This is a genomic window from Pseudooceanicola sp. DL12, assembly GCF_056270665.1.
This window is the reverse complement of record NZ_CM149884.1, coordinates 1,156,380-1,269,876: the sequence shown is the minus strand read 5'-3', so window position 1 is coordinate 1,269,876 and position 113,497 is coordinate 1,156,380. Positions and strand designations below refer to the sequence as shown.

General features: G+C 65.6%; 99 protein-coding genes, 1 tRNA gene, 2 pseudogenes and 1 riboswitch (2 of these 103 only partly in view). Of the genes and pseudogenes, 41 read left to right on the top strand and 61 right to left on the bottom strand.

The window, feature by feature from the left end; translation table 11 throughout:
* A protein-coding gene (locus tag AC0WR5_RS05900; protein ID WP_475867624.1) for a serine protease crosses the window boundary here: on the top strand, positions 1–1,575 show its 3' portion. Its footprint begins 210 nt before the window's first position; only the last 1,575 of its 1,785 coding nucleotides appear in the window; its start codon lies beyond the left edge, outside the window; its stop codon occupies positions 1,573–1,575.
* A 208-nt stretch (positions 1,576–1,783) separates the two neighbouring features.
* On the opposite strand, the gene cysG is transcribed toward AC0WR5_RS05900, so the two are convergent.
* From cysG to metZ, 13 genes are all read right to left on the bottom strand, one after another.
* A complete protein-coding gene (gene cysG / locus AC0WR5_RS05895; protein WP_475867623.1) occupies positions 1,784–3,181 on the bottom strand; it encodes a siroheme synthase CysG in 1,398 nt (465 codons plus the stop codon).
* 213 nt (positions 3,182–3,394) lie between these two features.
* Entirely contained in the window at positions 3,395–4,843 is a 1,449-nt protein-coding gene (locus AC0WR5_RS05890) for a TrkH family potassium uptake protein (RefSeq protein WP_475867622.1), read from the bottom strand.
* A gap of 78 nt (positions 4,844–4,921) precedes the next feature.
* Complete coding sequence (gene ureG, locus AC0WR5_RS05885; RefSeq protein ID WP_475867621.1) at positions 4,922–5,554, bottom strand: urease accessory protein UreG; 633 nt, start codon at positions 5,552–5,554, stop codon at positions 4,922–4,924.
* Positions 5,555–5,584: 30 nt separating this feature from the next.
* Complete coding sequence (locus tag AC0WR5_RS05880; RefSeq protein WP_475868908.1) at positions 5,585–6,223, bottom strand: urease accessory protein UreF; 639 nt, start codon at positions 6,221–6,223, stop codon at positions 5,585–5,587.
* The gene (locus AC0WR5_RS05875) at positions 6,216–6,833 is read right to left on the bottom strand and encodes an urease accessory protein UreE (RefSeq protein ID WP_475867620.1); all 618 of its coding nucleotides are present in this window, start codon (positions 6,831–6,833) and stop codon (positions 6,216–6,218) included. The genes AC0WR5_RS05880 and AC0WR5_RS05875 overlap by 8 nt, the downstream gene beginning before the upstream one ends.
* Before the next feature lie 40 nt (positions 6,834–6,873).
* Positions 6,874–7,095, bottom strand: a complete 222-nt coding sequence (locus AC0WR5_RS05870) for a hypothetical protein (RefSeq protein WP_475867619.1) — start codon at positions 7,093–7,095, stop codon at positions 6,874–6,876.
* A 203-nt stretch (positions 7,096–7,298) separates the two neighbouring features.
* Entirely contained in the window at positions 7,299–7,934 is a 636-nt protein-coding gene (locus tag AC0WR5_RS05865; RefSeq protein WP_475867618.1) for a hypothetical protein, read from the bottom strand.
* 11 nt (positions 7,935–7,945) lie between these two features.
* On the bottom strand, positions 7,946–9,694 hold the full coding sequence (gene ureC, locus AC0WR5_RS05860; RefSeq protein ID WP_475867617.1) for an urease subunit alpha: 1,749 nt from the start codon (positions 9,692–9,694) through the stop codon (positions 7,946–7,948).
* Between the two features lie 90 nt (positions 9,695–9,784).
* Entirely contained in the window at positions 9,785–10,090 is a 306-nt protein-coding gene (locus AC0WR5_RS05855; RefSeq protein WP_475867616.1) for an urease subunit beta, read from the bottom strand.
* A 143-nt stretch (positions 10,091–10,233) separates the two neighbouring features.
* Positions 10,234–10,536, bottom strand: coding sequence for an urease subunit gamma (locus AC0WR5_RS05850; protein WP_475867615.1), 303 nt, complete (start codon positions 10,534–10,536; stop codon positions 10,234–10,236).
* Between the two features lies 1 nt (position 10,537).
* Positions 10,538–11,302 (bottom strand): urease accessory protein UreD, encoded by a 765-nt coding sequence (locus AC0WR5_RS05845; protein WP_475867614.1) that lies wholly within the window; start codon positions 11,300–11,302, stop codon positions 10,538–10,540.
* Positions 11,303–11,509: 207 nt separating this feature from the next.
* Complete coding sequence (gene folE2 / locus AC0WR5_RS05840) at positions 11,510–12,598, bottom strand: GTP cyclohydrolase FolE2 (protein WP_475867613.1); 1,089 nt, start codon at positions 12,596–12,598, stop codon at positions 11,510–11,512.
* Between the two features lie 192 nt (positions 12,599–12,790).
* Positions 12,791–13,975, bottom strand: coding sequence for an O-succinylhomoserine sulfhydrylase (metZ, locus tag AC0WR5_RS05835; protein ID WP_475867612.1), 1,185 nt, complete (start codon positions 13,973–13,975; stop codon positions 12,791–12,793).
* Positions 13,976–14,046: 71 nt separating this feature from the next.
* A riboswitch (SAM riboswitch) is annotated at positions 14,047–14,124 on the bottom strand.
* A gap of 126 nt (positions 14,125–14,250) precedes the next feature.
* Between metZ and AC0WR5_RS05830 the strand changes: the two genes are divergently transcribed.
* Together AC0WR5_RS05830 and AC0WR5_RS05825 are read left to right on the top strand one after the other, a co-directional pair.
* Positions 14,251–15,210 (top strand): alpha/beta hydrolase, encoded by a 960-nt coding sequence (locus tag AC0WR5_RS05830; protein ID WP_475867611.1) that lies wholly within the window; start codon positions 14,251–14,253, stop codon positions 15,208–15,210.
* Between the two features lie 25 nt (positions 15,211–15,235).
* On the top strand, positions 15,236–15,940 hold the full coding sequence (locus AC0WR5_RS05825) for a glutathione S-transferase N-terminal domain-containing protein (RefSeq protein ID WP_475867610.1): 705 nt from the start codon (positions 15,236–15,238) through the stop codon (positions 15,938–15,940).
* Positions 15,941–15,949: 9 nt separating this feature from the next.
* Here the strand turns inward: AC0WR5_RS05825 and AC0WR5_RS05820 are convergent, their stop codons facing one another.
* Positions 15,950–17,053, bottom strand: coding sequence for an AraC family transcriptional regulator (locus tag AC0WR5_RS05820; protein WP_475867609.1), 1,104 nt, complete (start codon positions 17,051–17,053; stop codon positions 15,950–15,952).
* Between the two features lie 302 nt (positions 17,054–17,355).
* The gene (locus tag AC0WR5_RS05815; protein WP_475867608.1) at positions 17,356–17,928 is read right to left on the bottom strand and encodes a nuclear transport factor 2 family protein; all 573 of its coding nucleotides are present in this window, start codon (positions 17,926–17,928) and stop codon (positions 17,356–17,358) included.
* Positions 17,929–18,525: 597 nt separating this feature from the next.
* Between AC0WR5_RS05815 and AC0WR5_RS05810 the strand changes: the two genes are divergently transcribed.
* The 4 genes from AC0WR5_RS05810 to AC0WR5_RS05795 are packed head-to-tail and all read left to right on the top strand — an operon-like array spanning position 18,526 to position 22,032.
* Positions 18,526–19,794 carry an aromatic ring-hydroxylating oxygenase subunit alpha gene (locus AC0WR5_RS05810; RefSeq protein WP_475867607.1) on the top strand — a complete coding sequence of 423 codons (1,269 nt, stop codon included), beginning with the start codon at positions 18,526–18,528 and terminating at the stop codon, positions 19,792–19,794.
* Positions 19,791–20,285 carry an aromatic-ring-hydroxylating dioxygenase subunit beta gene (locus AC0WR5_RS05805; protein ID WP_475867606.1) on the top strand — a complete coding sequence of 165 codons (495 nt, stop codon included), beginning with the start codon at positions 19,791–19,793 and terminating at the stop codon, positions 20,283–20,285. Before AC0WR5_RS05810 ends, AC0WR5_RS05805 begins: the two co-directional genes overlap by 4 nt.
* Before the next feature lie 11 nt (positions 20,286–20,296).
* Positions 20,297–21,046 (top strand): SDR family NAD(P)-dependent oxidoreductase, encoded by a 750-nt coding sequence (locus tag AC0WR5_RS05800; RefSeq protein ID WP_475867605.1) that lies wholly within the window; start codon positions 20,297–20,299, stop codon positions 21,044–21,046.
* A 32-nt stretch (positions 21,047–21,078) separates the two neighbouring features.
* The gene (locus tag AC0WR5_RS05795; protein ID WP_475867604.1) at positions 21,079–22,032 is read left to right on the top strand and encodes a PDR/VanB family oxidoreductase; all 954 of its coding nucleotides are present in this window, start codon (positions 21,079–21,081) and stop codon (positions 22,030–22,032) included.
* 68 nt (positions 22,033–22,100) lie between these two features.
* On the opposite strand, the gene AC0WR5_RS05790 is transcribed toward AC0WR5_RS05795, so the two are convergent.
* From AC0WR5_RS05790 to ftsY, 7 genes are all read right to left on the bottom strand, one after another.
* Positions 22,101–22,604 (bottom strand): MarR family winged helix-turn-helix transcriptional regulator, encoded by a 504-nt coding sequence (locus tag AC0WR5_RS05790; protein WP_475867603.1) that lies wholly within the window; start codon positions 22,602–22,604, stop codon positions 22,101–22,103.
* Between the two features lie 175 nt (positions 22,605–22,779).
* Positions 22,780–24,291 carry an acetyl-CoA hydrolase/transferase family protein gene (locus AC0WR5_RS05785; RefSeq protein ID WP_475867602.1) on the bottom strand — a complete coding sequence of 504 codons (1,512 nt, stop codon included), beginning with the start codon at positions 24,289–24,291 and terminating at the stop codon, positions 22,780–22,782.
* A 397-nt stretch (positions 24,292–24,688) separates the two neighbouring features.
* A complete protein-coding gene (locus AC0WR5_RS05780; RefSeq protein ID WP_475867601.1) occupies positions 24,689–26,032 on the bottom strand; it encodes a TRAP transporter large permease in 1,344 nt (447 codons plus the stop codon).
* Positions 26,032–26,544 carry a TRAP transporter small permease subunit gene (locus AC0WR5_RS05775; RefSeq protein ID WP_475867600.1) on the bottom strand — a complete coding sequence of 171 codons (513 nt, stop codon included), beginning with the start codon at positions 26,542–26,544 and terminating at the stop codon, positions 26,032–26,034. The genes AC0WR5_RS05780 and AC0WR5_RS05775 overlap by 1 nt, the downstream gene beginning before the upstream one ends.
* Before the next feature lie 87 nt (positions 26,545–26,631).
* Complete coding sequence (locus AC0WR5_RS05770) at positions 26,632–27,660, bottom strand: TRAP transporter substrate-binding protein (RefSeq protein ID WP_475867599.1); 1,029 nt, start codon at positions 27,658–27,660, stop codon at positions 26,632–26,634.
* Positions 27,661–27,950: 290 nt separating this feature from the next.
* The gene (locus AC0WR5_RS05765; protein ID WP_475868906.1) at positions 27,951–28,598 is read right to left on the bottom strand and encodes an inner membrane-spanning protein YciB; all 648 of its coding nucleotides are present in this window, start codon (positions 28,596–28,598) and stop codon (positions 27,951–27,953) included.
* Positions 28,599–29,533: 935 nt separating this feature from the next.
* Positions 29,534–30,859: a signal recognition particle-docking protein FtsY gene (ftsY, locus tag AC0WR5_RS05760; protein WP_475867598.1), complete on the bottom strand. Its 1,326-nt coding sequence runs from the start codon at positions 30,857–30,859 to the stop codon at positions 29,534–29,536.
* Between the two features lie 156 nt (positions 30,860–31,015).
* On the opposite strand from ftsY, the gene AC0WR5_RS05755 reads away from it, so the two are divergent.
* Both AC0WR5_RS05755 and AC0WR5_RS05750 read left to right on the top strand, forming a co-directional pair.
* Positions 31,016–32,098 carry an alkane 1-monooxygenase gene (locus tag AC0WR5_RS05755; protein WP_475867597.1) on the top strand — a complete coding sequence of 361 codons (1,083 nt, stop codon included), beginning with the start codon at positions 31,016–31,018 and terminating at the stop codon, positions 32,096–32,098.
* A 57-nt stretch (positions 32,099–32,155) separates the two neighbouring features.
* The gene (locus AC0WR5_RS05750; RefSeq protein WP_475867596.1) at positions 32,156–32,611 is read left to right on the top strand and encodes a hypothetical protein; all 456 of its coding nucleotides are present in this window, start codon (positions 32,156–32,158) and stop codon (positions 32,609–32,611) included.
* 4 nt (positions 32,612–32,615) lie between these two features.
* Here AC0WR5_RS05750 and xseA read toward each other — a convergent pair whose 3' ends face one another.
* Positions 32,616–34,166 carry an exodeoxyribonuclease VII large subunit gene (xseA, locus tag AC0WR5_RS05745; RefSeq protein WP_475867595.1) on the bottom strand — a complete coding sequence of 517 codons (1,551 nt, stop codon included), beginning with the start codon at positions 34,164–34,166 and terminating at the stop codon, positions 32,616–32,618.
* An 85-nt stretch (positions 34,167–34,251) separates the two neighbouring features.
* On the bottom strand, positions 34,252–35,244 hold the full coding sequence (locus AC0WR5_RS05740) for a hypothetical protein (RefSeq protein ID WP_475867594.1): 993 nt from the start codon (positions 35,242–35,244) through the stop codon (positions 34,252–34,254).
* 318 nt (positions 35,245–35,562) lie between these two features.
* On the opposite strand from AC0WR5_RS05740, the gene AC0WR5_RS05735 reads away from it, so the two are divergent.
* The 4 genes from AC0WR5_RS05735 (at position 35,563) to AC0WR5_RS05720 (ending at position 40,775) form a co-directional block, all read left to right on the top strand.
* Positions 35,563–36,894, top strand: a complete 1,332-nt coding sequence (locus AC0WR5_RS05735; protein WP_475867593.1) for a metal-dependent hydrolase family protein — start codon at positions 35,563–35,565, stop codon at positions 36,892–36,894.
* A gap of 346 nt (positions 36,895–37,240) precedes the next feature.
* Positions 37,241–38,629 (top strand): 30S ribosomal protein S6--L-glutamate ligase, encoded by a 1,389-nt coding sequence (rimK, locus tag AC0WR5_RS05730; protein ID WP_475867592.1) that lies wholly within the window; start codon positions 37,241–37,243, stop codon positions 38,627–38,629.
* A gap of 110 nt (positions 38,630–38,739) precedes the next feature.
* Entirely contained in the window at positions 38,740–40,005 is a 1,266-nt protein-coding gene (gene purD / locus AC0WR5_RS05725; protein ID WP_475867591.1) for a phosphoribosylamine--glycine ligase, read from the top strand.
* 131 nt (positions 40,006–40,136) lie between these two features.
* Positions 40,137–40,775, top strand: coding sequence for a hypothetical protein (locus tag AC0WR5_RS05720; protein ID WP_475867590.1), 639 nt, complete (start codon positions 40,137–40,139; stop codon positions 40,773–40,775).
* A gap of 19 nt (positions 40,776–40,794) precedes the next feature.
* Here the strand turns inward: AC0WR5_RS05720 and AC0WR5_RS05715 are convergent, their stop codons facing one another.
* Positions 40,795–41,592: an FG-GAP repeat domain-containing protein gene (locus AC0WR5_RS05715; protein ID WP_475867589.1), complete on the bottom strand. Its 798-nt coding sequence runs from the start codon at positions 41,590–41,592 to the stop codon at positions 40,795–40,797.
* On the bottom strand, positions 41,592–41,915 hold the full coding sequence (locus tag AC0WR5_RS05710) for a 2Fe-2S iron-sulfur cluster-binding protein (protein ID WP_475867588.1): 324 nt from the start codon (positions 41,913–41,915) through the stop codon (positions 41,592–41,594). The genes AC0WR5_RS05715 and AC0WR5_RS05710 overlap by 1 nt, the downstream gene beginning before the upstream one ends.
* A 340-nt stretch (positions 41,916–42,255) precedes the next feature.
* Between AC0WR5_RS05710 and AC0WR5_RS05705 the strand changes: the two genes are divergently transcribed.
* Together AC0WR5_RS05705 and AC0WR5_RS05700 are read left to right on the top strand one after the other, a co-directional pair.
* Positions 42,256–42,630, top strand: coding sequence for an OB-fold nucleic acid binding domain-containing protein (locus AC0WR5_RS05705; RefSeq protein WP_475868904.1), 375 nt, complete (start codon positions 42,256–42,258; stop codon positions 42,628–42,630).
* Positions 42,631–42,696: 66 nt separating this feature from the next.
* On the top strand, positions 42,697–43,188 hold the full coding sequence (locus tag AC0WR5_RS05700; protein ID WP_475867587.1) for a peptidoglycan-binding domain-containing protein: 492 nt from the start codon (positions 42,697–42,699) through the stop codon (positions 43,186–43,188).
* 153 nt (positions 43,189–43,341) lie between these two features.
* Here AC0WR5_RS05700 and AC0WR5_RS05695 read toward each other — a convergent pair whose 3' ends face one another.
* The 5 genes from AC0WR5_RS05695 to rpiA form a co-directional block, all read right to left on the bottom strand.
* Entirely contained in the window at positions 43,342–44,814 is a 1,473-nt protein-coding gene (locus tag AC0WR5_RS05695) for a Do family serine endopeptidase (protein WP_475867586.1), read from the bottom strand.
* A 590-nt stretch (positions 44,815–45,404) separates the two neighbouring features.
* Positions 45,405–46,547 carry a protease modulator HflC gene (hflC, locus tag AC0WR5_RS05690; RefSeq protein WP_475867585.1) on the bottom strand — a complete coding sequence of 381 codons (1,143 nt, stop codon included), beginning with the start codon at positions 46,545–46,547 and terminating at the stop codon, positions 45,405–45,407.
* Positions 46,548–46,561: 14 nt separating this feature from the next.
* Entirely contained in the window at positions 46,562–47,761 is a 1,200-nt protein-coding gene (hflK, locus tag AC0WR5_RS05685; protein ID WP_475867584.1) for an FtsH protease activity modulator HflK, read from the bottom strand.
* Positions 47,762–48,007: 246 nt separating this feature from the next.
* Positions 48,008–49,369 (bottom strand): glutathione-disulfide reductase, encoded by a 1,362-nt coding sequence (gene gor / locus AC0WR5_RS05680; protein WP_475867583.1) that lies wholly within the window; start codon positions 49,367–49,369, stop codon positions 48,008–48,010.
* A 95-nt stretch (positions 49,370–49,464) separates the two neighbouring features.
* Positions 49,465–50,199, bottom strand: a complete 735-nt coding sequence (rpiA, locus tag AC0WR5_RS05675; protein WP_475867582.1) for a ribose-5-phosphate isomerase RpiA — start codon at positions 50,197–50,199, stop codon at positions 49,465–49,467.
* A gap of 320 nt (positions 50,200–50,519) precedes the next feature.
* Between rpiA and AC0WR5_RS05670 the strand changes: the two genes are divergently transcribed.
* Both AC0WR5_RS05670 and AC0WR5_RS05665 read left to right on the top strand, forming a co-directional pair.
* Entirely contained in the window at positions 50,520–51,890 is a 1,371-nt protein-coding gene (locus tag AC0WR5_RS05670) for an L-serine ammonia-lyase (RefSeq protein ID WP_475867581.1), read from the top strand.
* Positions 51,891–51,949: 59 nt separating this feature from the next.
* Positions 51,950–52,921: a DMT family transporter gene (locus tag AC0WR5_RS05665; RefSeq protein ID WP_475867580.1), complete on the top strand. Its 972-nt coding sequence runs from the start codon at positions 51,950–51,952 to the stop codon at positions 52,919–52,921.
* Here the strand turns inward: AC0WR5_RS05665 and AC0WR5_RS05660 are convergent.
* Positions 52,839–53,525, bottom strand: a complete 687-nt coding sequence (locus AC0WR5_RS05660; RefSeq protein WP_475867579.1) for a thiamine diphosphokinase — start codon at positions 53,523–53,525, stop codon at positions 52,839–52,841. The two genes, AC0WR5_RS05665 and AC0WR5_RS05660, sit on opposite strands and share 83 nt — an antisense overlap.
* A gap of 169 nt (positions 53,526–53,694) precedes the next feature.
* Here AC0WR5_RS05660 and AC0WR5_RS05655 point away from each other — a divergent pair, with 169 nt between their 5' ends.
* Positions 53,695–54,927 carry a hypothetical protein gene (locus tag AC0WR5_RS05655; RefSeq protein WP_475867578.1) on the top strand — a complete coding sequence of 411 codons (1,233 nt, stop codon included), beginning with the start codon at positions 53,695–53,697 and terminating at the stop codon, positions 54,925–54,927.
* A gap of 63 nt (positions 54,928–54,990) precedes the next feature.
* On the opposite strand, the gene AC0WR5_RS05650 is transcribed toward AC0WR5_RS05655, so the two are convergent.
* Complete coding sequence (locus tag AC0WR5_RS05650; RefSeq protein WP_475867577.1) at positions 54,991–55,794, bottom strand: crotonase/enoyl-CoA hydratase family protein; 804 nt, start codon at positions 55,792–55,794, stop codon at positions 54,991–54,993.
* A 125-nt stretch (positions 55,795–55,919) separates the two neighbouring features.
* A complete protein-coding gene (locus AC0WR5_RS05645) occupies positions 55,920–56,771 on the bottom strand; it encodes a bestrophin family protein (protein WP_475867576.1) in 852 nt (283 codons plus the stop codon).
* A gap of 396 nt (positions 56,772–57,167) precedes the next feature.
* On the opposite strand from AC0WR5_RS05645, the gene AC0WR5_RS05640 reads away from it, so the two are divergent.
* Entirely contained in the window at positions 57,168–58,286 is a 1,119-nt protein-coding gene (locus AC0WR5_RS05640) for a pyridoxal phosphate-dependent aminotransferase (RefSeq protein WP_475867575.1), read from the top strand.
* A 128-nt stretch (positions 58,287–58,414) separates the two neighbouring features.
* Positions 58,415–58,603 carry a hypothetical protein gene (locus AC0WR5_RS05635; protein WP_475867574.1) on the top strand — a complete coding sequence of 63 codons (189 nt, stop codon included), beginning with the start codon at positions 58,415–58,417 and terminating at the stop codon, positions 58,601–58,603.
* Between the two features lie 27 nt (positions 58,604–58,630).
* Here the strand turns inward: AC0WR5_RS05635 and AC0WR5_RS05630 are convergent, their stop codons facing one another.
* Positions 58,631–59,836 carry a pyridoxal-phosphate-dependent aminotransferase family protein gene (locus tag AC0WR5_RS05630; RefSeq protein ID WP_475867573.1) on the bottom strand — a complete coding sequence of 402 codons (1,206 nt, stop codon included), beginning with the start codon at positions 59,834–59,836 and terminating at the stop codon, positions 58,631–58,633.
* A 441-nt stretch (positions 59,837–60,277) separates the two neighbouring features.
* On the opposite strand from AC0WR5_RS05630, the gene AC0WR5_RS05625 reads away from it, so the two are divergent.
* The gene (locus AC0WR5_RS05625) at positions 60,278–60,961 is read left to right on the top strand and encodes a tyrosine-protein phosphatase (RefSeq protein ID WP_475867572.1); all 684 of its coding nucleotides are present in this window, start codon (positions 60,278–60,280) and stop codon (positions 60,959–60,961) included.
* Between the two features lie 86 nt (positions 60,962–61,047).
* Positions 61,048–62,982, top strand: a complete 1,935-nt coding sequence (locus AC0WR5_RS05620) for an ABC transporter ATP-binding protein (RefSeq protein WP_475867571.1) — start codon at positions 61,048–61,050, stop codon at positions 62,980–62,982.
* Positions 62,983–62,985: 3 nt separating this feature from the next.
* Here AC0WR5_RS05620 and AC0WR5_RS05615 read toward each other — a convergent pair whose 3' ends face one another.
* Entirely contained in the window at positions 62,986–63,456 is a 471-nt protein-coding gene (locus AC0WR5_RS05615; protein WP_475867570.1) for a glycosyltransferase, read from the bottom strand.
* Positions 63,457–63,538: 82 nt separating this feature from the next.
* Here AC0WR5_RS05615 and ygfZ point away from each other — a divergent pair, with 82 nt between their 5' ends.
* The 3 genes from ygfZ (at position 63,539) to AC0WR5_RS05600 (ending at position 65,726) form a co-directional block, all read left to right on the top strand.
* Positions 63,539–64,291, top strand: a complete 753-nt coding sequence (gene ygfZ, locus AC0WR5_RS05610; RefSeq protein ID WP_475867569.1) for a CAF17-like 4Fe-4S cluster assembly/insertion protein YgfZ — start codon at positions 63,539–63,541, stop codon at positions 64,289–64,291.
* A complete protein-coding gene (locus tag AC0WR5_RS05605) occupies positions 64,288–65,091 on the top strand; it encodes a fructosamine kinase family protein (RefSeq protein ID WP_475867568.1) in 804 nt (267 codons plus the stop codon). The genes ygfZ and AC0WR5_RS05605 overlap by 4 nt, the downstream gene beginning before the upstream one ends.
* 197 nt (positions 65,092–65,288) lie before the next feature.
* Positions 65,289–65,726, top strand: a complete 438-nt coding sequence (locus AC0WR5_RS05600; RefSeq protein ID WP_475867567.1) for a hypothetical protein — start codon at positions 65,289–65,291, stop codon at positions 65,724–65,726.
* Between the two features lie 590 nt (positions 65,727–66,316).
* On the opposite strand, the gene efp is transcribed toward AC0WR5_RS05600, so the two are convergent.
* The gene (gene efp / locus AC0WR5_RS05595; protein ID WP_475867566.1) at positions 66,317–66,880 is read right to left on the bottom strand and encodes an elongation factor P; all 564 of its coding nucleotides are present in this window, start codon (positions 66,878–66,880) and stop codon (positions 66,317–66,319) included.
* 225 nt (positions 66,881–67,105) lie between these two features.
* Between efp and AC0WR5_RS05590 the strand changes: the two genes are divergently transcribed.
* Complete coding sequence (locus AC0WR5_RS05590) at positions 67,106–67,426, top strand: DUF6280 family protein (protein WP_475867565.1); 321 nt, start codon at positions 67,106–67,108, stop codon at positions 67,424–67,426.
* A 116-nt stretch (positions 67,427–67,542) separates the two neighbouring features.
* On the top strand, positions 67,543–69,006 hold the full coding sequence (locus tag AC0WR5_RS05585; RefSeq protein WP_475867564.1) for a cobyric acid synthase: 1,464 nt from the start codon (positions 67,543–67,545) through the stop codon (positions 69,004–69,006).
* Here the strand turns inward: AC0WR5_RS05585 and AC0WR5_RS05580 are convergent.
* The 3 genes from AC0WR5_RS05580 to AC0WR5_RS05570 all read right to left on the bottom strand — a co-directional run bounded on the left by AC0WR5_RS05580 (position 69,003) and on the right by AC0WR5_RS05570 (position 71,809).
* Positions 69,003–69,548: a hypothetical protein gene (locus AC0WR5_RS05580; RefSeq protein WP_475867563.1), complete on the bottom strand. Its 546-nt coding sequence runs from the start codon at positions 69,546–69,548 to the stop codon at positions 69,003–69,005. The two genes, AC0WR5_RS05585 and AC0WR5_RS05580, sit on opposite strands and share 4 nt — an antisense overlap.
* Before the next feature lie 71 nt (positions 69,549–69,619).
* Complete coding sequence (locus AC0WR5_RS05575) at positions 69,620–70,975, bottom strand: TolC family outer membrane protein (RefSeq protein ID WP_475867562.1); 1,356 nt, start codon at positions 70,973–70,975, stop codon at positions 69,620–69,622.
* 180 nt (positions 70,976–71,155) lie between these two features.
* Positions 71,156–71,809, bottom strand: coding sequence for a protein-L-isoaspartate O-methyltransferase family protein (locus AC0WR5_RS05570; protein WP_475867561.1), 654 nt, complete (start codon positions 71,807–71,809; stop codon positions 71,156–71,158).
* A gap of 272 nt (positions 71,810–72,081) precedes the next feature.
* Between AC0WR5_RS05570 and AC0WR5_RS05565 the strand changes: the two genes are divergently transcribed.
* Positions 72,082–73,038 (top strand): GSCFA domain-containing protein, encoded by a 957-nt coding sequence (locus AC0WR5_RS05565; RefSeq protein ID WP_475867560.1) that lies wholly within the window; start codon positions 72,082–72,084, stop codon positions 73,036–73,038.
* 45 nt (positions 73,039–73,083) lie between these two features.
* On the opposite strand, the gene AC0WR5_RS05560 is transcribed toward AC0WR5_RS05565, so the two are convergent.
* The 6 genes from AC0WR5_RS05560 to AC0WR5_RS05535 all read right to left on the bottom strand — a co-directional run bounded on the left by AC0WR5_RS05560 (position 73,084) and on the right by AC0WR5_RS05535 (position 79,153).
* On the bottom strand, positions 73,084–74,412 hold the full coding sequence (locus tag AC0WR5_RS05560) for a branched-chain amino acid ABC transporter permease (protein ID WP_475867559.1): 1,329 nt from the start codon (positions 74,410–74,412) through the stop codon (positions 73,084–73,086).
* Positions 74,409–75,416 (bottom strand): branched-chain amino acid ABC transporter permease, encoded by a 1,008-nt coding sequence (locus tag AC0WR5_RS05555; RefSeq protein WP_475867558.1) that lies wholly within the window; start codon positions 75,414–75,416, stop codon positions 74,409–74,411. Before AC0WR5_RS05555 ends, AC0WR5_RS05560 begins: the two co-directional genes overlap by 4 nt.
* Positions 75,417–75,419: 3 nt before the next feature.
* On the bottom strand, positions 75,420–76,124 hold the full coding sequence (locus AC0WR5_RS05550; RefSeq protein WP_475867557.1) for an ABC transporter ATP-binding protein: 705 nt from the start codon (positions 76,122–76,124) through the stop codon (positions 75,420–75,422).
* The gene (locus tag AC0WR5_RS05545) at positions 76,121–76,912 is read right to left on the bottom strand and encodes an ABC transporter ATP-binding protein (RefSeq protein ID WP_475867556.1); all 792 of its coding nucleotides are present in this window, start codon (positions 76,910–76,912) and stop codon (positions 76,121–76,123) included. The genes AC0WR5_RS05550 and AC0WR5_RS05545 overlap by 4 nt, the downstream gene beginning before the upstream one ends.
* Before the next feature lie 105 nt (positions 76,913–77,017).
* Entirely contained in the window at positions 77,018–78,202 is a 1,185-nt protein-coding gene (locus AC0WR5_RS05540; RefSeq protein ID WP_475867555.1) for an ABC transporter substrate-binding protein, read from the bottom strand.
* Between the two features lie 129 nt (positions 78,203–78,331).
* Positions 78,332–79,153 (bottom strand): M90 family metallopeptidase, encoded by an 822-nt coding sequence (locus tag AC0WR5_RS05535; protein ID WP_475867554.1) that lies wholly within the window; start codon positions 79,151–79,153, stop codon positions 78,332–78,334.
* Between the two features lie 341 nt (positions 79,154–79,494).
* On the opposite strand from AC0WR5_RS05535, the pseudogene AC0WR5_RS05530 reads away from it, so the two are divergent.
* Positions 79,495–80,209: pseudogene (locus AC0WR5_RS05530) on the top strand (IS5 family transposase).
* 422 nt (positions 80,210–80,631) lie between these two features.
* Positions 80,632–80,705 (top strand) — tRNA-Cys (locus AC0WR5_RS05525).
* A 209-nt stretch (positions 80,706–80,914) separates the two neighbouring features.
* On the opposite strand, the gene AC0WR5_RS05520 is transcribed toward AC0WR5_RS05525, so the two are convergent.
* From AC0WR5_RS05520 to AC0WR5_RS05500, 5 genes are all read right to left on the bottom strand, one after another.
* On the bottom strand, positions 80,915–81,724 hold the full coding sequence (locus tag AC0WR5_RS05520) for an ABC transporter permease subunit (protein ID WP_475867553.1): 810 nt from the start codon (positions 81,722–81,724) through the stop codon (positions 80,915–80,917).
* Positions 81,721–82,680 carry an ABC transporter permease gene (locus AC0WR5_RS05515; protein ID WP_475867552.1) on the bottom strand — a complete coding sequence of 320 codons (960 nt, stop codon included), beginning with the start codon at positions 82,678–82,680 and terminating at the stop codon, positions 81,721–81,723. Before AC0WR5_RS05515 ends, AC0WR5_RS05520 begins: the two co-directional genes overlap by 4 nt.
* Positions 82,677–83,840, bottom strand: a complete 1,164-nt coding sequence (locus AC0WR5_RS05510; protein ID WP_475867551.1) for an ABC transporter ATP-binding protein — start codon at positions 83,838–83,840, stop codon at positions 82,677–82,679. Before AC0WR5_RS05510 ends, AC0WR5_RS05515 begins: the two co-directional genes overlap by 4 nt.
* A complete protein-coding gene (locus tag AC0WR5_RS05505) occupies positions 83,840–84,949 on the bottom strand; it encodes an extracellular solute-binding protein (RefSeq protein ID WP_475867550.1) in 1,110 nt (369 codons plus the stop codon). Before AC0WR5_RS05505 ends, AC0WR5_RS05510 begins: the two co-directional genes overlap by 1 nt.
* A gap of 73 nt (positions 84,950–85,022) precedes the next feature.
* Positions 85,023–86,462, bottom strand: coding sequence for an aldehyde dehydrogenase family protein (locus tag AC0WR5_RS05500; RefSeq protein WP_475867549.1), 1,440 nt, complete (start codon positions 86,460–86,462; stop codon positions 85,023–85,025).
* A 433-nt stretch (positions 86,463–86,895) separates the two neighbouring features.
* Between AC0WR5_RS05500 and AC0WR5_RS05495 the strand changes: the two genes are divergently transcribed.
* Entirely contained in the window at positions 86,896–88,923 is a 2,028-nt protein-coding gene (locus AC0WR5_RS05495) for an oxidoreductase (RefSeq protein WP_475867548.1), read from the top strand.
* Here the strand turns inward: AC0WR5_RS05495 and AC0WR5_RS05490 are convergent.
* On the bottom strand, positions 88,917–89,873 hold the full coding sequence (locus AC0WR5_RS05490; RefSeq protein ID WP_475867547.1) for a LysR family transcriptional regulator: 957 nt from the start codon (positions 89,871–89,873) through the stop codon (positions 88,917–88,919). The genes AC0WR5_RS05495 and AC0WR5_RS05490 overlap by 7 nt on opposite strands.
* 283 nt (positions 89,874–90,156) lie before the next feature.
* Between AC0WR5_RS05490 and AC0WR5_RS05485 the strand changes: the two genes are divergently transcribed.
* Positions 90,157–91,782, top strand: a complete 1,626-nt coding sequence (locus AC0WR5_RS05485; protein ID WP_475867546.1) for an amidohydrolase — start codon at positions 90,157–90,159, stop codon at positions 91,780–91,782.
* Between the two features lie 110 nt (positions 91,783–91,892).
* On the opposite strand, the gene AC0WR5_RS05480 is transcribed toward AC0WR5_RS05485, so the two are convergent.
* The 4 genes from AC0WR5_RS05480 to AC0WR5_RS05465 form a co-directional block, all read right to left on the bottom strand.
* Positions 91,893–93,263 (bottom strand): aminotransferase, encoded by a 1,371-nt coding sequence (locus AC0WR5_RS05480; RefSeq protein WP_475867545.1) that lies wholly within the window; start codon positions 93,261–93,263, stop codon positions 91,893–91,895.
* Between the two features lie 367 nt (positions 93,264–93,630).
* Entirely contained in the window at positions 93,631–94,557 is a 927-nt protein-coding gene (locus AC0WR5_RS05475; RefSeq protein WP_475867544.1) for an electron transfer flavoprotein subunit alpha/FixB family protein, read from the bottom strand.
* Entirely contained in the window at positions 94,557–95,315 is a 759-nt protein-coding gene (locus tag AC0WR5_RS05470; RefSeq protein ID WP_475867543.1) for an electron transfer flavoprotein subunit beta/FixA family protein, read from the bottom strand. Before AC0WR5_RS05470 ends, AC0WR5_RS05475 begins: the two co-directional genes overlap by 1 nt.
* A 27-nt stretch (positions 95,316–95,342) precedes the next feature.
* The gene (locus tag AC0WR5_RS05465; RefSeq protein ID WP_475867542.1) at positions 95,343–97,793 is read right to left on the bottom strand and encodes a GcvT family protein; all 2,451 of its coding nucleotides are present in this window, start codon (positions 97,791–97,793) and stop codon (positions 95,343–95,345) included.
* A 186-nt stretch (positions 97,794–97,979) separates the two neighbouring features.
* On the opposite strand from AC0WR5_RS05465, the gene AC0WR5_RS05460 reads away from it, so the two are divergent.
* From AC0WR5_RS05460 to AC0WR5_RS05450, 3 genes and pseudogenes are all read left to right on the top strand, one after another.
* Complete coding sequence (locus AC0WR5_RS05460; protein WP_475867541.1) at positions 97,980–98,534, top strand: helix-turn-helix domain-containing protein; 555 nt, start codon at positions 97,980–97,982, stop codon at positions 98,532–98,534.
* A 100-nt stretch (positions 98,535–98,634) separates the two neighbouring features.
* Positions 98,635–99,513: pseudogene (locus tag AC0WR5_RS05455) on the top strand (GMC family oxidoreductase); the annotation flags it as partial.
* Positions 99,514–99,528: 15 nt separating this feature from the next.
* Positions 99,529–100,374: a GMC oxidoreductase gene (locus tag AC0WR5_RS05450; protein WP_475868902.1), complete on the top strand. Its 846-nt coding sequence runs from the start codon at positions 99,529–99,531 to the stop codon at positions 100,372–100,374.
* Here AC0WR5_RS05450 and AC0WR5_RS05445 read toward each other — a convergent pair.
* A complete protein-coding gene (locus tag AC0WR5_RS05445) occupies positions 100,307–101,242 on the bottom strand; it encodes a LysR substrate-binding domain-containing protein (protein WP_475867540.1) in 936 nt (311 codons plus the stop codon). The two genes, AC0WR5_RS05450 and AC0WR5_RS05445, sit on opposite strands and share 68 nt — an antisense overlap.
* A 132-nt stretch (positions 101,243–101,374) precedes the next feature.
* On the opposite strand from AC0WR5_RS05445, the gene AC0WR5_RS05440 reads away from it, so the two are divergent.
* The 5 genes from AC0WR5_RS05440 to AC0WR5_RS05420 all read left to right on the top strand — a co-directional run bounded on the left by AC0WR5_RS05440 (position 101,375) and on the right by AC0WR5_RS05420 (position 107,306).
* A complete protein-coding gene (locus tag AC0WR5_RS05440; protein ID WP_475867539.1) occupies positions 101,375–103,369 on the top strand; it encodes an oxidoreductase in 1,995 nt (664 codons plus the stop codon).
* Positions 103,370–103,429: 60 nt separating this feature from the next.
* The gene (locus tag AC0WR5_RS05435) at positions 103,430–104,449 is read left to right on the top strand and encodes an ABC transporter substrate-binding protein (RefSeq protein WP_475867538.1); all 1,020 of its coding nucleotides are present in this window, start codon (positions 103,430–103,432) and stop codon (positions 104,447–104,449) included.
* A gap of 63 nt (positions 104,450–104,512) precedes the next feature.
* Complete coding sequence (locus AC0WR5_RS05430) at positions 104,513–105,583, top strand: ABC transporter ATP-binding protein (protein ID WP_475867537.1); 1,071 nt, start codon at positions 104,513–104,515, stop codon at positions 105,581–105,583.
* Positions 105,580–106,488, top strand: a complete 909-nt coding sequence (locus tag AC0WR5_RS05425; RefSeq protein ID WP_475867536.1) for an ABC transporter permease — start codon at positions 105,580–105,582, stop codon at positions 106,486–106,488. The genes AC0WR5_RS05430 and AC0WR5_RS05425 overlap by 4 nt, the downstream gene beginning before the upstream one ends.
* Positions 106,488–107,306: an ABC transporter permease gene (locus AC0WR5_RS05420; RefSeq protein WP_475867535.1), complete on the top strand. Its 819-nt coding sequence runs from the start codon at positions 106,488–106,490 to the stop codon at positions 107,304–107,306. Before AC0WR5_RS05425 ends, AC0WR5_RS05420 begins: the two co-directional genes overlap by 1 nt.
* A gap of 589 nt (positions 107,307–107,895) precedes the next feature.
* Here the strand turns inward: AC0WR5_RS05420 and AC0WR5_RS05415 are convergent.
* The 4 genes from AC0WR5_RS05415 to AC0WR5_RS05400 all read right to left on the bottom strand — a co-directional run bounded on the left by AC0WR5_RS05415 (position 107,896) and on the right by AC0WR5_RS05400 (position 112,142).
* Complete coding sequence (locus AC0WR5_RS05415) at positions 107,896–109,230, bottom strand: NAD(P)/FAD-dependent oxidoreductase (protein WP_475868900.1); 1,335 nt, start codon at positions 109,228–109,230, stop codon at positions 107,896–107,898.
* Between the two features lie 40 nt (positions 109,231–109,270).
* On the bottom strand, positions 109,271–110,203 hold the full coding sequence (locus tag AC0WR5_RS05410) for a 4-hydroxyproline epimerase (RefSeq protein ID WP_475867534.1): 933 nt from the start codon (positions 110,201–110,203) through the stop codon (positions 109,271–109,273).
* A 35-nt stretch (positions 110,204–110,238) separates the two neighbouring features.
* Entirely contained in the window at positions 110,239–111,171 is a 933-nt protein-coding gene (locus tag AC0WR5_RS05405) for a dihydrodipicolinate synthase family protein (protein ID WP_475867533.1), read from the bottom strand.
* Positions 111,172–111,419: 248 nt separating this feature from the next.
* Positions 111,420–112,142 carry a GntR family transcriptional regulator gene (locus tag AC0WR5_RS05400; protein WP_475867532.1) on the bottom strand — a complete coding sequence of 241 codons (723 nt, stop codon included), beginning with the start codon at positions 112,140–112,142 and terminating at the stop codon, positions 111,420–111,422.
* Between the two features lie 220 nt (positions 112,143–112,362).
* Between AC0WR5_RS05400 and AC0WR5_RS05395 the strand changes: the two genes are divergently transcribed.
* Positions 112,363–113,497, top strand: partial view of a metal-dependent hydrolase family protein gene (locus AC0WR5_RS05395; RefSeq protein ID WP_475867531.1) — the 5' portion only. 98 nt of this gene lie beyond the right edge of the window; only the first 1,135 of its 1,233 coding nucleotides appear in the window; it begins with the start codon at positions 112,363–112,365; its stop codon lies beyond the right edge, outside the window.

Below are 113,497 nucleotides of genomic sequence, written 5' to 3'. Positions count from 1 at the left end.
ATCGTCCTCGGGCCCTATGACACCAGCGACCAGGCCATTCGGGCGATGCGCAGCCTGCGCAGCCAGGGCTCGATCCCCGGCGACAGCTACGTGACCTTCCCCAGCACCTTTACCCGGCAATTCTGGCCGGTGGGCGCCCAGCAGCGGCAGGTCGAGACGACCCCCCTGCCAGAGGCGACCGACGGCACCGCCCCAGGCGAGCCCGCTGCCGGCGCCGGCCAGCAGGCGTTCCAGTCGCAGCTGCCCGATGAAACCCCGGCAGAGGCGCGCCTGAGCGAGCAGCTGCTGAGCCGCGAACAGCGAGACCTGCTGCAGGTGGCGCTGAAATGGGCGGGCTTTTACAACGGCTCGATCGACGGCGCCTTTGGCCGTGGCACCCGCAATTCCATGGCCGCCTGGCAGAGCGCGCACGGCTATGAGCCGAGCGGCATCCTGACCACGCAGCAGCGCGCGGAACTGGTGGGCCAGTACAATGCCGTGCTCAAGGATCTGGACGTGCAGCCGCTCGCGGACGATCGCGCCGGAATCCGGATGGATATGCCGAAGGCGGCGGTGACCTTCGACCGCTACGAGGCGCCCTTTGCGCTCTACAAGCCCACCGACGCCAAGGCCCTGCCGGCGCGGGTGATCCTGATCTCGCAATCCGGTGACCGGTCGACGCTGTCGGGGCTCTACGAGATCATGCAGACCCTGGCCATCATACCCGAGGACGGCGACCGCCAGCAATCGGGCGACAGCTTCACCATCGAAGGCCGCAACGACAAGATCGTCAGCTATACCCAGGCGGCGCTGCAGGACGGGCAGATCAAGGGCTTTACCCTGGTCTGGCCGACCGGAGACGAGGACCGCCGCACGCGCCTGCTGGAGACCATGAAGGCGAGCTTTGCCCGGATCCCCGGCGTGCTGCCCGACAGTGCCGGCGTGGACAGCGACCAGCACGTCGACCTTGTGTCCGGCCTGCGGGTGCGCAAGCCGGAGCTGTCGCGCACCGGAATATTCGTCAACGAGGCAGGCACCGTCCTGACCGTTGCCGAGGCTGTGGACGGGTGCGGCAGCGTGACCCTGGCCGAGGACTACCCCGCCGAGGTGGTGGGGATCGACCGCACCACGGGACTGGCGCTGGTGAAGCCCAAGCAGCGGCTGGCACCCCGCGCCATCGCGCGCCTGGCCACCGCGACGCCGCGGATCGCCTCCGAGATTGCCGTGGCCGGCTATTCCTATGGCGGGCTGCTGAGCGCGCCGAGCCTGACCTATGGCACGCTTGCCGACGTGCGTGGGCTGAACGGCGAGGACGGCGTGGACCGCCTTGAAATCAGCACCCTGCCCGGCGATGCCGGCGGCCCGGTCTTCGACAACAGCGGCGCGGTGATCGGCCTGCTGCAGGCGGCCCCCTCGGGCGACAGGCAGCTGCCCGACGACGTGGCCTTTGCAGTGGACCGCAAGCGTCTGGCCGACCTGCTGAGCGCGGCCGGCGTGCCCGTGCGGGCCAGCACCACCGACGGCACGGCGATCTCTCCGGAGAAGCTGGAGCGTCAGGCCGGCGACATGACGGTTCTGGTCAGCTGCTGGAACTGAGCCTTCGCGGCCGAGAGGCGGACGAAACGAGAAGGGCCATTCCCGCATCCCGGGGATGGCCCTTCGAGTATCGGGCCGGATCGATCCGACCGCAGCGGGGGGAGTGACGCGGATCCCCCCTTCCGCCGGGCCGGTATCCCGAGCGTCGGGGAAATTTGGAAACTGGCAAGGGGAAGAGGGCGGCGCAGCCGGGCGAGCCAATGCGCGATCAGGCCACCCGTGCCTGATCGGATTGCGGAATTCGACCTGCAGAAGTGGCCTTGGGATAGCGCAGGAGCAGAATGGCCGGGCTGCAGATGCCGGCCTCGGCCAGACCGGAGGCCAGCGTGCCGAGCGAGAGCGACAGGCAGCGTTCGCTCGGGGTGGAGGCATGGGCCACCACGTCAACGGCGCATTGCGGCGGCACCCCGGCGGCCAGCAGGTCGGCCTGGACCTGCCCTGCCCGCTCGACCGCCATGTAGAAGGCCGTGGCGGTGCCGGGACGGGCGAGCATGGTGCGCTCCGGGTCGGTATCGCCGGAGCGGGAGGTGCCGGTGGTAATGACGAGCGTGTCGCATTCGCCGCGCTCGGTCAGCGGGCGTTGCAGGCTGGCGGCGGCGGCAGAGGCGGCGGTGATGCCCGGCACGATCTCGACCTCGATGCCGGCGGCACGGGCGGCGGCGATCTCCTCGGCGGCGCGGCCGAAGATGGAGGGATCGCCGGATTTCAGCCGTACCACGCGGCGGCCACGGGCGGCCTCGGCCACGATCAGGGCATCGATGCGATCCTGAGGCCAGGCATGGGCGCCGACCTCCTTGCCCACATAGACGCGGTCGGCATCGCGGCGGGCCAGTTCCAGCACCTCGGGATCGACGAGACGGTCATAGAAGATCACGTCGGCCTCCTGCAGGCGGCGGACCGCCCGCAGGGTGAGCAGGTCGCGCGCGCCCGGACCGGCACCGACCAGGGCGATGTGCCCCGTGATCTGCGGCGCCCCTGCCCCGGCCTCGGCAATCGCGGCCTTGAGCATGTCGGCGGCGGCATGTTCATCGCCCTGACGGTGGCGGGCGAAGGCCGGGCCGGTAAAGACCCATTCCCAGAAGGCGCGGCGCCTCGCGGGCGGCACGGCGGCGGCCACGGCATCACGCAGACGCCCGGCCAGCGCGACGAAGCTGCCGAGACGGGGATGCAGCATGGTCTCGATCTCGGTCTTGATTGCACGGCCGAGGACCGGGGCGTTGCCCTCGGTTCCGATGGCCACGACGACCGGATCACGGTCGACGATCGAGGGGGTGAAGGCATCGCAGAGCTCTGGCCGGTCGACGACGTTGACCACGGCACCGGCGGCGCGGGCCCGGGCAGCCAGGGCCTCGTCCTGTGCGTCGTCGCCGGTGGCGATGAAGGTCAGCGCGCAATTGTCGAAGAGATCGGCGCCGGCCTCCTCGGCCTGAAGGGCCCGTCCGGCCGCGACGAGACCCGCCAGTTCCGGATCGAGATCGCGGCCGAGGATCACGATCTGCGCCTCGGTCTTGAGAACCAGGCGGGTCTTGCGGGCGGCCTCGGCGCCGGCGCCGCAGATCACCACGCGGCGGCCGGCCATGGTCAGGAACATCGGGAAGGTCTTCATCGGGGCACCTCTCGGGGCTGGAAAAACGCAAAAAGCCGCTGAACGCCCTGCCATGACGGCAGGCGATCGAGCAGCTGTGCTCACGGAAATCCCAATCATCGGGAGAGGCGCCTCGGCTCCGTTGCCGGGCGTTATGGACAATTAAACCTCGAAAAGGTGATTCTGCTCAACTGAAATCGCCTGAGGACCCGGGAATTCGGCACACCGGGCCGTTCAGCCGCGCCAGAACCGCACGGTGAGCATGGCGTAGACGACCATGAGTTCGAGGCGGCCGATCAGCATGGCGGCACAGAGAAGCCATTTTGCCAGGTCGTTGAGGGGCGCGAAATTGCCCGCCGGGCCGATGATCTCGCCAAGGCCGGGGCCGATATTGGCGATGGCGGTGGCCGCCCCCGACAGGGCAGTGACGAAATCGAGCCCGGTCATCGCCAGCAACACGGTGAAGATCCCGAGAGTGACGGTGAAGAAGACGAAGAAGGACATGACCGAACTCATCACCTCGACTTCGAGGGGGCGGCCCTCGTAGCGGGGAGAGAAAACCCCGTGCGGCGAGTGCACGCGCTTGATCGAGGCGCGGATCGAGGCCAGCAGGATCTGGTAGCGGAAGATCTTGACCGAGCAGGCGGTGGAGCCGGCGCAGCCGCCGATCAGCCCGGTGAAGAAGAAGATCACGATCAGGAAGGAGCCCCAGGCCATGTAGTCCACCGAGGCGAAACCGGTGCCGGAGATGATCGAGACGATGTTGAAGAGGCTCTCGCGCAGGGCCTGTTCCCAGTGATGGGGAAAGATGTGCAGCAGGGTGACGGAGCAGATCAGCACCAGCACGGCGATGGTCCCGAGGAAACCGCGCACCTGGCTGTCGCGCAGGATGGCGGTGCGGTTGCCGTTGATCAGCTGGACGTAGCGCACGAAGGGCAACGCCGCGAGCACCATGAAGAGCGTGGCCGCATATTCCATCGGGCCGGAAAATGCGCCGAAGCTGGCATCGCGGGTAGAGAAACCACCGGTGGAGGTGGTGGTGAGCGCGTGAACGGTGGCATCGAAGGCATCCATGCCGAGGACGAGATAGGTGAGCATGCAGGCCACGGTAAGGCCGACGTAGATCACCGAGATCTGACCGGCGATGGTGGTGGCGCGGGGCAGGATCTTGCCCATGGTCTCGAAGGCCTCGGAGCGGAACATCTGCATGCCGCCCACCCGCAGCTCTGGCAGGAAAACCATGGCCACGACGATGATCCCGATGCCGCCGAGCCACTGCAGGATGCCACGCCAGAGCAGCAGCCCGCGCGGCAGCTCGTCCAGCCCTGTAAAGACGGTGGAACCCGTGGTGGTGACGCCGGACATGGCCTCGAAATAGGCATCGATGAAGCTGGCATCGGTGGCGCCCAGGATGAAGGGCAGCGCGCCGAAGACCGGCAGGAGCAGCCAGACGCCGGTGGTCAGCAGGAATGTCTGCTGAAGGGTCAGCCCGTCCTTGGCGGAGTTCTGACAGGCAAGGGCGGTGAGACCGCCGATGGCAAAGGTCAGCAGGGCGCTTTCCGCAAAGGCGGGCCAGTGGCCGCGCCCCTCGACCAGGTCGACGATGAGCGGGGGCAGCATCGTGAGGCCGAGGATCGCCACGAGCAGGCCGATCACGTATCCGATGGGGCGAAAGTCGATCATCTCGGCTGGTTCGTATCCCTGGGGATGCCCGTTAAGGGCAATGTGTGGCCATGTCCGCGTTCTGCGGATCAGGAAGCGTTACTGTGCCGCGACCGTGGTGGCAAGGCCGCCGATTTCCTCGATCAGGGCCAGGACCAGGTCGAGCCCCTGCCCCGTCTTGAGATTGGTGAAGACCGTCGGCCGGCTGCCGCGCTGGATCTTGGCATCACGCTCCATCACGCCGAGATCGGCATCGACATAGGGCGCGAGGTCGATCTTGTTGATGACCAGGATGTCGGACTTGGTCACTGCGGGCCCGCCCTTGCGCGGGATCTCCTCGCCCGCGGCGACGGAGATGACATAGACCGTCATGTCCACCAGCTCGGGCGAAAAAGTGGCGGAGAGGTTGTCACCGCCCGATTCCACGAAGATCACGTCGAGGTCCGGGAAGTCACGGTTCAGCTCGGCGATGGCCGCCAGGTTGATCGAGGCGTCCTCGCGGATGGCGGTATGCGGGCAGCCGCCGGTTTCCACGCCGCGGATTCGGTCGGAGGGCAGCGCCTGCATGCGCACCAGCGCCTCGGCATCTTCCTTGGTGTAGATGTCGTTGGTCACGACGGCGACGGAGAGGTGATCGCGGAGGGCGCGGCAGAGCGAGGCGGTGAGCGCCGTCTTGCCGGCGCCGACGGGACCGCCGAGGCCGATGCGAAGCGGGCCGTGGGGTGAGCTCATGAGGGTCTCTCCTTCTGGAACGAATGTCTCTCAGGACCGGAACAGGCGGGTGGTCAGGTCTTCCTGCCGCATGGCCGAGATGTCGGAGGTTAGCGCAGAGCTGCCTAGCGCGTCCAGATCACCCGGCAGGGCCTCGTGCGCAAGGGCGGCGATGAGGGGATCGAGCGCCTCGAGCAGGCGCTGGCCGTCGGTCTGTCCGAGCGGCACGAGGCGGATCGCGGCGGAGGTCAGCGCGGAGGCGAAGGCCTGAAGATAGAGGCGCAGGGTCAGTTCCAGCGGCAGATCCGCAAGACGCGCGGCGCGGCCCACCACCACCGGGTAGGGCATCGGCGGCAGGTCGAAACCATGCACCTGCGCGGTGGTCGAGGCAAAGGCCGCGCCCTGAGCCTCGGTCTCCAGCCGGCGGCTGGAAGAGGGCGCAAGGGCCGAGGCGAGCGCCGCCAGGTCAGGCAGATCCTCCGACTCGGCATGCCAGGCGGCCGCCAGCAGGATCGCATCGTTGCGCCCTGCCCCGAGCGCCAGGATGTCGTTAATCCAGTCCGCGGTCTCTGCGGCATTGGTCAGCCGATCCTCGGCCACGGCTGCCTCGATCCCGTGGGAATAGGCGAAGGCACCGACGGGATAGGCGGGCGAGAGCCAGCGGTGCAGGGTCAGCGCCGGATCAGTGATCATGGCTGCGCCCGTGATCGTGGTGATGCCCATGATCGTGCGAGTGGTCATGGCTGTGGTCATGGTCATGGTCGTGATCATGCGAATGCCCGTGATCATGGGCATGATCCTTGGCAGGCGCGTGATCGTGGTCATGCGCGGTCTTGCCATGTTCGTGGGAATGGGTGCGGCCGTGGCCATAGGCACCGCCCTCTGGGATGAAGGGGGCCTCGATACCTTCGACCGTGGCGCCGATGTGGCGCAGCATGTCTGCAATCACCTTGTCCTGACGGATGATCAGGTGATCGGGCATGACCTGACAGGGGGTGTGACGATTGCCGATGTGCCAGGCCAGCCGGGCGAGATCGCGACCGGTGACGCGCAGCAGCGGCTCGGGCGCGGCGCGAATGCCGATCAGGCGGCCATCCTCGAGCTGAAGGGCATCGCCCTCATCGAGAGAGATCGTCTGGGCCAGATCAGCAAGGATGCGTTCACCGCCATCCGTGGTCAGGCCCTTGCGGCGAAAGAACCGCGCTTCGTAATCGAGTGTCACATGATCGGCGAAGGAGGCGCCGTTCGGAACATTTTCAAGGTCTTCTGCACGCAGGGCGGCGAGGGCGCGGGCGGTCATGCGACCGCCCCCTGCCCGATACCTGCGCCGTGGAACGCGATCAGACGTAGAACAGGTCGCGGAAGACGTAGGCGGGGATCTGATCCCGGGTGATGCCCAGCTTGGTCAGCTCTGCATCGGATTTCGCCTGCAGGGCGGCGATTTTGTCGGAGCGCGAACGACGTTCCATGTAGGCGATCATCCCGGCGCTGAAGGCCTGGAAGAAGCCGCCGCGTTTTTCGGCACGGGGAGCTGCGGAATGGATGTGGGTGATGGTAGCCATGATGAACCTCTTGGGGCGCAGGTGTGTGTTTCGTTCCTATGCCCAAGAAATAAGTCAGGTCCCTTGCCACCACCACGGCCAATCCTTCAACACCGCCATGCGTGCGCTGCAACGCAGAAACCCTTAGATAAAAGGGGTGCGCAGACCACCATTGCATCAAACGCATAACTGAAACAGCATTTTTTCCGCGGTGCAGCATTGCTTCATTTCCCCAGAGGAAGGGCCTCTTTGAGAGGCGCGATGGCCTCGTAGTCATATTCTTCACGGTTGTTATCGCTATCAGTCCACCCGAGGTAGAGTGAAATTCCCAGACTTGTCAGGTAAACGTAGCGATCAAGCGTCTCGACGGCGCCGCTGGCGTCCATGTCGGCAGCCCGGATCTCGACCGCGGGATAGTGGCATGCACCTATCGCATAGTCGGTCAGGGGGCCGGCCTCGAACATCAGGGTGCCCTCGTGTTCCGACCCATCCTCGCGACTCTCGCGGTAGGGCAGCATGCCCGTCACCTGGGCATCCGGGCGGATGAAGTCATCCACGGGCATGTCATGCAGCCAGGTGGTGGCATAGGCGAGCACGCCATCCTCGAAGTCGACCGACGTCAGGTCGTAAAACCCCTGCGCCAGCAGACCGGAGTAGATCAGCCGCCCGTCGTCATAGCCCTCGACGGAGACCACGGCGGGATCGGAGGCGCGAAAGACCTCCTGGTAGAGCGTATCGCCGGAAGTGCTGTCGGTGACGACGATGCCGGTTGCGAGATCGGCAGGCCCCGGACAGGAAGCCTGCGCCGCGACGGGCGCGGCGAGGCAGGTGACCAGGCCGGCAAGAGCGGGCCGCCGCATCAAGGGTCGCATCAGAAGAGAAAGTACCGTTGCGCCATCGGCAGTTCGGTTGCCGGTTCGCAGGTCAGCAGCTCGCCGTCGGCGCGCACCTCGTAGGTCTCGGGGTTCACCTCGACGTGGGGCATGGCGTCGTTGAGCTTGAGGTCCTTCTTGCCGATCTGGCGGGTGTTGAGCACGGCGATGGTTTCCTTGCCCAGCCCCAGGCGATCGCGGATCCCCTCGGCCTGCGCGGCGGCAGAGACGAAGGTGACGGCGGAATTCTCGACCGACTTGCCGAAGGCGCCGAACATCGGGCGCGAATAGACCGGCTGCGGCGTCGGGATCGAGGCATTGGGATCGCCCATCTGCGCCGCGGCAATGGTGCCGCCGATCAGGATCATCTCGGGCTTGACCCCGAAGAAGGCCGGGTTCCAGAGTACCAGGTCCGCGCGCTTGCCCTCCTCGATCGAGCCGATCTGATGCGAGAGGCCATGGGCGATGGCCGGGTTGATCGTGTACTTGGCGATATAGCGGCGAACGCGGAAGTTGTCGTTGTCGCCGGTTTCCTCGGCCAGCTTGCCACGCTGCTTCTTCATCTTGTCGGCGGTTTGCCAGGTGCGGATCAGCACCTCGCCCACCCGGCCCATGGCCTGGCTGTCGGAGGCGATGATCGAGAAGGCACCCATGTCGTGCAGGATGTCCTCCGCGGCAATGGTCTCGCGACGGATCCGGCTCTCGGCAAAGGCGACGTCTTCGGGGATGGCCTTGTCGAGGTGGTGGCACACCATGAGCATATCGAGATGCTCGTCGATGGTATTGCGGGTAAAGGGACGCGTCGGGTTGGTGGACGAGGGCAGCACATGCGCTTCGCCGCAAATCTTGATGATGTCCGGTGCGTGGCCGCCCCCTGCCCCCTCGGTGTGGAAGGCATGGATCGTGCGGCCCTTCATGGCCTTTACGGTATTCTCGACAAAGCCGGATTCGTTCAGCGTGTCGGTGTGGATCATCACCTGCACGTCGTAGTCATCGGCCACCGAGAGGCAGCAGTCGATGGCGCCGGGCGTAGTGCCCCAGTCCTCATGCAACTTGAGGCAGGAGGCGCCGCCGCGGATCTGCTCCTCGAGCGCGGCGGGCAGCGACGCGTTGCCCTTGCCGGCGAAGGCCAGGTTCATCGGGAAGGCATCGGCGGCCTGCAGCATGCGGGCCATGTGCCAGGGGCCGGGGGTGACCGTGGTGGCCAGCGTGCCATGTGCGGGGCCCGTACCGCCGCCGATCATCGTGGTCAGACCGGAATGCAGCGCATCCTCGATCTGCTGCGGGGCGATGAAATGGATGTGGCTGTCGATGCCGCCGGCGGTGAGGATCTTGCCCTCGCCCGCGATGGCCTCGGTGCCGGGGCCGACGATGATGTCGACGCCGGGCTGGGTATCGGGGTTGCCGGCCTTGCCGATCTTGTGGATGCGGCCGTCACGCAGGCCGACGTCGGCCTTGTAGATGCCGGTCCAGTCGACGATCAGAGCGTTGGTGATCACGGTGTCGACCGCGCCCTCGGCGCGGGTGGCCTGCGATTGGCCCATGCCGTCGCGGATAACCTTGCCGCCGCCGAACTTGACCTCTTCGCCATAGCGTGGGCCGTTGCCCCCGCCGGCCAGGCCGGCCAGTTCGGCGGTCAGGTCACGCTCGACCTCGATGATCAGATCGGTATCGGCCAGCCGCAGCTTGTCGCCCACGGTGGGGCCGAACATGGCGGCGTAATCGGCGCGCGAAATGGTGGTGGCCATGGAAGTCCCTCTTGGTTCAGCAGCGCGGGGCGCGCGGGTGGTTGCTCCACCCGGCGGCTGCCCGCGCGAAAGTCGTTGCGGCCGAGCGCGTCAGAGCGCGCCCATGACCTTTTGATTGAAGCCGTAGATGCGACGGTCGCCCCCGATGGGGATCAGGTTGACCTCGCGACGCTGGCCCGGCTCGAAGCGCACGGCGGTGCCGGCCGCGATGTCGAGGCGCAGGCCGGTGGCCGCGGCGCGGTCGAAATCAAGGGCCTCGTTGGCCTCGGCAAAATGGTAGTGGCTGCCGACCTGCACGGGGCGGTCGCCGGTATTGGCCACCATCAGGGTGATCGCCTCGATACCGTCGTTGAGGGTCAGCGTGCCCTCGGCCGGGAAAAGCTCGCCGGGGATCATCAGCGTTTCTCCCAGGGCTGGCGCGGGCGGCGGGTGGCACGCACGCGGATCGGCTGCAGGTCCGCCTGCGGGGCGAGGCCCAGAAGGGTCATCAACTTTTCGAGCAAACTCATGACGTTGCACCTTTCATTTAGGGAGGACCCTCAGCGGATCGGGTTGTGGACGGTCACCAGCTTGGTGCCATCGGGGAAGGTGGCCTCGACCTGAACCTCGTGGATCATCTCGGGGATGCCCTCCATGCATTGATCGGCCGTGATCACCTGGGCGCCGGCCTGCATCATCTCGGCCACGGTGCGGCCGTCGCGGGCGCCTTCGACCACCGCATCGGTGATCAGGGCGATGGCCTCGGGGTGGTTCAGCTTGACGCCGCGGGCGAGCCGCTTGCGGGCCACCTCGGCCGCCAGGGCCACCAGGAGTTTGTCTTTTTCGCGAGGGGTCAGTTGCATGTCAGAGCGTCCAGGTTTTCGGGATGTCCTGCCCGGAGAGGCGCGTGATGGCGGGAATGAGACGCTTGCGCAGCTCGAAGCCATCCTCGGCGGTGATCCGGGCGAAAAGAAGATCGGGGGCCAGCAGGCTGGCGCCGCCATGGGTGCCAAGCGCGGCGCGGATATGGGGCAGCTGCGCTTCGGCCTCGGGCGCGGCAAAGAGCAGCGCCGCCATGGCACGATGGCCGCCGGTGACGGCCGACCGGGTCAACCGTGCCTCGATATCACCGGCCAGGCGGAAATTGTCGGCAAAGACCAGACGGTCGTCGCGGCGCAGGCGCCAGCGATCGGAGAGATGGCCCGAGCGCACCAGCTCGCCCATGGCAAGGCGGCCCGACACCAGCGGCTCGACCGCGAGAAGGCGGGCACCGGGGGCCAGGTCGATGTGGAAATTGCGGGTCACGCGGGCGCCGTCGAAGAGGATGGTTTCCTGTGGCAGCCAGTCGAGGCGGCCGCCCGGCCCCACCTTCAGGTGAATGTCCATCTGCCCCATTTCGGCCGGCTGCGCGCGGTAGAGGCGCTCGGCCGCCTGGGAGGTGAGCATCAGGGCGGCATCGGGCAGGGCTTCGGCCGAAATCCGGAAGCGGTCGCCGCCGGTCACGCCGCCACCGGTGTTCAGGAACACCGCGTTCAGCGTGCCATGACGCGAAGCCGGGAAAAGCGCCTTGAGGGACCCGCTTTGATGCAGATCGCCGATCTTTGCACCGGGCCGTGCGGTCAGGTGCAATTCCCCCCTGGCGCGGGGCTGTCGCGTTGCGGCATGGCGCAGATTTTGCGGCTCGGCGTTGATGGTCGTTCCCTCCGTCGGCCGCCAGATTAGCAAGCCTGCCGGGGAGTGTAAGCCCCATTTTCGGGAGGTGCCAGAGGCCGCCGCAAAAACCGGCGGCCCGCACTATTTTTCGGCGAAGCGCAGAGCCTGCGCTCGCGCATTCCGTCAGCCGGCGTGATGCAGCGTGGCAAAGAAGCGGGGATCGAGGCTGTCCGCCGCGAAGCTCTCCCCTTCGCTCAGTACCGAGACCGCATCGTGACTGTGCAGGCTCTCCTGGTGGCTGGCCGCCACGCGGAAATCGCCGACGCGGTCGTCGTCCTGCAGTTGCTGGCAGAAGAGCCTTGCCGCATCCTCGACGAATATCGGGTTGGCTGCGTTGAGCTCGGCGAAGGCCTGTTCATCCTCCCGCTTGACCATGACCTGGGTCTCGGTCGGCACGGCAGCCCGGGCCATCTCGATCACGTCCTCGAACCAGAGGCAGGCGCCGGGCAGGATCTGCAGCGAGATGCGGGCAACCGAGCGCTGGGAATGTGGCGTGGCCAGCTGGCCGCGCGTGCGCCGCGCATGTTCGCTGAGCTCCAGCGAGCAGGGGCAGGTCGAGGAGTAGACGTAATCGAGGTGCATGAAGCGGTTGCGAACACCGTTGGCATCCACGACCTCGAGCGCGATGTCGTAGTACTGATAGCCGGAGAGGCCGGAGCGCAGGGCCTCGACCCGAACCGGGTAGGAAAACCGCATCATGATCCGCGCATCGAGGCTGTCCAGGTCCGCCTTGTAGTCGTCGAGCGCAGCCTCGATCACCTCGAAGGAAAAGCATTCCTCGGCATGACCGTAGAAGCTCCGCATGATGCGGGACATGTTGATGCCCTTCTTCTCGGCCTCGAGGCTGACGGTGCCGGTGACCGAACTTTCCAGCGTCAGCTCGCCACCATCGCGGCGGAGGAAGCGGATAGGCAGGCGGAAGTTGGAGATGCCGACATGCTGAATCTGGGCCTTGGCGCCGCGGATCAGGCTGGCAGGCCCGTTCTGAAGGTCGGGGAGCGTGGCACGATAGGCTTCGTCCGAGGTGAAATCGGCGGGATAGGTGTTTGACAGGACGGGATAATCCGCCTGACCTGGCAAGAGACGCGCCACCGCCGGATCGAGGGCGTTGATCTCCTCGTTGCTGGCCTTGGCGGCCCAGTCACGCAGCAGCTCGAGCGCCGCACGGGCCTCGTCGGTTTCCGGTTTCAGATGCTGTGGGTGGATATTCATTCCGCCCCTCCCTCTTCCTTCATGTCCGCCATGGCTGACCAGACGGGCCGTGCAACGGCGCCTGCTTAATATAGGCGCCACTATCATGTTTTTCCAATCGCGACAGGGCTACGTGCCAGCATCGCTAACGGATCATTAAACAAGAAGGAAAATCACCCGGCACGGCAGGAGCGCACGCGCCGGGCGTAGCCGTCAGGCCTGTTCGAGGGCCGCCAGCATGTCGGAGACCAGGTCCTGAGTGTCCTCGAGGCCGAGCGAAATCCGCACCAGGCCGGGTGTGATGCCCAGTTCGGCCCGCTGTTCCTCGGTCAGACTGGAGTGGGTGGTGGTCGCGGGATGGGTCAGGATCGTCTTGGCATCGCCGAGGTTATTCGAGATGACGCCAACGTTGATCGCGTTGAGGAAGCGGAAGGCCGCCTCCTGCCCGCCCGCAAGGTCGATCGACAGGACGGTGCCACCCTTGCCGCCGGTCTGCGACTGCACCAGATCGAACTGGGCGTGACTGGGGTGCCCCGGAAAGATCACGCGGGCCAGCTTCGGGTGCCCCATAAGGGCTTCCGTCACGGCCTCTGCAGTTGCAGTCTGCGCCTTGACCCGCAGCTCGATCGTCTCGAGTCCCTTGAGCATGAGCCAGGCATTGAAAGGGGAAAGTGCGCCGCCGGTATGCTTCAGATAGGGCATCAGGGTTTCGCGGATGAATTCGCGCGTACCCAGGACGACACCGCCGAGGGCACGACCCTGGCCATCGATGTGCTTGGTGGCGGAATAGACGATGACATCGGCACCGAGCTCGACCGCGCGGGAATAGACCGGCGTGGCGAAGACGTTGTCGACGATGACCAGCGCGCCATTGGCATGGGCAATGTCGGCGACGGCCTTGATGTCGATGACCTCGAGCGTGGGGTTCGAGGTGGATTCGAAGAAGACGGCCACCGTATCCGGACGGATCGCGGCCTTCCACTGATCGAGGTCGGTGCCGTCGACGAGCGTCAGCTCGACGCCGAAACGCACGAGGATCTTCTCGAGGATATAAAGACAGGAGCCGAAGAGCGCCTTTGAGGCCACGATATGATCGCCGGCCTTGCACAGGCACATCAGCGCGCCATTCACGGCGGCCATGCCGGAGGCAGTCGCAAAGGCATCTTCCGTGCCTTCCAGCATCGCGATGCGGTCTTCGAACATCGCCACGGTCGGATTGCCGTAGCGGGCATAGATGAACTCGTCCGGGCCGGTTTCCTCGAAACGGGCCTGTGCCTGCTCGGCACTGTCGTAGACGAAGCCCTGGGTCAGGAAGATCGCCTCGCTGACCTCGTTGTACTGGCTGCGGCGGGTGCCCCCATGAACCAGCTTCGTGCGCGGTTTCCAGTTATCGCTCATTGCATTCCCTCCTGCGCCGCGCGTCCCGGCCGGCGCAAACAAAAAAACCCCGTTCGCGGTCAAGCGAAAGGGGTTTCCTAACGTCGACCTCTTTAGCGGAATGTTTAACGTGGCCCGCAATCCGGTAACAAAGCGCCACATGGCCGGGCTTAAACCCGCATCGCGGGACGGTCAAGGCGGGATCGCCATGGTCACGGCGGCGTTACGCCCTCTTCACCGTTGCTTTGCACCTCTGCGCTAGCATCGCATCAGGATCGAGCAGAAGGGTCTGTCAAATGGCCTTGATCAGGGTGAATGCCTGCGGCCTGCATGCGCGGCTGCACGGAACGGGCGCGCCGCCGGACCGGGCGATCGCCGGACTGCTTGCGCAGGACGGCCCGGTGATCGTGATGGTACACGGCTTTCGCTATGCACCGGGCGTCACAGGGCATTGCCCGCACGAAACTATATTCTCGCGCCGCCGGGATACCTTCGCGCCGGAAGACCTCGCCCGGCTGGGCGACCTGCCCGACACGCCCGAATGCGCCTGGCCGGGGCAGCTCGGCGTCGGGGCTGGACGGCTGGGCCTCGCGCTCGGATGGTCGGCCCGGGGCACGATCTGGCAAGCGCATGAAGAGGCCGCGCGGGCCGCCCTGGCGCTGGCCCACGTCCTTCGCCTCGTGCGGGATTGCGACCCGCGTCGCGAGGTGCACGCGATCGGACATTCCCTTGGTGCGCGGGTTATCCTCCAGGCGTTGCATCACCTGCCTGCCGGCACGCTTCAACGGGTCATCCTGCTTTCTGCCGCAGATTACGCCGGCCCGTCCCTTGCGGCCCTTTCGAGCCCCGCCGGTCGTCGTGCGCGGGTGCTGCATGTAACAAGCGGCGAAAACCGCGCCTATGAACTGGGCCTGCGAAGCCTGCTGCAGCCGAACTGCATCGGGGATCGCATCCTCGGGCTGGACACGCCCGAGGCGCTGCCGACGCTGCGCCTTGATGCGCCGGATCACCTAGCGGCACTCGAACGCGCGGGCTTTGCCGTGGCGCCACCGATGCGACGGGTCTGCCACTGGTCGAGCTATCGCAGGCCGGGTGTCTTTGCTCTCTATCGCGCCCTGACCGGGCCCGGCGGGGCCGAGCTTCACGACCGCATCGCCCGCATCCCGGCGCGGCGCGCCGCAGAGGGCAAGCCGCCACGGCGCATGGCCCCCCTCCTCCGCCTCGGCCACTTGCCTCGGGGCGCCAATCCGTCATGATGACCTGCGACAGAGGAGACCCATCATGACCACCCCCATCGAGCTCTACTACTGGCCCACCCCCAACGGATGGAAGATCTCCATCGCGCTGGAGGAAATGGGCCTGCCCTACAACCTGAACCTGGTGAACATCGGCAAGGGCGAGCAGTTCGACCCCGAGTTCCTGAAGATTTCACCGAACAACCGCATGCCCGCCATCATCGACCCGGAAGGCCCCGATGGCGCGCCGGTCTCGATCTTCGAGAGCGGAGCCATCCTGCAGTACCTGGCGCGCAAGACCGGGCAGTTCTGCGGTCCGACGCAGCGCGACCGGATTGCCGTAGACCAATGGCTGATGTGGCAGATGGGGGGCCTGGGCCCGATGGCGGGCCAGGCGCATCACTTCCTGAAGTATGCCCCCGAGATGGATCCGCCGCAGGTGCTGCCCTACGCCCAGGACCGCTATCGCAACGAGGTCGGACGCCTGCACCGGGTGCTCGACACCCAGCTGGCCGACAATGAATACGTCGCCGGTGATTTCTACTCGATCGCGGACATGGCGATCTGGCCCTGGGCCTGCCTGTGGGAAGGCCAGGAGCAGGACATCAGCTCCAAGCCGCACCTGCAACGCTGGCTCGAGCTGGTGGGCAGCCGTCCGGCGGTTCAGAAAGGCAAGGCGCTTGCCTCTGATCAACGCAACTCGGCCCGGACGGCCGAGGAACAGAAGATCCTCTTCGGCCAGAAGGGCTGAACGGGCAGGTCAGTCCGCGCCCTCTCCGAGGGCTTCGGAGCGCCGCCCGGCCGAGAGGCTGGGCGCTGCGCCAGTCCAGTCTCGATAGGCCCGCCAGAAGGCGGTTGCATCTGCATACCCGAGACTCTCGGCAATCTCGGCAATGCTCTTGCGACCGTCGTCGAGCGCCTGTCTCGCAATGGCCATCCTGCGTTGCTGCACCAGCTGGCGGAGCGAAGTATCGTCGTCCTGCCGGAGGCGCCGCTGGAGGCTCCGCGTTGAAAGCGCCAGTTCTCCCGCGACCAGATCAAGCGTGATGGGCTGTCGCGACAACTCTCGGTCGATGAGGACGATGACGCGCCGCACGAGATCGGACCGCTCGCCCGGGTGCAGGACGAAATCGCGCATGTGCCTTTCGAGCAGGGCAATCGCCTCGGGATCCTCACTGCGCCAGACATGATGCGCCGCAAGCGACGTGGTGACGATGCGGTTGGCCGGCTGCCCGAAGAGGACCGGGGCACGGAACCGCCGCTCGAGCTCGCGGGTCACGTCCTCTGCCGGGGCCGCGTGCTCGAAATGGATCTCGAGCGGACACCAGTCACGGTCATAGCTCAGCCAGATGACGTTGCAGGCGTCGAAAAGCACGCTTTCTGCATCCTGGCGGCGGGGCCAGAGCCTGTCGTCCATGATCCGGTAGCTGAAGGTCACCTGCGCGCCGTCATCCTCGAGCGCCGCCCAGGACTGGTCCTGCTCGCATTCCACATGCAACACCATCCGCCGCAGCCCGCGCCAGATCGACGCCCCCGATCCGAAGAGCTGCCCCGCGGTGCCGATATCCATCGGATGGAAGGACGCACCTACGTCGAGGCCGAAGAGCGGGTTGCCGACAAGCCCTGCGGCCTCTTCGAAGAGCGCGAGATAGCCTGCGAGCGGCGCAACGATGTAGGGCCTCTGGATGCTGAGGGGATCGACCTGATGCCTGCGGGCAAGGCCCTCGGCATCGTGCCCGAGGCTTGCCACCAACCTCAGCACGACATGGGTCATGGCGCCTCGCACCAGAGGCTCCTGGCCGGCCGGCAACTCAGGGGACATCCCGATGATCTTTTGGCGCATGTCATCGGAAAACTGGCGCACTGGGAAATGTCTTTCTTTCTGATCCCGCATTAAGGTCCGCAGCGTTTCAGCATTGCGCCGGGATCGTCAAGAGGACGGAACCACGCAACCCGATGCCATGCCCGCACGACGCCTTGCGCCGCCGGAGATGGGAGCGGGGCTGAACCGACCGGAACCCGACGACAGATCGGCCGGCCATGGGACCCACGGCACGCCGCCCAGGGGGAAATGGGGTAGAAAGCGGCGCATTCTTCGTGCCGCAGAAGAGAGAGCGCCGGGATGGCGTGGCCGACACAGGCCGCGCCATCCCGCACTGGCGACAGTCAGGGCTTCATCAGCACCGATTTCGACGGATAGTCCGAGGCCCAGGTTGCCGGGAGTGGCGCCACGAAGACATTTTCCGTGCGCGTACGCGTGATCTTCCAGCTGCCGTCAGCCTCCTTGCGGAACCCGTTGTTCAGCCGCGACGACCGCAGCAGGGCCTTTCCGTCCGAGAAAAGCCAGGGCTGCATGTGCACCCACTGACCGTCTGCCGTGATGCCGCCCGCGTGCACGTGGATCTGCTCTGAGGTCAGGTAGTGGCAGTTCATGATCAGCTCGGGATCCTGCTTCTCTCCCCAGAACTTCAGAAAATGCGCCCGGATCGCCGGGGCGCCGTGCAGGGCGCCGAACTGGTTGTCGTAGTATTCTCCGACCCCTTCCCAGATCGCGTCCTCTGCATAGAGCGCCATGATCAGGTCGATCCGCTCCGCGTCGTCTTTCGCGCCGAACTCCGGCAGGGGCGTATCGCAGAGAAACATGTAGCGCGCCTGGATGCGGCGGATCTCGGCCTCGGCCTCAAGCACCTCGATGCGGCGCACGAGCGCAAGAAGATCGGAATTGGCGGTATCGGTCATGTCGGGAGTCCTCGGGATGAAATCAGGCGGCCCCGCGGAACGCTAACCCCACGCGGGCCATCTTTCCGAAAAGGGTGCGGCAGGTGAGTCGCCGGGTCAATCGGGAATATTCACGTGAATAGTGTTTTTAATTTCGATGCCGGGCTGCGGTGGCCGGCCGGCCTCCAATCGCTGCCAAGCGTCCGGCCCGGTGCTGCAATTCTGGGCAAATCGACCGGAAACAGGAGAAACCTGCACGCCGCATGTCGGAAATAATTACAGTAAGTTTCCCCTAAATGGCAAGAAGGGGACAAGCAACCCGCCGGGCAGAAAGCCCGCGCAGCTGAGCACAAGACCGCCCCTTCCCAGGGGTGCAGACCCACCATCCGCCAGAGGCCTTAATGCAGCCGACGAGGCTGCTGCAAAGGGCCCAAGACACCGAGCCGAACTCAAGGACGAAATCTCTTGTTCACCGCAAAGGGCATTGACAGGATGTTTATTAATGTGAATTTTACCGTAAATTTTACCCATATGTCCGCCCTTCACCCCGCCATGCATCGGACGTGACAGCGCCGCGCCCGACCTTTGACTAGCCTGACCGCCACGAAAGGAGCTCAGATGACGCTCGACAGCCCTCATACCGCCAGCCCGGCCGACCTGGTCGAAACGGATCGGGTGAAAACCCCGATGTACGAAGATCCCGCGCTCTTCGACGAAGAGATGGAGAAGATCTTCCACCAGACGTGGGTCTGGGTCGCACATGCCTCCGAGCTGCCCGACAAGGGGTCGTTCAAGCTCTCGCATGTCGGCAAGGAGCCGGTCATCGTGGTGCGCGACCGCAAGCAGAATGTCCACGTGATGGTCAACCGCTGCCGCCACCGTGCCGCGACGGTCTGCGAGGTGCACAAGGGCAAGACGTCGTCCTTCCAGTGCCCCTATCACGGCTGGGGCTACGGCCTCGACGGCTCGCTGCGTGCCCTGCCCTATCCCGAGCAGTACGGCGATGATTTCGACAAGTCGAAATACGGCCTGAAGACGCTGCGCACCGAGAGCTATCAGGGGATGATCTTTGCGACCTTCAACGAGGATATCGAGCCGCTGGTCGACTTCCTCGGCCCGGTGACGAAATGGATCGACCTGTTCATGAAGCAGGGCGGCGGTTTCCCGGTGAAGGTTCTGGGGGAACATCAGTTCAAGGTGCCGATGAACTGGAAGATCCAGCTCGAGAACACCACCGACGCCTATCACTTCCCGATCGTGCACAAGTCCTTCCTGCAATCGCTGGACGGCGAGGCGACCGAGACCTTCTCCTTCATGGAAGACGACGATGGCTATGTCGAAGACCTCGGCAACGGCCACTCGGTCATGGTGATGATGCCCGAGCTCGTGGACCTCGACGAGGACCTCGACCGCAAGATCCCCGAGCGCTTCGAGGCGCTGGCACAGGAGCTGCGCGACGAGGGCTATCCGGAAGACCAGGTGAAGAAGATCGTGCGCGCCGTGGGCGGTGCCGGCTTCAACCTGAACCTCTTCCCGAACGTCTCCTTCTCGCTGTCATTCTTCCGCGTGCTGCGCCCGGTCAACGTGAAGGAAACCGAGATCCGTCACATCGCGCTCGGCATGGAAGGGGGGCCGCAGGCCGCCAACCAGATGCGCATGCGTCTGCACGAGCACTTCCAGGGCCCGATGGGCTTCGGCTCGCCCGATGACGCGGAGGTCTGGGAACGGGTTCAGCGCGGCACCGAAGGCGGCGAGGACCTGCCCATCATGGTCAACCGCGGCATGGTCGACGAGGTCGAGGGCGTGGACGGTCCGCGTGGCCATATCTCGGCCGAAACCGGCATGCGTGCCGCCTACAAGATGTGGAAAAGGATGATGTCGGCATGAACGAGATGACCAAGATCGACACCAAGTCGCTGCTCTGGGACGCAACCCAGTTCATCTGGGCCGAGAGCGCATTGCTGGACGACAAGGATTACGATGCCTGGCTTGACCTGTGGACGGACGACGGCCACTACATCATGCCGATCGGTGACGGCGAGGATTATGCCAACCAGCTGAACCTCTGCTATGACGACGACAAGATGCGGCGCCACCGGATCGGCCGCTTCCAGGCTGGCTTCTCGATCTCCTCGGCTCCGCCGGCACAGACCGTGCGCACCCTGTCGCGTTTCACGGTGGAAAAGGCCGATGGCGAGACCGTCACGATCCGCTGTGCCGAGCACATGATCGAGGACAAGTTCGGCCGTCAGCGCGTCTTTGCGGCCAACGTGATCTATACGCTGGTCGTCACCGAAGACGGGTTCAAGATCCGCGACAAGGTGATCAAGCTGCTGAATTCCGACGGGATGCTGACCTCGATCAGCTATCTGTTCTGATGGCAGCGCCCTTGCCAGAGAAGATCCAGACCGCCGTCATCACCGGGGGGGCACGGGGCGTTGGCGCCGTGATCACCCGCGCGCTGCACAAGGCCGGTTACCGGGTCGTCATCACCGATGTCGATCCGGAGCCCGCAGCCGCAATCGCCAGCGAGCTCGATCTCGCCGGCGAAACCGCCGTGACGGCCACGCTGGACGTGTCGAAACCGGAAGATTTCCAGACCGTGCTCGACAAATGCGTCGAACGCTGGGGCTCTGTCGAAGTGCTGGTGAACAACGCTGCCCGCACCAAGGCCGAGGCCCTGCTGGACATTAATCCGGCAGAGTTCAACGCCATCATGGCCACCAATGCCGGCGGCTGCTTTGCCGGCTGCCAGACCTTTGGCCGTCATTTCAAGGAACGCGGTTATGGCCGCATCGTGAACATGGCGTCGCTCGCGGGGCAGAACGGCGGCACCGCCACGGGCGCGCATTATGCGGCATCAAAGGGCGCGATCATGACGCTGACCAAGGTATTCGCCCGCGATCTGGGCCCCTTCGGGATCACCTGCAACGCCATCTCTCCCGGCCCGATGGACAGCCCCATGGTGCATGACATCGTGCCGGCCGAGAAGATGGATGGTTTCCTTAAGAACATCCCCGTCGGCAAGCTGGGCGACCCTGCCTTCATCGCCGAAATGGTGGTGATGCTGGCCGACCCCAAGGCGTTCTTCGTCAATGGCGCCTGCTGGGACGTCAACGGCGGCCTCTACATGCGATGAGTCTCGATATGTCTGCTCCCCAAGAAAAAACCATGACGCTGGTGCTGGACACCCGCACCGACGAGCGGGGCAACATTGCCCGGCTGCGCCTGAAATCTGCCGACGGCAGCCCCCTGCCCCCCTTCACCGCCGGCGCCCACCTCGACATCCGGATCAAGGATGGCGACCTGGATCTCTGGCGGCAGTATTCGCTCTGCTCCGATCCGGCCGAAACCGCGTTCTACGAGATTGGCGTGCTGAAGGATCCGGAGAGCCGGGGAGGGTCGGAAGCCCTGCACAGGATCGCGAAACCTGGTGTGAGTTTCGAGGTGGAAGGCCCGCGCAACCACTTTCCGCTGACCGAGGCCGCACCCGAGAGCGTCCTTCTGGGCGGCGGGATCGGCGTGACGCCGATGATCGCCATGGCACGGCGTCTGCATGCCCTGGGCGCGCCCTTCACGCTCCATTACTGCACGCGCTCGGCAGCAGTCACGGCCTTCCTGGATGAGATCGACGCGAGCGGCTTTGCAGGCCACGTCCGTCTGCACCATGACGACCTGGACATGGAGCAGAAGTTGAACCCGGCACGCGACCTCCCGGACCCCGCAAGCGGCGCGCATATCTATGTCTGCGGCCCGCAAGGCTTCATGGACTGGGTCATTGCCGAGGCCGAGAAGCGCGGCTTTGCAAACGACCATATCCACCGCGAGTACTTCAGTGCAGACGTCGACGTAACCGGCGAAAGCTTCGAGGTCTATGCCTCGGAAAGCGACGTGACCGTTACCGTCGGACCCGATGACACGATCGCCAAGGCGCTGGCCAAGGCAGGCGTGAAGATCGAGGTGAAATGCGAGGAAGGCGTCTGCGGCACCTGCGTTACAGATGTACTCGAGGGCGAGATCGACCACCGCGACCAGTTCCTGACCGAGGAAGAACGCGAGGAAGGCGAGATGATCTGCGCCTGCTGCTCGCGGGCCAAGGGCAAGCGGCTGGTTCTGGAGGTCTGAACCCAGCAGCAGAAACGAATAGGGCGGGCCCGTCACGGCCCGCCCTTGCATATCCAACCGAGGAAGATTCAGTCTTCACCAAGCTGGTTGAAGACCTTCTCGAGGGTCTTGTTCAGGGCCGCCATCTCCTCGTCGGAGACATTGACGAAGCCGAGAGCCAAGACGTTGTTGGCCTCTTCAAGGGCACGCGCCCGCAATGCATCGCCCTTTGGCGTCAGGCAAACCTCAGTCACACGGCCATCGCGCGGGCTGACGCGGGTGACGACAAGACCATCGGCAATCATGCGCTGCACCACCTTGGTGGTCGTGTTCAGCCGCATGGTGGAAAACTCCGAGATCTCGGAGACCGACAGGAACTCTTCCTCGTAGAGCGAGATCAGGACACGCCAGCGCGGCATGTCGATGCCCATCGGCTTCAACCGTTTTTCCAGCGCCTGGATGTAGCGCGCGTTGACCCGACTGACCCAGTAGAAGGGCCAGTTTTGCTTCATGTGGGTCCGGATCGCGGACAGGGACATCGCTGCCCCGTCCATGGCATCGCCGTCGGTCTTTTTGGTTTCTGCTGTGCTCATTGGCCCTGCCTGTCAGGTCATATCCCGCGAGGAAACCCCGCCGTGCAGGTCAAATTAGAGGATCCGGCACGCATCGGCCAGAGGTCCCGCATTCGCACGGGACAAGGGAAGCGATGGACCCTCCGCCACTGCCTGTGGGAAGGGCAGTTTGCACCGCCCTCCCCGGCTGTGGGCCTCAGGGTTTCATCGAGCCGGTATCGATGTAACGCTGATGCCAGCTCAGCGCCTCGCTCAGGATGTTCGGGGCATGCTTGCCAAAGGAACTTGCCAGCGCGCGGTGATAGTAATCCCAGAGCATGTCGCGGTAATCCGGGTGCGCACAGGTGGAGATGAGCTTTTCCGCCCGTTGCCGCGGCGCAAGGCCACGCAGATCGGCGAGACCGAATTCCGTGACCACGACCTGAACGTCCTGGTTGATGTGATCCACATGGGCGACCTGAGGCACGATCGCGGAAATGGCGCCGTTCTTGGCCGTCGAGGGCGTGACGAAAATCGACAGATACCCGTTGCGCGCAAAATCACCAGAGCCGCCGATGCCGTTCTGGATCCGCGATCCCATCACATGGGTCGAGTTCACGTTGCCATAGATGTCGCATTCGATCAGCCCGTTCATGGCGATCACGCCCAGGCGCCGCACCAGTTCGGGGTGGTTCGAGATCTCCTGCGGACGCAGCAGCAGCTTGTCCGAGAAATACTTGGCATTGCTGTTGAAATACTCGGCCTTGTCAGGGCTGAGCGAGAAGGCCGTCGCCGACGCCATGCGCAGGGTGCCGGCCTCGATCATGTCGAGCATCCCGTCCTGGATCACCTCGGTAAAGGCGGTCATCTGCTCGAACGGGGCCTCGATCAGACCGGCCATGACCGCGTTCGGCACGTTGCCCACGCCCGACTGGATCGGCAGAAGGCTCTTGGGCAGGCCGGCCCGCTTGGCCTCCCACTCCAGGAACTCGATGATGTTGCCGGCGATGGCATTGGCCACGGCATCCGGCGGGCTGAAGGGCGCGTTGCGGTCGGGGGCATCGGTTTCCACGATGGCCACGATCTTCTCGGGGTCGATCCTGAAGTGGGGCTGACCGATGCGGTCATCGGATTTCACCAGGGGGATCGGCACACGGTTCGGCGGCAGCGCGGTGCCGTAGTAAATGTCGTGCATCCCGTCCAGGTGGTGGCTCTGCCAGGAGTTTACCTCGAGGATCACGCGATCGGCCAGATCAAGCCAGGTCTTGTTGTTGCCGATGGAGGCCGAGGGGATCAGGTCGCCTTCGGGCGTGATGCCGACGATCTCGACAACGGCCACGTCAAGCTTGCCCAGGAAGCCCTGCCACGCCATCGGCGCCACCTGGCTCAGGTGCATGTCGAAATAGTTCATCTCGCCGGCATTGATCTTCTGCCGGGCGATCGGATCCGAGTTGTAGGGAAGCCGGAATTCGATCCCGTCGGCCTTGGCCAATGCGCCATCCAGCTCGGGGCCGGTCGAGGCGCCGGACCATACCTTGACGCGGAAGGGCTTACCTTGGGCATGTTCGCCCTCGATCCGGGCAGCCAGGGCCTGCGGCACGGCCTTGGGATAGCCGGAGCCAGTGAAGCCGCTCATGCCGATGGTTTCACCGTTGCGGATCAGCGCGGCGGCATCCTCGGCACTCATGATACGGGCGCGTAGGGATGAATTGGCGATACGCTGGTTCATGTCTTATCCTCCTTGGCGACCCCATGCGGATCGCCCCATGGTCAGAAACCCGGTCACCTGCTGCGCCCCGGCCCTGCATGCGATAAATTGCATGAAAAGAGGGGGGCGTCGCCAGCTTTGTGAGAGGCCGCATTCCTGACATGCGCATATTGCATACCTTTGCATGCACTTGCCAGCCAGATCCGATGAAAACAGCGTTTTACTGAACAAATGCGGCACTGCAGCGCGCGGAGGAATTGCAACCGGCTCGCCCCGAACACGCGACAGGCGCAGCCTTCCGCCGCTGCGCGAGCGGCAGGGCATCACATCCCCTGTAGACGGGGCCCATTTTGCCACGCGCCGCGATTCGCGGAACGCCCCCTCTCCGCGCCCGACAAGGCGCGGAGAGGCCATGATGTCAGCCACCGACGTTCGGCAGCCACAACGCCAGGGCCGGGAACAGCGCCACGATGATCAGCGTCAGCAATTGCAGCCCTACAAAGGGGATGGCCCCCTTGTAGATGTCGGACATCTTTACCCCGTCCGTGGAGCTTCGCAGATAGAAGAGCGCCATGCCGACCGGCGGCGTGAGGAAGGAACTCTGCAGGCAGAGTGCCATCAGGATCGCCACCCAGACCGGATCGAACCCGGAGACCGTCAGCACCGGCATCACCAGCGGCGCCACGATCAGCACGATCTCCATCCAGTCGAGGAAGAATCCGAGCGCGAAGATCACCAGCATGATGAAGGCAAGCAGCCCATAGGGCCCCAGTGGCAACGCATGCAGGGCGTTCTCGATAACCTCGTCACCGCCGTAACCGCGCAACACGACCGAAAAGCAGGACGCCCCGAAGATCAGCGCATAGAGAAAGGCCGTGGTCCGGCCGGTGCGATAGCAGACGTCCTTGACGTCGGCCCAGCTTAGCCGGCGGTTGGCCAGCGCCAGCAGCGAGGCCCCCGCCGCGCCGATCCCCGAGGCCTCGGTTGGCGAAGCGATGCCCGCAACGATCGAGCCGAGCACCGCCAGGACCAGGGCAAGCGGCGCCACCAGCGCGCTGAGGAATTCCCACCATGCGCTCTTGCCGCTTTCGGTCTGTTCCCGACGGTAGGCCGGCATGACCGAGGGTTTGACGAGGGCGACAATGACGATGAACAGGATGAAACTGCACGCCAGGAGCGCCCCGGGAATCATCGCCCCCATGAAGAGGTCGCCCACCGGGATACGCAGCTGATCTCCCATGACCACCAGCATGATCGAGGGCGGCACCAGGATGCCGAGACAGCCGGTCGCACCGACCGTGCCCAGCGACAGCCAGCGCGCATAGCCGGCCTCGAACATCGTCGGCAGGGCGATGGTGGCAAGCAGGACCACCGAGGCCCCGATGATGCCCGTCGAGGCCGCCAGCACCATGCCGATCAGCACCACCGCGATGGCGAGCCCCCCGGGCATCGGGCCAAGCACCCGGCGCATCGCCTTGAGCAGCTTCTCGGCGATGCCGGAACGGTCGAGCATGAAGCCCATGAAGATGAACATCGACATCGGCACGAGCGAATAGCTCGACAGCGTGTCGAAAACCCGGTTGGCGACAAAGCCCACCATGCGCAGTTCGGCCACGTCGGGCACCACGTCGAAGGGCTCGATCAGGGTACCGATCGCGGCGAACAAAACCCCCGTACCGCCCAGGACGAAGGCCACTGGATAGCCCGAGAAGAGCAGCACCATGAAGGTCGAGAACATCACGAAGATCGCGAGAGCATCCATCAGGCACGCCCTCCGCGCAGGATCTGGCCGAGCGATTGCAGCCCGATGGAGATGCCCTGCAGCGTCAGCAGCGAGAATCCCGCGGCCATCACGAACTTGACGACATAGCGCGCCGGCAGGCCAGAGGGCATGGGAGAGCTCTCCTTGAGAGCCCAGGAATAGGAAAAGATCGTCCAGGCGTTCTTCGACACCAGATAGGTGAACGGCAGGAACAGGAAGATCACGCCCAACAGCTCGACCCAGGCCTTTGCCATCGGGGAAAACCGCGCATGGAAGGCATCTACGCGCACGTGATCACCAGTCTGATAGGCCCAGGCCATGCAGGACATCACCACCAGCGCATTGAGGTGCCACTGTAGTTCCTCGAGCTGGATCAGGCCGATGGAAAAAACGTAGCGGAGAAAGACATTGACGCAGATGGTCAGGATGAGGAGCGGCAGGACAAGTGACCCGATCTTGCCGATCCGCGCGGCGATCCGGTCGATCCAGGACGCCACCGAAAGCATGGTCATGGCGGACCCATTTCTGTTGGGGAGCTGTGATGGTCTTGCTTGACGGACCGGGCCCGCACGGGCCCGGTCCGATCTCTCGGAAAGGGGTCAGCGGTAGTCCGACCAGTCACTGGTGGTGGCAAGGTAATCCTGCAGCGATGTCCAGATCTCGGCGAACTGGGGATCCTCGGCGGACATGTCGGCCATCACCTCACCGGTGGCTTGCTCGAAGGCGGCCAGGACTTCCGGGGGGAACTCCATGATCTGGGTACCGGCGGCCTTGAACTTCTCGATGGCCTCGGCATTGCCCTGCGCGGTCGAGGTCAGGGACCAGAGGTTGGTCTCGCGGCATGCGGTCTCGATCATGTTGCGCTGCGCGTCGGACATGTCGTCCCAGACCCGCTTGTTGATGATCAGCTCGTTGAAGGCCGCGGGCTGGTGCCAGCCGGGCAGATAGTAGTAATCGGCCACGTCCTCGAAACCCATGGCCACGTCGATCGCCGGCATCGAGAACTCGGTGCCGTCGATCACGCCGCGTTCCAGGTTGGGATAGATGTCGCCGCCCGAAAGCAGCACGATCGAGGCACCCATCTTTGCCATGACCTCGCCCGCCAGGCCGGCAAAGCGCACCTTCTTGCCCTGAAGCGACTCGACACTGTCGATCGGGAAGGTGTACCAGCCGCCGGCCTCGCTATCCATCACGCCGCAGGGCACGGGGACAACGCCCTGGCTGGCATAGATTTCGCGCCAGATGTCGAGGCCGCCGCCGTTGTAGATCCAGCCCATGTAGTCGATGGCATCGGGGCCGAAGGGCACGCCGCCGAAGAGCTGCACACCGGGAAAGCGGCCGGCGACATAGAGCGGCGAGGTATAGCCGGCGTCGAGCGTGCCCTGCTGGACGGCGTCGAAGATCTGCAGCGGGGGTACCAGCTTGCCGGCGTCATAGACCTTCATCTCGATCGATCCGTCGGACATGGCGTTGATCTCGTCAGCCACGTGCTGGGCGTTCTGGCCGGAGGCCGGCAGCGTCAGGTTCCAGGCCGACTGCAGGTCGAGTTTCAGGTCTTCGGCCGCGGCCGCACCGGCCAGGCCGAAGGCCGCGAGGATCGCGGCCGGGAAAAGTGCTTTGTTGGACATTGGGATGAGACCTCTCTGTTGCGTTCCGCGTCTGTGCACGGTCGAGGGTGCCTGCCTCGCCGACACGTGCCGGATGCAGGCTCCTTAACATGAAAATTACCGTTAATTTTCCGGAACGTCATGATTTTCTCACGGAAGATCACTCCCGGTCACATATTCAACAGCGCCTGCGCCGGCTGGTCAGAAAATGAGCATAGGATGAATATTCACATGAACATCCCCACCTGCCGGGACAAACGAAAAGGGGGCCCCGCGCGGAGCCCCCTGAAATCTCTGGTGCCGTCCCGCCCTCAACCGTCGGCGTCGGGCTCCTCGTCGCGATCGACCCCGTAGGTCTGTATCAGCTTGCCCTGCGTCAGGAAGAACAGGAACACCGCGGCGCTCAACCCGAAGGTCTTGAAATAGACCCAGGTATCAGTGCTTTGCGTACGCCAGATGATCTCGTTCAGCACCGCCAGGGCAAAGAAGAAGAGGCAAAGGCGTTTCGTCAGGATCATCCAGCCCTCGCGTTTCATCGGCATCGCATCGCCCAACACCGACTCGAGATAGCTCTCCTCGCGCCAGAGCCCGATCGCCAGCGCAACGCCGAAGATCAGGTAGATCAGAGTCGGCTTCATCTTGAAGAAACGCTCGTCGTTCAGCCAGACCGAGAGTCCGCCGAACACCGTGATCAGCACCGCCGTCACGATCTGCATGGTCGAGAGGTGCCCGGTCAGCTTCCACAGGATCGCCGTGCAGATCAGGATCAGCGGGATAAAGCCCGCCGTGACCACGATGAAACCATCATAGGCCCGCCCCCCAATGGTGAACGTCTGATCCCGAACCAGGATATAACCGATGAAAAACAATATGATCGGGCCAAGCTCCAGGCCCATTTTCAGCATCGGGTTGATCTTGCGCCCCTTCGCGGGCGTCTTGCCGCTCCGGCTCTCGGGCATGGAATTGTCGGCCACGTGGCTCTCCTGTGTCATCCGCCCAACTCTACTACCACGGCACCTTGGGCGATCAATGTCATCAATGCCACGCGACGCGTCCCCCGGGCCGCTTTCAGCACGAGCCAGCCGTTGGGTGCGGCAAGGACGGTCGGGATGTCCCGCAGTACCGCGGCCGCGCCCATTTGGTCCAACCGCCTGACCGGTATGAGCGACCCGAAGGAAGCATGGGCCACAGGGGCGACGAGCAGGCCATTGCGCAACAGATCGCGCCGTTCGGGCCGGATTTCAAGGGTCCTCGACCGGATCGTCACGAAGGCCGGAAAGTCGAACTGACCAGCAGGGAGAACCAGGCGCGGAAAGTGAACGGGGGCAGAACCGGGCGGAGCGCAAGGGCACCATCGTTGGCGCCAGACGTCACCGGCGCCCTGATGAGAAGGTCGCAATGCAGCCATAAAACAACAACTTGCGTCTAAACGGCGGTGGCGCGAAGGCTATGTGGCGCCGGCCTGAAGACCTCTCCGAAGCGCCCCAGGCGCCCGGTAGGGCAGAGGCCCCCGGATGGAAGGTTCAGGCCCGTCACGGAGCGACGGATCATATCTCTGGCAGGATTTGCATGGGTCTCCGGAGGTCGGTTGCATCCTGCCCAGGCCGCTTTTCAGAGGCCCGAATACCTGCTTCGAATTCACAAGAATGAATGTCTTCAAGTGCCTGAAAAGGCCCGATTCTAACGTCGGTATTACGTCGGTATCGCGTCGGTATTACGACGGTGCGAAATCCGCGAAATCCGGGCCGCGCGGCGCGCGCGCGCCCCGGAGCCTCCGGCGGGGATATTTCCGGCCAGATGAAGGAGCGCCACGGCGCCCTCGTCATCTGGCGAAAAGTATCCCGGGGGAGTCTCCGAAGGAGGCGGGGGCAGAGCCCCCTGCCCGGCCCGGGCGTCAGGCGTCGAGGCCGGTCAGCGCGCGGGCGAAATCCTGCGGATCGAAGGGAGCGAGATCGTCGATCTGTTCGCCGACACCGATGGCATGGATCGGCAGGCCGAACTTGTCGGCCAGCGCCACCAGCACGCCGCCCTTGGCAGTGCCGTCGAGCTTGGTCATCACGAGGCCCGAGACATCGGCGAGCTTGCGGAAGGTCTCGACCTGGCTCAGCGCGTTCTGCCCCGTCGTCGCATCCAGTACCAGCAGCGTGTTGTGCGGCGCGGAAGGGTCCTTTTTCCGGATCACCCGAACGATCTTGGCCAGTTCCTCCATCAGGTCGGCGCGGTTCTGAAGCCGGCCTGCGGTGTCGATCATCAGCAGGTCGGCGCCCTCGGCCTCGGCGCGGGTCATGGCATCGAAGGCGAGCGAGGCGGGATCCGTCCCCTGATCGGCCTTCATCACCGGCACCCCGGCCCGGTTGCCCCAGACCTCGAGCTGTTCCACCGCCGCGGCGCGGAAGGTATCGCCGGCGGCGATGATCACCTTCTTGCCGGCCGCGTTGAACTGCGAGGCGAGCTTGCCGATGGTGGTCGTCTTGCCCGAGCCGTTGACCCCCACCACGAGAACCACCTGCGGTTTCTTCGGGTAGAGCGGCATCGGGCGGGCGACCGGTTCCATGATCCGGGTCACCTCGTTCGAGAGCAGCGTCTTGATCTCCTCGGTCGAGAGGCGCTGGCCATAACGGCCCTCGGCCATGTTGGCGGTGACCCGCAGCGCGGTATCCACCCCCATGTCGGAGGCGATCAGCAGCTCTTCGAGCTGTTCCAGCATGTCGTCGTCGAGGGCGCGGCGCACCACCGGTTTCGCGGGCTCGCGGCCAAAGAGGCGCGACATGATCCCGCCGCGCTGCTGCGGCAGGTCGCCGGGCAGTTCATCCGGTGTGCCGGCGGGCATCTCGATCGGCGCGGGCGCAGGCGTCTCTCGGGGCGCCACGGGCACCATGTCGGGCGCCGGCCGGGGCACCTCGAGCGGGCCCGGCGAGGGCAGATCGGGGGCCGGGCCCGGCTGCGGTGCAGGATCGGGCATGTCCGGCTCGGGCTGCGGGATCGGCGTGGGTTCCGGCTCTGGCTCGGGCTCGGGCTGCGGAGGCAGGTCCGGTTCCGGGGCCGGCGGGGTTTCCCGCGGCGGCTCGGGGATGTCGGGTGCCGGGGCAGGTGCGGGTTCCGGTTGCGGGTCGGGCGTCTCGTCGGCCGTGCCACCATCCCCGACGATCGCGTCGAGCCCCTCTTCGAGCTTCGAAGAGGATTTGAAAAGGCGGTCCCGAAGTTTGCCAAAAAGCGCCATGCCAGCTCCCAACTCTGTTGAGGCAGAGGTAATCGCAAATCCCCCGCTATGGAAGGGGTGAGCGGGCTTTTGCGGGCCTTTCGGCCACAGGCGCGGCGCCTGATCCGATTGACAGGGTGCGGGCGGCAACCTTAGCTGCCCCGAGGAGTACCCCGCATGATCCGTTTCGCCATCGCCTCGCTGATCCCCGTGCCGCTGCTGATCGCGGCGAGCCTGCTCGGCGGCGGCTGGATCTGGCTGGTGTTTCTCTGGCTGACGGTGCTTGTCGCGGTGCTCGACCGGGTGTTGCCGCCGGACTGGCGCAATGCCGATCCGGAGGGCGATTTCGACCCCGGAGAGCGGCTCTCGGGTGCGCTCGGCGTGATCCACCTCTGTCTCGTCGTGCTGCTGCTCTGGTCGCTGCCGCGCCATCACGGCTGGGCGCTCTGGGCCATGGCCTCGGCCTATGGCGTCTGGTTCGGGCAGGTCGCCCATCCCAATGCGCACGAGCTGATCCACCGCCCGGCACGGCGCCTGCGGCGGCTGGGGCGGCTGACCTATGCCTCGGTCCTGTTCGGCCAGCACGCCAGCGCCCATCCCAAGGTGCACCACGTCTGGGTGGCCACGCCCCGCGATCCCAACAGCGCCCGCCCCGGCGAGGGGCTGTGGCGCTACCTGGGCCGGGCCTGGACGGGCTCCTTCGTCGAGGGCTACCGTGCCGAGGTGCGCGACCTGGCCCGCGCCGGGCGGCCAGCCTGGCGCAACCCCTACCTGGAATACCTCGCGGTCGGCCTCGGGGTCTGCCTGCTGGCACTGGCCCTGGGCGGGCTGCGGGGGCTGGTGATCTGGATGCTGGTCTGCGGCTTCGTGCAGCTGCAGATCCTGCAGGCCGATTACGTGCAGCACTACGGGTTGCAGCGCCGCCTGCGCCCGGATGGCCGCTATGAGCCCGCCGGCCCGCAGCACAGCTGGAACGCCCCGCAGGCCGCCAGTTCGGCGATGATGCTGAACGCACCGCGCCATTCCGATCACCACCTGCATCCCGGCCGCCTCTATCCGGCGCTGCAGCTCGACAGGGCAAGCATGCCGATCCTGCCGCGCTCGCTGCCGGTGATGGCAACGCTGGCGCTCTCGCCGCGGCTGTGGCGGCGGGTGATGGATCCGCATGTGGCCGACTGGCGCGCGCGGATCGACCGGGCCGATCCGCTGCCGCCCGCGGCGGCACCCGCGGCCGCCACGCAAGAAGTTGACCAGGATTGAGAGAATGCCGCAGGGTTTGCGGTTTGCGCAGGCCCGGCCATCTGCCATTGTCGCCCCATGATCACGCGCCTGCCCTCTTCCCCCGCCCTGTTCCTGACCCTCTGCCTGAGCGCCCTGCCGGTGGTGACCGCCCTGCCGGTGCGGGCACAGGAGGGCACGTCGGTGCCCGCGGCCAGCCCGATGACGGGGGCCGAGTTCGATGCCTTCTCGCGCGGCAAGACCTTCTACTATGGCACCAACGGCGCGGCCTACGGGGTGGAGGAATACCTGCCCGATCAGCGGGTGCGCTGGTCCTTCCTGGACGGCGACTGCCAGGACGGGCGGTGGTTCGAGGAGGCGGGCAACATCTGCTTCGTCTACGAGGGCACCCCGGATCCGCAGTGCTGGGCCTTCTACCTGCAGGACGGTCAGCTGACGGCCACCTTCCAGGGGGAAGGCAGCCAGACGGTGCTCTACCAGATCCAGGACGCCGATCAGCCGATGCAGTGCAAGGGCCCCGAGGTGGGCGTCTGATCCCTCAGAAGAGCGAGCCCTGACCGGCTTCCGGATCGGGTTTCGGATCGGGTTTCTTCGGCTTGGCAGCCGGTTTCGCGGCCTGCGGAGGCGTGTCCGGTGCCGGGGCTCCGGCGCCGACGGCCAGCTTGCCATCGGCGAATTCGAGGGTCAGCGCCCCGGCGGCAGCGGCGGCGTCGCGGTCGCGCAGGATCTTGCCGTTCTCGTCGTGCACAAGGGCGTAGCCGCGTTTCAGCGTGGCCTTGTAGCCGAGCGTCTCGTGCATGCGGTCGAGGGCCGCGAGCCGGTCGCGCAGGCGCGTCAGGTCGCGCTGCATCAGCTGCGGCGAGAGCCGGTCGGTGCGCCGGCCCAGCGCCTCGCCCCTTGCGGTGACAACGCGGGCCAGCGCGGGGGCCAGGCGCGCCGAGAGGCCATCCAGGCGACGGCGTTCGTCGGCCACCCGGCGGCTGAGCACGGCGGGGCGCAGGCTGCCGGCATGGCCGGAGAGGGCCATGCGGCGGCGCTGGACCAGGTCGTTGAGCGAGCGGGCGTGGCGATCCGAGAGATAGTCGAGCCGCTGGCGGGCGTTTTCGGTGAGCGTCTGCGGCCGCGGCAGGGCGCGGCCGAGGTCGCGCAGCCAGCGGCCGCGCTGTTCCAGCGCCGTGGTCTGCGAGCGGGTCAGCCGGGCGCCTTGTTCGGCGACCCAGGCCATCAGCTCGCCGCGCACGGGCACGGCCAGTTCGGCGGCGGCGGTGGGCGTGGGCGCGCGACGGTCGGAGACGAAATCGATCAGCGTGGTATCGGTCTCGTGGCCCACGGCAGAGATCAGCGGGATCTGCGAGGCAGCGGCGGCACGGGCCACGATCTCCTCGTTGAAGCCCCAGAGATCCTCGAGCGAACCGCCGCCCCGGGCGACGATGATCAGGTCGGGGCGGGGCAGCGCGCCGCCGGGGGTCATGGCATTGAAGCCGGCGATGCCGCGGGCGACCTCGGCGGCACAGTTGCGGCCCTGCACGGCGGCTGGCCAGATCAGCACCTTGCGCGGGAAGCGATCGCGCAGGCGATGCAGGATGTCGCGGATCACGGCGCCCGAGGGCGAGGTGACCACGCCGATGACCTCTGGCAGGAAGGGCAGCGGCTTTTTCCGCTCGGCGGCAAAGAGCCCCTCGGCGGCGAGCATCTGCTTGCGCTTTTCCAGCATGGCCATCAGGGCGCCCATGCCGGCGGGGGTCATGTCCTCGATGATGAGCTGGTATTTCGACTGCCCGGGATAGGTGGTGAGCCGCCCGGTGGCGATCACCTCGAGCCCCTCTTCGGCCCGGGTCTCGATACGCGCGGCAACGCCCTTCCACATCACCGCGTCGATGGCGGCGCTGTCGTCCTTCAGCGTCATGTAGACATGGCCCGAGCGCGGCAGCGACACGCGGCCGATCTCGCCGCGCACGCGCACGTGGCTGAAATTGCCCTCGATGGTCTTTTTCACCGCGCCGGAAATCTCCGAGACGGTGAATTCCGGTGCGTTGCCCTTGCCGCCATCCTTGCCGGCGTCCGGCGCGTCATCCTCGAACAGGTCCACGTCTGCCCCCTCTGGTCTTTCGGCCCAGCATAAACGGCGGGGCCACGGGCCTCCAGTGGGAAACCGGGGGGCCGGCGGGCCGGGGCTACTCCATGCCGATGGTGCCGAAGGTGTTCGAGACCCAGCGCATCCGCGCCACACAGCCCGCCCCCAGGTCCATCGAGACGCAGGAGGCCTCGTCCAGACCCAGCAGGATGTCGCCGGGCCTGTCCGGCGCAGGGCGCAGTGACGCGGCATAGAGGATCAGCGGATCGGGGTTTTCCCGGGTCAGGATGTCGACCCGGCACATCTCTCCGGCACAGGCGGGCGGGGTCTGACCCGCGAAGAGGCCGGAGGTGCAGGACAGGGTATCATAGGTCACAAGCAGCTCTTCCTGACCATCGCCGGTCACGTCCAGCATCCGGTAATCCTCTGGCCCAACGGTGAAATCGCCCCCGGCGCAATGTGTCCGGAACAGTTCCTGCGCCCGGGCCGCCAGGGCCGGGTCGATCTCGGCGGGGGGCGTCGCGCCCTCTGCCGGCGCGGCGGGGGCCGGCGCTGCCGGAACGGTGGCGGCGGTGTCCGTGCCTGCGGCCTGACGTTCACCGCAATAGCCCAGCAGCCGGGTCATCCCCTCGGACAGGCCGGTGCCGTGAATCGAGAAGGTCTTTGCCCCCTGCTGCGGTTTCAGCACCACCTCGGCCCCGCCGGCAGCGGCGCTGAGGATATCGCTGTTTTCCTTGAGGTCGGCAAACCAGCCGGTGCCGCCCATGACATCGAAGTAGAAGGGCGGCGCGGCGATATTCCGGCCCATGCCGAAGGCGCCGACCGTCTGCGGGTCCGGCACGTCGAGGCCATAGGGGCCCATCAGCACCTCGCTGACCACGAGGTTGACGTGGCCCGGCGCGGTAAAGATCAGCTCTTCCCAGAGGCCCGCCTCGTCATTCAGAACCTCGCCGCAGTAAAAGGCCAGCCGCTCGTCGTGGCGCACCAGCTGGGCGGAGCGATAGCGGCCCGGGTCCTCGTAGGTCTGATAGCTCCACTCCTGTGCAGCGGCGCCCTGCCCCGCAAGGGTGACCCCGCCCGCAAGTGCCAGCATCAGGGCAGCGGACAGCGACGGCAAGGAAAGGCTGGGGGACGGACTGGAGGACGGGCGCATGGGCTCTCCGCTCGGGAAAGGGATTTACGTATCAATACGTAGAGCCTTGCACCCCGCGCTGTGCCCGGCAAGCCCGCGCAACCGTTACGGGTGGGAATGAGCGTCGATCCGCAGGCCATCCCCGTCGAGAGGCCTTGGCGGAAGAACATGCCGATCAGCGGGGCGTTGACGCGATGTTTTTACAATCCCGCCATTGCAACGCCCCCCCAAAAAAAGGTGTGCTGAATTACAATACGCACCCTAAAGGGGGTACTTGAAATGACTTTCATACGGACATTCGCCGCGGCCTCGGCCCTGTGCCTGGCGAGTTCTGCCGCCTTTGCCCAGGACGGTCCGATCCTCATCACCCATGTCAACGTGTTTGACGGGGTCAACGAGGCGCTGATCGAGGACGCCAACGTGGTGATCAACGGCAAGCTGATCTCCGAGATCTCCAGGGAGGATCTGGCCGTTGCCGGTGGCCGCGTGATCGACGGCACGGGCCTGACGATGATCCCCGGCCTGATCGACGTTCACTGGCACACCTCATATTGCTGCTCGGCGCAGAGCACCGTCGTGACGGGCGACATCCTCGAAATCGCCATCCGGGGCGCGATGGGATCGGAAGAGACCCTGATGCGGGGCTTTACCAGTGTCCGCGACGTGGGCGGAAATCCCTTTGCCACCAAGAAGATGATCGACGCCGGCGAACTGGTGGGGCCGCGCATCATCGCCGCCGGGCCGCCGATCAGCCAGACCGGCGGGCATTTCGACTATGGCTCCTATCAGGACGTCCCCTCGAACCCGGGCGACTCGCTCTGGTACTGGAACCGCGTCGGGCTGATGCTGACGGCGGATGGCGTGCCCGAGGTGACGCTGCGCGCCCGCGAGGTGATGCGCATGGGCGGGACCTTCCTGAAGATCTCCGGCGGTGGCGGGGTTTCCTCGGTCTATGATCCGCTGGACGTCAGCCAGTACACGATGCCGGAACTGAAGGCCTTCGTGGAGGTCGCCGAAACCTACAACACCTATGTGGCCTCTCACATCTTCACCGATGCGGCGGCCCAGATGGCGATCGAGGCCGGCGTCAAGACGATCGAGCATGGCAACCTGCTCTCTCGCGAAACCCTGCAGATGATGAAGGACAATGACGTCTGGCTGTCGGTGCAGCCGATCCTGAACGACGAGGATGCCTTTTCGTTCAACGATCCGGTCAGCACGCAGAAATTCATCGACGTGACGGACGGCACCACGAAATCCATCGAGATCGCCAGGGAGATCGGCGTGAAGATGGCCTTTGGCACCGACATGCTCTTCGACGCCGAACTGGCCCGGAAGCAGAACGCCTTCCTGGCCAAGATGGAGCGGTGGTTCAGCCCATACGAGGTGCTGAAGATGGCGACCTCGACCAATGCCGAGGTGCTGGCGCTGTCCGGCCCGCGCCTGCCCTATCGCGAGGGACGGCCGGGCGTGCTGGAACCGGGCGCCTATGCCGACCTGGTGCTGGTGCAGGGCAATCCGCTGGAGGACCTGTCGCTGATCTCGGATCCGGAGACCAATTTCGTGCTGATCATGAAGGACGGCGAGATCTACAAGAACTGGCTGGAATAGGCCGGCCCCGAACAGGGTTCAGGACGGTGGACGTCAGACCGGCCAGCTGCCCCGCTGGCCGGTCTTTTGCTTTCCTGCGCCGCCATTCCGTTTCCCCGCGGCAACACCGGTCCGGCGCGTGCCCGATGAATGCGCAGGTCGGATGCAAAACCGGGCGCCAAGCGGCAGAGCGCCGCCCCGCCGGTGGCCGCTTTTGCCGATTGCCCCGGCGCCCTCGCGGCCCTAAGGGCTGCTTGTTACACTGCCCGGATAGAGACGGCCGCGACGAGAACGTCGCCGGCCCCGCCGCCGCGGCGGAGATCCGCATGCGACAACACCGTGCAAGGGCACGGAAAAGGACGAAAGAATGCCCCAATTCACCCTCGGCTGGGAAGAATGGCTGAGCCTGCCGGAGCTTGGCCTGCCCGCGATTCGCGCCAAGGTCGACACCGGCGCCAAGACCTCGGCGCTGCACGCCTTTGCCATCGAGCCCTTTGGCTCTGACGACAAGCCGATGGTGCGCTTTGCCATCCATCCCGACCCGCATGACGACGCGCTGGAGATCATCTGCTCGGCGCCGCTGAAGGACCGCCGCGAGGTGACCTCCTCGAACGGCGAGACCGAGCTGCGCTTCGTCATCGGCACCACGGTCGAGATGGGCGGCAAGAGCTGGCCCATCGAGGTGACGCTGACCGACCGCGGCAGCATGGCCTATCGCATGCTGCTGGGCCGCAGCGCGATCTCCGAGGACATGATCGTGAGCCCGAGCCAGAGCTTCCAGCAGCCCGAGCTCTCCTATGACGCCTATCGCGACACGCCGCGGCTGAAGCAGCACCGCCGGGCGCTGCGGCTGGCCGTGCTGACGCGCGAGCCCGACAATTACTCCACCCGCCGGCTGATCGAGGCCGCCGAGGCGCGCGGCCACACCATGGAGGTGATCGACACCACCCGCTGCTACATGAGCATCCGCGCCATGGGCGGCGAGGTGCATTACGACGGCCGCCGCCTGCCCCATTACGACGCGGTGATCCCGCGCATCGGCGCCTCTGTCACCAATTACGGCACCGCCGTGGTGCGCCAGTTCGAGAGCCTGGGCACCTATTGCCTGACCGGGTCCGAGGGCATCACCATGTCGCGCGACAAGCTGCATGCGCACCAGATCCTGGCGCGCAACCGCATCGGCATGCCCACCACCGCCTTTGCCCGCAGCCCCAAGGACAGCGGCAACGTCATCGCGCTGGTGGGCGGCGCGCCGCTGGTGCTGAAGCTGCTGGAGAGCACCCAGGGCAAGGGCGTGGTGCTGGCCGAGACGAAGAAGGCCGCCGAGAGCGTGATCTCGGCCTTCCGCGGGCTGAAGGCCGATTTCCTTGTGCAGAGCTTCGTCAAGGAGGCCGCGGGCGAGGACATCCGCTGTTTCGTGGTGGGCGGCAAGGTGGTGGCCGCGATGCGCCGCCGCGGCGCACCCGATGATTTCCGCTCGAACCTGCACCAGGGCGGCACGGCCGAGGCGGTCCGCATCAGCCGCGCCGAGCGCGACACCGCCCTGCGCGCGGCGCGGGCGATGAAGATGGACGTGGCCGGCGTGGACCTGCTGCGCGGTGACGATGGGCCAAAGGTGCTGGAGGTGAACTCCTCGCCGGGGCTGGAAGGCATCGAGCGCACCACCGGCAAGGACATCGCGGCGCTGATCATGGCCCATATCGAGGCCAAGGTGGCGCCCCGGCCGCGCCGGGTGAGACCCCGCAAGAGCGCCTGAAACCGGCGCGTTTCCCGCCACGAAACCTGCCCGCCGGCTTTGCACGCTGGACGGGCGGCCCGGGCGCCGTTAAACCCCGCCGGAACGGCAGCAGGCACCTGAGGGGCATCATGAACATTCTCATTCTCGGCGGCGGCGGGCGCGAACATTCCCTGGCCTGGGCGGCCATGCAGAACCCGAAATGCGACAAGCTGATCGTCGCGCCGGGCAACGCGGGCATCGCCCAGATCGCCGAATGCGCACAGGTCGACATCGAGGACGGTGCCGCGGTGGTGGCCTTCGTCGAGGAGAACAGCATCGACTTCGTGATCATCGGCCCCGAGGCGCCCCTGGCTGCCGGCGTGGCCGATGCCCTGCGCTCGGCCGGCATCCTGACCTTCGGGCCCAGCCAGGCGGCGGCCCAGCTGGAAGCCTCCAAGGGCTTCACCAAGGCGATCTGTGACGCAGCCGGCGCCCCGACGGCGGCCTATGCGAAATTCGACGAGCCGGAGGCCGCGAAGGCCTATATCCGCGCCCAGGGCGCGCCGATCGTGGTCAAGGCCGACGGCCTTGCCGCGGGCAAGGGCGTGATCGTGGCGATGACCGAGGCCGAGGCGCTGGACGCCATCGACGACATGTTCGGCGGCGAGTTCGGCGCCGCGGGTGCCGAGGTGGTGATCGAGGAGTTCATGGAGGGCGAAGAGGCCTCCTATTTCATCCTCTGCGACGGCGAGGATGCCCTGCCCATCGGCACCGCCCAGGACCACAAGCGCGCCTTTGACGGCGACGAGGGCCCCAACACCGGCGGCATGGGCGCCTATTCCCCCGCCCCGGTGCTGACCGACGCCATTGCCGAACGCGCCATGGAAGAGATCATCCGCCCCACCCTGCACGAGATGGTGAAGCGCGGCATGCCCTATCAGGGCGTCCTTTACGCCGGTTTCATGATCAAGGACGGCCAGGCGCGGCTGGTGGAATACAACTGCCGCTTCGGCGATCCGGAATGCCAGGTTCTGATGCTGCGGCTGGGCGCCCAGGCGCTCGACCTGATGCATGCCGCCGCCGAGGGGCGCCTGTCGGAGGCGCGGGTGAACTGGGCCGACGACCACGCCATGACCGTGGTGGTGGCGGCCAGGGGATACCCCGGCAACTACGAGAAGGGCACCGTGATCGGTGGCCTCGACGCCCTGCCGGAAACCGCGACGCAGATGTGCTTTCACGCCGGCACCAGGGCCGAGGGCGGCAAGATCCTGGCCAATGGCGGGCGGGTGCTGAACCTGACCGCGCGCGGCGAAACCCTGCAGCAGGCCCGCGACCGCGCCTATGCCATGGCCGAGGCGCTCGACTGGCCCGAGGGCTTCTGCCGCAGCGACATCGGCTGGCGCATCCTGGGCTGACGCCGCGAAGAGGCCTGTTTCCAAAGGGAAAGGCCTCTTCAACATGCACAGATCGGTGGAGTGTCGCGCAACCATAGGGCGACACGCAAGTTTGCTTGCACCAAAGACGGCTTTCCGTAACCTGCGGCGCAATGACACGCGCGCTCCCGATCCCAGACGTCACCTATACCTTTCGTCCGGCGCGCCTGCGGCGGGCCCAGAAATGGACGCTGTCCGCGGACAGCATCACCGGCCCCGGCGGGACAATTGCCCTGCGCGACGTGCGCGAGACCGCGCTGATCCAGCTGCGTACCGGCGGGCTGAAGATCATGCGTTTCGACGTGATGACCGACAGCGAGGCCGCACGGCTGCAGGTGACCATGTCGACATCCGGCAGCGCCCCGCCGGATGCGGACCAGGGGCAGTTCTTCGGCCTGATCTCGGCGCTCTCGGCGCGGCTGGCAGAGCTGCGCCCCGAGCTGACCTATCGCATGGAGGAGGCCGGGCCGCGGCGCACGCGGCTCTTTGCGCTGGGGGTTGTGGTACTCTGCATCGGGATCCTGCTGACGGGGCTGTCCTTCCTGACCTACTACGACCGGCTGCCCCTGCTGCTGATGCTGTTGCCCTTCCTGGCCGCCACGAAGATCTTTGGCGCGGTGCTGACCTGGCGGTTCTGGCCGCTGCGGCGGCTGGAGGCCTTTCCCATCATCACCCTGCCCTTCCTGATCTGGACCATGGGCGGCCCCCGCCCGGAAGGCATCCACCCGGACCAGGTGCCGCCGATGTCGTGATTCCCCGGCAGGGGTCTCTTCAGCAGGGGGCGCCGGCCGGAGAGAGGCTCTCGGGGCCGGCATAGGCGCCCAGGTCGCGGCGACTGATCTCTCCGTCGGGCGCAAGGCGCAGGGCGATCACCCGACGCCAGGCACCATCGGCGGCGATCACCTCGGGCGGCTGGCCCGGGCAGCGGCGGATGCCGCCGGGTATGTGATCCCAGCCGATCTGGTGATTGGTGACATCGGGCGCGCTGGCCACCGGCGTCAGGTTGCCCCCGGCATAGCGCCAGATCTGCAGGGTCTTTGCCAGGTGCGGCCGATCGACATAGGCCAGCTCTGCCCGGCCGTCGCCATCGAGGTCGGCCGCCCCGAGCGGCGCCAGCCAGCGATGCGCCCGGCCGATGTGCGGGGTGGCGGCGATGCGGCCCTCGGGGCCCCAGACGGCGAGGCGGGCGCCGCGGGTCAGGCTGCTTTCCACCACGATCACCTCGGGGGCGCCGTCACCATCGAGATCGGCCAGCCGCGGGGCGATATCCTCGAAGACCAGGCTCTCGGGCAGGCGGAACTGCCGGGTCAGCCCGCTGTCGAGGGTCAGCGACAGGGTGCCGTATTCCACCGCATCGCCAAGGATGCCGTGGTCATAGCGGGTGGTGGGATCGGTATAGGCGGCGTGGTCGATCCGCTCGGCGGCCGTGGCCGTCAGCGGCGCGACGCAGGCCGCCAGCATCAGCGCCAGGGCGCGCAGCCCCGGGCGGATGCCGCGGCAGGCGGGGCCGGACGCCGGGCGCAGGGCCAGAGGCCGCAGCTGCCCGGGTCCTGCCCCGCCCCGGCGCATCAGATCTGCTTTTCGGGCAGCTGCACGACCAGGCCGTCGAGCGCATCGGTGACCTTGATCTGGCAGGTCAGGCGCGAGCGCACGGGATCGGGCTCGTAGGCGAAGTCGAGCATATCCTCTTCCATGTCGTCCTTGGCGGGCAGTTTCTCGACCCAGTCGGGGGCCACGTAGACGTGGCAGGTGGAGCAGGCGCAGGCGCCGCCGCAGTCGGCCTCGATCCCGGGAATGCCGTTGTCGCGCGCGCCTTCCATCACGGTCAGTCCGTTGGGCACGTCGACGACATGTTCCTTGCCGCCGAACTCGATGTAGGTGATCTTGGCCATGAGCTTCTCATTCATCCTGCAGTATTTCTCGGGCGCTACCTATATCCCCGCCCGCCGCCGTTCCAGCCCCTTTTGGCCGGAGCGCCTTGCAGGCTTGCGAAACCCGACGTATGTTCTATCTTTGTTCTCATCATGTTTCGCTTGTCCGTGGAGAATGCCCATGAAAGTGGCCCTTGCCTCTGCCGGCGCCTCTGCCGGTGCCTCTGCCGGCGCCGATGGCGCCACCGCTCCGCACAGGCTTCCCGGCGCCCGGGGGCCGGAAGAGACTCGCCCCCCCGGCTGGGATCAGGCGCGCTATGACCGGGCGCCGCCCCATGTCTGGCCGCGTCCGCCCGCCAGCCTGCCCGCCTGCCTGATCCTGCGCCCGCCCGAGGGCGCGCGGGTGACCGTCTCCGGGCTGGTCATCCTGCGCCAGCGTCCGGGCACCGCCAAGGGCGTGGTCTTCCTGACGCTGGAGGACGAGACCGGGGTGGTGAACGTGATCGTCTGGCGCGACCGGTTCAAGCAGTTCCGCCGCGCGGTGATCTCGGGGCGGATGCTGCGGATCACCGGGCGGGTGCAGCGCGCCCATGGCGTGGCCCATGTGATCGCCGAACAGGTCGAGGACATCTCCGGGCTGCTCGACACGCTGCTGCAGCCCGCGCCGGCGATACAGCCGGGACCGGCGGAACGGGCGGCACCGGCGGAACGGGCGGCACCGCGCGCAGATCCGTGATCGCGGCCGGCTTTCAACAGCCCGGCCCAGGGCCTAGACTGGCGCCGAAACTGCCAGAGGAATGCCATGCAGCCGCCCCGGATCCGCCCCGCCCTGATCGCCCTGCTGCTGCCGCTGGCGGCGGCGGGCTGTACCGTCACCCCCGACCTGCCGCCCTTTCCGGCGATAGGCCCCGACAGCGTCACCACCCTCGCCCTGAGCGAACCCGCCGCGACAGAGGGCCTCTGCTGGGCCGACGACAAGGTGCCGGCGGAAGCCGCGCCCCGTGGCCAGGGCGCGCTCTTTGCACCGCTGCCGAAGGGCACCGAGGCCGGGGCGCCGCTCTGGTTCCGGGTGCCCTGCCCCGCGGACGAAGTCGAGGATTTCACCGCCGCGCTGCAACGGGCGCTGAAGGCGCGCGGCTATTACGGCGGGCCGGTCGACGGCCGCGGCGGCCCCGGCACCGAGGCCGCGGTGCGCGCCTACCAGGCGCCGCTCGGGCTCGACAGCGGCACGCTCTCGCTGGCCGCGGCGCGCAGCCTGGGCCTCGCCCCCATCGACCGCCCGACCGGGGACTGACCCGGCCACCGGGCCCCAGGGACACCGGGTCTCAAAGACACTGGGCCCCAAGGACACTGGATAACGCACACGAAAAAGGGGGCGCCCCGCACGGGACGCCCCCCTTTTTCATCGGGCCTGCTGTCCCGGCCGGGGCCGGGACAGGCGGGTGCCTCAGTTGCTGCTGTCGAGCGGCAGGGCCACGAAGCGGGGATCGCCACCGCGACGCACCAGAAGCAGGACCGACTTGCGACCGGCATCGGCGGCGTCGGAGACGCGCTCCTGCAGCTCGGCAATGGTCGTCACCTTCTCCTGGTTGGCGTCGGTGATCAGGTCACCGGCACGAACACCCTTTTCATAGGCGTCGGACATCTCGTCGACATCGGTCACCACGACACCGGTGACATCATCGCCCAGGTCAAGCTCGCCGCGCAGGTCCGGGGTCAGCTCGCTGACGGACATGCCCATCAGGTCGAGGGTTTCCGGCTCTGCAGGCATGTCCTGCGTCTGGGCGGCGGGCACGGCTTCGGCGTTCTCGCGACGGCCAAGGGTGACCTTCAGCGTTTCTTCCGTGCCATTGCGCCAGACCACCACGCGGACGGTCTTGCCCACGGCAGAGTTGCCGACCTGACGGACCAGTTCGCGGGTATCGGTGACATCGACACCGTCGAAGGAGGTGATCACGTCGCCTGCTTCCATGCCGGCATCCTTGGCGGGGCCGTCGGGCACATCGGTGACCATGGCGCCCTTGGCGTCCTGCAGGCCCATGGCCTCGGCCATGTCGTCGGTGACGTCCTGGATGCGGACACCCAGCCAGCCGCGGCGGGTCTCGCCGTATTCCTTCAGCTGGTCGACCACGTTCTTGACCACGTTCGATGCCATCGAGAAGCCGATGCCGATCGAGCCGCCGTTGGGCGACAGGATGGCGGTGTTCACGCCGATCACCTCGCCGTCCATGTTGAACAGCGGACCACCGGAGTTGCCGCGGTTGATGGCGGCGTCGGTCTGGATGTAGTCGTCGTAGGTGCCGGAGAGCGCACGGTTGCGGGCGGAAACGATACCGGCCGAAACGGAGAAGCCCTGACCCAGCGGGTTGCCCATGGCAACCACCCATTCGCCGACGCGGGCGGTGTCGCTGTCACCGAAGGTGACGAAGGGCAGCGGCTCGTCGGTGTCGACTTTCAGAAGGGCGATGTCGGTGTTGGGGTCGGTGCCCACCAGGGTGGCATCTTCGGTGTGACCGTCGAAAAACTCGATCTGGATCTCGTCGGCGTTCTCGATCACGTGGTTGTTGGTGACGATATAGCCGTCCTCGGAGATGACGAAACCGGAGCCGAGCGCCTGGCTGCGACGCGGACGGGCTTCACCGCCGTTGCCGTTGCGGTCCTGGAACTCGCGGAAGAAATCCTCGAAGGGCGAGCCTTCGGGCACCATGGGCGCGTCCTCGGCGCTGGCCGTGACGGTGGTCGAGGTGGTGATGTTGACGACCGAGGGGCTGATCTTGTCAGCCAGGTCGGCGAAACTGTCGGGCAGCGCGCGGGCCGAGATCGCCTGCGCCATCAGCAGCATCACGGTCACCGCAGCGAGGGCGGCAGCCTTGAGGCCTGAGGGCGTCTGGGATCGCAGGACCATTGCCTGTCTGTTCATTCCCAAGTCTCCTTCCTTTTGAAGATTCATATATCTGCCCATGGAGGTGCCAGCGGAGGCGGACAGAGCGTGTCTTTGTTTTCTAATGTAGAGGGAACCCGCCGCAACACAAAGCCTATCGCGCAGCGTCAACAGGACGTGATGCCCCTGTGAGAGACTTCCTGCCGACCCGACCGCACCGTGATAGCCAGCCCCCGCGGCGCCAGCCTTCCAGCAAAGCCCTTATTTTTCGTAAATTCCCGCGCAAACCCCTTGCCGCTGCGCCGTTCTCCGCCTCCGGTCCGGGCAGAAGGCCGCCGATCCGCCCCGCCGGGGGGCTTGCCAGACCGCCCCACGGCCGATCACCGCGCCGTTCCCCGGCCGGATGCAGGGCACTCGCTGCCCGGGCCGGCCGCGCCGCCCCTGCACGGGAATTGCCCAGGAATTGTACAGGGATTGCGCAGGGATTGGCCCGCGATTGGCCCGCGATTGCCCGGCGGGCGGGGCCATCGGCGCCGATTTTGCCGCCCTCGCAGGCGCGCTGCCCCTTTCCAAATGCAAGAGGGCCGGCCCGCAGGCCAGCCCTCCGCTGTCTTTCCCTGGCGCAGGGGTCACTGGGTGACCGTCTCCGCATCAGAGCCCGCGTCGGCGTCCGGGTCCGTACCGGTATCGGTTTCGGTATCTTCCCCGGTCGTTGCCTGCTGCTCTTCGGCCTGGATCTCTTCCACGGTGGCCTCGTCGGAGGGCATCAGGGAGGCCCCGGCCACACCGCTGCGCGGATCCTCGTCGAGGTCGGGCACGGTGGCCCCCGCCGCGGCGGCCGCGGCCTCCTCATCGGCTTCCTCGGCGGCTACGGCGGCCGGATCGAAGGGCGCCGGCTGCGCATCGTCGGGGTTGTTGCCCCGCAGGTAGGTGAAGAACTCGCTGTCGGGCGAGATCACCATCGAGGAATTGCTGCCGTCGAGCGCGTTGCGGTAGGCGTCCAGCGACCGATAGAAGTCGAAGAACTCCGGATCGGCGCCATAGGCCGAGGCAAAGACCGAGTTCCGGCGGGCATCGGCCTCGCCGCGGATGATGTCGCTGTCGCGCTGTGCGCTCGACACCGTCTCGACCCGCGAACGGTCGGCTTCGGCCCGGATCTCCTGGGCCCGTTCGTTACCGCGGGCGATCTGGTCGGCTGCCTCGCGTTCCCGCTCGGCCCGCATCCGGGCAAAGGTCGCCTCGAGGTTCTCGGAGGGCAGGTCGGTGCGCTTCAGGCGCACGTCGATGACCTCGAGCCCGAGCCCCAGGGCCTCGTCGTAGGCGCCTTCGCGGATCCGCTCCATCAGGGCGGCACGGTCGCTCGACAGGATCTCGTTCGAGGTGACCGAGCCCAGCACTTCGCGGGTCTGCGAGCGCAGGATCGAGTCGAGCCGGCTCTCGGCGGCGACGATCCCGCCGGTGCCGTTGGCCTGGCGGAACTGCCGCACGTCGGCAATGCGATAGCGGGCAAAGGCGTCGACCACCAGGCGGCGGTCATCCAGCGGCGTGACTTCCAGCGGGTCGATGTCGCGCGACAGGATGCGGTCGTCGTATTTCACGACTTCCTGGATCAACGGGATCTTGAAGGCGAGACCGGGCTCCTCCTTCACGTCGACCACGCGGCCGAACTGCAGCACGAGAGCCTTTTCCCGTTCGTCCACGATGAAGATCGAGCTGAGCCCGATCAGCACGACGACGACGACGGCAGCGATGGCGATATATGCTTTTTTCATCTCTGTCGTCTCCCTCAGTTGCCCTGCGCCGACGTGCCGCCGGAGCTGCCCGTCGTGGTGGTGCCGGACTGCAGCTGGTTCAGCGGCAGATAGGGCATGACGCCGTTGGCCGAGGCCTTGTCGTCTATGACGACCTTGTTCACGCCGCTCAGCACGTCTTCCATCGCCTCGATGTACAGACGCTTGCGGGTGACCTCGGGGGCCTTGCGGTATTCGTCGAGAACGGCGGTAAAGCGGCTGGCCTCACCCTCGGCCTCGTTGACCACCTGCGCCCGATAGCCCTCGGCCTCCTGGCGCATCTGCGCCGCCTGGCCACGGGCCTCGGCGGTGATCCGGTTGGCATAGGCATCTGCCTGGTTGGTCAGCCGTTCGCGTTCCTGCTCGGCGGCCTGCACCTCGCGGAAGGCATCGATCACCTCCTCTGGCGGGTCGGCCTTGTCAAAGTTCACGCGCACCACGTTCATGCCGGAATTGTAGCTGTCGAGGGTCGACTGGATCATGTCCTGCAGGCGGGCGGCGATGATGCCGCGGTCGCGGTTCAGGATCGGCGCCAGCTCGGACTGCGCGATGATCTCGCGCATGGCCGATTCCGAAACGGCCGAAATGGTCATCTGCGGATCGCGCAGGTTGAACAGGAATTCCGCTGGGTCATCGACGTTCCAGACCACCTGGTAATCCACGTCCACGATGTTCTCGTCGCCGGTCAGCATCAGCCCGGCATCGCTGCCGCGCCCGCCGGTGCCCAGGTCGACGGTCCGTTCGCGGGTGGTCGAGATCACCTCGTGGGTGACCAGCGGCCAGGGGGCAAAGTTCAGGCCCGGCTCGCCGGTCTTGTAATACTTGCCCAAAAACAGCTCGACCGACTTCTCGTCGGGCTTCACGGTATAGAAGCTCGCCGCCAGCCACAGGCCGAAGAGGACGATCAGCCCGATGATCACGCTGGAGCGCGTCAGCAGCGGGTTGCGCCCACCGCCGCCGCCGGAACCACCGCCGGTGCCGGGCTTGCGCGGCGCGCCGGCCTTGCCCCCCATGAGAACACGCAGCTGGTCCTGGCCCTTGCGCACGAGGTCTTCGATATCCGGGATCGCCGGCTTGTCGTCCCGGCCACCGTTGTTGCCGGGCGGGCGATTGTCGCCGCCGTTGTTGTCCGGAGGCGTCTGTCGGCCTCCGCCGGAACCGCCGCCCCCCCAAGGGCCGCCACTATTTCCAGCCATGTTCTCCCCTTCCTTAGGTCTGTCCTGCCTATAGCTGTGCAGGCAATGCCGGCAATTCAACCTTTTTCGACACTTGGCGGTTGAATGACCAGAACTTTCAGTCTGTTGCCCGGCGCAACCGGCCCATTTCAAGGGGGCCACCCGTTTCGGGCGGCCCGGCCCGTTTGCCAGAGGCGCCGCCCGCAGGTCTGCGGCGGCGCCTCGAAGATCCTGCCCTGCCCACGCTCCGCGGCGCGGCAGCAGGGGTCAGCTGCTGCGTACCGGGGTGCGCATGGTCACCATTTCCTCGGCGGCCGTCGGGTGAACCGCCACGGTGCGGTCAAAGTCTTCCTTGGTGGCCCCCATCTTTACGGCGATGCCGGCCATCTGGATCATTTCGCCGGCGGCCGGGCCCACGATGTGGCAGCCAAGCACCTTGCGCGTCGCCTTCGACACGATCAGCTTCATCAGGATCTTCTGCGCCGCCCCGCCGGCAAAGCTCTGCTGCATCGGCTTGAAGGAGGTGGCATAGACCTCCACCGGCTCCTGCGCCATGGCCTCTTCCTCGCTCAGCCCGATGGTGCCCATCTCCGGCTGGGTAAAGATCGCCGTGGGGATCAGCTCGTGATCCGGCTTGGTCGGGTTGCCCTTGAAGACGGTCTCGACAAAGGCCATGCCCTCGCGGATCGCCACCGGGGTCAGCTGCACCCGGTCGGTCACGTCGCCGATGGCATAGATCGAGGGCACGGCGGTCTGGCTGTAATCGTCCACCACCACGGCACCGTTGTCCTTCAGCTCGACGCCCAGCGCCTCGAGGCCCAGGCCATCGGTGTTGGGCTTGCGGCCGGTGGCAAAGATCACCGCGTCGAAGGTGACGGTGTCGCCCTTCGTCGTCGTCACGCGGACCTTGTCGCCGTCCTTCGCAAGCTGCGTCACGTCGGTCTGCACCTGCAGGTCGATGCCCGCGGCACGCATCTCGTCGGCGATCAGGTTGCGGGCCTCGTCGTCGAAGCCGCGCAGCACCTGCGGCCCGCGGTAATATTGCGTCACCTTGCTGCCGAGGCCGTTCAGGATGCAGGCAAACTCGCAGCCGATATAGCCGCCGCCCACGAGGAGCACGTTCTCCGGCAGCTTCTCCATGTGGAAGATGTCGTCGGAGACGAGGCCCAGCTCGGCGCCGGGGATCTCGGGACGTACCGGGCGGCCGCCGGTGGCCACCAGGATGTGCTTGGCGGTCTTCTCGCTGCCATCGGCCAGCAGCACGGTATGGGCGTCCTTGACGGTGGCGCGCTGAGAGAACTTCTCCACGCCCGAGCCGTCGAGCAGACGGTTGTAGACGCCCTCCAGGCGGTCCAGCTCGGCGTTCAGCTTGGCATCGAAGGCATCCCAGTTGAAATTCTCGATCTTCGCGTCCCAGCCATAGGCCGCGGCCTCCTCGGCCACCCTGCCATAGCCGCTGGCAAAGACCATCAGCTTCTTGGGCACGCAGCCCCGGATCACGCAGGTGCCGCCATAGCGGCTCTCCTCGGCAATGGCGACCTTTGCGCCCGTCTCACCGGCCGCCACGCGCGCGGCCCGGACACCGCCGGAACCGGCACCGATCACGAAAAGGTCATAGTCGAAGCTCATGGAAGGGATCCTCTGCTGCTCTGTCAGGCGCCGGGGGAGACGACGCCGATTGGGGATGCGGGCAGGGCCGCGAGGGGCCCCGCGCGTTTGCGGGTTCAGGCGGTCTTCTCGCGCAGCTCGGCGCTGCCGTCGTCCCGGCCGATGATCACGGTATCGCAGATATCAAGGAAGAGGCCGGTTTCAACCACCCCGGGGATATTGTTGAGCGCAGCCGCCAGCGCCTGCGGTGCATCTATGCGCTGCAGGTGCAGGTCGATGGTGAAATTGCCCTCGTCGGTGACAAAGGGCCGGCCGTCGACCATGCGCCGCACCGCCTCGCGGCCGGGGGTGGCCAGGTCCTCCAGAACGGCGGAAATGCATTTCACCGTCTGCGCCCAGCCAAAGGGCGTCACCTCCACCGGCAGGGGAAAGGCGCCAAGGGTCGCCACTTCCTTGCTCGGGTCCGAGATCACCACCATCCGGTCCGAGGAGGTGGCAACGATCTTCTCCTGCAGATGCGCACCGCCACCGCCCTTGATCAGGTTGAAGGCGGCGTCGAACTCGTCGGCACCGTCGATGGTCAGGTCGAGCCAGCCGGCCTCTTCCAGGCTGACCACCTCGATGCCCTCTTCGCGCGCCTGCGCCGCGGTGCGCGACGACGTCGGCACCCCCATCACGCGGATGCCCTCGTTGCGCTGCCGCTCGGCCAGGCAATGCACCATCCAGTAGGCGGTGCTGCCGGTGCCCAGGCCCAGCTTCATGCCGTCCTCGACCAGGTCGACGGAACGGCGCGCCGCGGCATATTTCGCCCGGTCGGAGAGAGAGAGGGAAGCGAAGAAATCGTCGGTCATGGCACGGCCCTGCTGGTTTCCACCGCGTTATATTTGGAACGTTTCCAATATGCGAGACCGGAATGGCCCACCCCGCATCCCCGTGACGGTGCGTTCGCCATGCCTCCGGCGGGGATATTTCGGAACAAGAGGATGAAGACGCGCCTCTTCCCACATTTTCTTGTCCCAGATATCCTGGGGGAGGCGCGCGGCACGCGCGGCGGGGCAGAGCCCCCCTGCCCCCGCCCCTCCTGACGCCGGTCATCGGGATCATGTCGCTTTTGGGGTGCGGCCGCTTCCGGGGACGCGCTAGATTGCGGGGAAACCGAAGGAGCGCATGCATGTTTCTCTCCGTCTTCGACGTCTTCAAGATCGGTGTCGGGCCGTCGTCTTCCCATACCATGGGGCCGATGGTGGCGGCGGGGCGGTTCCTCGACCGGCTGCGCGCCGCCCCCTTCGAGGCCCATGGGCTGCGCGCCTCGCTGCACGGCTCTCTGGCCTTTACCGGCAAGGGCCATGCCACCGACCGCGCCACCATCCTGGGCCTCGCGGGGTTCCTGCCCGACAGCTACGATGCCGAGGCCGCCGAGGTGGCGCTCTCGCAGATCACCGAGCGCCTGAGCGTGCGCCCGGAAGGCCTGCCCGAGATGGCCTTCGATCCCGGTGCCGACCTGATCTTCGATTTCGACCATGCCCTGCCCGGCCACCCCAACGGCATGCAGATCATGGCGCTCGACCGCCAGGGCGACGTCATCATGTCGGAGGTCTACTACTCCATCGGCGGTGGCTTCGTGCTGACCGAGGCCGAGCTGGCCGAGGGAAAGGCCGAGGCCGAGGGTCCGCCGATCCCCTATCCCTTCAAGTCCGCCGCCGAGATGCTCGAGATGGCGCGCCATTCCGGCCTGACCATCGCCCAGATGAAGGCCGCCAACGAGGCCGCCCGCGGCCGTCCCGACGTCTCCACCGGCATCATGCGCATCTGGCAGGTGATGTCGGACTGCATCGACAGGGGCATCGCCGCCCGCGGCATCCTGCCCGGGGGCCTTGCCGTGCGCCGCCGCGCCGGCCCGATCCACGACGCGCTGATCGAGGAGGCCGGGCGCAACCTGGCCCCGCCCCATGTCGTGAACGACTGGATCTCCTGCTATGCCATGGCGGTGAACGAGGAAAACGCCGCCGGCGGCCAGGTGGTGACCGCCCCCACCAACGGCGCGGCGGGCGTTGTGCCGGCGGTGGTGAAATACTGGATGGCCCATGTGCCCACCGCCTCGCGCGACCGCATGGCAGAGTTCTTCCTCACCGCCTCCGCCATCGGCGGGCTGGTGAAATACAACGCCTCGATCTCGGGCGCCGAGGCGGGATGCCAGGCCGAGGTCGGCAGCGCCTCCGCCATGGCCGCTGCGGGCCTCTGCGCCGTCATGGGCGGCACGCCCGAGCAGATCGAGAATGCCGCCGAAATCGCGCTCGAGCATCACCTGGGCATGACCTGCGATCCGGTGAAGGGCCTCGTGCAGGTGCCCTGCATCGAGCGCAACGGCCTCGGCGCCATCAAGGCGGTCAGCGCCGCAAGCCTCGCCCTGCGCGGCGACGGGCGCCACTTCGTGCCGCTCGACGCCTGCATCGAGACCATGCGCCAGACCGGCCGCGACATGCACGCGCACTACAAGGAGACCTCGCTGGGCGGGCTGGCCGTGAACGTGCCAAACTGCTGAGGCACGCTGCCCTCGCGGCGCCTCTCGACAGGCTCTCGCCCGCCCCCTAGCGTCGCGTCATGGACAAGACCGTCACCAAGGCTCTCGACCGTTCCCTCGACCGCCCGCTGCTGGGCATCGCGCTGATGCTCGGCTTCTGCATTGCCGCGCCCTTCGGCGATGCGCTGGTCAAGCTGATCGGCGACCGCCTGCCGGTGCTCGAGCTGCTTCTGCTGCGCTTCGTGCTGCAGGCTGTCTATCTCTTCCCGGTGGTCTGGCTGACCGGACGCCCCTGGCGCATGGCGCCGCGCGAACTGCGCTTCACCCTCTACCGCACGCTTTTCCACATCGGCGGCATGGGCTTCATGTTCACCGCGCTGCGCTATCTCGACCTGGCCGATGCTGTGGCGATCTGCTTCGTCATGCCCTTCATCATGCTGCTGCTGGGCTGGTTCTACCTCGATGAGGAGGTCGGGACCCGCCGCCTGATCGCCTGTGCCGTGGGCTTTGCGGGCACCCTCATGGTGATCCAGCCCAGCTTTGTCGCCGTCGGCTGGCCGGCGCTGCTGCCGTTGGGCGTGGCGGTCTGTTTCTCCTGCTTCATGCTGGTGACGCGGCAGATCGCCCGCGATGTCGATCCCATCGGCATGCAGGCGGTCTCGGGGCTGATGGCCACGGGCCTACTGCTGCCGCTGGCGCTGCTGGGCCGGCCGCTCGGGATGCCCGAACTGACGCTGGTGATGCCCGGGGCAGAGCTCTGGGGGATCATGCTGGTGATCGGCGCCATTGGCAGTTTCGGCCACCTGCTGATGACATGGTCGCTGCGCTATGCGCCGGCTGCCACCCTGGCGCCGATGCAATACCTCGAGATCCCCTTCTCGGCCCTGATCGGGCTGATGATGTTCGGCGATTTTCCCGACGGGCTGGCGCTCGCCGGCATCACCGTCACCATGGGCTCGGGCCTCTACATCATCTGGCGGGAGCAGGCCACCGCGCGTCGCTCGAGAGCAGCGCCTCCGCCACTTCCTCCAGCGCCGCCACCGGCAATATGACCAGCATGCCCGGCGTGTCGAAGGTGAGCGTGACCGGGCCACTGACCCGGTTCGAGGTGCCGATGCGCCCGTCCGGGGCAAAGTCCAGCCCGTCGATCGGCCATTCCAGCCCCTGAGACCGCCCCGTCACCGGGCCCATCGGAAAGAGCGACAGCCGCTCGCCCCGGGGCCGGTCCAGCCGCATCTCGGGCGGCGCGAGAAAGACCACGTCCTCGCCGCCCGCCAGCAGGCAGCGCCGCTCCGGACAGCGCGCCAGCATCGAAAACGCCGCAAGCGTATGGTCCACCCGCGCGCCCATGAACCCCGCGCCCAGCACCAGCGGGGCCTCGATTCGGGTCAGGCATTTCTCGAAATCCGTGCTCTCCTGTTCGGGCACCTTCAACAGCCGTTCCGGCGGCACCCGCCGCGCCCAGGCCTGCGGCAGCGAATCCATGTCGCCGATCACCGCGTCGGGCATCCGGCCGCGCCGCAGCAGGCATTCCGCACCGCCATCCGCCGCCACCACCGGGCCGCAGAGCCTCAGCATCCGCTCGACCAGCGCCGCAGAGACCTCTCCGCCGCCGACGAGCGCCACCGGGCCGGCGCTTTCCACCACATTGCTCATGCCGTAACGCCCTCCGGCTGCACTGAAAATGGACAGTGACCACAATATCGTCACAAAATGACACCGTCCGCACCATAGATTCGGACAGGTTTTGGACCATCTTGCCCAGAGCACCGCCGGGCCCGAAGGGTCCGGTTGGTCGGTAATGCCAGTTGTAGCGGGAAGTAAAGTGGCCGAATCGCAGAAGATCCTGACCGTGACCTACGGGGACTTCTCCTTTCACATGGAAGGCTACGCCGACTCCGGCGAGGCCGTGCGCGCCGTCGCGGCCTGGCTCTCGGCGCTTGCCCCGGGCACAGGGCCGCTGGGTGCCGCGTCGGGTCCGGGTTCGGGTTCGGGGGCGCGTCCGGGTTCGGGGCCGGCTTCCGATGCTCCGATGGCGGAGACGCCGCCCCCCCAGCCCCCGGCCCCGGCGCTTGCCGCCGGGGAGCCGCGTGACCGGCCGGACTTCCGCGACAAGCTCGCCCGCCTGCAGGCGCTGATCGGCCCGCGGCCCGACACGGCCGCCGCCCCCTCGCCGCTGTCACCCGAGGAAGAGGCCGAGCTGCGCCATGCCCTGACGCTGATCGAACGAGAGCTGCACCAGCGCCGCGCCGGCGTGGCCCCCGATCCGGTCGTAGATCCGGTCGCGGGGCCGGTCACGGGATCAGGCACCGAAACAGAAGCGGCAACAGGCACGGCAACCGCCGGTGAACTTCCCGCTTCCCCCCTCCCCGGGTCAGCCCCCCTTGCAAGCGACCCGCCGACGGAGGGCGGCGCGCCGCAGGCCATGGCCCCGCCCGCCCCCCGCATGGCGCAGGCCGACAGCGGCAACCTCGACCGGATCCTGAAGGAAACCGACAGCCGCATCGCCGAAAGCCACGTGCAGGGCCGCCGCACCGCGCTGGCGCATCTGCGCGCCGCTGCGGCCGCAAAGCGTGCCGATCCCGGCCTGGGCCTCGAGGGCGAGCTGCGCGAGGAGCTGACCCGCGGCATCCAGATCCGCGAGCCGCTGCTGCGCGGAGAGGCCCAGCCCGAGACCGAACGCCCGCCCCTGCGGCTCGTGGCCTCGCAGCGCATCGACCGGTCCACCCCGGCAGAGACCATCGCCGACGGGGCCGCGTCCTCCGTATCGCCGCAACGCCAGCTCAGCTTTGCCGATCACCTGAAACAGACCGGCGCCGACGGGCTGCCCGACTTGATCGAGGCCGCCGCCGCCTTCGTGGCCCTGGCCGAGGGCCGCGCGACCTTCTCGCGGCCGCAGCTCGAGGTGCGGATCACCACGCTCTTCCCCGGGCGTTTCAGCCGCGAGGAGCTGCTGCGCGGCTTCGGCATCCTGCTCCGCCAGGGCAAGATCCGCCGCATCAGCGGTGGCGATTACGCCATCACCGGCGAGATCGGCTTTCGCCCCCGCCTGCTCTGAGGTGCCTGATCTGAGGTGCCCGATCTGACGCGCCTGCCCTGACGCGCCTGCCCCGGCCCCGGCTCAGGTGAACTCGGGCTTCCGCTTCTGCATGTTCGCGGCGATGATCTCGCGCTGGTGGCGGCCACCGATCAGCGGCACCTGCTCGCGGCTTTCCTCCATCAGCACCTCGGCGGCGCTCACCGGCCCCTCGGCAAAGCCGATCAGCCGTTTCGCCGCCCGGGTGCCGGAGGGGCTCTTGCCGGCGATCTTCCCGGCCAGCGCCTGCGCCGCGGCCAGCGGATCGGCCTCGATCCGGGTGATCAGCCCCCAGCTCAGCGCCTGCTCCGCCCCCACCGGCTCGGCGGTATAGGTCATCAGCCGCAGGACGTCCGAGCGCACCAGCCGCGGCAGCAGCACCATGCCCCCCATGTCCGGCACCAGGCCCCATTTCGCCTCCATCACGGCCAGCTGCGTCTCGGGATGGGCGATGCGGATGTCGGCGCCCAGCGCCAGCTGCAGCCCGGCCCCGAAGGCCACCCCCTGCAACGCAGCGATCACCGGCACCGGCACGTCGCGCCAGACCATGCAGACCTGCTGGTAGATGTTGCAGTCGCCATGGCTGCGCGCCATCACCCGCGCCTCCGGATCCGTCCGCGCCAGCTCCTCGAAGCTCGCCGTGTCGAGGCCGGCGCAAAACGCCCGCCCCTCGCCCGAGAGCACCACGGCGCGAACGTCCTCGCGCCCGATCAGCGCCTCGCCCGCGGCCACGATCGCCTCGGCCATGGCCGGATCCACGGCGTTCATCTTGTCGCCCCGCACCAGGGTCACATGGGCCACGTGATCGCGCAGCTCGACCTGCACCCGGTCGCCATAGAGATAGGTCATGTCGGCTCCTCCACCTCGATATCCACTGGCCGGATCATCGGATGCGCTCCGCCGCCTGTCGATCCCCCGCCGGGCGGCGCAACGCGACGTCACGCCCCCGCCGCCCCCGGGAAATGGCCCTCACATCAGGTCAGCACATAGTTCACCGGCTGCGGCACCGCGGGCAGATCCGTATCGCCCAGCGCGCCGCGCAGGGTGATTTCCACCGTGGTCGCATAGGCCGTCAGCGGCAGGGCGTTCGGCTTTGACGAAAACGGCAGCTCGAGCTCGTCGGCCAGCGCATCCAGCCCGAAGAAGGCATAGGCCACCAGACCCGCCGCAAAGGGCGTGACCCAGCCCAGCTGATCGACAAAGCCGAAGGGAAGGACCGTGCAATAGAGATAGGCCGTGCGATGCAGCAGCAGCGTATAGGCAAAGGGCACCGGCGTATTGGCCAGCCGCTCGCAGCCCAGCAGCGCGGCCGCCATGCGCGAAAGGCTCTCGCGCAGCACCATGGCCTCGGTCATCGTCAGCCGCCCCTCGCGTTCCAGCGCCGACACCGCCCGCTCGGCGCGGGTCAGCGCCGCATCGGCGCTTTCCGCCTCCGGGCGCCCGCGCAGCTGCACCGCCGCCCGGCGCGCGAAATCCACCAGCGCCAGCACGATCTCGCGCCGTTCCGGCGTGCCCTCGATCACCGCGGTCTGGCGCAGCACGTCGCGGGCGGTCTGGATCAGCAGCCCCCAGAGCTTGCGCGCCTCCCACCAGCGGTCATAGCAGGCGCCGTTGCGAAAGCTCAGGAAGACCGACAGGGCAATCCCGATCAGGCCGAAGGGCGCGAAATCCAGCGCCGGCACCGTGCCCGGCCAGTGGTGGTGCGCATAGATCACGGCGATGGCAATCACCACGATGGTCAGGAGCTGCTTCCAGATCACCTGGATGACCGAGCCCTTGAGGATGAAGAACAGCCCGAGAATGCTGGGGCGTTTGCGGAGTATCACGATGTTGGCCTTTTGAATGGAGCGGCCCGGCCGATCCGTCCGGATTCTGGTCCGGACGCCGGGCGCAGGCAGCGGTACTGCCGCGATTTTCCGGCCACAAGCGACGCAACGTCACAGGGGCCCCGAAATCCGCATCTTTCATGCAGATTTTCCATTCGGCCCTTACCCCGCGCGCTCGCCGTGCCCGCGAACCGGGCAGGCCCGCCCCGGCGGCGGGCGCACCTCCCGGCCCCTCTCTCAGCCCCTGTCTCAGCCCCTCTCTCCGCCCGGCGTCCCTGCGCAATTTCGCCAAAAATTCCCCGGACCGGTCGTTTCCGGCAAAACCATGTCGCAAACGGAACAATTCGCGCTTTCTGACATCTTGCGCGACGCCCTTTTGCGGCGCTAAGACGCGCCATGACCAATGCGCGCCTGACACCCCTGGCAGCCAGCCTGCCCTCCACCGTTCCCTTCACCGGCCCCGAAGAGCTCGAGCGCCGCCGCGGAGCGCCCTTCACGGCGCGTCTGGGAGCAAACGAATGCGGTTTCGGCCCCTCGCCCCGCGCCATCGCCGCGATGGAAGAGGCCGACCGGGGCATGTGGATGTACGGCGACCCGATCAGCTATGAGCTGCGCAGCGCCCTGGCCGCGCATTGGGGCTGCGAGATCGCGAACATCGTCGTGGGCACCGGCATCGACGGGCTGCTCTGCGACCTCGTGCGGCTGACGGTCACCGCGGGCGACAAGGTCGTCACCTCCGCCGGCGCCTATCCCACGTTCAACTACCACGTCGCGGGCTTTGGCGGCACGCTCGACACCGTGCCCTACCGTGACGACGCCGAGGACCTGCCGGCGCTGATCGCCCGCGCCGCCCAGGTCGACGCCAAGCTGGTCTATTTCGCCAATCCCGACAATCCCATGGGCAGCTACATGAAGGGCGCCGATATCGTCGCCGCCCTCGATGCCCTGCCCGCCGGCACGCTGCTGATCCTCGACGAGGCCTATGCCGAGCTCGCCCCCGCCGATGCCGCCGTCGACCTGCCCGTGGACGACCCCCGCGTCATCCGCATGCGGACCTTCTCCAAGGGCTACGGCCTGGCCGGGGCCCGCGTCGGCTATGCCATGGGTCACCCGGAGCTGATCACCGCCTTCGACAAGGTGCGCAACCACTTCGGCATGAACCGCGCCGCCCAGGCCGCGGCGCTGGCCGCGCTGCAGGATGCCGACTGGCTCGCCCATATCCGCACCGAGGTCGCCGCCTCGCGCGAGGCAATTGCCCGGATCGCGGCGGCCAACGGACTGACCGCGTTGCCATCTGCCACCAATTTCGTTGCCGTGGACTGCGGGGCCGACGGCGCCCATGCCCGCGCCCTGGTCGCGGCCTTCGCCGAGGAAGGCATCTTCATCCGCATGCCCTTCGTCTCGCCCCAGGACCGCTGCATCCGCATCTCCTGCGGACCCGAGCGCGAGATGGCCCTGCTCGAGGCCGCCTTCCCCCGCGCCATGGCCCGGCTGCTGGATCAGCAGACCGCCTGAGCCGGCGCTCCCGGCGCGGATGGCCCCCTCGGGCTCCGTTAACAACGACTGAAATGTGCGCTGGACCTCGCGGCCCGGCGCGCTAGAAAAGGCATGGGAGGACGTCGTATCGAACGAAGGGTCTCCCCATGCGCTCCGCTCCCTCCGCGCGCCAATCCGCCCCCGATTACACCGTCGCCGCCCTCGTCATGGGGCTGGTGAACCTGCTCTGGATCTTCTTCGCGCTCTGGGCGGCCTGGGGCCTGCCCGCGGTGATCGCCGCAGGCTATCTCGCCTATCTCGCCATCGACTGGCTGGCCCGCCGCCGCAAGGGCTGACGGCAGGCCGGCAGTTCACGCCGTTACTCAGGCGGGCAGCGCCTCGGCGATGACCGCGCTCGCGGCCTCCAGCGCGCCGGTGCCCCGGGCAATGCCCAGCGACTGCATGCCCGCATCCAGCACCCCAAGCACCCCCAGCACCATGTGGGCATTCACATGCCCCATGTGCCCGATGCGGAAGAAGCCGGTGCCATCCGGATCCTCCTCCGTGGACATGCCGATCCCCAGGCCCAGGGTCACCCCTGCCCGGTCGGCGGTCCAGCGGCGCAGCCTGGTGCCGTTGCCCACCTTCAGCCCGATTGCGGTCACCGCGTGGCTGCGCAGCGCCCTGTCGGCGATGTTCAGCTTCAGCTCGCCGCCCTCGGCCCAGTGCTCGCAGGCCGCCCAGACCGCCCGCGCCAGCACCTCGTGCCGCGCCCAGACGTTCTCGATGCCCTCGGCCTTGATCATGTCGAGGCTCTTGCGCAGGCCGAAGAGGTGATGTGTCGGCGCCGTGCCCCCGAAGAACTGGTAGAACTGCTCCGGCTCGGCGCGCGGCTTCCAGTCCCAGTAGCGCGGCACCCGCTCGACTTTCGCGCGCACCGCCGCGGCCCTCTCGTTGAAGAAGACAAAGGACAGCCCCGGCGGCACCATCAGCCCCTTCTGGCTGCAGGCCACGGTCACGTCCACGCCCCAGGCATCCATCTCGAAGGTCTCGCAGGCCAGCGAGGCAATGCAATCGGCCATCAGCAACGCCGGATGCCCGGCGGCATCCAGCGCCGCGCGCAGCTCCCGCGGGTCGTTGCGCACCGAACTGGCGGTATCGACATGGCTGAACAGCACCGCCTTGATCTCATGGGCGGTATCGGCGCGCAGCACCTCCTCCACCCGGGCGGCGTCGATGGTCGAGGCGGTGCCGAACTCGATGATCTGCGGCACCGCGCCCATGCCCTGCGCCGCATCGGCCCAGCCATGGGCAAACCGGCCCGTGGCCGGAATCAGCACCCGGTCGCCGGGGTTCAGCACATTGGCCAGCGCCGCATCCCAGGCGCCATGGCCGTTCGAGATGTAGATCGCGGCAAACCCTTCGGTGCGGGCGACGGCCTTCAGGTCCGGCACCATGGCATAGGTCATGTCGACCAGATCGCCCTCGTAGATGTTCGGCGCCGGCGCATGCATGGCCTGCAGCACCGCATCGGGCATCACCGAGGGGCCCGGCAGGGCAAGATAGGGGCGACCATGGGCGAGACTCATGACATGTCCTTTCGAAGAAATCTCTCCACGCGGGCGCCGCAGAAGTACGCGCCGCGCCGCGTGCGGCCACAGCTTTAGCCAGCCCTCGGGCAAGGTCAATGCGCGCCCCTTCCCATGTCATCACGTTGCCCTTCATCTTTCTGCAAATGGGGCTTTTCCGGTTTCCGCCGCGGCCTCCGCCCCCCACCCACCCGCAGAGGGGGCTCTGCCCCCGATGGCCTGCGGCCATCTCCCCCGGGATATTTACGGCCAGATGAGGCAGAGCCCCCCTTTCATCTTTCCCGAAAATACTCCCGCCGGAGGCATCCACCGCAGCGGCGGGGCCCTGCCGGGCGGGCGGCGGGCGACGGCAGAGGTTGTCAGCCAAACCCCGCTCGCCTACATGGGACCGACCCTGCCCCCGGCCGCGCCTGCGCCGGAGCCAACCAGAGGACGACGGGAATGAAACTGGTCGAACGTGTCAAGAACTGGGAACGCGATCTGCGCGCCTCCTACAACACCGACCTGTCCACGCCCGAGAACCGCCGGCGGGCGCATCTCTACAACCTCTGGTTCGACCACGCGATCCTGCGCGGTGTCTGGACCAATTTCTATCCCGTGGCGCCGGGCGTCTGGCGCTCGAACCACCCGACGCGCAAACGCTTCGAGCAGATGAAGGCCATGGGCATCACCACGGTGCTGAACCTGCGCGGCGCCGCCGGCGCCGCCCATTACCTGACCGAGAAGGAGACCTGCGAGGAGCTGGGCCTGACGCTCGTCGACCGCAATCTCTATGCCCGCGAGGCGGCGCAACCACAGGAGATCCTCGACGTGATCGAGGCCTTCCGCACCATCGAGAAACCCTTCGTCATGCATTGCAAGTCCGGCGCGGACCGGGCAGGCTTTGCCTCGGCGATCTACCTCATGGTGATCGAAGGCCGTCCCGTCGAAGAGGCAAGAAGGATGCTCTCGCCGAAATACGTCCACTTCCGCTGGACCAAGACCGGAATCCTCGACCATATCCTCGACCGCTATGCCGAGCGCAACGCGCGCGCGCCCATCGGTTTCGAGGACTGGATCCGCACCGAATACGATCCCGCCGCGCTGCAGGCCGAGTTCAACGCCTCCAAGCGGTGGCGGCCATGAGTGCCGGCGAACCGAAAACGGACAAGATGACCTCAGAAGACACCCCCCAGGACGCAGCAAAGCCGCAAGAGACGGGCCGGCAGGATATGGGCCAAACCACCGCCGTTGCCGGCAGTGCCACCGCCGCCGCCCTCAAGGCGGCAGAGCATGACGCCGCCGCCCCCAATACCGCCCATTCCTCCGCCAAGGTGCTGATCACCTGGATCTGGGTGAAATATCTGCGCAAGCATTTCTGGCCGCTGCTCGCCGCCTTCCTCTTCATGACGCTCGAGGGCTCCATGCTGGGCGCGCTCAGCTGGATGATGAAGCCGATGTTCGACACCGTCTTCATCGACGGCAACACCGGCGCGATGAAATGGGTGGGCGCGGCGATCCTGGCGATCTTCCTGATCCGGGCCGTTGCCTCGGTGGCGCAGAAGGTTCTGATCGCCCGCGTCTCGCAGCTGACCGCGGCCGAGCTGCGCAAGGACCTGCTGGGCCGGCTGATGCGCCAGGACGGCAGCTTTCACCAGATCCACCCGCCGGGCTTCCTGATCCAGCGGATCCAGACCGACGTGGCCGCGATCAACAGCGTCTGGTCGGCCATTCTCACCGGCGCCGGCCGCGACGCGATCTCGCTCGTCTTCCTGATGGGTGTGGCGATCTCGGTCGACTGGCGCTGGACGCTGATCGCGCTGATCGGCGCGCCGCTTCTGGTGGCGCCCTCCTTCATGGTGCAGAAGTTCGTGCGCGCCCGCTCGCGCGAGGCCCATGACCTCGGCGCCAAGCTGGCCACCCGCCTCGACGAGATCTTCCACGGCATCGTGCCGATCAAGCTGAACAAGCTCGAGGGCTACCAGGCCCGGCGCTATGCCCAGCTGACCGACGAGCAGATCGATGCCCAGATCCGCGCCACCATCGGCACCGCCGCCATTCCCGGCCTGATCGACGTGATGGCCGGCATCGGCTTTCTGGGCGTGCTGATCTTCGGCGGCCAGGAGATCATTTCCGGCGACAAGACCGTGGGCCAGTTCATGGCCTTCTTCACCGCCATCGGCTTTGCCTTCGAACCGATGCGGCGTCTGGGCACCACCTCCGGCGTCTGGCAGGTGGCCGCCGCCGCGATCGAGCGGGTGAAGGAGCTCTACGAGATGGAGCCGACGCTGGTCTCTCCCGCCCATCCGCTGCCCGCGCCTGCCGGCAAGCCGGGCGTGGCGCTCTCGGACGTGCACCTCTCCTATGGCGAGACCGCGGTGCTGAACGGGCTCAGCTTCGAGGCCCGCGCCGGCACAACCACCGCTCTGGTCGGTGCCTCGGGGGCGGGCAAGTCGACCGTCTTCAACCTGCTGACCCGGCTGGTGGATCCGCAGAGCGGCTCGATCACCATCGGCGGCACCGAGGTGTCGCAGCTCGCGCTCGAAGACCTGCGGGGGCTCTTCTCCGTGGTCAGCCAGGACGCGCTGCTCTTCGACGAGACCCTGCGCGAGAACATCCTGCTGGGCCGCACCGATGTCAGCGAGGCGCGGCTGAAGGAGGTGCTCGACGCCGCCCATGTCAGCGATTTCATCGCCCGCATGCCCGACGGCCTCGACAGCCCGGCCGGGCCACGCGGCTCGAACCTTTCGGGCGGTCAGCGCCAGCGCATCGCCATCGCCCGGGCGCTGATCCGCGACACGCCGATCCTGCTGCTGGACGAGGCGACCTCGGCGCTCGACGCGAAATCCGAGGCCGTGGTGCAGGCCGCGCTCGACCGGCTGGCGCAGGGGCGCACGACGCTGGTCATCGCGCACCGGCTCTCGACCGTGCGCGGCGCCGACAGCATCGTGGTGATGGACCAGGGCCGCGCCGTCGACCAGGGCACCCACGAGGAGCTGCTGGCCCGCGGCGGCATCTACAAGCACCTGCACGACCTGCAGTTCAAGACCGACGGCCCCACCGCCGACGCCGCCGCCCTGGCCGACAAGGTGCGTCAGGATCCGCCCCTGCCCGCGCCCGGCGATGGCTTCATGCGGCGCCTCACCTGGCTCTTCGCGGGCAAGTAGGCCTCAGTACTCCAGAACCACCGGCCGGCGCGGCAGTTTCAGCCGCCCGGCCGCGTCGAACCCCCTCGTCGCGGCATAATCCTGCGCCCGGATCAGCACCCCCTGCCCCAGGCTCGCGCGCCGGAACCAGACGCGCCCGCCCAGCACCGCCGGCACCCGCGCCTCGAGCTGTGCCCGCACCGCCAGCGCCCAGCCGGGCTTCAGCACCCGCTCGACGCCCAGAAACATCAGCCAGTCGCCCCGCGCCGCCGCCACGCCCGCGGCCAGCCGCGCCTGCAGCGCCGCCTCCGCCTCCACGACATCCGCGCCGATCGCATCGGCCATCCGCCGGGTCTCGTCGCCCGATCCCCCGTCGGCCACCACCAGCTCGCGGATCACCCCTTCCGACAGCCCCTCGAAGAGCCCCGCCGCGCAGGCCGGCAATTGCCCGGCCGCCTCCAGCGTCGGCACGATCACCGATACCGCTGCACCCATTTCCTGCTCCCGCCTCTCAGCGGCCCCTGTTCCCCACGGCCCGCTGCGTTATACTCGCCCCAACGAATACCGGAGTTCTCCCATGACCGAAACCGCCCGCACGATCCTGCGCCTCGAAGGGCCCGAGACGGTGCATTTCCTGCAGAACCTCGTCACCAACAACGTCGAGCACCTCGACCAGGGCCCGGCCTATGCCGCCCTGCTCACGCCCCAGGGCAAGTACCTGGCCGATTTCCTCCTCGTGGCCGAGGGCGATGCCGTCCTGCTCGACGTCGCCACCGCCCTCGCCCCCGCGCTCTTCCAGCGGCTCTCCATGTACAAGCTGCGCTCCAAGGTCACGATCTCCGAGACCGGGCTCAAGGTTTACCGCGGCACCGGCACCCCGCCGCCGGGCGCCGTGCCCGATCCCCGCCACCCGGCGCTCGGCTGGCGCCTCTACGGCGAGGCCGAGGGCGACGACGGCAGCGATTTCGACGCCATCCGCGTGGCCCATTGCATCCCCGAGACCGGCATCGAGCTGACGCCAGACAGCTATATCCTCGAGGCGGGCTTCGAGCGCCTGCACGGCGTCGACTTCCGCAAGGGCTGCTATGTCGGCCAGGAAGTGACCGCGCGGATGAAACACAAGACCGAGCTGCGCAAGGGCCTGATGACCGTCGCCGTAGAGGGCGAGGCGCCGGTCGGCACCGAGATCACCGCCGGCGGCAAACCCGCCGGCACGCTCTTTACCCAATCGGGCGGACGCGGCATCGCCTATCTCCGCTTCGACCGCATGGGCGACGAGATGCAGGCCGGCCCGGCCCGCGTCTCGCCCCTGCCCGAAGCGGCGGAATGATCGCCGCCGCCGCCCAGGCCCTGCTCGGGCAGGCGGTGACGGCGGCACGCCCGCTTCATGGCGGCGACCTCTCGCAGGTGACGTTGCTCACCCTCGCCGACGGCACCCGCGTGGTGACCAAGCAGGGCGATCTGGTCAGCACCGAGGCCCGCATGCTGCGCGCCATGGCCGCGGCCGGCGCGCCGGTGCCGCAGGTCCTCGCCGTCGAGGGCAAATTGCTCGTCCTCGCCTACCTGCCCGAGGCCGCCCCGACCTCCGAGAGCTGGGCGCGCCTCGGCACCGCCCTGCGCGCCATGCACGATCACACCGGCACCGCCTATGGCTGGCACGAAGACTATGCCTTTGGCCCGCTGGCCATTCCCGGCGGCCCGCGCGATGGCACCTGGCCCGCCTTCTGGGCCGAGGCCCGCCTGTTGCCCTGCCTTCCCCATCTGCCTGCGCCCCTCGCCCGGCGGACAGAGGCGCTCTGCGCCCGCCTGCCCGCCCTGCTGCCGGCCGCCCCGCCGGCGGCGCTGCTGCATGGCGATCTCTGGCAGGGCAACCTGCATTTCGGTCCCGGCGGCGCCCTGCACCTGATCGACCCGGCTTGCTGCCATGGCGATGCCGAGGTCGACCTGGCGATGCTGCATCTCTTCGGGCGTCCCGGCCCCGGCCTTGCCGAGGCCTACGGCCCCCTCGCCCCCGGCTGGCAGGACCGACGTGCCATCTATCAGCTCTGGCCGGCACTGGTGCACCTGCGGCTCTTCGGCGGCGGATATGCCGGGATGGTCGGCGGCCTGCTCGACACGCTCGGCGCCTGACCGCCCCTCACCCTGTCCTGCGGGCTTCCCCATGGGCAACCTCCCGCCACCGGGCCGCACAGGACAGCGCGCCACCTTGAACTTCGCCGGCGCCGGGATAAAGGTGCGGCCGGTTTCAGGCCGGACCAGGCCCGGTTCAGGCCAATTGCAGGCCAATTGCAGGCCAAGTTCGGGCCATTGTTTCGAAAGGGTTCATCATGCAGGCACTCAGGGTCATTCGCGGCTGTATCGTGGCTTATGTCATCGGTGTGCTGCTGGTCTGGGGCACCACCATGGCGCTGGCACAGCTGCGCCCGGAGCAGCTTGCCAACTATGGCGATACCCACATGCACGCCGCCATGCGCATCCTCGCGATCACCGCGGCCTATGGCGGGCTCTATGCCGGGCTGCTGGCGCTCTTCGTGCTGCTGCTCTGGCTCGGCGCCGCGCTGGTCCGGGCCAGCTTCTCCTGGTGGAACGCGCCCCTTGCCGGCGCCGTGCTGGCCGGTGCGGTCGTGCTCTCGATCTTCCCCTTCCTGCCCAGCATCGTTGTGGCCTGCGTCTTCGGCGGCCTCGCCGGCTTGGCCTTCTGGTTCGGGGCCTTCGGTGGCGCCCGCCGGGTGACCATGGGCCTGCGCCCGGCCGCCGCCGCCTGACCTCCCCCCGGATAAATTCTCAAAACGCCCTGAAAGCGGGCAGATTGCCACCCGCCTGCTGCATTGCGGCGCAATCACCGCGGCCGATTTCGCACCGCCGCAATACCGACGCGATACCGACGTAATACCGACGTTGGAATCCGGCCTTTTCAAGCACTTGGCTTTTTCGCCGCAGCGCAGCAATTTTCGGGAATCTGCACGTATACAAAAGCGCCCAACTCGGCGCAGCCATGCAGTTATGTCATATGCCTGCAAATGAATATCCGGGCTCGGCCGGCCCGCCTCCCCCGCTCTTGCCGGTGCAAACCGGCCCGCGCCCCCGGCCTCGTGGCTGCCCTCGGCAGCCGGTACCGGGCCCGGCCTCAGGCCCCGCGACTCGGCCTGGGCCCCCCGCCGCGGTGTAACGCTGCGTCGTCTCTACCCGCACGGCCGCCGCTTCGGGCCGGCAAATCCCGCCCTGCGGCGGCAGGTCGCACCCCTGTGTCCGGCCTTCCGGCGCGGATCGCGCCCCATGCCCTGCCATGCGAAAGGGCCGCCCTGCCTCACGGCAGAGCGGCCCTTGCGTCATCTCTCCGATGGGGTCCGACGGCTCAGGCGCGCTCGGAATATTCCATCGTTTCGGTGTTCACGATGATGTCCTCGTCCTGGCCTACGAAGGGCGGCACCATGACCTTCACGCCGTTGTCGAGGATCGCGGGCTTGAAGGAGTTGGCGGCCGTCTGGCCCTTCACGACCGGCTCGGTCTCGACGATCTTGCAGGTGACCTTCTGCGGTACCGTGGCGTTAAGTGCTTCGGACTCATGGAATTCCACCACGATCGTCATGCCGTCCTGCAGGAAGGGGCGACGGTCGCCCAGCAGGTCTGCGGGCAGTTCCGTCTGCTCGTAGGTCTCGGTGTCCATGAAGACGAGCATGCCGTCGCTCTCGTAGAGGAACTGCATGTCCTTCTGTTCCAGGCGCACGCGCTCGACCTTGTCGGCGCTGCGGAAGCGCTCGTTCAGCTTCGAACCGTTGCGCAGGTTCTTCAGTTCGACCTGTGCAAATGCGCCACCCTTGCCGGGTTTCACGTGGTCGACCTTTACGGCTGCCCAGAGGCCACCATTATGCTCCAGCACGTTGCCGGGACGAATCTCGTTTCCGTTGATCTTGGGCATTCCTGAACCGCCTGCCATGGTTGAATGGTATCCGGGCCAGCCTATATCTGTCCCTCGTGCCTGAGGCAAGCGATCCGGTGCCGCGACAGAGCTGTCTTACAGCCCCATTTCAGCCATGCGCCAGGAGCATGGCAGGGATGCGTGATTGCGCTATCCGAATCGTCTCATTTTGTTCATAAGGAGCGGCACGCCCGAAACACAAGAGCAATAAAGCAAGGACGGATCATGAAAGATTTCGTTGACGGCACGGCCTTCAATAACGAACAGGGCAATCGCGCACGCAAACTTTTCGCAGCCGTCGTACTGGCTGCACTCGATGACGCCATTGCTGACGACAAGAAATACGGCAACGGTCCGGAACAGATCGCACGTTGGGCCCGCTCCCGCGACGGCCGCGAAGTGCTTTCCTGTGCCGGTATCGACCCGAACGAACGTGTGGTGGAAGGTCTGATGGAGTTCGTCTCCAAGGGCGTCCGCACGTCTGTTGCACTGTCGCGCGAGGAAAGCGAACGCCGCCATGCGGCCGAGCAGGCAGAAGCCGCATAAACCTCTGACATCGTTATACAAGCTGCCTTGAAAGACGCGTCCGTACCGGGCGCGTTTTTCGTTGTCCGGCGCATGGATTGCATGGCAGAACGGGGCCGGTAGCGACAGGAGAGAGCATGGCCAGAGCGATCATGATGCAGGGGACGGGCTCCAACGTGGGCAAGTCGATGCTCGTCGCCGGGATTGCCCGCGCGCTCACCAACCGCGGCCTCTCCGTTGCCCCCTTCAAGCCACAGAACATGTCCAACAATGCCGCCGTCACCCCGGACGGCGGAGAGATCGGCCGGGCCCAGGCCCTGCAGGCCATGGCTTGCAGGCGCCCGCTCTCGATCCACATGAACCCTGTCCTGCTCAAGCCGGAAACCGACACCGGCGCCCAGGTCATCGTGCAGGGCCAGCGCCGCGCCACCACCGGTGCCCGAGATTATTTCAAGCTGAAGCAAGAGCTTATGGGATCGGTTCTGGAGAGCTTCCGGATCATGGCCACGCAGGCGGACATCGTGATCATCGAGGGGGCCGGCAGCCCGGCAGAGGTCAACCTGCGCCACGGCGATATTGCCAACATGGGCTTCGCCGACGCCGCCGATGTGCCGGTCATCCTGATTGGCGACATCGACCGAGGCGGAGTGATCGCCCAGATCGTCGGCACGCATACCGTCCTGTCCGCGGCGGACCGAGCGCTGATCAAGGGGTTTGCGATCAACAAGTTCCGTGGGGACTCGCGGCTTTTCGATGATGGCCTGACCGCGATCACCGAGCATACCGGCTGGCCCTCCCTCGGTGTTCTGCCCTGGTTTCCCGAGGCCTGGCGGCTGCCCGCAGAGGACGTCATGGATCTCGACGCCCGCAGTCGCGCGCGCGACGGCGCGCTGAAGGTCGTGGTGCCCCGGCTCGGCCGCATTGCCAACTTCGACGACCTGGATCCGCTCGCTGCGGAGCCAGGCGTGTCACTGGAGATCATCGAGCCGGGCCGCCCCCTGCCCGGCGATGCCAAGCTCGTGCTGCTGCCCGGTTCGAAATCCACCATTGCGGATCTCGAGGATTTCCGCGCCAACGGCTGGGACATCGACCTGCTGGCCCACGTACGCCGGGGCGGGCATGTATTGGGACTTTGCGGGGGGTATCAGTTGCTTGGCCGCACGATTTCCGATCCGGACGCGATAGAAGGGCGGCCGGGCAGCCATGAAGGCCTCGGGCTGCTCGATATCGCAACAACGATGAAGTCAGGTAAGCGCCTGGCCCTCTCCAATGCAACCTACGTCACGACCGGTGCGCCCGTCTCCGGCTATGAGATCCATCTCGGTGAGACGAGCGGCCCCGATTGCACGCGGGGTTGGCTCAGGCTGGGCGACCGGCTGGAGGGGGCGGCTTCGGCCGACGGCCGCGTGCGGGGCTGCTACCTGCATGGGCTGTTTGCATCGGATAGTTTCCGAGCGGCCTATATGGCAGAAATCGGGGGAAACTCACAGCCGGGCTACGAGGCAACGGTCGAGGCGACGCTTGATGCGCTGGCGGCTCATGTCGAGGCCCATCTCGACCTCGACGTGCTGCTGAGGCTCAGCAGGGAAGTGCAAACCTAAAGCGCGTCGCCTTCGCCGAGCATGCGGGCGATCTCGTCGCGGATCAGTTCGCGGAGAGCAGTTGCAAGAGGTCCGTGTGGATCGTTATGCAATTCGGCTCCGAGCGCTTCGGAGATGAGCTTACGCAACCCGCTCATATCCTGCGGCAAATGCCGGCGTGCGGAATGTTGCGTGTCGTCACCGGCCAGTACCGACAGGATCGCCTGCTCGGCCTCGGCGCCGTCCATGGCGGCGGTGTCCCGGAGGTCCGAGGCCTCCGGCGCGCCAGCAGTATCGGCAGACACGACCGGGTGCAGCGGAGTTACCCGAGCCGAACACTCCTCACCATCATCGTCTACAGCAATGAAACCGGCTTCTTCGACCTGGGGCTGCCCCTGCTCGGCAGGCGCACGCGAAGGCGGCTGCCCCTCCCGCACCCGAAGTGCAGGAGACAGGACCAGTGGCTCGGCGGCAGGTCTTGCCGCCGACGCATCATGGGACACCAGCTTTCGGATAGACGAAAGCACGTCCTCGATATCGTTGTTATGTGCCGTATCTGACATTTCTTCACACCATTCTCGCCCCAAGCCAAGCCTAGCGCGAGAATGTTCTTTCCTCAAATGACCCGAGGGTCTTATTCCTTGCCGATGCGCCGCAGCACGGAATCGAGCTTCCGCCCCTGCGTAGACAGACCGGCCGGCGCATTCTTGACCATGTTGTAATAGCCCGCCGGATCATAGACCTGCACGTTCAGCTTCAAGTCTGTGGCAGTCAGCAGCCCCATGGACTGCAGCAGGGTGTAACGCGCCAAAACCTCATCGACCTGCGCTCCGATGTAATCGAGACGGGCATCGAGAAGATCCTGTTCCTGGGTCAGCACGTCGAGCGTCGTTCGGGAGCCGAGCGTCGCTTCCTCGCGGACACCTTCAAAGGCGACCTCGGCCGCACGCACCTGTTCGCGCCCGGAGACCGTTGCGGCCCCGGCCACCTGGACGTCGGAATAGGCATCTGCCACGCCCTGACGGACATCAATGGTCACAACGTGCAGGTTGGCGGTGGTAGCCTCCTGGTTCAGCAGCGCTTGACGCTGGGCCGATGCAAGCGCACCGCCGCTGTAGATCGGGCCGGACATGCCAAGGCTGATCGAGCCGGTGTTGGAATGGTCCTCGGAGTTCAGGTCACGCGACAGGCTGTAGCTACTCGAAAGGCTGACCTCGGGCATCAGGCTGGCGTCGGCCTGCCCCACCTGCAGCTTTGCAACCGTCACCTGGCGACGCGCTGTCTCCATGTCGGGATGCTTGACCAGGGCAATGTTCTGCGCTTCCTGGAGAGAGGACGGCACGGTACCCAGCTGCGACGGCGCGGCGAGGTTCCCCGGCGGATGGCCGATCGCGGCCTCGTACTCGATCTTGGCCTGAGTGACATTGCCCTGTGCGAGGGTAAGACCGCTGTTGGCCGCTGCAAGGGCAGCCTCGGCCTGAGAGACATCGGTCCGTGTCACTTCGCCCACTTCAAAGCGATCCTTCGCCGCCTGAAGCTCCTGCGACAGCAGTCGGACGTTGGCCTGACGCACGGCGAGGGTCTCGTTGGCCTCTCGGACAGACATATAGGCCGAAACGGCGCGCAGCAGCACGGTTTGCTCGACGGTCACGAGACTGGCGCGGGTGATCAGCACCGTTTCCTTCGCGATATCTACTGCCATCTTGCTCGAACCGAAATCGAAGAGCAGCAGTGACAGGCTCAGCGTGGCGCTGGCCGAATTAGAGAAGGCGCTGGTGGAAAAGCCCGAGTTGACGCTCGTGCCGTAGCTGTGGCTTGCGCTGGTGGACCAGCTCAGGATCGGTCGCAGGGCCGCGAGTGCCTGAGCGGCATCTTCATCGGCAGCCCGAAGCACAGCCCTGTTCTGTTCAAGAAGACCACTGTTGTTGTAGGCGTCGGCAAGCGCCTGCCCCAGTGTTTCGGCCTTTGCGCCCTGCGGAGCGGCTGCCATGACCAGCCCCAGAGCCGTTCCGAGAAGCCCCGTCTTGAGAATTGCTGCCAGTCCGCGACCGCGGAGAGCGCGAGAACCCGCGGCAGTTGCCTGTTTCGACATCCTGTCCATCCCTCTGTTGGCCGGTTTGCCCGGCCCTTTCACTTATCGACCGGGCACCCTGCCACCCACGAAGGGAGATCAGAGTGTGAATGCCGCGTGTCGTTCGAACCCGGGCAAAACCGGGGCGCCGGCATTGAATGCGAAGCGCCAGCTCATCTTTCCGTCGATCTTGTAGCCGATCCGCACGACACCAAGGTGACCCTCGGCGAAGAGAACGCCAATACGGCCGCCTTCTTTCAGCTGATCGATAATCGCATCGGGAAGATGCTCGACGGCACCCTCCACGAGTATTACGTCATACGGGCCGAGTTCCGCCGCACCCTCTGCAAGTTTCGCGTCCTGCAGCACAACGGTATCGGCTCCCAGATCGCTCAGCACCTGCTGGCTGTCGGAGGAGAGCTCGGGGTCTTCCTCCACGGCGATCACGGCCTCCGCAAGGTGCGACAGCACTGCAGCGGTATAACCCTGCGCCGCACCCAGATCTAGCACCAGTTCGTCGGGCTGAATGTCGAGCGCGTCCAGCATCTTGGCCAACGTCCGCGGCTCGAGCAGGACACGGTTGCCGCCAAGGCTCACGTTCTCGCCAAGATAGGCGGCTTCCTTGCGATCCTGCGGAACGAACAATTCACGCGGAACTGCCAGCATCGCTTCGATGATCGGGAACTTGGTTACGTCCGAAGGCCGGATCTGAGCATCGACCATCATTGTACGGCGGGCTGCGTAATCAGTCATAAATAGACTCTTCCGTTCAGAATCTTCTCTGAGGAGGTTTTGCCACATCGGACCCTGTACGGCAACGGCGCGATGTAAGGCTTTAGCGCTTTCCGGCCTCAATGCGCCCGATGCGTGACGGAAAAGACTCTCCCCTAAGGCGAAAAAGCCTCTTGAACGGGCTATGGACGGTGACAATTTTGCCGTTTCTTAATCTTGGCACCTTACCCCGTTTCCCCGGGACGGGCCTGCCGGGCGGTCCCGCATTGGTTCACCAGAAGGCGGAGCGAAACATGCAGCAGATCGATGGGACAGAAGCCTTTACGGCAACCCTGCGCAACAAGGGACGCAAGTACCCGGATCGGAGCGACTCCCGGTGGCATGATGGACTTATCTTCCCGGATGTCACGCCGCGCTTCACGCTCTCTCCCGGCGAGAGTGTCTTTACCATCGGATCCTGCTTTGCCCGCAATGTTGAAAAGGTGCTGATCCAGCACGGTCTTTCGGTACCGACCGCTCATTTCTCCGCCCCTCATGAAGAAGCGCCCGGACAGCCGAACCGCATCCTGAACCAGTATAATCCCGGCACTATGCTGCAGTGCATCCGGGCCATCGACGAGGATCCGAGCAAGGCCGGCCTCTATCCTTCGGGCGATGGCATGGTCACCGATTGCCTGCTCGCCACGGGATCTCGCCCGGTCACAATGGCGCGCGCCATGGAACGACGTGCCCAGATCCGGCGGCTCTATGCCGATGGACTGACGGCGTCGGGGACAGTGGTCATCACGCTGGGGCTCGTCGAGGCCTGGTATGACCGCGAGGCGGCGCTCTATCTCAACGAGGCGCCGGCCAGAAGGATCATCAACGAGTCTCCGGGCCGTTTCGAGTTTCGGCAGATGGATTTGGAAACCTGTCGCTCGCTAGTCGACGAGATGCTCGAACGGCTGCAAGCCAGTGGGAACCGCAAGGTCCTGCTTACTGTTTCGCCGGTGCCGCTTCAGGTGACCTTTGCCGGTGGGGACGCCACCTTGCGGAACAGCTATTCGAAATCGGTACTGCGGGTGGTCGCGGAACTGGCCACGCATGGCCGCTCCCAGGTCGACTATTTTCCGAGCTACGAGATCATCACCACAGGCGGCCTGCCCTGCTTTGGCGAGGACAACGTCCATGTGCGCCCCGCCATCATCGAGCGCGTGATCGGCTACATGGCCTCTCAATACCTGGAGAACGCGCAACAGGGCGCGGCCTGATCCCCGCCGCCCGGGTTACCCCCGGGCGTGACCAAGGCACCTGCCCTACTTTTCTGGCAGAAGTCCCCTCGGGCTGAACCGCAGAACCAGCAACAGGATGATACCCATCACAAGCATGCGCATATGCGCGGCAGAGTTCAGAAGGTGCTCCCTGAAATCCCCGTCGGGGAAGGGCGATGCCAGCAGGCTCATGATGTCAGGGCCCCAGTCCCCTGCCTTGACCCAGAGGTACCAGATCACGATCCCACCAAGCACCGCACCCCAGTTATTGCCGGAACCGCCGACGATCACCATCACGAGAACAAGGAAGGTATAGCGCAACGGGTTGTAACTCGACGGTGTCATCTGACCATCAAGAGAGATCATCATGGCCCCGGCCAGGCCGATGACGGCGGAGCCGATCACGAAGATCTGCAGGTGACGGCCAGTGACGTTCTTGCCCATGGCCTCGGCCGAAACCTCGTTTTCGCGGATCGCGCGCATCATCCGCCCCCAGGGCGACTTGAGGGCCATCTCGGCCCCCGAGACCAATATCAGGATCATGACAACGAAAAGTACGAGAAAGGCGAGCTTGACAGTCAGCGTCGAAGCCGTCGTCGGGTCCATTCCCCAGCCCTGAACCAGGTCAACGAATCCCTGATTGTTCTGCAATTCGATCTCGTAGGGAACCGGCCATGGACGCGGGATCCCGTTGACGTTCAGAACACCGCGATCCAGCCATTGCTCGTTCTTGAGCACCGCCACTACGATCTCGGCAATCCCGAGGGTGGCGATGGCAAGGTAGTCAGAACGCAGACCGAGGGCGACCTTGCCCACCAGCCAGGCTGCGCCGGCGGCAAAGAGCGCACCCACCGGCCAGGAAACCAGCGTGGGCAGGTTCAGCCCACCGAGGTTACCTGCAGCAGAGGGGTTGATGGCCTCGATCGCCGCAACGGCCGGATCGAAAAGCCAGCGATAGCAGATGAAACCCACGACCAGGATCGCGGCCACAAGGAAACCGCACGCCTTGCCCGAAACCCTGCGATAGGCCTGCACAGAGGCGATCACCGCAATCGCCGCAACGGCAAAGGCGGCTATGATGCCCAAACCGCCCGCCCCGGCCGCGCCGGGTGTCGGAGGCATGGATATCAATACCGGGGCCAGCCCCCCGATTGCGACGAAGCCAAGCGCACCGGCATTGAACAGGCCCGCGTAGCCCCACTGCATGTTCAGACCCAGCGCCATGATGGCCGAAATCAGGCCCATGTTGAGGATGCCGAGTGCCGAGTTCCAACCGGAGGTCAGCCCCTCGATCAGCAACAGGGCGGCGAGGACGGCAAAGAACAGCGGCGCACGCATTCGGCTGGACTGATCGGGTTGACGTGTGTGGCTCATACGATTTTTCCCCGGAACAGGCCCGTTGGCCGGAAGATCAGCACAAGGATCAGGATCGCGAAACTGACCGCGAACTTGTAATCAGTCGAGAGCAGCTGCACGAGCCCCTCCGGCTCCCAGTTCGGCAACAGGTAGGTCGCCACCTTCTTCCATGCATAGGTCAGACCGACCTCGGAGAAGGAAATGACGAAACCGCCGGCGATTGCGCCCACCGGATTGCCGATACCGCCCACGATGGCGGCTGCGAAAATAGGCAGCAACAACTGAAAATAGGTAAAGGCCTTGAAGGACTTGTCGAGCCCGTAGAGCGTGCCGGCGATGGTGGCCAGAGCCCCCGTGATGATCCAGGTCACGGCCACGACCCGGTTCGGATCAATCCCGGAAAGAAGTGCGAGATCCTCGTTGTCGGAAAAGGCGCGCATGGATTTGCCGGCGCGTGTCCGATTGAGGAACCAGAAGAGGATCGCCACCGTGATCACTGCCGTCACGATGGTGATCAGCTGAGTGGTTCGCAGGGTGAGCGGTTCGCTCAGACCTGTCATGTCGCGCCACTGGCGGGCATTGATGATGAAGCGCTCTCCGTCGGCAAAGTTGATCTGATCGACCCCGATCACGAAGCGGGTCAGCGCATTCATCACGAACATCACCCCCACCGAGACCATGACCAGCAGCACGGGCTCGACCTTCTTTTCGCGGTAGTAGCGATAGACCACCCGGTCTGTCCCCAGCAGCAGCGCAGAGGTGATCACAATGCCGAAGGGCAGCGCGATCAGGGCCGTCGGCAACGGGCCGAAACTTATCCCCCAGCTTTGAAGGGCCCAGGTGATCAGGATGACGACCCCGGTACCGAAAGCCATGGTATCGCCATGGGCAAAATTCGAGAACCGCAGGATCGAGTAGACCAGCGTGACCCCGAGCGCCCCAAGCGCGAGTTGCGCGCCATAGGCCGTCGCCGGGATGATCACATAGTTGGTGAGCGCGACCAGCGCGTTGAGAATATCCATCTGTCAGCCCCCAAGGAACGTGCGGCGGACTTCCGGATCGGCCAGGAGCGCCTTTCCAGTGTCGGTGTATCTGTTTTCGCCCTGGACCAGGACGTATCCCTTGTCGGCAATCTCAAGTGCCTGCCGGGCATTCTGTTCGACCATCAGGATCGAGATGCCGGTGCGTGCGACCTCGATGATCCGGTCAAAGAGCTCGCCCATGACAATCGGGCTGACACCTGCGGTGGGCTCATCGAGCATGAGGAGTTTCGGCTGGGTCATCAGCGCCCGCCCGACGGCAACCTGCTGACGCTGCCCGCCGGAAAGCTCTCCTGCATTCTGCCGGCGCTTTTCCTTCAGGATCGGGAAAAGATCGAAGACCTGCTCCATAGTGTCCCGGAAATCGTCGTCGCGAATAAAGGCGCCCATTTCCAGATTCTCCTGGACGGACATGGTCGGAAAGACGTTATTGACCTGCGGCACGAAACCCATGCCACGCTTGACGCGGTCTTGCGGGCTGAGCGACGTGATGTCGTCGCCGTCAAGTGTCACGCGCCCCTCGCGCAGCGGCAACATCCCGAATACGGCCTTCATCGCCGTAGACTTGCCAGCACCATTCGGCCCGACGATGACCGCGATCTGGCCCTTTTCCACTGTCAGGGTGCATCCGTGCAGGATGTCGGCCTTGCCATACCCGCCAGTCATGTCGGCGGCTTCGAGATAGCTCATGATTGCACCTCTCCGGCCGCAACCTTGTTCTTCAAACCGGTGCCCAGGTACGCCTCGATCACGGCCTCGTTTTCCATGATATTCTCGGAAGAGCCCTGCGCCAGGACCTTACCCTCGGCCATGACTATGACCGGGTCGCACAGCCGTCCGATGAAATCCATGTCGTGCTCGATCACGCAGAATGTATAGCCGCGCTCCCGGTTCAGGCGCACGATGGCATCGCCTATGGTGTTGAGAAGGGTGCGGTTCACGCCGGCACCGACTTCATCGAGGAAGACAATCTTGGCCTCGACCATCATCGTGCGGCCCAGTTCCAGCAGTTTCTTCTGCCCACCGGAAAGATTGCCCGCCTTCTCGTCCCTAAGGTGCGAAATCGTAAGGAAGTCCAGAACCTCGTCCGCCTTCTTCAACAGAGCGCCCTCTTCCTCGCGGATCCGACCACGGCTGAACCAGGTGTTCCACAGCGTCTCGCCCGTCTGCCCGCCGGGAACCATCATCAGATTCTCACGTACCGTCAGAGACGGAAACTCATGCGCGATCTGGAAGGTCCGCAGAAGCCCCTTGTGAAACAACTCATGCGGCTTGAGGCCGGTGATGTCTTCTCCATCCATCAGCACCCGCCCCGAAGTGGGCGCATGGACGCCAGCGATGACATTGAAAAGCGTGGATTTTCCGGCCCCGTTCGGACCGATCAGCCCCGTAATGGAGCCGGTGGCGATCTCGATGCTGGCACCGTCGACCGCATGAAAGCCCCCGAAGGACTTTACCAGATTTTCGACCCTGATCATGGGCCCCCCTTGGTTCCTCGCGTTTCGCCGAAATGACGCCACGAGGTAGTGTTATTAATTGAAAACAGCCCGGAAATTCCGGGCTGCTCTTTCTCGGGAATGGCTTCAGCGATACTGGACCGTTGTGATCTCACCGTTCTCCACCGCGATTTCGCGGAAGGTGCCGGCAGCCTCGCCGTTACCGATCATCTCGACGGCGGTCGCACCCTCGTAATCGACGTCCTGGCCATCGGCCAGCAGGCTCAGGGCCTTGTCGAGTTCACCGGGATAGATCTTCTCACCCGGAGCGTTGGCGACGTCCGTAATCTTGTCCTTGTAGACCTGCGGATCGGTCGAGCCGGCGGCCTGCATGGCCAGAAGCATCAGTGCCGCGCCGTCATAGGCGGCACCAGAATATGCCGAAGACCCGTCGAAGCCCGCGGCCTCGGCCATAGCCAGATAGGCATCCATGCCCTGCCCTTCCGAGTCGGGCAGCTGTCCGAAGGAGCCGTCGATCTCGGAACCGAAATCGTCTTGCAGCTTCTGGCTGACCATGCCGTCCGGGAAGACGAAGGTTTCAAAGGCGCCCGTGTCCAGCGCCCCGCGCAGAATGCCCGAACCACCCTGGTCGATATAGCCCGCGATCACGAGAGCATCGCCGCCACCGGATGCCAGTGCGCCAACCTCGGCGGAATAGTCGCCCTTGCCATCTTCATGCGCCGCGGAAATGGTCACCGTGCCGCCCTTGGCTTCGTATGCATTCTCGAAACTGTCGGCGAGCCCCTTGCCATAGTCGTTGTTGGTGTAGGTGACGGCCACCGAATTGATCCCCTTCTCCAGGATCTCGTCCGCCATGACCTCCCCCTGACGCGCATCGGAGGGGGCCGTGCGGAAGAAGAGCCCGTCGTCCTCCATGGTCGACAAGGCCGGCGACGTGGCCGAAGGCGAGATCATAACCACGCCGTTCGGCATCGCAACGTTCTGCAGCACTGCCGTTGTTGCACCAGAGCACATCGCACCGGCAATCCCCTTGACGCCATCGGAGGTTACCAGGGTTTCGGCCGCGGCAGTCGCAGCTGCTGCGTCGATACAGGTCGAGTCGGCGCGTACCGGTGTCACAGTGTCGCCTCCGAGCAGCTTGCCCGAGTCCGAAACTTCCTTGATGGCGAGTTCCGCGCCCTGCGCCATCGGCGGAGCCAGCGATTCCAGAGGGCCGGTGAAGCCCATCAGGACACCCATTTTCACATCATCGGCATAGGCCGCCGAGGCACAGAGCCCGATAGCGGCGGAAGCCAGAAGAAGCTTTTTCATTTGTTTACTCCCATGTTGGAACTCTCGTTCTGACCGCGAGGCTAGATTGCGGTTGTGGAAAAGAAAAGGACCCCCCAGGCACCGACGGATGTAAAACTCGCGTGAATAATCATTTTTTGCACAGTGACGTCACGCGACGTTCGGATGCCACTCAGAGGGGTCCAGCCGGAAGAGCCTACAGAACTGTTCGTATACTTCGGGCTCGCTCTGCTTGAACGCGACGGCCTTCTCGAAAAACGTCTCCACAGCGACGGCAAAGAACTCTTCATGCCCTTCAGCCCCGTATGGATCAAAGACCGCGCGCCGCCCCGCGAGGACGTTTTGTACGTGCCGCTCGTAAGCTTCGAGAATGACGCGCTCCCATTCGGCAAAGCTCTGGCTGGGATCGAGCACCGGCACGCCATCGGTCCTGCCGGAAAGATCATCAATCTGATGCGCGAACTCGTGCAGGACCACATTGTGGCCGTCGCGCTCGTTGGCGGCGCCTTTCCGAGCATCGGCCCAGGACAGGATGACGGGGCCGCGCGACCAGCTCTCGCCGGTTCGGACGGTTTCCCTCTCGGTGACCACGAAGCCGTCGTGCTCCTTGTGCATGGACTTGAAGGCCCCGGGATAGATCAGGACAGTTGAGAGATTGTCGTACCAAGTGTCGCTGTTGACCACCAGGAGACAAGCCTGAGCCGCAATGGACAGTTCCATTTCCTCGGTCACCTCGAGGCCGTTGCAGCCGACGAACTCCACCTGATCGAGAAACACATTCATCTTTCCCTCCAGGCTGCTGCGAAACTCCGGCGGGAGTTTCCGGACCAGGGGGACCTGCGTGGCAACAATCGCTCGTTCCTCCTCCGACAGCCCCGAGGAAAGCAGCGCGCGCCGATGTTGTCGCCGCGACCAGACGCGATAGGCAAGCGCGCCGCCAACACCAAGCATCAGGATCAGAAAGAGAGTCATCCGGACAGGACCTCCAGAGCGTGAGCTTCGCATAGTTTGCGATCCAGCCTCAGGTGGCAACAGCTGACGTCGGGAAGAGCGCTGCGCCTGTCACTCCCAAAGCCCTTCCAAAATAAGGCCGCACCCTCATGCGATCGATGATTGACGGTCAGGCGACAGGTCGCAGAGTTCGGTCTCATAGGTTTGCAAGAGCCCCTCTCATCGGCTCCGCCTTTCCTGAAACAGAGCACGCTGGGAACAACTAGGGTCAGGCCCCTTTGATTTCGCAGCAGCAGCGGGATTCAGGGCTCGAAAACCGAGCGGTGAAAGTCGTTGGTCTCTTGTGCTTGAGCAACGCGCAGATGGCACGTCTGGAGCGTTTCTTTCCCAGGGGCCACGGCAAGCCTCGCGTCGATGCGAGGCCTATGTCGCCGGGATTGCCTTCATAAGTCGCAATGGGTTGCGTTGGCGAGATGCACCGGGAGAATAGAGGCCGCACAAGACGCTCCACAAAGGTTGGAAACGTTGGAGCAACAAGGGACGCTTCGCGTGGATGATGATCGGCCTGGCCGCCGATCACAGCGATCAGAAGCCCGTCATGATCGACCCAACCTATCGGAAAGCAAATCGCATAGCGACCAGCATTTACGCGAAAAAAGGGGCGGCCTGGACGCCTGATCGGGCAAACCAAGGGCTGCGTGAACACCAAGTTGCACGCCATCAGCGACAGCCAGGGCCGCCCGCTGTAGCTGTTCGTGACCGGGGACAGGTCAGCGACTACTTCGGCGCACGGGCCTTGCTGAGCGACCTACCGAATGTCGATTGGCTACTCCGGGAGCGCGCCTATGACGCCGATTGGTTCCGGGAAGCATTGAAAGACAGAGGCATACGCGCCTGCATCCGTGGCAGCAAACAGCGCAAAAAGACCATGAAACGTGACAAGCGACGCTACAAAAGGCGTAACAGGCTCGAGATCATGTTCGGCGGGTCAAGGATTGGTGGCCTACGGAAACCCGATACGAACGCTGCCCGAAGGCCTTCCTCTCAGCCATCGCCCGCACGGTAACCATCATCTAATGGCTATGCGTCCTGACCCTCCGACTTGCTCGTTTGTTTCCGCTGAGGCGTCTCCCAGATTGTCCTGACGACCTAAGTGGCATTACCGATGTTGATGCAAACCAGCATCAATCCAGTCTGGTTCGAAAGCTACGTGATATTGCTGGCAAAAACGTCGCAAAGCAGCCGCCTGTCGGGTTCAATCACTTCGTACTTCTGGCGGTGAGCGCCACGACTTGTAGAGCGGTACCCGGGCTTCCACGCCATTTTTCGGGCCCCTGCTCCTCGGAAACCGAGCTGATTGTCCTCCTCCAAGGGATTGTAACTTTCCTTCCCCACACAGATGATGTGGCGTTGTACCGTTACCTGGAAATTCCGGCTTGCGGCTGATCCCTGCCGCAGCTATATGCCCCTTTAAACCACATAGCCTATGGGCTACCGGCGGCGAGTTGGCGGAGTGGTGACGCAGCGGATTGCAAATCCGTCCACACCGGTTCGATTCCGGTACTCGCCTCCATCTTATTCCAGATCTACGGGATAGCAGTTTCTCAGTTGAGTGGGAAACAAATTGGGACACACCCTCAGATACGTTCATCTTTTATCTCGGATCAGGACTCATAGCCGGTTGATTACGATTGCGGCCGGGCTGGAGAAACATGCCCGACCCAATTTCCCCCTCCCGGTCCGAGGCCGCACCGCTGTTCCGGAGTGCGACCTCGGAGCTGCTCAACCCGGGGTGCGGCGCCGGGCGCTGCCCATCATTAGCGTTCCGGCAAGCACCAGAAGCGCGACGCTGACGATGATTAGCGAGGCCAGTGCGTTGATGTCCGGGGTGATGCCCATTTTGACTTTCGACCAAATCACCATCGGCAGCGTCGTCGCTCCGGGCCCGGTGGTGAAATTGGCAATCACTACATCGTCGAGCGAAAGGGTGAAGGCCAGCAGCCAGCCTGCCATCAGCGACGGAGAGATCACCGGAAGTGTTATGTCCCGCAGCACCTGCCAGGGCGTCGAACCGAGATCCAGCGCGGCTTCCTCGATTGCGACGTCCATCGCCACCAGCCGAGCCCGGATCACCGTGGCCACGAAAGCCATGGAATAGGTGGCATGGGCCAGGGTCACGGTCAGGAAGCCTCGCTGCGCCGGCCACCCGATCCAGCGCGCCATCAAGATGAAGAGCATCAGCAAGGCAATGCCCGCGATCACCTCGGGCATGACCAGCGGCGCCATCACCGTCCCTGAGAACATTGCCCGGCCCCGGAAGGCACCGAATCTCGCCAAGGCCAGAGCCGCCAGCGTACCGAGGACCGTCGCCAGCGTCGCACTTGCCATGGCAATACGCAGCGACAGTCCGAGCGCAGCGATCACATCGTCATTGCCTAAGAGCCGGGCATACCACTTCAAAGAAAACCCCGCCCAGATATTGCCCAAGCTAGAGCGGTTGAAGGAAAATAGGATCATCGACAGAATCGGCAGGTAGAGAAACAGCAAGCCGACGAATACGCTAATCTTCAGGAAGACATTGGCGCGTCTCATGCTTCCTCTCCTTCTGCGCGCAGAATACGCCGGTTGAGCCATCCCAGCAGCCCCATAAGGCCCAGCAGCACCGTCAGCAGAGCGACCGAGATCGCAGCCGCCATCGGCCAGTCCCGCGCAACCGAAAACTGGTCTGAGATCACCCGACCGATCATCGGCTGGTAGGAGTTGCCGACCAACGACGGGATCACCAGCTCGCCGCACGCGGGGATGAAGACAAGCGTGCCCCCGGCGACGATACCCGGCAACGACAGCGGCAAGGTCACATCCCGGAACACCCGGAAGGGCCGGCTGCCCAAGTCCATCGCGGCCTCGTTCAGCGACAGGTCTAGCTTTTCGAGCGTCGCGTAGAGCGGCAGAATCATGAATGGCAGGTAGGAATAGACCATCACCAGAACGACCGCGAAATTGGTGTTCATCAGGTGCAGCGAGAACAACGCCTGGTCCTCCGGCAGGAAGAGATTGCAAAGCGAGGTCAGCAGTTTGTTGAACCAGCTGCTGCCGCCAAGCAATCCCATCCAAGCGTAGACCCGCAGCAAGAAAGAGGTCCAGAAAGGCAGAATGATCAGCACCAAGAGCAGGCCGCGGCGGCGCGGCGTAGCGCGCGCGATGCCAAGTGCAACCGGATAGCCTATCAACAGGCAGATCAGCGTGGTTAGCCCGGCATTCGCGACCGAGGTCAGGAAAGCCCGCACGACCATCCCCTCGCCCAACAGCCGGTGATAGCTTTGCAGATCGGTGAAGGGGGCCTTCGGCAAAAACCGGAAGGGAGGGCTCGCTGGGGCCGCTTGACCCAGGCTAATCGCCAGCACGATGACGAAGGGCGCAAGGAACAGCACAAGCAGCCAGAGCGCGGGCACGCCCAGCACCAGTGTCCGCCACCCCCGGTCGTGGAACCAATGCCGCAGGCGCAGGCTGCGGGGCAGATCAGCGGGGCTAATGTCTGGCGCGCTCATTTGGGCAAAACCACGACGGCGTGGGGGGCAAAGCTCAGTTCGACTTGCATCTCGAGATCCCGCGAGAGCGGGCCGCCAAGGGCGCGCTCAACATTGACGTTGCTGGCCAGCAGGATCTCTCCGCTCTCCAGGCGCACCCGATAGAGCGTGTCCTTGCCGAAATAGCCCCGATTGGCGATGCATCCGGTCAGGACATTCTCAGCCCCCGCGGACGCGCGTGGGGCGATCGCGATCTTCTCGGGGCGGATGGCGACTTGGACGGGTTGGCCAGGTTCAAGCACCTTTTCGCTTTCCACCGAGATCTCCCGGCCGAGTGCCGGAACCAGCACCTGGGCTCTTTGCCCTGCCTTCACGACCGCCCCATCGTAAAGATTGATCGACCCGATGAAATCCGCCACAAAGCCCGAGTTGGGATATTCGTAGACCTCGTTCGGGGTGCCGATCTGCTGCACCGCGCCGCTGCGCATCACCGCGACGCGGTCCGAAAGCGTCATTGCCTCGTCCTGATCATGGGTGACCACGACGAAGGTGATGCCGGTGCGCTGCTGGATGTTGGACAGCTCGAACTGGGTCTGTTCCCGCAACTTCTTGTCGAGCGCGCCCAGCGGCTCGTCCAGCAACAGCACTTTGGGCATCCGCGCCAGCGCCCGCGCAAGCGCCACCCGCTGCTTCTGTCCACCTGAGATCTGGTGCGGCTTGCGGCGCCCCAGGTCTGAGAGCTGCACCAAGTCCAGCATGGCGCGCACCCGCTCGGCTTTCTGGGCGCGGCTCATCGCCTCGTGCTTCAGCCCGTAGGCGATGTTCTTTTCCACGCTCATGTGCGGAAACAGAGCGTAGCTCTGGAACATCATGTTCACCGGCCTCTCGTAGGGCGGGATGTCGGTGACATCCCGCCCGTCGATGAAGATCCGGCCAGAGCTCGGCCTCTCGAAGCCGGCCAGCATCCGCAGCAGCGTGGTCTTGCCGCAACCGGAGCCGCCGAGAAGGGAGAACAACTCCCCCCTGCGGATCTCAAGGGAGACATCCCTAACGGCCTTGACCAGACCGAAGGACTTTGACACTCGCTCGACCTTCACGAAGGCATCCCGGGCCGGCTCGGGATCGGGGCTTTCCTGTACGGGATGGGCGGTGCGGGGCAAGTCTTGCATCGGAATGGTCATCAGCCGGCCGTCTTGATCCGGTTCCAGGCCGCCGTCATCTCCTGTAGCTGGCGATTGTTCCAGGCCTTGGGTGCATAGAGGCGCTTCATGGTCTCGGCATCGGGATAGAGCGCGGGGTTGCCCGAAATGGCGGGATCAACTAGCGGCGTCGCCGCCGCATTCGCATTCGCATAGGATAGATAGTTGGTGCAGGCGGCGATGACCTCCGGCTGCAGCATGTATTCCATGAAGACCGAGGCGGCCTCGGGATGCGGCGCGTCGACGGGCACGCAGAAGCAGTCGATCCAGATGGGCGCGCCGGTCTCAGGCACGAAATAGGCGAAATTGGAAGGCAGCCCGGCGTCCTTGGCCTTCGACACCACCAGGCCGTAGCTACCCGACCAGGTGTTTGCGGCACAGAGCTCTCCGGACGGCAGGCCCTGCAGCTCGGCAGTATTGTTGAAGGTTCGCACGTAGCGCCGCATCGGCGCCATGGCCTCAACCGCGGCATCGAAATCAGCTGCGCTGGCAGTGTCGGGGTCGATGCCGAGATAGCGCATCACGACTGTCAGCACATCGGTGGGGCTGTCCAACAGCGAGAGACCACAGCGCGCCAGCGCCTTTGCCTTGGCCGGATCCAGCACCGCCGAAAGCGAGTTCAGATCGGCATCCGGCAGCACCTTGCTGACCATATCCATGTTGTAGGTCATGCCTACCGAGCCCCACATGTAGGGCAGCGCATGGCGACTGTCCGGGTCCCACTGCGCCAGAATCTCCAGGACACCCGCATCCAGGTTTCCCCAGGACGACAGCTGCGCCTTGTCGAGGGGCTGATAGACTCCGGCCTGCAGCATAACCGGCAGGTTCGGTCCCGATTGCAGCACCACGTCATAGCCGGTCGACCCGGCCAAGATCTTCGCCTGCATCTCCTCCAGCGAGGAGAAGTAGTCGGAATTGACCTTGAGCCCCGAGGCGGCCTCGAAATCAGCGATCGTGGTCTCGCCGATGTAATCGGCCCAGTTGTAGAGGTTCAGCGTGCCGGAGGCGGCGCTGGCGGGCCGCACGAAGGGTGTCGCAAGGGCCGTTGCCCCCAGAAGTGTCACCGCAGTGCGTCGGGTCATCTTGGTCATGGTCTGTCTCCACTGTTGGTTTTGGCCTGAGCCTGTGATTGGCCCCCCGATACCCGCCGGAGGGCTGGGACGCCTAGAAGGCGCCGAAGCCGATGACGCTTTTCGTCTCGAGGAATTCGCTGATTCCGAAATCAGCATATTCGCGGCCATTGCCGGACTGCTTGTAGCCACCGAAGGCGCTGTGGCCGTCGAAGTCCGGGTCGTTGACATAGACGGTTCCGGCTCTCATCCGCGCCGCCACCGCCCGGGCGCGGCCCAGGTCGGCGGACTGGATGTAGGCGGCCAGCCCATAGGGGGTATCATTGGCGATCCGCACCGCCTCTTCCTCGTCCCGGTAGCCCATGATCGACAGGACAGGGCCGAAGATCTCTTCGCGGGCGATGGTCATCGCAGGGGCGACCTGACCGAAGACGGTGGGTTTCACGAAATATCCATGCTCCAGCCCCTCAGGGCGGCCCGGACCGCCGGCGACGAGGGTTGCGCCCTCCGCCATGCCGCTTTCAATCAGCCGCTGGATCTTGTCGAACTGCACCTTGCTGATCACCGGGCCGAGGTCCGTGCCCTCGTCCTGCGGATCGCCCGTAACGAAGCCCGCCGCCGCTTCTGCCGCCAGAACCATGACCTCTTCCATCCGTTCGGCCGGTACCAGCATCCGCGTTGGCGCATCGCAGGATTGCCCGGTATTGCCGAAGCACCCGGCGACGCCGGCGGGCACGGCAGCCGCGAAGTCTGCGTCCGGAAGCAGGATATTGGCAGATTTCCCACCCAGTTCCTGGCTGACGCGCTTGACGGTCGGCGCCGCCGCCTGCGCCACCAGGACCCCGGCGCGGGTCGATCCGGTGAAGCTGACCATGTCGACCTCCGGATGGCCGGCCAGAACCTCTCCGACATCCGGACCGGTGCCGTTGACCAGGTTGAAGACCCCGGCGGGCACGCCGGCAGCCTCCATCACCTCGGCGAAGACCAGCGCGCTGAGCGGCGCGATCTCGGAGGGTTTCAGGACCATGGTGCAGCCGGCGGCAATCGCCGGGGCGACCTTGCAGACGATCTGGTTCAGCGGCCAGTTCCAGGGGGTGATCAGCGCGCAGACGCCGATCGGCTCGCGCAGGATTCGCGTGGTGCCGCGCGGCTCGGCGAAACGGAAGTTCTCCAGGGCCGAGATGGTGGCCTCGAGATGTGCCTTGCCGGTCCAGGCCTGGGCCTCCCGGGCCAAGACTACAGGGGCGCCCATCTCCAAAGTGGTGGCGCGTGCGATGTCGTCGTATCGCGCCATGTAGGCGTCCAGGATCGCGCGCAGCAGGTCCAGGCGAGCGGCAATACTTAGGCCCGAGAAGCCAGGGAAGGCCGCGCGGGCCGCCACCACGGCACGTTCGGCATCTCCCGCGCGTCCCAGGGCGATGCTGGCGCAGGGCGTCTCGGTTGCGGGGTTGATGACCGGCAGCGTCTCTTCGTGCAGTGGCGGCACCCAGGCGCCATTGATGTAGAAGCTTTGCAGGTGGCTGGTGGGGATCATGGGACGTCCTTATTCTGGCCCGCAAGTGACGGGCGTCAGGGCCACTATCGACGCACAGGGCTAAGCCGCAGAGTCCAAAAAAGTCAGCCAACCATAACTGGAAGTAATAGCAGCCTTGGCGAGAGGGAATTTTTCAGGTGTCAAAGGCCATCCTAGGCCTGTTCCGCCCCCGGCTCGATGCAGCTGCAAGGTCGCATTGAGGTTTCGTGTGGCAACGAAATTCGAGGCATACCTGCCTATTCTCATGCGCAGGCAAGGCCCGGCGGATCGCCTAACCAGGCAGGCAACCCGCCGCCTCAGCCATTACCGTTAGGCATGAAGGCATAGTATTTTACCCTCTTCCGCGCCGCCAGAGGCCCATGCCACCCTGCCCCGGTCCGCCCCGTCCGGACACATTTATGATCACCCGATCCAGATCACGATGGAGAGCCCCTTGAGCAGCCCATTCGACATTCTCTTCCAACCTCTCCAACTGGGGCCCGTCACCGCTCCGAACCGGTTCTTCCAGGTGCCTCACTGCACCGGCATGGGATACCGGATGCCCGAAACCCATGCTGCCATGCGAGAAGCAAAGGCAGAGGGCGGCTGGGGCGTGGTCTGCACGGAATACTGTTCGATCCACCCCAGCTCCGATGACGGCGCCTATCCCTATGCCAGCCTCTGGGACGAGGATGATGTCCGCGCCCTGGCGCTGATGACTGGCAAGGTGCATCGCCACGGTGCACTGGCCGGGGTCGAGCTGTGGCATGGAGGGATGCGCAGCGCCAACCTTGTGTCCCGTGCCGCGCCGCTTTCGGCAGAAAGCCTGCCCGTCGGCGGCGCTCCCTGGCAATCGCGCCGGATGGATCGCCAGGACATTTCCAACCTGCGGCAATGGCACCTTGATGCCGCCCTGCGCGCCCGTAGTGCCGGGTTCGACGTCGTTTACGGCTACGCTGCGCACAACTATCTTCTGGCGCAATTCCTCAACCCGCAGGTAAACCTGCGGCTGGACGCGTTCGGCGGAGATGCGGCGGGGCGCTCGGCGTTGCTGAAGATGCTGCTGGACGACATGCGCGAGGCGATCGGCACGCATTGCGCAATCGCTCTGCGCATCGACGTCGGCCAGCCCGATGCCCTCGCCCGCGAGGAACGCGCACGCCTGCTGGAGGAAATCGCCCCGCTGGTCGACCTGTTCGACGTGACGGTGTCCGATTACAGCCACGAGATGGGCGTTTCGCGCTTCGTCGAGCAGGGCTCTCTAGAGGCGCAAGTGAGCCACGTGAAGGCGCTGACAGGCAAGCCGGTGGTCGGCGTCGGCCGCTTCACCAGCCCCGATGCCATGGTGGCGCAGCTGCGGCGCGGGGTGCTGGACCTGATCGGTGCCGCCCGCCCCTCGATCGCCGATCCCTTCCTGCCCCGCAAGCTGCGCGAGGGCCGTCACGAGGACATCCGCGAATGCATCGGCTGCAACATCTGCTACGCCCATGATGGCCTGGGCGCCCCGATCCGCTGCACCCAGAACCCGACCATGGGCGAGGAATGGCGCAACAGCTGGCACCCCGAGACCATCGCACCGCTGCCTGATGTCCCCGAGGTGCTTATCGTCGGGGCGGGCCCCGCGGGTTTGGAGGCCGCCGTTTCTCTGGGCCGGCGCGGGGCCCGGGTGACCCTGGCCGAGGCCGGTACGGCCCTGGGCGGCCGGCTGGAGCTGGAAACACGGCTGCCGGGTCTTGCCGAATGGGGTCGCGTGCGCGACTGGCGCGTACAGCAGCTGAACCAGCTGCCCAACGTCGAGGTCTTCTTGCAGAGCCACGTCACCGCCGAGATGGTACAGGAACTGGGCGTGCCCCATGTGCTGGTAGCGACTGGTAGCCGCTGGCGGGTCGATGGCCGTGGCCGCAGCTTCCCCTCCGGCGTGCCCTCCTACGCCGATCCCCGCACGCTGAGCCCCGAGATGGTAATGACGGGCCTGCCCCCCGAGCTGCCCTTGTCAACCCGCGTTGTGGTCTTTGATGATGACCACTACTACATGGGATCCGCCCTGGCAGAGCTCCTGGCCCGGCGCGGTCACCCGGTTTGCTATGTTACCAGCCGAGAGCTGGTTGCCGCCTGGTCCGAAGTGACCGCCGAACAGGTCCGCACTCACCGCCGCCTGCACGAACTCGGGGTGGAAATCGTGCTGAACCGCACGGTCAGCGGGCTGACACCCGACTGCGCGATCACCTGCTGCGTCCATACCGGCCAGGAAAGCACCCTGCCCTGCGACCTGTTCCTGCCGGTTACAAGCCGCGCGCCGGACGAGACGCTGTGGGAAGAGCTGCAGGGGCTGGGCCTAAAGACATTGGACCGGATCGGCGATTGCAGCGCTCCGGGGATCATCGCCCAGGCGGTATATGATGGCCACCGCGCCGCACGCACCTTCGGCGGCCCTCCCGCCGTGACACAGCGCGAACGTCCTGTGCCGGGCAAGTTTCAGTAGATCGTGGCAGCCTCACGCACCGGCCGGAAGGACACTTCCTGCCGGGCATATTCGTGAAGCAGCCAGTCCAGAACCCGCTGTACCGCCTCGCGCTGCTCTCCTGGAGAGCCCCGCGCGACGAAACAATAGGTGTCAAGCTCGCGCTGGAAGCGGCGACTGGCGGGCACCAGTTCTCCGCTTTCAAGTTCTCCGGCGACCACATGCCACCAGCCAAGGGCAACGCACTGGCCCTTGAGCGCCGATTGAAGCACCAAACCGTAATCAGAGAAGGCCATTCGTGATGCCTCGTCCATCGGGCCCAGCTGCACCGCATTCAGGAAGACCTCCCAGCTTTCGGCCTCCCACATCTTGGCGGTCAGCTCTCCCAGGGAATGGCACTCTGCTTTCGAGGCGGGATCGTCAATATAGCCATGCCGTGCAAGGTAGTCGGGGCTGCACACCGGGATCACCAGTTCGTCGGTGGCGGGCCAGATGGTCACGCCGGGGCCCGACTTCCAGTCATAGCGGATCGCCAGGTCGGCACTACCGATCGGTCCCTCGGGCTCGCCGTGGATCAGCTCGAAGCGAAGGGAGATATCGGGCATCAGCGCCTTCAGGTGCGGCAGCCGCGGCATCAGCCAGTGCAGCGCGAACGCGGAGGTAATCGAAAGCGAAACGGTCTGCTCTTCGGCCAGGCTCAGCTTCAACTCGTCCAGCGCGGCCTCGATCTGGAAAAAGCCACCCTGTAACGCCTCGTGCAGGAAACGCCCCTGTTCGGTCAACTCCAACCCGGCATGGTTGCGTTCGAACAGCTGGCAGTCCAGATGCTGCTCCAGCGCGCGGATCGAACGACTGACCGCCGGCTGTGTCACGTTGAATTCCCGGGCCGCATTGGTGAAGTTCAGGTGCCGTGCGGCGGCGTCGAACACGAAAAGCGATCCTGTCGTGGGGATCTTGGAGCGCAAAGTCATTCTTGGCCTTCCTGTTTGCCATTACTTGCTGTCATGCCGACAGCAGTATTTCAACCTTCGCCCGCTGCGCGACGCCGCCTATTCTGAAGAGCGGGCAAGCATCGCTTAGCGGTTGCGCAAATGGAGGCGCCGCAATGATCGAATGCCCGGAAAAGACACACCCAAAAGGGGGCGCGCCCGGTCCGGTTTCGTCAAAGAACCTTCCGGCATCCAGGGCCGCTCCGCCATGCGGACACTCCGGGAAGCCGTCCCGGGACAGGCCCGCCGACCATAAGGCCATTTCATGACTGCTGACCTGCTGATCTACAATGCCGACATCGTGACGATGGACCCGCTTCTGCCGCGGGCGACGGCCCTTGCCATTCGAGAGGGCCGGGTTGTCGCCCTTGGGGAAGAGGCCGACCTGCGGCCGCGCTTTGCCGGCGCCACCCGGCAACTCGATGCCGGCGGGCGCCAAATCCTCCCCGGACTGCAAGACTTGCACATCCATCTCCAGGACAGCGGCTATTACACCGGCACAATGGCCGATCTCTACAGCTGTCGCACCGAAGCAGATATGGCCCGTGCGCTTGGTGATTTCGCCGCCAGCCATGACCGCGATTGGGTCTTCGGGGTCGGCTTCTACTGCGGCCTCTTCTCGGATGCGAACCTTGACCGCGAGGTGCTGGACAGGATGGTGCCCGATCGTCCGGTGCTCATCTACGGTTCGGACCTGCATAGCGCCTGCCTGAATTCGCGTGGCTGCGAGCTCCTGGGCATGACAGCCGAAAGCCCCGATCCCTACAACGGACATTTCACCCGTCGCGCCGACGGAACCCCCACCGGAATGCTGCATGAACAGGCGCTGTACTGGGCAAAGGACCGCATCGGAGAAATCCCTGACAGCGACTACCGCTTCGGCGTGAGGCATGCCCAGGCGCTATGCCACGAGGTGGGCATCACCGGGATCATCGACCCGATGGTGCAGCCCCGCCACGCCCGGGTCTATCAGTCCATGGTCGAGGACGGCACACTGAAGCTACGGGTCGGCGGGGCGATCCATGTCACCGCGGACGAAACGCTGCCTCAGGCCATGGAGCGTGCGCTGCAGATGCGGGCCGACCATGACAGCCCACTGTTCCGGCTGCATTCGGTCAAGGTGTTTCTGGACGGCGTGCTGGAAAACCGCACCGCCGCCATGCTCAAGGATTATGCCGATGCCGAGGGCGGCAACGCTCCGCTGATGTTCGCCACCGACCAGCTCAAGGAGCTGTGTATCGCCTTCGATGCCGCACGTTTTCAGCTGCACATGCACGTGATCGGCGATGCCGCCGTCCGTGCAGGTCTGGATGCGCTGGAGGCGGCCATGCACGCCAATGGCGCCTGGCCCTCGCTGCACCAAATGACCCATCTCGAATACGTCCGTCCAGAGGACATCCCCCGGCTGGGGCAACTTGGCGGAGTGGCCAACATCCAGGCGCTCTGGGCGCGGCGCGAACCCTCGGTGACCGAAGTTGCGATGCCGATGGCCGGCCCCGAGCTGGAGGACTGGATATATCCCTTCGCCTCACTGCTAGAGGCAGGGGCCCTCGGCGTGCTGACCAGCGACTGGGGGGTATCCAGCCAGAACCCGTTCTGGATCATGCAGACAGCGATCACGCGCCAGCCCACGGATGCCCCCGACTATCCGCCACTGACACCATCGCAGCGACTGACCCGCGAACAGGCTTTGAAAGCCTACACGGTGAATGCCGCCCGCGCGGCCTGGCGCCCCGACACCGGCGCGCTGTCGGTCGGCAACCTGGCCGACCTGATCATCATCAATCAGGACCTCCTTGCCTGCGATGTCCACGACATCGCAAAGACCCAGGTGCTGCTGACCCTGCTGGGTGGTGAGGAAGTCTTCCGCGCGGAAGGCTTTCCCGCCTGAGCCTGGCTTGGCCCTCCTGTAACGCCTGAAAGCATAACGGCCCCGGAGGGATCCGGGGCCGTTTCGTCTTGATTTAAGGGGCGCCCCCGAGGCCGCCACCGAAAAGAGCCTCAGGCCGCCTGTACCAGTTCTTCGGCAGCCTGCTGGATCGCCGCGCGAAGGATGGCGACCATCTCATCGATCTGTGCCCTGGTAATAACCAGAGGCGGCGACAACACACACATATTGCCGAGTGGGCGCACGATCAGCCCCTTCTCGAAGGCATAGCGATCGATCTTCTCCCCCAGGGCCCGGTCTGTCTCGCCGACCGCCTGCGCCGGACCCGGCTGCACCATGCATTCGACACAGCCCAGCAGGCCCTGGGTACGCACATCGACCACCACCGGCAAATCCGAAAGCGACTTCAGCTGGGCCTCGAAATAGGGTGCGATGTCGCGCACGTGATCCAGCAGCGCCTCATCCTCGAAGATCTTGATATTCGCAAGGGCCGCCGCACAGCTGACCGGGTGACCGGAATAGGTGTAGCCGTTGTTGAAATAAGCGCCGTGGGCATTGTCGCCCGAAATGTTGTCGAGCAGCCGCTCGGAAATCGCCAGCCCACCCAGCGGCACATAGCCCGAGGTCAGCCCCTTGGCGAAGGTCACGATGTCGGGAGTGACACCAAAGACCGACTCGAGAGCGAACCAATCACCCAGACGACCAAAGCCTGTGACGACCTCGTCAGAGATGTAGACGATGTCATGGGCCTCGCAGATTGCCTTGATCCGGGAGTGGTAGCCCTCAGGAGGCAGGATCATGCCACCGGAGGCAAGCAGTGGCTCGGTCAGGAAGGCAGCGATGTTGCCGGGGCCGACCTTCTCGACGGTGTCACGGAACTCGTTCACGAGAAAATCACAGACCTCGCCTTCGGTTTTGCCGGGGAAACGGCGCGGGTTCGGGCTCGAGATGAAGTGAATGCGCGGGTTATCTACATCGAAATTCGCGGCTCCGCCAAAGCGTCCTGAACAGGCTGCGGTCAGCGCGGTGCTGCCATGATATCCATCAACCTGAACTATAATGCCTTTCTTGTCCTTCAAGCCTCGCACGTTGTTGCGGAACTCGACAAAGCGCAGGGCCGTGTCGACGGCGGTTGAGCCCCCGGTGGTAAAAAACACCCGATTCAGATCGCCCGGTGTGAGGCTTGCGATCTTCTCGGCCAGCCGGATCGAGGGCGTGTTGCCCATGTACCAAGGCGAGGTATAGGAAAGGTTCATCGCCTGCGTGGCCATCGCATCGGCAATCTCGCGGCGATTGTAGCCGACCTGGGTGCACCACATGCCAGCAGGCCCGTCGATCAGGCGGTGGCCGTTATCGTCGAAGACATAGATACCCTCGGCGTGGTCGAGGCGCGGCAGGGCTTTATGTCCGATGGTCTGAAGGCTGGCCGCCGGGTCGAACATGTGTCGACGGGCAGCCTCGGCCAGGGGTGTATTCTGTGTCACGTTTTTCTCCTTGCAGGGCGGTCCCCGGAGGGCGGTCCTGTCATCTTGGCCGGGGCCCGGGATGAGGAGCATCCAGGGTCACGCTGACCGGCGGGCGCCGGTGGCCCCTAGTGCATCCTAGGCGCCATCCCGACGGACAAGAAGATCGGATAATCTTGGACCGCCATTACTGAAAATTATGGCAGATCGCGAAATGGTGGGGAAATATCCTTAAAATACCGCTATATTCTAAAGAAAACCGGACCCAACCATACCTTGAAATTAGTATCGACCTCCGCGATCAGGGGCTGCGGACCATTCCACACCCCGGCCCGATGCGCAGCAAAAAGGCCCGCCGGGGCGGGCCTTTTCTGGGTTATCTTTCGGATCAGAGTTTTCCGGTCAGCTCGGGCACGGCCTCAAAGAGGTCGGCGACCAGGCCGTAGTCGGCCACCTGGAAGATCGGTGCCTCCTCGTCCTTATTGATCGCGACGATCACCCTTGAATCCTTCATCCCTGCAAGGTGCTGAATCGCGCCGGAAATCCCCACAGCAACATAGAGATCCGGCGCAACCACCTTGCCGGTCTGGCCAACTTGCCAGTCGTTCGGCGCAAAGCCCGAATCGACCGCGGCGCGCGAGGCCCCCACCGCTGCGCCCAGCTTGTCCGCCATACCTGCAATCAGCGCGAAATCTGCCTCCGAGCCGACACCCCGGCCGCCCGAAACAACGATCTTCGCCGATGTCAGCTCGGGGCGGTCGCTTTCCGCCACCTTCTCTTCCAACCATTCCGACAGCGCCGGATCGGCGCCCGCGGCAACCGCCTCGACCGTGGCCGCGCCGCCTGCGAGTGCCGCGTCGAACGTCGAGGTCCGAAAGGTGATCACCTTTACCGAATCCAGTGATTTCACCGTCTGAAGCGCGTTGCCGGCATAAATCGGGCGCTCAAAGGTTTCCGCGTCGACCACGGCAGTCACGTCGGACAGTATCATCACGTCGAGCAGCGCGGCAACGCGCGGCATGATGTTCTTCGCATCAGCGGTCGCCGGAGCGGCTATGTGGCTGTAACCCTCGGCCAGCGACAGGATCAGCGCCGCAGTAGGTTCGGCCAGGCGATGACCATAAAGCGCATCCTCGGCCACCAGCACCTTCGCAACACCCGCGATGGCGGCAGCCTCGACGGCGGCCGACCCGGCGCCCGAACCAGCACATAGCACCGTCACCTCGCCCAGGGTGGCAGAGGCCGTCACGGCCTTGGCAGTGGCATCCATCGCCAGCGCACCCTCATTGATCTCGGCAAGCAGGAGAACAGCCATCACAGGACCCCTTTATCTTTCAGTTTCGCGACCAGCTCATCGACCGATCCCACCATCTCGCCAGCCTGACGGGCGACGGGCTCGGAGGTCTTGATGACTTCGAGACGCGGAGAGACATCGACGCTCAGATCGGCGGCGGTCTTTTCCACCAGAGGTTTCTTCTTGGCCTTCATGATGTTGGGCAGCGAGGCATAGCGCGGCTCGTTTAGCCGCAGGTCGGCCGTGACGACTGCGGGCAGGGAAATCTTGATCGTTTGCAGACCGCCGTCGACCTCGCGCGTGACGGTGGCGACCTCACCCTCGATCTCGACCTTGCCGGCGAAGGTCGCCTGGGACCAGCCGGTCAGCGCGGCCAGCATCTGGCCGGTGGCGTTCATGTCGTTGTCGATGGCCTGCTTGCCGGCGATCACCAGCTGCGGCTTCTCGGCGTCGATCACGGCCTTGAGGATCTTGGCCACGGCCAGCGGTTCGATGTCCTGATGCACATCCTCGGCGGCCACCACCAGGATCGCCCGGTCGGCCCCCATGGCCAGCGCGGTGCGCAGCGTTTCCTGCGCCTGCTTCACGCCGACGGACACAGCCACGACCTCTGTCGCGACGCCTTTCTCCTTCAGACGGATCGCCTCTTCCACGGCGATCTCGTCGAACGGGTTCATCGACATCTTCACATTGGCAAGATCCACCCCGCTCCCATCCGCCTTGACGCGGACCTTCACGTTGTAGTCGATCACCCGTTTTACGGGGACGAGAATCTTCATCTGCATATTCTCCCTGGAATATTCCGATCAGCCGCGCATCCGTTCGGAGCGCGGATCGTAGAGCGGCTTGAAGCTGGCTTCCGCGACATGGCGAACTCCGGCGATCTCAATTTCGTAGGACGAGGCAAGCATCTCTGCGGTGCTCTCACCGGGGGTCCTGCAGGGCACGTACCCCATACCGATCGCACCACCTAGCGCATGGCCATAGGCCCCCGAGGTGACGAAGCCCACGATCTCTCCATCACGCAGGACGGGTTCGTTGTGGAACAGCAGCGGCTCGGGATCGGTCAGGCGGAACTGCACCATGCGACGCGACAGACCGTCCTCGCGCTTGCGGAGCACGGCCTCGCGGCCGATGAAATCGCCCTTGTCGGTCTTCACCGCAAAGCCTAGGCCGGCTTCCAGCACGTGATCCTCGTCGGTGATGTCATGGCCGAAGTGGCGGAAGGCCTTCTCGATCCGGCAGCTGTCCATGGCGTGCAGCCCGCAGAGCTTCAGCCCCATGTCGGCCCCGGCCTCTACAAGGGTCTCGAAGACATGGGCAGCTTGGTCACTACTGACGCAAAGCTCCCAGCCCAGCTCCCCCACGTAGGAGACGCGATGCGCGCGGGCCAGGCCCATGCCGATCTCGACCTCGCGGGCGGTGCCGAAGGGATGCGCCGCATTGGAGAAATCGTCCGGCGACACCCGGGCCAGCAGCTCGCGCGACAGCGGGCCCATCAGCGGGAAGACCGCTTCGGAGGCGGTGATGTCGGTGATCACGACCAGCGCGTCGCCGACATGACGGCGCAGCCAGGCCAGGTCACGTTGCAGCGTGGCGCCCGGCACGACCAGGTAATAGGCAGTTTCCGACAGCCGTGTGACGGTCAGGTCGCATTCGATGCCGCCGCGTTTGTTCAGCATCTGAGTATAGACGATCCGGCCCGCCGGGACATCCATCTGGTTGGCGCAGATCTTCTGCAGGAAGGCCAGCGCATCGGGCCCTTCCACACGGATCTTGCCGAAGGAGGTCATGTCAAGAAGGCCCACGCCTTCACGCAGCGCCATATGTTCGCGTTTGGAATTTTCGAACCAGTTCTGCCGCTTCCAACTGTAGCCATAGACCCGCTCCTGCCCCGGATCGGCGAACCAGTTTGGGCGCTCCCAGCCGGCCGTCTCTCCGAAGACGGCGCCGGCCTGTTCCAGCTGCGCATGTATCGGAGAGCGGCGCACTCCCCGCGCGGTGTCGGGCTGGCGATAGGGGAAGTGGTCGGCATAGAGCAGGCCCAGGGTTTCCGTCACCCGCTCCTTCAGGTAGCGGCGGTTGCGCTGGAAGGGCTGGGCGCGGCGGATGTCGACCTCCCAAAGGTCGAACGGCGGCTCTCCGTCGGTCATCCACTGCGCCAGCGCCATGCCGGCGCCGCCCGAAGAGATGATGCCGATGGAGTTGTAGCCCGCGGCAACCCAGTAGTTCTTCAGCTCGGGCGCCTCGCCCAGGTAGTAGCGGTCGTCGGGCGTAAAGCTCTCGGGGCCGTTGAAGAAGGTGTGAATGCCCGCCTCGGCCAGCATCGGCATGCGGTTGATGGCCTTCTCGAGGATCGGCTCGAAATGGTCGAAGTCATCGGGTAGCTGATCGAATTCGAAGCTTTCCGGAATACCGCTCATACCCCAGGGCTTTGCCTTTGGCTCGAAAGCGCCCAGCAGGATCTTTCCTGCGTCTTCCTTGTAGTAGGCACATTCGTCGGGCACACGCAGCACCGGCAGCTGCGACAGTTCGGGGATATTCTCGGTTACGATATAGAAGTGTTCGCAGGCGTGCAGCGGCAGGGTGACGCCATTCTGCCAGGCCAGGTCTCGGCCCCACATGCCGCCACAGTTGACTACGTGATCGCAGTCTATATGTCCCGGTTCGCCGTCCTGTTCGTAGTCGACACCGGTGACGTGGCCGTCCTGCTGAAGAACTTTGGTGACCTTGACCTGTTCTGCGATCAGCGCGCCGCGCTGGCGGGCGCCCTTGGCCAGGGCCAGGGCGATGTTGCCAGGATCGGCCTGGCCGTCATGGGGCAGGTGCACGCCGGCGCGCACGCCCTCAAGATTCAGATGCGGGTAAAGCACGCCGACCTCGGAAGGCGAAAGCTCGTTCACCTCTACGCCGAAAGCGCGGGCCTGGGCGGCCAGGCGCAGGATCTCCTCGCGGCGCTCGTCACTGAGCGCAACCGTCATGGAGCCGCACTGGCGGAAGCCGGTCGCCAGCCCGGTTTCGGCCTCCAGCCGGGTGTAGAGATCGGCGGAATACTTGGCGAGCCGCGTGCGGTTCTGGCTGGCCTGGAGCTGACCGATCAGACCTGCTGCGTGCCAGGTGGTGCCTGAGGTCAGTTGCTTGCGCTCCAGCAGGACGATGTCGGTCCAGCCAAGCTGGGCAAGATGATAGGCCACCGAGCAGCCGGAGATACCGCCGCCGATGATGACGACGCGGGCTTTGGACGGAAGGGAGGGCATGACGGCTCCTGGTTATGGGGGAAACACCGGATCATCCGGCATGTCGTCATCTATCCACGCCAAACTAAATTTTTGAAGCATTTTTTTATTTTTTATACAATTTTTTTACTATTATTGATATTCTTGCCATTGCTTGCCATTTACGTCACTTTTGGCGCGCGCCCTTTCCGGGCGAAAGGCATCAAGATGAACCCTCAGGTCGGTGACGATATCCGCGCCCTGCGCAAATCCCGTGGAATGACCCTTCAGCAGTTGGCAGAAGCTGTCGGGCGCTCGGCCGGCTGGCTCAGCCTGATCGAGCGCGGCAATGCCGCCCCTGCCATCCGCGACCTGGAACAGATCGCGGCGCTGTTCGGCGTCAACATCTCGTTCTTCTTTCGCTCTTCCAGCCGCGAGGCCACTGAACGTGGGCTAATCCTGCGTGCAGCAGACCGCGTGCCGCTCGGCTCAAGCGACAGCGGCCTGGTCGAAGAGCTCCTCTCGCCGACGCTGAGCGGCAGCTTCGAGATGATCAAGTCTACCTTCGCACCGCGGTCCGAAAGCGGCCCGCCACGCCCGCCACGCCCCAGCGAGGACGGCGGCCTGCTGCTTTCGGGGCAGCTCACGCTGATCTTGGACGAAGAAGCCTTCGTGCTCTCGCCCGGCGACAGCTTCCAGTTCGCCGGCAAACCCTACGCCTGGCGCAACGAAAAGGAAGAGCCCGCAGTGGTAATCTGGATCGTGTCGCCGCCCATCTACTAGCCTCATAATCTCAGAACATGGGACCACAAGATTTTCGGGACTTGGCGCGACCAAGGCGCTGGCCCAGCATGGGGTAAACGCCCCAAGCCTGCAGATCCCAATGTCCTCTTCCATGCCCCCCGATTACATCATCATAGGCGCCGGATCCGCCGGTTGCGTCCTGGCCAACCGCCTGAGCGAGGATTCCGAGACCCGCGTCCTGCTGCTGGAGGCCGGTGGTCGCGACGGCGGGCTGATGATGACCATGCCAGCCGGTGTCTACCGGGTTTGGCACGATCCGCGCATCAACTGGAACTATCTCAGCACGCCGCAGCCCGAGCTGGGCAATCGCCGGATCGCGATCCCCCGGGGCAAGGTGTTGGGCGGCTCCTCCTCAATCAACTCTCTGGTCTATCTCCGGGGTCAGAAGGCCGATTACGATCACTGGGCGGCCTCGGGGTTGACAGGCTGAGGCTATGCCGACCTGCTGCCCTATTTCCGGCGCTCAGAGCGTTCGGACCGCGGCGCCTCGGCCTATCGCGGTGATAGCGGTCCCCTGTCCGTCACCCGGGGGACACTGCGTTCGCCCATTTTCGAGGCATTCATCGACAGCGCCGAAGCCGCCGGCCATGCCCGCATCGACGATCTGAACGGGGCCGAGCCGCTGGGCATCGGCCCGCTGGAGGCGACGCGGGTCAACGGGCGGCGGTGCTCGGCGGCGGTAGCCTACCTGCATCCGGTCCGCCATCGCCCCAACCTTCAGGTCATGACCGGCGCCCATGCCACCCGCCTAGTCATCCGCCAGGGCCGGGTACGGGGCGTCGAGCTGCGCCGCAATGGCCGTACCGAGGTGATCGAGGCGGCGCGAGAAGTCATCCTCAGCGGCGGAGCAATCAATTCGCCCCAGCTACTGATGCTGTCCGGGATCGGCCCCGCCGCACAGCTGGAGGCCCTGGGCCTGCCCGTGGCCGTTCCCGCAGAAGAGGTTGGGCAGAACCTTCAGGATCACCTGAACATGAGCTTTTCCTGCCGGATCCGCGCGCCCGTCTCCCATGCCTGGATGGGCAGTGCCGCCGGCAAGGCGCGCGTCGGCGCGCAGTGGCTGCTGAACCGCAGCGGCCCTGCCGCCTCCAACATCTGGGAGGTCGGCGGTTTTGCACGCGCGTGCCCCGACACCGCGCTACCGGCGGTGCATTACCACCTGGGTCCGATGAAGATCGACAAGCAGGGAGAAGCCTTTCGACTGTCGCACGGCTTCACCCTGCACATGTCGCAACTGCGCCAGCGTTCGCGCGGGGAACTGCGCCTGCGCAGCGCCGATCCCGCCGATGCCCCGCTGATCGACTTCCGCTTCCTGTCCGATCCCGGCGACCTGTACGAACTGCGCGAGGCCGTGAAGATGACCCGGGAGATCCTGGCCCAGGAGCCGCTGGCCCGGCTGGGCATCACCGAGGACCGGCCCGGCGCCGCCTGCCGCACCAATGCCGAGATAGAGGCCTGGCTGCGCGAAACCATGGATACGGAGTTCCATCCCAGCTGTACCTGCCGGATGGGCGCGGATGAAGGGTCGGTCGTGGATCCGGAGCTGCGCCTGCGAGGGATCCAGGGGCTGCGGATCGTCGATGCCTCGGTTCTGCCTCATGTGGTGGGGGCGAACCTGAACGCCACGGTGATCATGCTGGCCGAAAAGGCTGCCGACATGATCCGGGGACGCCCCCCCCCTGCCCGCGGCCGACGTCCCCGGTGCCACCGTCGCCGAGATCGCCGAGGTGAAGGCACTGGTAGGCTAGGCATCAGTGTTCGACCAGGTGCGGCGCCTGATCGTCAAGCGCAGCGAATTCGGCCACCAACCAGTCGATGACCGCGCGCACCGCCGGGCTCTGCCGCCCTGCCCCGCCCCGCGCGACCAGCGCGTAGCGGTCGAGTCCGCGCAGCATGTGGCCGCTTGCCGGCACCAGCTCGCCGCTTTCAAGCGCGCTGCCGATCACATGCCACCAGCCAAGAGCCACCGACTGCCCCCTGATCGCCGATTGCATCAGCAGGGCGTAATCGCCGAATTCCAGCCGCTGCGCGGCGGGCATCTGCGGCAGCTCAGTGCGAGACAGGAACACCTCCCACGGGACCCGCAGCGGACCGCTCTGGCAGGCCAGCACATGGCCCGCCCCTTCGGGCGCATCCTCGATCCGGCCGTTCTGCGCCAGGTAGGCAGGGCTGCAAACCGGGATCACGCGTTCCTCGATCTGGCAGCACAGGCAGTAGCCGGGATCCTCCTCCCAGGCATAGCGGATCGCCAAGTCTGCATCTCCCAGCGGCCCGCCTGGTTCACCATGGATCAATTCGTAGCGTAACGCGACCTCGGGCAGGTCCTCCGTCAGGCGGCTGAAGCGCGGCATCAGCCAGTGTAGTGCGAAGGCCGAGGTGACCGACAGGGTGACACTGCGCGATTCGCTCATCCGAGCCCGGAGTTCGTCCAGCACCAGCTCGATCTGGCCGAAACCGCCCTGAATGGCGGCAGTCAGCAGTCGGCCTTCCTCGGTCAGGCTGAGCCCGGTCGGCTGGCGGTCGAACAGCTTGTAGCCCAGATGCCGCTCCAGCGCCCCGATCCCCCGGCTGATTGCCGGCTGCGTGACGTTGAACTCACGAGCCGCCAGGGTGAAGCTTTGCAGGCGTGCGGCGGCTTCGAACATGAACAGCGCCCCCGTCGAGGGCACCTTGCTGCGCAGCGCCATGATATCCTCCAGGAAGCAACCTCATAATCTCATGTCATGGGCCTGTTACTATTTCAACTTTTGAATATGGAAATCGCATAACTAGGCTTCAGCAAGGCACCGCTGCCCATTTTCTGCCCCGCGGAGTTTCCCTTGCGCCAGCTGCACCCTCATCTCTTTTCCGAAATCGACATTGGCCCCATGCGGGTACGCAACCGCATCCTCTCCACCGGGCACCAGACCTACCTGTCGCGCAACGGACGCCCCACCGAACATATGGTGGCCTATCATGAGGCCCGCGCCCGCGGCGGCGCCGGGCTGATTATCACTGAATCCGCGCGTTTCCACGAAAGTTCGCTTTCAGATGCGCCCGACCTGACCATCCACGAGGACAGCGCCGTTGCCCCCTTTGCCGCACTGGCAGAGGCGGTGCACCGCCATGGCGCCCGGATCATCGGCCAGCTGTCGCATGCCGGCCGCGTCACCCGGCGGATGGGCGACGGCATGCGCGGCATCGTCTACGCGCCCTCGCCCGTGGCCGAGCATCGCAACCACGTCGTGCCCCGCGAAATGCCGACCGAGATGGTCGAGGAGGTGATCGCCGCCGCCGCCGAAGGCGCACGCCGCTACCGCGAGGCGGGATATGACGGGATAGAGCTCATGGCCAGCCACGGCCTGCTTTTCGCCCAGTTCCTGAACCCCCGGGTAAACCGCCGTAACGACCGGTTCGGCGGGCCCCTGGAAAACCGGATGCGACCGCTTGCCGACAGCCTGACTGCGATCCGCCGCAGCGTCGGCCCCGGCATGGCACTTGGCCTGCGGATCTCGGCGGAGGAACTTGAACTTGACGGGCTCGAACGCCCCGAGGTGATCGAGATCTGCCGCCGCCTGGCCGACGCCGGTCTGGTCGATTACATCAACGTGACCATCGGCTCCATGGCAGGCCTCGGCAGTTCCGTCCACGTGGTACCGCCGATGGAGCTTGCCCCCGCCTATGTCGCCCCCGGGGCCGCCGCGATCCGCGCCGCACTCGATATTCCGGTGCTGGTTGCCGGGCGGATCAACGACAGCGGCGTGGCCGAGCGGGTGCTAACCTCTGGTCAGGCGGACATGGTCGCCATGACCCGCGCTCTGATCACCGACCCCGAACTGCCGAACAAGGTCCGAACGGGCCGCATGAACGAGGTCCGCGCTTGCATCGGCTGCAATCAGGCCTGCATAGGGCATTTCCATTCCGGACATTCGATCTCTTGCATCCAGAGCCCCCTCACCGGGCGCGAGCTGCGCCTGCCCGGGCCTGAAATGGCGGCGAACCGACTTAAGGTCATGGTGGTGGGCGGCGGCCCGGCCGGGCTACGCGCCGCCATCACCGCTGCCGAGGACGGCCATGATGTCACCCTGCACGAGGCGGCGCAGGCCCCCGGCGGCCAGGCGCTACTGGCCCAGATGCTGCCGGGGCGAACCGAGTTCGGCGGGCTTATCACCAACCTGCTGGCCGAGGCCCACCACCTCGGGATCACCCTTAGGACCGACAGCCGCGTCGACGCCGCGATGATCGCCGCAGAGGCTCCCGATTTCGTCGTGCTTGCCACCGGATCAACCATGCTGCCTCCGGAGATCGAGGGCGAAGGCACCGTGCTGCCCTTCGAGGAGGTTCTGACGGGCCGCGCGCGGACCGGCGCGCGGGTGCTGGTCTGCGACTGGCGCTGCGACTGGGTTGGGATCGGCATGGCGATGCGACTGGCCTCCGAGGGCTGCCATGTGCGGCTCGCCGTCAACGGAACGACCGCCGGGCAGACCATCCCGCAATATGTCCGTGACCACTGGATCGGCCGCTTGCACGAAGCCGGAGTAGAGGTCATTCCCTATGCGCGCCTGTACGGCGTGGATGGCGAAACTGCCTACCTGGCCCACGCCGCAAGCGAACAGCCGATCCTGTGCGAGGACGTGGACAGCGTCGTGCTGATCAACGGCTCAGCGTCGGAGACGGCCCTGGCCTCCGAGGTGGTCCGCCAAGGGCTGCCCTTCGTCTCCGTCGGAGACTGCAACACCGCTCGCACTGCCGAAGAGGCAATCTACGAAGGGCTGGTGATGACCCGACGCGCGTTGCGCAAGGTAACACCGCCCTGTACGGCCGAGGCTTCCTGAGGCACCGGCCGCCCCCAGACGACCGAGAAACCAGAAAAACCAATCAACAGGGAAACCAAGATGAAAAAAACGTTTGCTTCCAGCCTTCTCGTGTTCACCGCCCTGGCCGCCCCGGCCCTGGCGCAGGACGAGATTACCTTTGCCTCCTGGGGTGGCACATACCAGGAGGCGCAGCGCAAAGCTTATCTCGATCCGATCGAAAAGGAGACGGGCATCAAGATCCGCGAGGAAACCTTGGGCGGGCTGACCGAAGTGCGCGCGCAGGTACTCTCTGGCGCTGTAACCTGGGACCTCGTGGACCTGGGTGCCATGGAATGCGCCCAAGGTCAGAAGGAAGGCCTGCTGGAGCCGCTCGACTTCGATGTCGTCAATGTCGACGGGTTTGCCAAGGACGCCTATGACACGGACTGGGCCGGGATCATCTACTATTCCACCATCATTGCCTACGATCCCGACCTGAAGACCCCACCGAAGGACTGGACCGACTTCTTTGACGTGGAGAACTTCCCCGGTCGCCGTGCCCTGTACGGCCGTCCCCAGACCATGATCGAAGGCGCCCTGCTGGCCGACGGCGTGGCCCCCGACCAACTGTATCCGCTGGACCTAGATCGCGCCTTCGCCAAGCTGAAAGAAATCCAGCCTTCCATCGAAGTGTGGTGGACCTCAGGGGCGCAATCCGTCCAGCTGCTGGCCGATGGCGAGGTCGATATGCTGGCGATGTGGAACGGCCGCGTCGACGCTCTGCGCGAGGAAGGCATCCCAGTCGATGTCACCTGGAAACAGGGCACGCTGTCGATGGACTGCCTGGCGATCCCGAAGGGGGCCAAGCACAAGGACGCGGCGATGCAGGTGCTGGCCGGGATGATTTCGCCCGAACTTCAGGCCAACATGCCCTCCTACATCAACTACGGGCCGACGACCTCGCTGGCGTTCAACACAGGCAAGATCACCGACGAGCAGAAGGCGATCAGCCCTTCCTCGCCCGAGCATGCCAAGGAACAGGCCGTCGTCAGTGCCGCGTACTGGGCCGAACACGGCGCCGAGATCCAGGAACGCTGGGACGCCTTCATGACCGAATGATCTTCGCCGTTTCCCGGGGCACCGCCCCGGGAAGCTCCCCCTTCCCCAACGACGGAGACCGGCATGACCACCGCGGCCAACCTCGACATCATCGGTGTCGCAAAGACCTATGGCGCCTTCACCGCCCTCGATAACGTCAGCCTGGCCATCGAGCCGGGCGAATTCCTCACCCTCCTAGGCCCTTCGGGCTCGGGCAAGACCACCCTGCTGATGAGCCTCGCCGGTTTCGTGCGCCCGACCCGCGGTCACATAATCTCGCGCGGGAAGGACCTCGCGCAGGTACCGCCGCACAAGCGCAACTTTGGCATGGTTTTCCAGAGCTACTCGCTCTTTCCGCACATGAACGTGGCCGAGAACGTCGGCTACCCGCTGAAGCTGCGAAGAGTTTCGAAATCCGAAATCACCGAACGGGTCAACCGCGCGCTTGAGCTGGTTCAGCTCGCGCATCTGGCGGACCGTCCCATCGCCAAGCTCTCTGGCGGGCAGAAGCAGCGGATTGCCCTGGCGCGCGCCGTGGTCTTCAGCCCCGACGTGCTGCTGATGGACGAGCCGCTGTCGGCGCTCGACAAGAACCTGCGCGAGGCCATGCAGTTCGAGATCCGCAACCTGCACGACAAGCTCGGCATCACTACCGTCTACGTCACACATGACCAGCGCGAGGCGCTGACGATGTCGGACCGGATCGCGGTGCTGAATTCGGGCCGAATTGCCCAGATCGGCGCGCCGCGTGAGATCTACGACTATCCCACTGACAGCTTCGTGGCGGAGTTCCTCGGCGAATCCACACTGCTCCCGATCGAGGCCCGAGGCAGCCAGTACCAATTCGCCGGCACGCCCCTTCAGGTCGAAGCCGGCAGCCCTGGCGCCCGCTACCTGATGGTGCGTCCCGAAAAGCTCGATTTCTGGGATCCCGCCTTCGGTGACAGCCACAACCGCTTTGACGGCACGGTCGAGCGCAAGGTCTTCCAGGGTGACACGCTGCAGATCCAGGTGGCGCTGGACAGCGGCCAGACCCTGCTGATGCGTCGCTCCGCGCGCCGCGACGTCCTGGAACGGCTGGAGGCCAACGACGGCCGCATCAGCCTGGCCCTGCACCGCGCCGACACCATCCTGGTTCCGGAGCACGCGGCATGAGCGCGGGCACCAACGACGGTCTCGGCTATGCCGGCCCCGGCACAGACAACAGCCGCCCACTCGCCCGGATCGAACGCCGCGCCAGCTTCGTCAGCATGGCGCTGTCCTTCCCGGCCTTGCTGCTGGTGGTCGTGCTGATCTTCGGGCCCGTGGGCTGGCTGCTGGGCCTGTCCTTCGTCGATGAGGGACATTTCTCGCTTGCCAACTACGAACGGATGCTGGCCCCGGCCTATGTCAGCATCTTCATCCAGACGTTCCAGATCAGCATCATGGTCACGGTCCTGGCAGTCATACTGGCCTATCCGCTGGCCTACCTGATGAGCCAGTGCTCGCGCACTGTGGCAGCGCTGCTGATGATCGGGGTCATGCTGCCCTTCTGGACTTCGCTGCTGGTGCGGACCTACGCTTGGATGGTGATCCTGCAACGACGCGGCATCATCAACGAGGTACTGCAAGGGCTGCACATCACCGATGAGCCGCTGCGTCTGGTCAACAACATGACCGGTACAACCATCGGGATGCTGCACGTCATGCTGCCCTTCATGATCCTGCCGTTGCTCTCCAGCCTGCGCCAGATCGACCTGACTTACATGAATGCGGCCTCGAACATGGGGGCCTCGCCGCTGCGTGCCTTCTGGACGGTCTACTTCCCGCTGTCGCTGCCTGGTGTCTTCGCCGGCGCGATCCTGGTCTTCGTGATGTGCCTGGGTTTCTACGTCACGCCGCAGCTTCTGGGCGGCGGCAAGGTGATCATGATGTCGATAAAGATCCAGCAAAACGCGGCCCTATACTTCAACTGGGGTGCAGCCTCGGCCCTGGGGGTGGTGCTTCTGTTGATCACGCTCGGGCTATTCATAATCCTCGGGCGCTTCGCCCGGATCGAAAGCATGTTCGGAGGCAAGTGATGCTCAACAGACCTGCAACCGACACCCAGATCACCCACCTCCAAAGACTCTGGCTCTATGTCCTGGGTGTTCTGGTGGTGGCCTTTCTGGTCCTTCCGGTGCTGATCGTGGTACCGATGTCCTTCAACGACAGCCGCTTCATGAGCTTCCCGCCCAAGGCCTTCTCCCTGCGCTGGTACGAGAATTTCGTCACCTCTCCGGAATGGCTTGAGGCGATCTGGGTCTCGATCCGGGCCGCCGTACTGACCATGTTGATCGCGACACCCTGCGGGGTGGCCACCGCCTACGGCTTGTCGAAATCAAACTCCCGCTGGAGCGCGGTCATAATGATGGCGGTGATCAGCCCGCTGATCGTGCCCGTCATCCTGGTAGCGATCGGCCTCTTCTATCTCTACGCGCGACTGGGCATGGTCAATTCCATGGCCGGGATCGTGCTGGCCCACGTGGTGCTGGCGACGCCCTTCGTGATCATCACCGTGTCCTCGGCGCTCACCCATGTCGATGTCGGGCTGGAACGGGCGGCCCGCAACCTGGGCGCCAGCCCGGTGCGCGCCTTTGTCAACGTGACCCTGCCGCAGATCAGGACCGGCGTGATGTCTGGCGCTCTCTTCGCCTTCGTCACCTCGCTGGACGAGGTCGTGATCTCTTCCTTCATCTCGGGCGGAGAGAACACCACGCTGACGAAGAAGATGTTCTCGGGCTTGCGCGACCAGGTCGACCCGACGATCGCGGCGGTGTCCTCGATCCTGATCATCCTGTCGATCATGATCTTGCTGGGCGTCACGCTCTACGACCGTCGCCGGGGCGCCAGCGCCTGACAGTGATCGGTGCGCGCAATCCGTCGGGTCGTGCGCACCGATCCCATCCGCCAGCGCCGGGCGGCAGGATCGCGGACATTACCGCGCAGAACGGTTCAACCCCTTGGCAGATCACAGATTTCCCCAGCTGGCTTCGCTCGGGTGACGGGCGCTGGCACCCTGGACCGCGGATGATCCGGACGCATCGAACTGGAGCCCGCGAAGAGCAATCTTCTCTCGCAGACAGAGGAGAAAATGGCACGAAGAGAGCCATTCGCACCGGCGCCCCATGGCCGCCTTCGAGACGTAGACCACCAGCGCATGACGGAAAATCAATACCAATCTCCGTGCTGTGCAACCCGTTGGGAGGGCGTCTTCTCGCACAGCCGTGAGCGCAGGTGAAAAGGGCCTGTCGGCGCGAAAATCGCGTTTTGGCAAGCCATTGAAAAGGCCGGATTCCAACGTCGGTATTACGTCGGTATCGCGTCGGTAACACGTCGGTGTGAAAACGGCGAAATTCGGCGAAAAGGTCGCCTGGTTGCAGAGACGGAAAAGGCGGCCCCGGGGGCCGCCTCGCGGTGTTCCAGGAACGGTCGCCCACTGCCCGTCGTCAGGGCCGACCGCCGAAACGGAGGGGATCGTAGGGAGAGAGATCGAGCGCCGGCCCCTCGTGGGCGGCGATGTCGGCGACGAGCTCGGCGGTGCCGGCGGACTGGGTCAGGCCGAGGTGACCGTGCCCGAAGGCATAGATCACCCGGCCGGCACGGGGCGAACGGCCGATGGCGGGCAGGCTGTCGGGCATGGAGGGGCGGAACCCCATCCACTGCGTGCCGCCGGTGCCGTCGAAGCCCGGCAGGAACTGCACGGCCTTTTGCACCAGGATCTCGGAACGCTTGTAGTTCGGCGGCAACTCCAGCCCGCCGAGCTCGACCGCGCCGCCGACACGCAGGCCGTCACCGATCTTGGACACGACGAAACCGTGGCTGCTGAAGGTGACATGGGTGCGCAGATCGAAGCTGCGGGTCGGGAAGGTGGTGTTGTAGCCGCGCTCGGTTTCCAGCGGGATGCGATCACCCAGGGTGCGCGCCAGACGATGCGACCAGGCCCCGGCGGCCACGACGACCTGCCCGGCCCGGCGCGGGCCGGCGGGGGTGTCGAGGACAACGGCATCGCCCTGCTGTTCCAGCGAGAGCACGTCGGCCGTCTCGATCACGCCACCGGCAGCGGTGAAGCGGGCGGCGAGATGCTCGGTCCAGAGCTTGGGATCGACGGCATTCATCCAGTCGGGGGTAAAACCGGCGTGGGTGAAACGCGGCGCAAGGCCCGGCTGGATCTCGGCGATGGCTTCCGGGCTCTCGAGCAGGTCATAGGCGATGCCGTGCTGGCGGCGCAATTCCCAGCCCGGCAGGCTGGCGCGATACTCGGCCTCGCCCTCGTAGACCTGTAGCTGCCCCTCGCGGCGCACCAGCGGCTCGCCGTCGACACGGGTGATCAGACGCTCGAGCGCGGCCCGCGACAGGGTCATCAGCCGGGCCTGGGCGGCAATCGAGGCGGCATGGCGGCGCGGCCGGCTGGCGGCATAGAAATGCCGCGCCCAGGGCAGCATCCGGAGGGCGTAGCCCGGGCGCAGCGACAGCGGCCCGAGCGGATCGAGCAGCCACTTCGGCGCCTTGAGCATGATCCCGGGCGAGGCCAGCGGCTCGACATCGGTATAGGCGAAGGCCCCGGCATTGCCGCGCGAGGTCTCCTCGGCCACGCCGCGTCGGTCGAGCAGCGTGACGGCGTGCCCGCGCTCCTGGAGCGCCAGCGCCGCGCTGACACCGATGACACCGGCCCCGATGACGATGACGGAACGCTCTCCGGCCTGATTGGAACTCTCGGACATGTGGCCCCCTGTCTGTGCCTGCGATGCTGCGTCTGCGACGCCGTGAAGTTGTAAAAAAATGCCGGACAGACCGGAAGGCCCGCCCGGCAGTGGGGGAGTTTCAGGGTGCGATGCCGTTGCGGAACGGATCGTCGGGATCGAAGATCAGCGTGCTCTCGGCCATGACATGGGCCTTGCCGGTGATCGAGGGGATCACCCCGCCGGTGGGGCCCGCCGCCCAGGAGAGGCGATAGGCCGAGCCGATGACGGAATGCTGGATGATCTCCTCGCCCTCGGCCAGGCGGCCGGAGGCGGCAAGGCAGGCCAGCCGCGCCGAGCTGCCGGTGCCGCAGGGCGAGCGGTCGTAGGCATCATCGGGGCAGAGCACGAAGTTGCGGCTGTGCACCGCCGGATCCCCCGAGGGCCCGTAGAAGATGATGTGGTCGATCACGCCGCCATTCTCTCCGGCGATACCGGCCGCATGGAGCGCCTCGCGGGTGGCAACGGTGGCATCGGTGAGCGCGCGGATATTGTCGGGCGCCACGGGCAGCGGGCTGGGATCGACGAGGAAGAACCAGTTGCCGCCATAGGCGACATCGCCAGTGACAGTGCCGAGCCCCGGCACCTCGACCGTGACGTCGGTCATGGTGCGGCGGCTCTCGATATTGGTGACGGTGACGGTATGGGCATCGGTGACCAGCACCGTGACGACGCCGGCGGGGGTCTCGATGCGGTGGCTGCCGGTACCGATGCGGCCCATGTGGAAGAGCGTGACGGCAAGGCCGATGGTGCCATGGCCGCACATGCCGAGCACCGCCTCGACATCGAAGTAGATCACCCCGGTGACGCAGGTGGGATCGGTGGGCGGCACGAGCAGGGCGCCGACCATGGCCACCTGGCCACGCGGTTCGAGCACCACGGCGCGATAGGCATCGCGGAACTCGGTGGCGAGGCGGGCGGCCCGCTGAGGCAGCGGGCCGTCGCCAAGATCGGGGAAACCGTCGAGGATGACCCGCGTGGGTTCACCGCCGGTGTGGCTGTCGATCACATGCATGTCGGTCTCCTTGGTTTCCCCTGTCGTGGTTGCCTTCAGGCGGCCCAGTCGGCGTACCAGGCCTTGAACTGGGCGTACTGGGTTTCGACGAAGGCCTGCTGTGCCGGGGTCAGCGCATCGGTCTCGTTGAAGTGCAGCGTGTATTCCGCGTCGCCGTTCAGAACCATGAGGTACTTGTAGAAGAGCACCAGGTCGACACCTTCGTCGAACTTGGACAGCACCATCAGCGCCTCTTCCAGCTCGCGTGCCTTGACGCGGGCGGCGGCATCGCCGGTGGCGGCCTTCTTGCAGAGCTCGACGAGGTGCAGCACTTCCTTGGGCAGGGCGTTGCCGATGCCGGTGATGGCGCCGGTGGCACCGCATTTGACGAAGCCGTGGAAGACCTGGGTATCGACACCGACCATCAGGGTCAGGTCGTCATCGCCGGAGGTGATGTTCTCGGCCGCATAGGACATGTCGGCGGCGCCGCCGAATTCCTTGAAGCCGATCAGGTTGGAGTAGCTGGCGCGCAGGTCGAAGAAGAGATCGGCGCGGGTGGCGAAGCCGTAGTAGGGGCTGTTGTAGATCACCGCGGGCAGGCCGTTGGCGGCCTCGAGGATGGCGGAGAAGTGGGCCTTTTGCGCGGAGACCGAGGTGCCGCGGGACAGCACGCGCGGGATGACCATGAGGCCGGCGGCGCCGACGCGGGCGGCGTGGGCGGTGATCGCCACGGCGGATTTCGTGTTGATGGCCCCGGTGCCGACGATGACGGGCACACCGGCATTCACCAGCGCCTCGACGCCTGCCATGCGCTCTTCGTCGCTGAGCAGCGGCCAGTCGCCCATGGAGCCGCAGTAGACGACGGCGGACATGCCGGCCGCGATCAGCTCCTTGCCCTTGCGGGCGAGGGCCTCGAAGTCGGGGGTGCGGTCGTCCTTGCAGGGGGTCATGAGGGCCGGGATGCAGCCGGTGAAGATACTGTCGCTCATGTGGGGTCCTTTCGAAAAGAGGGGCCGGTCAGGGCAAGGCGGTGCCTGCCGGGAAGGGGTGTGGGGCCGGGGCCGTCGCGAGCCCCGATGCGGGTCCGCACAGCCGGGTGGCGCCCCTTGCTGAGACAGCATCTAGCACCAAGTAGACGCTCTGTCGACAAATAAAATCCAAATGACGCGAAGTCCAAAATTTTCCCCGCAACCGAGGCGCCGCGGGGACCTGCAGGACAGGGCGCCCTGCCCTGCCCTCAGAGGCGCAGAGAGGAGACGCTGCGCTTGTCGGCGGAGATGTAGGAGCGGATCTGGCGGACGATCTGGTCGGCATGGGCCACGGCGAGTCGATCCGATTCCTCGACATCGCGGGCGATGAGGGCGGCGATCATGTCCTCGTGCTCGGTGACGTACTGGCGCGGCAGGTTGTCGTCGTAGGAATGATAGTAGAGGCGCAGGATGCGACGGCCCTCGTCGAGCAGGCGACGGAAGAGATCGGTGTAGTACTTGTTGCGGCCGGCCTCGGCGATGGCGATGTGGAAGTCGCGGTTGGTGGCGATCATGGAGAGCACGTCGCGTTCAGCCACCGCACGGGCGAAATCGTCCTGATGGGCGCGGATCGGGGGGATGTCGGCCTCTTCGTAATTGGCCGCCGCCAGGCGCGCGGTCACCCGGTACATCAGCGTCAGCGCGTCGAAGAAGGAGCCGAGCTGCAGGAAGTCGATGTTCGACACGATGGTCGTGCGGTTGGTCAGCGTGGAGATCAGGCCCTCGGCGGCCAGGCGCACCAGTGCCTCGCGGATCGGCGTGCGCGACATCGAGAAGCGCTGCGAGAGGTCCGTCTCGTCGATGGGACTGCCGGGCGCGAGCTTCAGCTCGATGATCTCGTTGCGCAGCATCTCGTAGACATAGGCCACACCCTCGCCGCGCTTCACCTGGGGCAGGCCGCCCTCGCCCGCTTTTACCGACGCCTTTGGCATTCTCTCGATGACTCCTGAGTTTTCCGCAGTTTGCACAATACGGTGCATATACACCACTTCTCTTTTTAAATTTTTCTTGTCGACAAGAGATATTCTCGTGGCTAGTATCCCCTTTGACCACGTCGCCACAAGACCGCCACGCCCCGCCCGGGCGCAGCAAGTCCAGCGGCGGAGCCGCCCGGAACGGCGGCCAGGACTGACAACAGAACCGGGACTCCCAATGACGACTACCGCCTATACCAATGCCTGCCTGCTGGACCTGGATGCGGAGCGTCTGTCGCCCCCCACCACCGTGGTCATCGAAGGCGACCGCATCCTTTCGATCGGCGGCGAGGTCCCCGCGGAGGCAGAGGTGATCGACCTCGGCGGGCGCACCCTGATGCCCGGCCTGATCGACAGCCACTTCCACGTGGTGGCCCATTCGCTCGACCTCTGGGCCAATGCCACCGCCACGGATTCGCTGGCCGCCCTGCGCGCCGCCAAGATCATGGAAGAGCTGCTGGACCGCGGCTTTACCACCGTGCGCGACCTGGGCGGTGCCGACCTGGGCCTGGTGCAGGCGGTGGACGCCGGGCTGATCGACGGCCCCGACCTGGTGATCTGCGGCAAGGGCCTGTCGACCACCGGCGGCCATACCGACCTGCGGGCCCGCACCGACATCCGCCCCGATGCCATGGGCTGGCGCCTGGGCAACATGGGCGTGCTGGTGGACGGCGTGGAGAACGTGCGCTTTACCTGCCGCAAGATGCTGAAGGAAGGCGCCAAGTTCATCAAGGTGATGGCCAACGGCGGCGTCTCCTCTCCCAACGACCCGATCGACTCGATCCAGTATTCCCGCGACGAAATCCTGGCCATGGTGGAAGAGGCCGAGAACGCCAACACCTATGTCTCGGCCCACGTCTATCATGACAAGGCGATCCGCCGCTGTGTCGAACTGGGCGTGAAGTCCCTTGAACACTGCAACCTGATCACCCCGGAAACCGCCAGGATGGCAGCCGAAGCGGGCTGTTTCGCGGTGCCCACGCTGGTGGCCTATGAAGGGCTGAAGCTGGAAGGCGCGGCGCTCGGCCTGGGCGAAGCGGAACAGGCCAAGATCGACATCGTGCGCGACAAGGGCCTGGAATCGCTGGCCATCATGCGCGACGCCGGCCTGCCGATGGCCTTTGGCACCGACCTGCTCGGCCAGCTGCGCAAGTACGGCGGCATGGAGTTCGACCTGCTGGCCAAGGTGCTGAGCCCGGCGGAAGTGCTGCGCTCGGTTACCGAGATCGGCGCCATGGCCTGCAAGCGCGAAGGCGAGATCGGCGTGATCGCCGAAGGCGCCCGCGCGGACTTCATCGTTGTCGACGGCGACC

What these genes read in the sequence shown, in the direction of transcription:
- AC0WR5_RS05810 (WP_475867607.1), top strand. Translation starts at nt 18,526, where the DNA reads ATGACGCTCGACAGCCCTCATACCGCCAGCCCGGCCGACCTGGTCGAA.
- AC0WR5_RS05875 (WP_475867620.1), bottom strand. Translation starts at nt 6,833, where the DNA reads ATGACCGCCCGCGCCCTCGCCGCCCTGCGTGCAGAAGACCTTGAAAAT.
- AC0WR5_RS05750 (WP_475867596.1), top strand. Translation starts at nt 32,156, where the DNA reads ATGATCACGCGCCTGCCCTCTTCCCCCGCCCTGTTCCTGACCCTCTGC.
- AC0WR5_RS05850 (WP_475867615.1), bottom strand. Translation starts at nt 10,536, where the DNA reads ATGCAACTGACCCCTCGCGAAAAAGACAAACTCCTGGTGGCCCTGGCG.
- AC0WR5_RS05510 (WP_475867551.1), bottom strand. Translation starts at nt 83,840, where the DNA reads ATGACCATTCCGATGCAAGACTTGCCCCGCACCGCCCATCCCGTACAG.
- AC0WR5_RS05830 (WP_475867611.1), top strand. Translation starts at nt 14,251, where the DNA reads ATGGCCTTGATCAGGGTGAATGCCTGCGGCCTGCATGCGCGGCTGCAC.
- AC0WR5_RS05410 (WP_475867534.1), bottom strand. Translation starts at nt 110,203, where the DNA reads ATGCATGTGATCGACAGCCACACCGGCGGTGAACCCACGCGGGTCATC.
- AC0WR5_RS05735 (WP_475867593.1), top strand. Translation starts at nt 35,563, where the DNA reads ATGACTTTCATACGGACATTCGCCGCGGCCTCGGCCCTGTGCCTGGCG.
- hflK (WP_475867584.1), bottom strand. Translation starts at nt 47,761, where the DNA reads ATGGCTGGAAATAGTGGCGGCCCTTGGGGGGGCGGCGGTTCCGGCGGA.
- AC0WR5_RS05765 (WP_475868906.1), bottom strand. Translation starts at nt 28,598, where the DNA reads ATGCCCGAGAGCCGGAGCGGCAAGACGCCCGCGAAGGGGCGCAAGATC.
- cysG (WP_475867623.1), bottom strand. Translation starts at nt 3,181, where the DNA reads ATGAAGACCTTCCCGATGTTCCTGACCATGGCCGGCCGCCGCGTGGTG.
- AC0WR5_RS05700 (WP_475867587.1), top strand. Translation starts at nt 42,697, where the DNA reads ATGCAGCCGCCCCGGATCCGCCCCGCCCTGATCGCCCTGCTGCTGCCG.
- AC0WR5_RS05665 (WP_475867580.1), top strand. Translation starts at nt 51,950, where the DNA reads ATGGACAAGACCGTCACCAAGGCTCTCGACCGTTCCCTCGACCGCCCG.
- AC0WR5_RS05855 (WP_475867616.1), bottom strand. Translation starts at nt 10,090, where the DNA reads ATGATCCCCGGCGAGCTTTTCCCGGCCGAGGGCACGCTGACCCTCAAC.
- AC0WR5_RS05640 (WP_475867575.1), top strand. Translation starts at nt 57,168, where the DNA reads ATGACCAATGCGCGCCTGACACCCCTGGCAGCCAGCCTGCCCTCCACC.
- AC0WR5_RS05575 (WP_475867562.1), bottom strand. Translation starts at nt 70,975, where the DNA reads ATGGCAGCCGCTCCGCAGGGCGCAAAGGCCGAAACACTGGGGCAGGCG.
- hflC (WP_475867585.1), bottom strand. Translation starts at nt 46,547, where the DNA reads ATGAAAAAAGCATATATCGCCATCGCTGCCGTCGTCGTCGTCGTGCTG.
- AC0WR5_RS05715 (WP_475867589.1), bottom strand. Translation starts at nt 41,592, where the DNA reads ATGCGCCGGGGCGGGGCAGGACCCGGGCAGCTGCGGCCTCTGGCCCTG.
- AC0WR5_RS05465 (WP_475867542.1), bottom strand. Translation starts at nt 97,793, where the DNA reads ATGCCCTCCCTTCCGTCCAAAGCCCGCGTCGTCATCATCGGCGGCGGT.
- AC0WR5_RS05720 (WP_475867590.1), top strand. Translation starts at nt 40,137, where the DNA reads ATGACACGCGCGCTCCCGATCCCAGACGTCACCTATACCTTTCGTCCG.
- AC0WR5_RS05490 (WP_475867547.1), bottom strand. Translation starts at nt 89,873, where the DNA reads ATGACTTTGCGCTCCAAGATCCCCACGACAGGATCGCTTTTCGTGTTC.
- AC0WR5_RS05545 (WP_475867556.1), bottom strand. Translation starts at nt 76,912, where the DNA reads ATGATCAGGGTCGAAAATCTGGTAAAGTCCTTCGGGGGCTTTCATGCG.
- AC0WR5_RS05775 (WP_475867600.1), bottom strand. Translation starts at nt 26,544, where the DNA reads ATGACCATGCTTTCGGTGGCGTCCTGGATCGACCGGATCGCCGCGCGG.
- folE2 (WP_475867613.1), bottom strand. Translation starts at nt 12,598, where the DNA reads ATGAATATCCACCCACAGCATCTGAAACCGGAAACCGACGAGGCCCGT.
- AC0WR5_RS05780 (WP_475867601.1), bottom strand. Translation starts at nt 26,032, where the DNA reads ATGGATGCTCTCGCGATCTTCGTGATGTTCTCGACCTTCATGGTGCTG.
- AC0WR5_RS05485 (WP_475867546.1), top strand. Translation starts at nt 90,157, where the DNA reads ATGACTGCTGACCTGCTGATCTACAATGCCGACATCGTGACGATGGAC.
- AC0WR5_RS05420 (WP_475867535.1), top strand. Translation starts at nt 106,488, where the DNA reads ATGCTCAACAGACCTGCAACCGACACCCAGATCACCCACCTCCAAAGA.
- AC0WR5_RS05770 (WP_475867599.1), bottom strand. Translation starts at nt 27,660, where the DNA reads ATGTCCAACAAAGCACTTTTCCCGGCCGCGATCCTCGCGGCCTTCGGC.
- AC0WR5_RS05560 (WP_475867559.1), bottom strand. Translation starts at nt 74,412, where the DNA reads ATGAGCCACACACGTCAACCCGATCAGTCCAGCCGAATGCGTGCGCCG.
- AC0WR5_RS05515 (WP_475867552.1), bottom strand. Translation starts at nt 82,680, where the DNA reads ATGAGCGCGCCAGACATTAGCCCCGCTGATCTGCCCCGCAGCCTGCGC.
- AC0WR5_RS05535 (WP_475867554.1), bottom strand. Translation starts at nt 79,153, where the DNA reads ATGACTCTCTTTCTGATCCTGATGCTTGGTGTTGGCGGCGCGCTTGCC.
- AC0WR5_RS05695 (WP_475867586.1), bottom strand. Translation starts at nt 44,814, where the DNA reads ATGAACAGACAGGCAATGGTCCTGCGATCCCAGACGCCCTCAGGCCTC.
- AC0WR5_RS05425 (WP_475867536.1), top strand. Translation starts at nt 105,580, where the DNA reads ATGAGCGCGGGCACCAACGACGGTCTCGGCTATGCCGGCCCCGGCACA.
- AC0WR5_RS05585 (WP_475867564.1), top strand. Translation starts at nt 67,543, where the DNA reads ATGGCCAGAGCGATCATGATGCAGGGGACGGGCTCCAACGTGGGCAAG.
- AC0WR5_RS05615 (WP_475867570.1), bottom strand. Translation starts at nt 63,456, where the DNA reads ATGGGTGCAGCGGTATCGGTGATCGTGCCGACGCTGGAGGCGGCCGGG.
- AC0WR5_RS05620 (WP_475867571.1), top strand. Translation starts at nt 61,048, where the DNA reads ATGGGCCAAACCACCGCCGTTGCCGGCAGTGCCACCGCCGCCGCCCTC.
- rimK (WP_475867592.1), top strand. Translation starts at nt 37,241, where the DNA reads ATGCCCCAATTCACCCTCGGCTGGGAAGAATGGCTGAGCCTGCCGGAG.
- AC0WR5_RS05450 (WP_475868902.1), top strand. Translation starts at nt 99,529, where the DNA reads ATGAGCTTTTCCTGCCGGATCCGCGCGCCCGTCTCCCATGCCTGGATG.
- AC0WR5_RS05660 (WP_475867579.1), bottom strand. Translation starts at nt 53,525, where the DNA reads ATGAGCAATGTGGTGGAAAGCGCCGGCCCGGTGGCGCTCGTCGGCGGC.
- rpiA (WP_475867582.1), bottom strand. Translation starts at nt 50,199, where the DNA reads ATGACCGACGATTTCTTCGCTTCCCTCTCTCTCTCCGACCGGGCGAAA.
- AC0WR5_RS05405 (WP_475867533.1), bottom strand. Translation starts at nt 111,171, where the DNA reads ATGAGCGACAGTATCTTCACCGGCTGCATCCCGGCCCTCATGACCCCC.
- AC0WR5_RS05400 (WP_475867532.1), bottom strand. Translation starts at nt 112,142, where the DNA reads ATGCCAAAGGCGTCGGTAAAAGCGGGCGAGGGCGGCCTGCCCCAGGTG.
- AC0WR5_RS05580 (WP_475867563.1), bottom strand. Translation starts at nt 69,548, where the DNA reads ATGTCAGATACGGCACATAACAACGATATCGAGGACGTGCTTTCGTCT.
- AC0WR5_RS05430 (WP_475867537.1), top strand. Translation starts at nt 104,513, where the DNA reads ATGACCACCGCGGCCAACCTCGACATCATCGGTGTCGCAAAGACCTAT.
- gor (WP_475867583.1), bottom strand. Translation starts at nt 49,369, where the DNA reads ATGAGCTTCGACTATGACCTTTTCGTGATCGGTGCCGGTTCCGGCGGT.
- AC0WR5_RS05805 (WP_475867606.1), top strand. Translation starts at nt 19,791, where the DNA reads ATGAACGAGATGACCAAGATCGACACCAAGTCGCTGCTCTGGGACGCA.
- AC0WR5_RS05555 (WP_475867558.1), bottom strand. Translation starts at nt 75,416, where the DNA reads ATGGATATTCTCAACGCGCTGGTCGCGCTCACCAACTATGTGATCATC.
- AC0WR5_RS05865 (WP_475867618.1), bottom strand. Translation starts at nt 7,934, where the DNA reads ATGCGGCGGCCCGCTCTTGCCGGCCTGGTCACCTGCCTCGCCGCGCCC.
- AC0WR5_RS05435 (WP_475867538.1), top strand. Translation starts at nt 103,430, where the DNA reads ATGAAAAAAACGTTTGCTTCCAGCCTTCTCGTGTTCACCGCCCTGGCC.
- AC0WR5_RS05630 (WP_475867573.1), bottom strand. Translation starts at nt 59,836, where the DNA reads ATGAGTCTCGCCCATGGTCGCCCCTATCTTGCCCTGCCGGGCCCCTCG.
- ftsY (WP_475867598.1), bottom strand. Translation starts at nt 30,859, where the DNA reads ATGGCGCTTTTTGGCAAACTTCGGGACCGCCTTTTCAAATCCTCTTCG.
- AC0WR5_RS05635 (WP_475867574.1), top strand. Translation starts at nt 58,415, where the DNA reads ATGCGCTCCGCTCCCTCCGCGCGCCAATCCGCCCCCGATTACACCGTC.
- ygfZ (WP_475867569.1), top strand. Translation starts at nt 63,539, where the DNA reads ATGACCGAAACCGCCCGCACGATCCTGCGCCTCGAAGGGCCCGAGACG.
- AC0WR5_RS05755 (WP_475867597.1), top strand. Translation starts at nt 31,016, where the DNA reads ATGATCCGTTTCGCCATCGCCTCGCTGATCCCCGTGCCGCTGCTGATC.
- AC0WR5_RS05445 (WP_475867540.1), bottom strand. Translation starts at nt 101,242, where the DNA reads ATGGCGCTGCGCAGCAAGGTGCCCTCGACGGGGGCGCTGTTCATGTTC.
- AC0WR5_RS05565 (WP_475867560.1), top strand. Translation starts at nt 72,082, where the DNA reads ATGCAGCAGATCGATGGGACAGAAGCCTTTACGGCAACCCTGCGCAAC.
- AC0WR5_RS05470 (WP_475867543.1), bottom strand. Translation starts at nt 95,315, where the DNA reads ATGAAGATTCTCGTCCCCGTAAAACGGGTGATCGACTACAACGTGAAG.
- AC0WR5_RS05590 (WP_475867565.1), top strand. Translation starts at nt 67,106, where the DNA reads ATGAAAGATTTCGTTGACGGCACGGCCTTCAATAACGAACAGGGCAAT.
- AC0WR5_RS05740 (WP_475867594.1), bottom strand. Translation starts at nt 35,244, where the DNA reads ATGCTGGCACTTGCGGGCGGGGTCACCCTTGCGGGGCAGGGCGCCGCT.
- AC0WR5_RS05600 (WP_475867567.1), top strand. Translation starts at nt 65,289, where the DNA reads ATGCAGGCACTCAGGGTCATTCGCGGCTGTATCGTGGCTTATGTCATC.
- AC0WR5_RS05795 (WP_475867604.1), top strand. Translation starts at nt 21,079, where the DNA reads ATGACGCTGGTGCTGGACACCCGCACCGACGAGCGGGGCAACATTGCC.
- AC0WR5_RS05500 (WP_475867549.1), bottom strand. Translation starts at nt 86,462, where the DNA reads ATGATCCCCACCAGCCACCTGCAAAGCTTCTACATCAATGGCGCCTGG.
- AC0WR5_RS05540 (WP_475867555.1), bottom strand. Translation starts at nt 78,202, where the DNA reads ATGAAAAAGCTTCTTCTGGCTTCCGCCGCTATCGGGCTCTGTGCCTCG.
- AC0WR5_RS05520 (WP_475867553.1), bottom strand. Translation starts at nt 81,724, where the DNA reads ATGAGACGCGCCAATGTCTTCCTGAAGATTAGCGTATTCGTCGGCTTG.
- AC0WR5_RS05890 (WP_475867622.1), bottom strand. Translation starts at nt 4,843, where the DNA reads ATGATCGACTTTCGCCCCATCGGATACGTGATCGGCCTGCTCGTGGCG.
- AC0WR5_RS05475 (WP_475867544.1), bottom strand. Translation starts at nt 94,557, where the DNA reads ATGGCTGTTCTCCTGCTTGCCGAGATCAATGAGGGTGCGCTGGCGATG.
- AC0WR5_RS05570 (WP_475867561.1), bottom strand. Translation starts at nt 71,809, where the DNA reads ATGACTGATTACGCAGCCCGCCGTACAATGATGGTCGATGCTCAGATC.
- AC0WR5_RS05870 (WP_475867619.1), bottom strand. Translation starts at nt 7,095, where the DNA reads ATGGCTACCATCACCCACATCCATTCCGCAGCTCCCCGTGCCGAAAAA.
- ureC (WP_475867617.1), bottom strand. Translation starts at nt 9,694, where the DNA reads ATGGCCACCACCATTTCGCGCGCCGATTACGCCGCCATGTTCGGCCCC.
- AC0WR5_RS05460 (WP_475867541.1), top strand. Translation starts at nt 97,980, where the DNA reads ATGAACCCTCAGGTCGGTGACGATATCCGCGCCCTGCGCAAATCCCGT.
- AC0WR5_RS05650 (WP_475867577.1), bottom strand. Translation starts at nt 55,794, where the DNA reads ATGACCTATCTCTATGGCGACCGGGTGCAGGTCGAGCTGCGCGATCAC.
- AC0WR5_RS05505 (WP_475867550.1), bottom strand. Translation starts at nt 84,949, where the DNA reads ATGACCAAGATGACCCGACGCACTGCGGTGACACTTCTGGGGGCAACG.
- ureG (WP_475867621.1), bottom strand. Translation starts at nt 5,554, where the DNA reads ATGAGCTCACCCCACGGCCCGCTTCGCATCGGCCTCGGCGGTCCCGTC.
- AC0WR5_RS05710 (WP_475867588.1), bottom strand. Translation starts at nt 41,915, where the DNA reads ATGGCCAAGATCACCTACATCGAGTTCGGCGGCAAGGAACATGTCGTC.
- AC0WR5_RS05605 (WP_475867568.1), top strand. Translation starts at nt 64,288, where the DNA reads ATGATCGCCGCCGCCGCCCAGGCCCTGCTCGGGCAGGCGGTGACGGCG.
- efp (WP_475867566.1), bottom strand. Translation starts at nt 66,880, where the DNA reads ATGCCCAAGATCAACGGAAACGAGATTCGTCCCGGCAACGTGCTGGAG.
- AC0WR5_RS05670 (WP_475867581.1), top strand. Translation starts at nt 50,520, where the DNA reads ATGTTTCTCTCCGTCTTCGACGTCTTCAAGATCGGTGTCGGGCCGTCG.
- AC0WR5_RS05550 (WP_475867557.1), bottom strand. Translation starts at nt 76,124, where the DNA reads ATGAGCTATCTCGAAGCCGCCGACATGACTGGCGGGTATGGCAAGGCC.
- AC0WR5_RS05625 (WP_475867572.1), top strand. Translation starts at nt 60,278, where the DNA reads ATGAAACTGGTCGAACGTGTCAAGAACTGGGAACGCGATCTGCGCGCC.
- AC0WR5_RS05825 (WP_475867610.1), top strand. Translation starts at nt 15,236, where the DNA reads ATGACCACCCCCATCGAGCTCTACTACTGGCCCACCCCCAACGGATGG.
- metZ (WP_475867612.1), bottom strand. Translation starts at nt 13,975, where the DNA reads ATGAGCGATAACTGGAAACCGCGCACGAAGCTGGTTCATGGGGGCACC.
- AC0WR5_RS05815 (WP_475867608.1), bottom strand. Translation starts at nt 17,928, where the DNA reads ATGACCGATACCGCCAATTCCGATCTTCTTGCGCTCGTGCGCCGCATC.
- purD (WP_475867591.1), top strand. Translation starts at nt 38,740, where the DNA reads ATGAACATTCTCATTCTCGGCGGCGGCGGGCGCGAACATTCCCTGGCC.
- AC0WR5_RS05790 (WP_475867603.1), bottom strand. Translation starts at nt 22,604, where the DNA reads ATGAGCACAGCAGAAACCAAAAAGACCGACGGCGATGCCATGGACGGG.
- AC0WR5_RS05785 (WP_475867602.1), bottom strand. Translation starts at nt 24,291, where the DNA reads ATGAACCAGCGTATCGCCAATTCATCCCTACGCGCCCGTATCATGAGT.